The following is a 107,914-nucleotide window of genomic DNA, read 5'->3' on the forward strand; positions in this document are numbered from 1 at the left end:
ACGCGTAACCCCCTGACACCCCGACCCGACGTCCATTGTGACGCGCGGGTCTCTCGCATGCCCTGGAGGGCTCATGGCGGATACCCGCAACGCGGATTTGACGTTCGGCGCAACTGACTACCTCGTCCACCTGGCGCCGATGAACGCCACGAAGCCGGCTGACTTCGCGGACCCCGCGACCCCGTGGCAGTGCCTCGGGTGGATCACGACCGATGGCGGCACGTTCACCATCGAGGAGGAGAGCCAGGACGTCAACGCCGCCGGCTCCCTGGAGCCGATCCGGACCCTGATGACCCGGTCGACGAAGAGCCTTCAGGTCACCTTCCTGGAGGGTCTCAACCCCCTCGTCCGCAGCCTCTACGACAACGTCCCACTTGAGTCGCTGCGTCCAGACACCACGAGCGGCATCGCGACCTACGACCTCCCCGACAAGCCGAACGATCTTCGGTATGCCTTTGTTTTCGACACCATCGACGGAGACAAGAAGCTCAGGTACTACATGCCGAACGGCAAGGTCATCGAGCGCGGGGACGAGCAGCCCCAGACCGAGGACGTCATGTCGGTGCAGATGACCATGCGCTTCTACAAGGGCGCGTCGAACGCTGCGGCCGTGACCCGTTTCATCGACTACGGAGCGGCCGACGTGACGGACTTCTTCCCGGAGGCTCCGTAAGTGACCAGCGGGGCCCGTATCTGCGCGGGTCCGGGCCCCGCTTCATCTCTTCGACCCGCGCAAAACGACTCACGCAACAGACCTAGGAGACCCGCGCATGTCCGAGACCACTAGCCCCGCTGAGGCGCAGGAGAACGAGGCGACGGAGGAGTACGCCACGGCTGAACTGTGCGGCACTGAGCTTCGCGTGAAGAGCGCCCTGCACTGGCGCCCCTCGCACATGCGAGCCCTGCGACAGAGCGACTTCGACACCTGGGCGGCTGGCGTCCTGCACGAGGAGGACGTGGAGAAGTTCATCGACCTCGACGCGACCTTCGCTGAGATCTTCGACTTCGTCGGCAAGGCCAGTGAAGCCGTTGGTGAGCCAGTGGGAAAGTCCACCGCACGTGCGCGCTCCTCGCGCAGCACGCGGAAGCGCTAGAGGCTGACATCCCGCGGTACTACCCCGGCTGGACCGTGCTGGACGTGTACCGCGGGAGGCTCTCCCTCCGTACGCTGCGCATCTGGATCGAGCATCTGCCGCCGGAGAGTGCGACGAAGACGGCCATCCGCGCGAGCATCCCGCAAAAGGTGCTGGAGGAGCACACCGACGAAGGCCGTCCCGACCTGGCTCCGTGGAGTGGGACGGAGACGCTCCTCGCGTCCGTCAAGGACGAGGTTGTGAAGCTGCGCCTGGCGCTCATCGCCGTCAACGGCGGCAAGCCTGGCGAGTTCCAGCCGACGCCACGCCCCGGCATCCCGCCCAAGCACAAGCCCAAGCACAAGCGACTGAGTGATGAGCAGCGCCGCGCCCTCGACCCGCGGCTGAGAAACCAGCCGGAGAAGGAGGCGTAGCCCATGGCCGCAGGCCTGGACATTGTCGGAACCGTGGGCGTGGACGTCGTACCCGTCGCGCCGCTTTTCCACGAGAAGCTGAAGGCCATTGCCCTCCCCGCCGCTAGAAGCGCTGGTGAGGACGCGGGCCGCGCCTTCGGCGACGCCATGTCGCGCCACATCACCGTGGCAATCCCGTCCGCCATCAACAACGGCGGACGGGCAGCACGGACAGCGTCAACGCGACAGGGCGACGACAACGCTGGCGCCTTCGGGCGGGCCTTCAAGAACCGCCTTCAGGTGGCGTTCCGCTCCCTCCCGCGTCCTGACGTCCGCCTCTCGACAACGGGCTTCGACGCCGACCTTGCTCGCGTCCGCGCCCGCATGGAGACGCTGAGCGGGAAGCGCATCGGCATTGACGTTGACGTGGCGACGGCTGCGGCGGAGATCGAGACCATCGACGCCCAGCTTGCGGCGCTGGGCTCCCGCTCCCCGAACGTGCAGGTTCGCGCGGATATCGCCACGGCCCGCGCTGAGCTAGCCGCGATTCAGCGGCAGATCAACGACGTAGACCGCGACGACGTCAACATCAAGGTCAGGGCCAACACGGCGCAGGCTCAGGCCTCCCTCCTCGCCCTGTCGGCGTCGCTTGCGGGGATCGCCATCATTCCCGCCATCCCGGTTTTGGCCGCAGGTATCGGGGCTATCGCATCCGCGGCACTCGCGGCCGGCGCTGGCGTCGGAGCCTTCGCCCTGGCGGCAATTCCCGCCGTCCAAGGGGTAACCAAGGTCATACAGGCGAAGACGGCTGCGGAGAAGGAAGCCGCAACCGCGACGGACAATGGCGCTGCTGCCAGCGTGAAAGCCGCACAGAACGCCCTCCAGATGGCGACTGCTCAGCAGTCCCTTGCCGCCGCTCACCGCAACGCCGCCCGCTCCATCGCCCAGGCTAACCGCCAGGTGGAGGACGCAGAGCGCGCCCTTGGCCAGGCGGCAGCGCGTGCCATGGAACAGCGCGAGCAAGCAGCCAAGGCCGTCGAGCGCGCGGAGCGTGCGCTTGCCGACTCCAAGCGCGCCGTTCAGGCGGCAGAGCGCTCCCTGATCGACGCGCAGGAGGACGCGACACAGGCTCAGCAGGATCTCACCCGTGCCCGTCAGGATGCTGCGCAGAAGCTCGCGGACCTGAACGACGAGCTGGAGCGGGGCAAGCTTGACGAGCGAGACGCCACTCTCCGCGTCCGTGAGGCACAGGAGGAACTCAACCGAGTTCAGCGCGAGTTCGACGCCGGCAAGGCGACGGAACTTCAGCTCCAGCGGGCCCAGCTCGCCTACGACCAGTCCGTTCAGGCTGCGGCGCAGCAGAAGAAGGATTACGCGCAGCTCCAGAAGGATGCGGAGGCCGCGAAGAAGGCCGGCGTCGACGGGAGCGACGAGGTCAAGAGCGCCTCTGAGCGCCTGGCCGACGCGCAGCAGAACGTGCGTGATCAGCTCCAGGCCGTCGTGGACGCTCAGCAGAACGTGCGTGATCAGGCGGAAGCCGTTGCTGACGCGCAGACCGACGCCGCCCGAGCGCAGGTGGAGGCGGCTCAGACCGTCGCGGACGCACAACGGGCCCTGTCCGACGCCGTGCAGAACGCCGCCGACACGCAGGTTCAGGCCGCGGACTCCATCACCTCCGCGGAGCGGGGCGTCGAAGCGGCTCGCCTGTCGTCCATCGACACCACGGCGAAGGCCGTCACGAAGGCGGACGAGTACCGTAAGGCACTCGCGAACTTGACGCCGGAACAGCGGGCGCTTTACGACTCGCTCGCGGGCCCCCAGGGACTCATTCCGGCATTCAAGGAATGGTCGAAGTCCCTTCAGCCCGACGTCCTCCCGATCTTCACGCGGATGGTCAACGGCGCGAAGCGGGCACTCCCCGGCCTGACGCCGCTCGTCAAGAGCACTTCCGACGGTATTCAGGAGGTAATGGACCGCGCGAGTGCGGACCTGAAGGAGCCGTTCTGGCAGCGCTTCAAGACGGGTATTTCGACGGCGGCAAAGCCCGCTATCGAAGGTCTGGGAATTGGGTTCGGCAATGTCTTCAAGGGCATGGCCGGCGTCCTGGAAGCGTTCTTCCCGCACATGGACTCCATATCGGAGCGCATGCAGCGGATCACGAAGAGGTTCGCTGACTGGGGCACGGGCCTTCGCGGGTCCAAGGAATTCGAAGACTTCCTGAGCTACGCGAAGGAGATGGGCCCATTCGTCTCCGAGACGCTGAGGAAACTCGGCGCCGCACTGTTCGACCTGGCGAAGTCGCTGGAGCCCCTGTCCCGGATAATTCTCGAAACTCTCGGGAATGTAGCCGACGCAATCCGGTACGTCGCCGAGAATGCGCCATGGGCAATTCAGCTCCTGTACGGCCTGTGGGTCGCGACGAAGCTGTGGAACCTGGCCATGGCGATGAATCCCATCGGCGCCGTCATCATGGGAATCGCCCTTCTGGCCCTGGGGCTCAAGTACCTCTGGGACAACAACGAGGGATTCCGGGAGGTCGTAACCGCAGCCTGGAACGCCATCCGGGACAAGACGGTAGAAATCTGGGAGCGCTATCTCCGGCCGTTCTTCGAGTGGTTCGGCGCTATCGTCATGTGGCTCTGGGAGCACGTGATCAGGCCGTATATCGGCTTCCTGATCGCCTACTGGAAGCAGGTGGGCGAAGTCTTCAAGTGGGTGTGGGACCACTGGCTCAAACCCTACATCGACTTCCTCATTGCCTACTGGACGAAGGTGGGGGAGGTATTCAAGTGGGTCTGGGATAACCTCCTGAAGCCCTACATTGACTTCCTCATTGCCTACTGGCTGCGCGTCGGCGACGTCCTCAAGTGGGTATGGGATCACTTCTGGCGCCCCATCATCGGCTTCATCGGTGAGCTGATTGTGTGGTGGTGGAACAACATCGTGAAGCGCTATTTCGGCTTCGTGATGGATATCCTTCGCGCCGTCGGTGGAGTCTTCAAATGGCTCTACGACAAGGGCGTGAAGCCGCACGTCGACTTCATCAGTGACAAGGTTTCGTGGCTCTGGAACAAGGGACTGAAGCCGGCCTTTGACAAGATCAAGGAAGGCGTAAGGCTCGTCGGAGAAGGATTCCGGCACGCCAAGGACGCCATTGGCAAAAACTGGGGACAGATCTCCAACATTGCCAAAAAGCCCGTGAACTTCCTGATCGAGTGGGTTTACACAAAGGGAATCAAGGCCCTCTTCGACGGCGTCGGTAAGTACGTCGGAATGGACCCGCTCCCGCCCGGTCCTAAGCTCCTCGAAGCCGGCGGAACCGTCGGCGACGGCTGGGGCGTAGCGAAGCCGATGAAGGTCAACCGACCGACGGCAATCGTCGGTGAGGGAAACCCGCGGTACCCCGAATTCGTCATCCCGACGGACCCCAAGTACCGCTCTCGTGCGGTCGCTCTCCACGCTCAGGCTGGCACTCAGCTCCTAGAGGACGGCGGCATCATCGGCGGTGCGTGGGACTGGACGAAGGACACTTTCTCCGACGTCATAGGAACGGGCATTGACTGGGCGAAGCAAGCCGCGGACCTCATGGTCAACCCGTCGAAGATCTGGGACAGGCTCACGAAGCCGGTCCTGGCAAAGGTGGCTGACGGTGTCGGTGACTCGCCCTACGGCAAGACCCTGGGGAAGCTCCCCGTCAAGATGGTCGGTGGCCTAAGGGATAAGCTGATCGACGCTGTGACCTCCCTGACCGCCGAAAACGGGGGATGGGGCGGACAGTGGCAGAAGCCTGTGAACGCCGGCATCGGAACCAAGTTCGGCGTACCTGGCGCCATGTGGTCCAGCGGGTATCACACGGGCCTCGACTTTCCCGCAGCGACGGGGACGCCGGTCAAGGCCGTGGCAAACGGACGCGTCTCGAAGGCCGCAAGCGGAGGCCCCTACGGCAAGCACGTGATCATCGATCACGGCGGGGGACTCCAGTCGCTCTATGCTCACCTCTCCAAGATCCGCACGACGTTTCCGAAGAACCATAACGGGGGCTCCCGGATCGGCGACGTGGGCGCGACGGGCAACACCACGGGCCCTCACCTTCACCTGGAGGCGAGGCTGAACGGCCGTGCCGTCGACCCCATGAAGTACCTGAGTGGGGGAGGCGGAGGAGCCGCAGCCGTCGGCGCAGCGCAGAAGTACGCGAAGTCCATCCTGGACAACTACGGCTGGGGCTCCTCGCAGTTCGCCCCGCTGAAGAAGCTGTGGGAGGGCGAGTCCAACTGGCGCTGGAACGCGGAGAACCCGTCCTCCGGCGCCTACGGCATCCCGCAGGCACTCCCCGCGTCAAAGATGGCCGCGGCCGGCGCGGACTGGCGGACGAACTACAAGACGCAGATCCGGTGGGGCCTCGACTACATCAAGGGCCGTCCGGACTACGGCTCCCCGTCCGCGGCCTACTCGAAATGGCTCGCTCGCTCCCCGCACTGGTACGACGACGGTGGCTACCTCCAGCCAGGTCTTTCCCTCGTCGCCAATGGCACGGGACGCCCTGAGCCCGTCTTCACCGGCTCTCAGTGGGCCGACATCCGCGCCGCGAAGAGCGGAGGCGGACCGGCGACGGTCAATGCCGCTGTGCGTGTCTTCGTCGGTGACCGCGAAATCACCGACATCGTCCGCACGGAGATCGACACCTACGACTCCGCGACTGCAACCGATCTCAACAACGGAAGGTGGGACTGATGTCCGACGAGACTCCCGAGACTCCGACGGAGCCGACCCCGGAGCCGCCGGTCACCGTAGAGGTGCCGCCGATCGTCGACTACGGCACCGTGCCGGCGGACCCGCCCGCGGAGCCGCTCCCGTACACCCCCGGTGAGCGGGGGGCCGAAGGCGGATGAGCGTCCCCACCAACCTCCTCAGCGCGAACGTGGAGTCGGTGGAGACGGACGTGAGCGGGTGGACTGCGGGAGCGAACACAACGCTCTTCAAGTCCACCCGCTTCTACGCGGGGGCCGCCTCACTCGGGCTGCAAGCCTCCGCGGCTGGCACAGTGACGGCGACGACGGCATCACGCGTCGCCGTTACGGCCGGCAGCGTCTATCAGGCCTACGCCTACTTCGTGAACCTCGTTGCGATAGCGGGCCGGACGTCGACGATCCGCATCAGTTGGTACTCCGCCCCGACCGGCGGGTCGGCGATATCGACGTCCACCAGCACAGCGACGACGCTGACCACCACGACGGAGTGGAACACCCCTCCGCCGCAGGTTACTGCCGCTGCACCCGCTGGAGCCACTCACGCCGCCATCACCGTGACGGTCACCGGGCTGGGCTCCGGTGCTCAGGTGGCCGTGGACCGCATCACCTTCGGACTTCCGAACAACAACCAGACGTACAACGTCATGCCCTACACGGCGTCGAGCGTGGAGGGGGACGCGTCCGAATGGACGGTCCTGGAGAACACCACCCTCACCCGCACCACAGCACTCGCCTTTGAGGGTTGGTACAGCCTCGTCCTGACGTCGACGGCCGCCGGGCAGATGCGCGCCATGGGCCCCGCCGTGTCGGTCACTCCCGGCACTACGTACATGGCTCAGATGGTGGCGCGGAACGCCTCTCCGCCGATGCGCGTAGACATCTACTGGTACGACTCGGTAGGTACGCAGATCCTGACGACCACGGGCAACCCGTGGACTCTCAGCTCGTCGGCGTGGACCCCGTGCAACACGGTCGCCGTTGCTCCGCTCGACGCTGCAACCGCACGACTGGTCATCGCGCCCACCGCTACGGCCGGAGGCCAGGCGTGGACCTGCGACATCATGCGCTTCCTGAACCTGACGCCCGCCCTCGTGCCGGGGAACCTGATCCCCTACGCACAGAGTGACGTGGAGGGCGGCATCACCGGGTGGACGGTGACCGGAGCAACGGCGACGCTCAGCACCGCCTACGCCTACAACGGCGACTACTCCGCAGCTATCGTCGCAGCCGGCGGAGATCTGACCATCGCCCTCGACGTCACGCCCGTGACTCCGATCATCCCCGGGCAGTCCTACCAACTGAAGGTGCCCACGAGGTCCCCCTCCGGCGCCCTTCCCTTCACCACGCGGTTCGAGTGGCTCGACGCTACTGGGGCCGTTCTTCGCGACCGGTGGCAGAGCTGGGTAGTCACTGACTCAAGTGGCTGGTACCTGGGACCCTCCGGCGACATTGCGCCGGAAGGCGCTGTCTCCGTCCGCGTGTCGGTCGGCCTCGTCGACGTGCCCGGCGGGCACACGTTCTACGTCGACCGGGTACAGATCGTCCCGGGAGGCCTCACTGTCGCTGCCACACCAGCAGCGGGAGGAGGAGCCGCCCTCGTGGTCAGCGGCCTGTCCTCTGGCGGGCCTGACTGGACATGGACCCTCGTCCGGCTGGACGGGGACGGAGGCACAGCTCCCGTCCGTGGATGGACGGGGGACCTCACCGACCAACCGGTAACCGGCGACATCGCCGCCATCACCGACTACGAAGCGCCCCTTGGCGTGCCCGTCACGTGGCGCGTCACCATCACCTCCCCGTCCGGCGCCTCGTGGCGGAACTACACCTGCGACCCGGTCACCCTGCTGGCGGACGACACGGACGTCTGGCTGAAAGACCCGGGTCTCCCGCAGCGCAGCGTCCAGCTAACCGTGGGCACGCCCATGCCGACGTGGCGCACGACCGCCCGCCAGGGCGTCAGTCAGGTCCGCGGCCGGCGACTACCCGTCGTCATCAGCGACGTGCGGGGCGGCAAAACCGGCGACCTCACAGTCGTCACGGAGACGACCGCGGAGCGCCAGGCCCTCGAATGGGTCCTGAGCGCCGGGAGCATCCTCCTCCTTCAGTGGCCCCCGGGCTGGGGGGAAGAGGACATGTACGTGTCCGTCGGTGACGTCAGTGCCGCACCGGTCGCCGATCACGCGGCGTTCCACGACCGGACATGGGTCCTCCCGCTGACGGAGGTCGACCGGCCCATCGGCGGCGTCACGGGCAGCGCGACCCGCACGTGGCAGCTCGTCAAGGACGCCGGGCCCACCTGGGCGGACGTCCTCTCCGGCAAGACATCGTGGCTCGACATCTACACGGGAGCGTGAGGCACTGATGTACCCCGTCAGCCCCACGTTCCTCCGAACCCTGGCGACATCCCACACGATGGTCGCCAGGGTCGACGCCTACTTCGGCGGTCAGCTCGTGCGCTCCAACCTCCCCTTCGACAGTGGCTCCGTCACCGTCGACCGCGGAAGCAAGAGCCGGCGCAAGCTGTCCCTCACCATCCCCGATCCCTCGCTCCTGCCCTGGGGTGAGACGGACGTACTCGCTCCCTACGGTCAACAGCTCGTCGTGTCCCGCGGCATTCGCTACACGAACGGCGCGGAGGAGTGGGTCCCACTCGGCACATTCCGCGTCGACAATCCGTCGGGTGACGTCCACCTAGGCCCGATAACCGTGTCGGGGACGTCGATGGAGTCGGCAATCATCGACGACAAGTTCCAAGTCCCGACCACCACTCGGGGATTGGGCGGATGCGTCGACGCAATGACGACGCTCATCCGTCAGACGCTCCCCAACGCCGTAGTCACGAACATGACGACCGGCAACCGCAATCCGAGTGTCGCCGTGGCGACGTGGGACGCCGGAAACGACCGTTGGGACGCCATCACGCAAATCGCTCGCGCGATGAGTGCGGAGATATACGTCGATGCTCTGGACCGCTTCGTCGTCACCGACCTACCCGACGTCGTAAACGGTCCCGTTGCGTGGGACATCACGGAGGGGGAGGGCGGAACGCTCATCTCTTCCGCGCGTTCTGTGTCACGAACGGGCGTTTACAACGCCGTTGTCGCGTCGGGCGAGAACAGTGCATCCGGGTCAGCTCCAGTAAGCGGTACCGCCCGCGACACTGACCCGGGAAGTCCGACGAGATGGGGCGGCCCATTCGGCAAGGTGACGAAGTTCATTTCGTCTGCCCTATGGATTACAGCGGGCGACTGCCTGAGCGCCGCGAATTTCGCTCTGTTCGACGCTACGGCGCCGAATGTAGAGACCTCTCTCGACTCCCTCCCCAACCCCGCGTTGGAGGGTAACGACATCGTCCGCATTGCCCACGCAGGCCGAAAGGAGCGGTACCTAGTGCAGTCCCTGACGGTCCCTCTGACGGCCGACGCGGACTTCGCCGTGACTCTCCGCGGAGGGAAGGAGGACGAGGCCCCGTGAGGCTCTCCACACAGCTCAGAGACGCAGTTCAGCGCCTCGTAGTCCAGACCGTCGAGCAGCGCGCGGCGTCGTGGTTCCTGGCCAAGGTGACCGTCGTGAACGCCAACGGGACCGTCGACATCGACACCGCACGCGGACCCGTCGCGGGTGTCCGCCGGCTGAAGTCCTATTCCGCCCCGGCGGTGAACGACGTCGTCAAGGTGTCGCGTAACGCGGACGGCAATTGGATTGTCGACGGCGCTCTTGCCTGATCTATTCGTAAAGCGCTGGAGGAGGCGCCACACACATGCCCCGTAAGGATCTGTACGGCCAGGGAATTCAGTCGCCGGTACTCGGCGACGCGCCAGACATCGAAGAGGCCACTAAGGGCATCGTCGACGGCATCGTTCCTAAGACCATCATGCGTTTCGCCAACGCCAACGCGCGTTCTGCGGCGTTGTCAGGTGCCACGGCTCCCGTTCCGGGAATGGTCACCTACCTGATAGCTGAGGACCGCTTCGACAGACGGGACGGCGATAACGTTTGGCGACCGTTGTCCCCCGGGCCGTGGAAGCCGTTCTCGTTTGCGTCGGGCTACAGCGCGCACACCGGCGCGCCTGCCTATCGAATCATCAACGGTGAAGTCCAGCTCCGCGGAGTGGTGCGGAGGACGAATGGCGCGGACCTGGTGCTGAATACCGAAACGTCGCTCGGAACGCTCCCGGCGGAAGCCCGTCCGACGGCCTGGCGCTACTTCCTAGCCCCGACGCAGTTCACCAACGTCAGCGGCGTCAGCTATTTCAGCGCCCGAATCGGCGTGGCCCCCGACGGCACCATCAACTACATTATGCCGCTCAAGTCTTCGAGTAACTGGATTGGCCTCGACGTCGTCCGCTTCTCTCTCGACTAAACGCCACCACACACCGCATCACGCCCCGCAGCGACGGGGCCTTTTTCATGCCCTGGAGGGGATCGCGCATGCCCGAAATATGGATCACGGAAGCGGAGCGGCTGGGAGACGGCAGCATCGGCGGATCGATGGACACCCCGTCGGCGCCACCCCGCGTCGTCTGGCACACCACGGAGTCGGGCGCCGGTAACACAGCCTTCAACGCCGTCGGCTCCTACCTCATCCGCGCGGCCTCTGAGCCGCACATCCTCTACGACCCCACCACGGACCGCCTGGCGCAGTACGGCCCACTGAATCAGTCGGCGCGAGCCCTGGCGAACGACGGGTCGACGAGGACGAACCGCACCGGACGCGTCTGCATCCAGATCGAGGTACTCGCCCGCGCCGGCAAGCCCTTCACCAGCTACTGGAAGCCGGGCCCAAACTTCCGCGCCCTCATGCGCGCCATCCGCTCGTGGGGAGTCCCGGACACCTGGCCCGCCGGCTCCTGCGCCCCCGGCGCCTCTCGCCCCCGCACCACGTGGGCGACGAGAGGAGGGCACTACGGTCACTGCCACATCCCGGGTAACGATCACTGGGACCCGGGCAACATCGACCGTTCCGCCATCCTGAAGGCCGCGGGAGGAAGCGGCACGGCTCCGCAGGGCGGCAGCTCCGGCGGCTCGTCCGTCGCCCGCTATCAGGTGACGATCGGTGGCCTGAAGTACGGCTACGGCGCCGAGGGCGCGCACGTGACGGCCGTGGGCAAGGCTCTCGTCGCGCAGGGATGCTCCGCCTACTCCGACGGCCCGGGGCCGAAGTGGACTGACGCGGATACCAAGAGCTACCAGAAGTGGCAACGCAAGCTGGGCTACTCCGGCACCGACGCCGACGGAGTCCCGGGGGAGTCCTCCCTGAAGCGGCTACTGGGCACCCTGCCCGGAGCCTCGAAGCCGGCAGCTCCGAAGCCTCCGGCGAAGCCCACCGTCGACCTGTCCAACGTGGTCGCTGCGGCACGTCGTGACCCGGGCCTCCGCCAGGGCGGCACGACCCACGCGGCTGACGTCCGCATCGTCGAAGCAGCGCTGAAGGCGGAGGGCCTCCTCTCCTCGACCTACGCGGGCGACGGCTCCTTCGGCTCGACGACCGTTGCGGCGTACCGCAAGTGGCAGCAGCGATGCGGCTACACCGGCTCCGCGGCCGACGGGATTCCCGGCGAGGCGTCCCTCGAAAAGCTGGGCGCGGAGCGCGGCTTCAAGGTCAAGGCGTGAGCGCCTCGTGGAAATCCTGATCGCCATCATCGGCGCCATCGGCGTCATGGGTGCGGCGGCAGTGACGGCGTCCATCCCCCTCATCAACCGCCGCACACGCGGGGCTGTGGAGGCGGAGGGCGTCGTCACCCGGGAGGCCGTGGCGGAAGCCGTCACGGCCCTTGGGTCCCAGCTCAATGCCCGCATCGAAGACGTCCGCGACGACCTCGACGAGGTCCGCGAAAACCTAGCGCGCGTCCGCGAATGGCAGGCCGGCCACGACGCCGAACACCTGCTCATCGGACGCACCCAGCCACCACGAGGAGAATGAATGGCCATCCCCGCCGGCATCGCGACGGTTGTCGTCACGGGCCGATACATCCGCCCCGACGGGTCGCCACTGACGGGGACCGTCACCTTCGAACCACCTCCGCGCCTGACCTTCCCCGACGCTGACACCATCAGCGCGGGCGCTGCCACGGTGGCGCTGGACGGTGACGGCGCGTTCCTGGTGACGCTCATTGCGACCGACGTCCCCGGGATGCAGCCGGAGGACTGGACGTACACCGTCACTGAGCGCATGGCCAGAGCGCCAGAGCGCACCTACCACGTCGCACTTCCCTCCGCCACGCCTGCCGTCGACCTGGCGGACATCGCCCCCGCAGACCCTGCGCACGGAGATTACGTCCTCATCACCGGCCCCGCGGGGGCGGACGGGGAGGACGGCACGCAGCTCCTGAGCGCCTCTGGCGCACCGACGAACGGACAGGGCGCCGACGGTGATTTCTACGTCGACACCACGCCCGGGGACCCGACGCTCTACGGCCCGAAGGCGGGGGGCACTTGGCCCACGGCCGGCATCTCCTTGGGACGTCAGCCCGACAGAGGCGTCTACGTTCCGCGCGGCTGGGGCGAGCACTGGCGGGCGAAGAGAGACGCTGCCGCAGCGGGCAAGGCAAAGATCATCTTCATGGGTGACTCCGTGACGAAGGGCTACTACGTCAGCAACCTCGTCACGAAGAGCTACCCGGGCGTTATCCGGACCGCCCTCCAGACCGCCTACGGCGACGGTGGGTCGGGCCTCTACTCCGTGAACCGGTCCGCGGCCATCGTCGGCGCGAAGCCGGAGGCCGTGGCTGCGTGGTCGGCCAACGGCTCCATCATCGCCACCACGGGCACGTGGACGGATACCGACCTCTACTACGGCCCCGGCATCTCCAGCATCTACGCGACGGCTGCGGCAACCGCCACGTTCTCCGTGCGCGGAACCACGCTCAAGATCTACACCCTGGCGGGCGTCAACACCCCGAACGCCGGCTACACGTACTCCATCGACGGAGGCGCTCCCGTCGCAGTCCCTGACCCGGGCCTCTCCTCCGGGTCGACGAGGACGACGACCGTCACCGGCCTCTCCGCCGGAAACCACACCGTGGTCATCTCCTACAACGGCTCCGCTGGAGCCCGACTCCAGCTCATCGGCGTCAGTGCCGAGAACAGCACGGGCGTGGTGGTCGACAACGCGGGACGCTCCGGAGTCCGCTCTGACCACTACGCCGTCAGCGGCACGGGCAACACCCTATGGCACGGCGGCAGTCTCAACCCCGCTGACCTCGTCGTCTACTCCCTGGGGCTGAACGACGCCAACCAGAGCGTCGCGCTCGACACGTGGGCGAACAACACGTATCAGATCCTGAACACCATCAAGGGCGCGGGGAACGGTGCGACGGATCTCCTGATCCTCCTCCAGCACCGCGGGAGCTTCGCGAGCACCCCGTACTCGCAGTACGGCGCCAGGGCGCGGGGCATCGCGGAGGAGTACGGAGCCGCCCTCATCAACCTCTGGCCGATGGGGCGCAACAATTACACCTACTGGAGTGAGCTGGGCTACTGGGGCACCGCAACCAACCCCGGAGCGGCAGGGGCGGACACGGTCCACCCTTCCGACGCCGGCCACCAGTACATCGCGGACCAAGTGCTCCCTCTACTGATGTCCTAGAAGATCTTCGCTCCTCTGCGTCACATCCGTCCCGGATTACGACACAACCCCAGAGACAGGACGCAGAGGGGATGAGGACGCATGAACATCGGCATCATCGGCCGCGCACGGGTCGGCAAGGACACCGCCGGCAAGTGGCTCGTCGACAACCGCGGGTACCGGCGGGTCGCCTTTGCGGACGCGCTGAAGGAAGCGGCGCTGAAGGTGGACCCGATCATCGGTTGCTTCGCCGACGAGGACACGCACGCTGCGACAACCGTGCGGCTGGGGGAGATCGTCCGCACGCTTGGCTGGGAGCTGGCCAAGGAAACTCCCGAAGTCCGCCGCTTCCTCCAGGAACTCGGCGCAGCCGTTCGCGCCATCGACGAGGACTTCTGGCTCCGTGCCGCGATGAAGACGGTCATGGAGGCCAACGACGGCGGTGTCCCCGTGGTCATCACCGACGTCCGCTACCCCAACGAGGCTGCGTCCCTGAAGCGCGCCGGCTTCCGCCTCGTCTACATGGAGCGCCCTGGGGTGCCTCGGATGGACCACGCGTCGGAAAACTCCCTGACACCTGCGGACGCCGACGACTACATCCACAACGCGGGCGACGTCGACGAACTTCACCGCATGGTCGAAGCCCTGTGGGACGACGTCTACCGCGTCGAGTCCGCCCGCCATGTCAACCGCCTCTAACCACGAAAGGCACTCATGTTGAAGAAGCTCCGCACCTACCTGAACGACCTCACCCTCCGGGCCTACGTCCGTGCTCAGATCTTCGCCGCGCAGGAGCCCGTCCGCCTGCGTGCGGCCCTGACGTCGCTCGCCCTGGCCGGCGCAGTCTTCGTCCCCGGCCTGGCGCAGGAACACACTGCGTCGATGGTCGGCGGTGTAGCGGCCGTCGTCCTGCCCGTCCTCGTCGGTGAGAACGCCCGACGGAAGGTGACGCCGACGGAGTAACAACTGAGCTGCACTGAAAGCATCTGAGCCCCCTGGTTCTTCGGAGCCAGGGGGCTTTTTGCGTTGTGGCGAAAGACGCTATACAAACGCCCGTTCGAATCCCGCACCGGCCATCTCTTCATATCAAGGGAGGAGAGGGCTTTCATGCACACCGCACGCGTAAAACGACTCACGTGCTTGACCAGAACTTGGGAGGTTGTGTGGTCGACATACGTCCTATACTCCGCGACATGCCGACCTCACCCGGCCCGCTTCTATCCGCTGTCAGCACGCTATGGCAGCGACTAAGGAGCAACGTGCCAGATCTACCCGACATTGTCCCCGCCGTGTCGCCGACCACCCGGCGACTGGACCACGGCCAAGAGCGGTGGGCACGCGACGAGGAGGGACGAGTATCGGGCCTCGTTCTTACCGTCGATGTGCTGCAAGAGGGCCCTGAGTGCGCCCTAGACATGATCCTCCACGATGCGGCGCACATACTGTGCTGGACGCGGGGGATCGCTGAGACGACCATGCACGGCGTCTACCACAACGCCCAGTTCCTGACGGCCGCGGAGGAGGTGGGACTGACATGGCCGGAGGACGCCACACGCGTGCGTGGGAAGGGCTATCACACGCCCGTCCTCACCCCTGAGACAAAGGAGCGGTACGCGGAGAACATGAGGGAGCTGGAGGAGGCTATCCCTCTCGTCCTTCCGCATCTGGAGTTGCCGCCGACGTCGAACCGAGGCCGCGTCGATCGCCTCACGCTCCGCTGCAAGTGCAAGCCGGCACGGAGCTTCCGTATCTCCCGGACCATCGCAGCTCAGGGAGCTATTCACTGCGCCGTATGCGATAACGATTTCACGGAGGACTGATCAACTAGAGCTACCGTGGGGTAAGGTCTCCCTAAAGTCAGTGCTTCACGGTACTCTGCCTCTGGCGGAGGTGCGTCTAGGGAGAGGTCGAGATGAGCCCGAAGGAAGTTGCCCGACTGCGTGACGATGCGGCTGTAAAGCGCGTCAGTGCTGCGAGCGTCCAGGCCCTCGACCTCGAAACCATCGAGAACGAAGCGACTCCGACGCTCATCGCTCGTGGTGCCGCCTACGCTCGCGAGTACGCCGCCATCGAACACAAGCCAGAGCTACTCGCGAAGAACATTGCTGTGGTTCTCCTGGCGCTGCGGAAGCGTCATGACGACTGGCTTGGGCGGATGGGTGACTACCGACGTGATGCGGCAGAGGTCTACAGCGCTGCCAACATCAGGGATCGAGAGCAACTGAAGCGGCTTCAGGCGAACGTGCGCTACCACGTCGGCAACATGGTGCGCCGCCACCTCACCCCGCGGGAGCTGAAGGCGCTAGAGCTGAAAGACGCCTCGCCACTGGAGCGTCAGCAGGACCGGCGAGCGACGGACACAGCCATTCTCCGCGCGACGAAAGTGGCGGCTGACGTGGAGGCTTCGACTCCGAAGACGTCGAAGGCAGCGAAGAAGCCGAAGGGCCAGGCCGCGGAGGAGATCGTCCCCACGCAGGGCGGAGGTCCCGGTACCGGTGTCAAGGCGACTGCCGACCACCTACGCCTGGCTGAGGTCGCGGCCGGCATCGTCAGTAAGCTCGACGTCGACGTCATCGACGGGCACATGACCGACGGTCAGCGTGCCAGACTCGACGAGGAGCTTGCGGAGATGGAGCGCACCGTCCGCCGGCTGCGCCGACACCTGAAAACTCGCAGGTCAGAGGACTGATCCGCCTCCCCGTCGACCAGCCTCCCCGTCCTCCGCGGGCCAAACTCCAGGCCAAAGTGTCGAACTAACCCCTACTTTCACTTTCTCTCTATGCGCGTTAGAGAAAAGTTGAAAGTAGGGGTTAGTTTGCATTTTTGGCCTCAGTCTGGCCAGTGGAGGAGGACGCGGAAGATCTTCGACGGCCCGCGTCACATGCGCTCCGGATTACGACATAACCCATGTGTAAGCCACTGACGGACTGCACAGGGAGCCACATGGCAGGCGTGAGCACCATCAAGCGCGGCGACAGCCGCTTCTACATCGACCCCGACGACGGCGACATCAAGGTCCCGGGCGTGACCAGTGTCGGCAGCATGCTGCCGAAGGACTACCTCATGTACTGGTCCGCGAAGGAGGCTGCGGAGGCGGCCGTCACCAACTGGGACATCGTCTCCCAGCTCGTCCAGCGTGACCCTGCCGGCGCCGCCGACTACCTGAAGAACGCGCACCGGCGGAAGTCGAAGGCCGCGAGTGACCTGGGCACCGCCGCGCACGACTACTTCGAGCGACTCGCGCGAGGCGAGACGGTCAACGACCGCTCCGTCCACATGGACGTGAAGCCTCACGTCAGGTGGTTCCGCGAGTTCCTCCAGGAGGTTCAGCCGGAGTTCCTCTACATGGAGGAGACGGTGTGGAGCGACAGCCACCGCTACGCCGGCTCCTTCGACGCCATCGCGAAGGTGGACGGGGAGGTCGTCATCCTCGACTGGAAGACGTCGAAGTCGATCTACGACTCCGTAGCCCTCCAGCTCTCCGCCTACCGCTACGCGGACCGCATCATCCTCGCGGAGTCGGGGGAGTCGGTCGATGTCCCGGAGATGGTCGGCGGAGCCGCCCTGCACGTCCGCCCGGAGGGCTGGGCGCTGCACCCGGTGAAGTGCGACCGCACGGTGTTCGACACGTTCCTCCACCTCCGCGGCGTCTTCGACTGGGAGAAGGAAGGGAAGAAGAAGGTCATCGGCAAGCCGATTGCCTCCGGTGGAGAGTTCGTTACCGGCACTCAGAGGAGAGCGGCGTGAGCGGGACGAAGAGCACCTACCTGGGCCATGAGACGACGTTGACGGAGTACACCGACCCGGTCCGTGTGGAGCTGACCACCATGGGGCGCGGCCCTGTTGCGATGGAGGAGAATTCCAGCGGGCAGCGCTGGACCTTCGATATTCCAGGAATGTCGTGGTACGCGCTTCGGGGCCACATCCGCGACACTGATCCCGTCCGTGCGGAGCTGGAGAAGTCTCTCGACGACGCCCGGAGTACCATCGAGCGGCTCAGCGACGACCGCGACCACTGGGAGCAAGAGGCGGAGAGCCGGCAGAAGGAAGCCGACCTCTGGAAGTCCCTCGCCGCACGTCAGGACAACACAGCTCCGCTCCGCACGGAGCTGGACAGCGTCAAGCGCGAGCGCGACTACTGGCATGGTCGGTTCGAGGGCGCTCAGGCGAACGCGGAGTACGTCCGTGAGCAGTACGGGCGCCCGGACGAAGTCGACGAGCTGAAGGCCGTCATCGTCAGCCAGGCGCGGGAAATCGCGCGACTGAAGGGGGAGAGCGAGTGAGCAAGTACGGCGAAGGCGTGCGCGAGCCGTTCGCAACATCGGGACTCATCAACGTCAGCATCGAGGACTACGACGGCAGCAGTCACACGAGTATCCATCCCGACGAGGCCCGTCTCCTCGGGCTCCGCCTGATCAAGATGGCCGACGAAGCGGAGGCGCAGGAATGGTGAACGACGCTCCTCCTCGTCCTGGGCGCTGACGCACTGGCGGTCGTGACGTCGAAGTTCCGCAAGTAGCACCAGTCGCACACGCGGGGCGTCCACACCGGGCGCCCCGCTTCGCATGCACACAGGAGGAGAGCGTGAAACGACTTACGCGACACCTGGCCGTCGTCCTGGCCCTCGTCGCCGCCCTGGCCATGCTCGCGGCCTGCGACATCGACGACACCGCTCAGCCGTCGTGCGTGGAGGTCGACGTCGACGCTCCGAAGGTGAAGAAGCCGACGGGCCCGAAGATCACCGCCCCCGCACTGCGCATCCCGACGAAGAGGAAGTGACATGGAAGGCGCCGGAGTAGTCATCCTGATTGCCCTGATCCTCCTGCTTGCGTCCAGTCACAAGCCGAAGAAGTAGCGCCAACCACACACGCACGGCCTAGCCCCCGGTTGCCACGGCGCCGGGGGCTTTCGGCGTAGGACGACACAGAGGAGAGACATGATCAACGGCGGAACCACCATCCACACGGCCGACGGATCGACGGTCAACGTCACCCCGCGGGGCCTGGAGTACGACCTCCACGTCCGTAACGCCAGGGGCGAGACCGTCGCCACGGTGGTCATGAATCAGGACGACCTCGACGCCCTCTACGAGGAGCTGGACGCGCACACGACGGTGGAGTGGGAGGCGGCATGAGTCTGCACGTGCGACCGCTGACCCTGAAGGAAGCTAACGCCCTCGTCGGCTCCTGGCATCGGCATCACCGTCCCGTGGTGGGCCACCGATTCAGCATCGGTGTGTTCGACGAGGGAGGCGCCCCTCATGGAGCGGCCATAGTCGGCCGGCCTGTGGCGCGGGCCGTAGATCAAAGCGCCGTCGCGGAGGTCACAAGACTTGTGACGGACGGGCACAAAAACGCGTGCTCGATGCTCTACGCGGCAGCTGCGCGGGCGGCGTCGGCGATGGGGTTCGAGCGCATTCAGACGTACACCCTGGCGTCGGAGCCTGGCACTTCGTTGCGCGCTTCCGGGTGGGTGCTCGACGGGACCACCCGGGGCCGGTCGTGGTCGTGCGAGTCCCGTCCTCGCGTGGACACGCACCCCACGGAGGACAAACAGCGATGGGTGCGTGTTCTGAATCCGGGTTGGCAGGCGTCCGACAGCGACAGCCGGGAGGCGGCATGACGAAGCGCGAAGCACTGATCCTCACCCTCGCCGGCTCCCTGGCAACCTCCGGCATCGGCCGCTACGAGGAGCACTACGCCAGGGCGGAGAGGCTCGTCGACGAGGTGTTGGCGGAGGGAGCGCACGAGTTGGCGGAGGAGGGCCGGAAGTTTGTCGGTCCCCGCGCCTACCTGGGCGAGCCGGACCACGTTACGCGCTACGTCGCCGGCTGGCACGACGCTCTAAACCGTATCGACCCGGAGGTGTCCTCATGATGGACCACGTCACCCGACAGATGATCATCGTCAACCAAATCCTGGAGGAGCGCGACGCACAGGACGCCCTCTTCGGCCGGCAGGACGACCTACCGAACGGCACGGGGGCGGAGGAGATGAAGCAACTAGCCGACCGCTATCGGTACGCCTGTGATGCAGCGTTCGCGGCTGGAGAGGGCACCCTCCGGCACGTCTTCCTGGAGGAAGTGTTCGAAGCCATGGCGGAGTCCGACCCCGTCAAGCTCCGCGCGGAACTACTCCAGGCCGTCGCCGTGGGCGTGAAGTGGCTGGAGGCCATCGACAAGCAGCAGGAGGAGAGCCAGTGAAGTACATCGACCGATCCGGCGACACCTGGGAGGACGTGTCGGCCGGCATCGTCCGCATCGTCGTCATGGGCGGCGAGCCCGTGAAGTTCGCGGAGCCGTGGGACCGGGACGCCGCGGAGGAGAAGTGGGGTCCGTTCGCTCCGGGCGACACCCCCGCAGAACCCCAGGAAGCCCCCTCTCCCGTCCTCCCGACGGTCGAAGGGGTCATGAGTCGCGCGAGTGTCTTTCAGAGCGCTCACGCCCTCGTGACGGGCCTTGCGTGGGGCGACGAGGAGAAGCCGTCCGTGTACGACGTCCTGAGCGTCGCGAAGTGGCTGGAGGGCGACGAATGAGCATGGCCCAACTCGTCGCAGCCGGCGCCCCGGAACTGCCGGAGGGCTACTTCTACCGGGTGCACACAACGAGCATCCGTTCCCTGAAGGTGGAGATCCGCGAGCAGCGGCGTTTCAGGTCTCGCGCCGTGGCCGACACGTGGGTTCTCGACAAGCTGGAGGAGTCGGCGGAGGAGTCCATCGTCAAGGCGTGCGCACGTGCGTTCAAAGACTGGCAGGAGGCCGACGCAGTGCGCGCGTCGTACCGCGCCGTGTCGGAGTACATCGGAGACCACGACCCGAAGGGCGGGCGATGACCTACACCCTCGCCGACGCCATCCGCGACGAGTTCGAGCGCACCCACCCGAACGGCAAGAACACGCTCCTCTGCGTCGGCCTGTGCCGGCGGCGCAAGGACCGGAACGACTTCCGCGAGACTCCCTGGCACGGACGTGCGGCCCGCTGCACGAGCTGTGAAGGGCTCCGCTACGTCGACGAGCTTCGTTACCGCCAGGCGTGGGAGCTGGAGCAGGAGCGGGCGAAGGTGCGGATGCTCGTCCGCCATATCCAGCGGCTCCGGCTTCAGCGGATCGTCGAGCGTGCGCCGGCACTGCACTTCCTGACGGAGCCCATGCCTGAGGCTGAGCGACGACGCAAGCGCGCACGACTCACATTGCAAATGGAGAGGAAGCGATGACACCTCAACCCGGCGACTTCGCCCTCACCCGTATCAAGGGCATCACCGGCGCCTTCGTCTCCGCCGGCCAGTACCTCGTAGGCGACGGCGCACCCGTGCACCATGCCTTCGTCTACGTCGGCAACGGCTACATCGTCCAGGCTATGCCGGGCGGGGCGGAGAAGATCCGTCTCGACGAGGCGTCGGAGCCGGTCCTGTGGTCGACGGGCGCCTTCAACCTGACGGCCGCGGAGCGCATGCGGATCTGCTACGAGGCGCGGAGCCTCGTCGGGACGCCGTACAGCTTCCTCGACTACGCGTCCATAGCGCTGGCTCACTGGCGCATCCGTCCTCAGTGGGTACGGGACTACGTCGCCGCCACGGGCCACATGATCTGTTCCCAGCTCGTCGACGAGGTGTACCGCCGTGCCGGCGTGGACCTCTTCGCCGACGAGCGCATCCCGGGCGACGTGACCCCCGGGGACCTTAATCGGCTGCTCGTTGGGAGGCGATGAGTGGAGGTAGAGGAACGCTTCTGGGCGAAGGTTGACTTCGACCCGCATGACGAAGAGCGGTGCTGACGGTGGCAAGGCGGCACCGTGACGCGGGGAGGGTACGGGCAGTTTGCGCTTCAGCGGGTGAACGTCCTTGCTCACCGCTTGGCGTATGAGTTGGAGCGGGGAGACATACCAGAGGGGTTGGACCTGGACCACCTTTGTCGTAGTCGGGGCTGCGTGAACCCCTGGCACTTGGAGCCCGTTACCGAGCGGGAGAACGCGTTGCGGGGCGAGGGGCCGACCGCGCAGAACGCGCGTAAGACAGCCTGCCCGCAGGGGCATCCCTACGACGTCCATGGCACTGAGGCGGACGGGTCGCCACATCGGCGATGCAGCCGGTGTTCTCGTGCCTCGGGCCGGGCTCGCCAACGTAGATACCGAGAGAGGAAACGCCATGACTGACGCTCGCCGTTACCGCCTCGCCTGGCTTTCCGCCCGACGGCGAGTAGCCCGTGAGTCCGTCATGGCGACGGAGGCGGTCGAGCACCTCAGCGCCGACCGGGACCGGTGGCGGCAGCGCTACGAGCGCCTGGCGGCAGATCTGGAGGCGTCGCGTAAAACGACTCACGCGTCCCTCGTCGACGTGGGTCCCGACGGGGAGGGCGGAAGCGTCGTGAAACTCGCCGAAGTCCCCGCGTCACATCCGCCCGGGATTACGACATAACCCATGTGTAAGGCCGAACAAGGCCGCACACACCACGCACACCGCCAACGAAAGGCACTCACACATGGCGAACAACCTCGCGAACATCTGGGACGCTGACCCCGACGCCGCTCCGAAGGAGCGCCCCTCCTTCTCCGACGACATCGCGGGCCGCTTCCGGTCCGGCCGCCTCGTTAAGACGGGGCGGACGGAGACGCCGGAGAGCCTGAACGAGTGGCGCGTCACCACGGGTGACCCCAGCGTCGCAGCGAAGGTCGCGGAGATCCTGGGCGGGAAGCCGGAGTCGTGGGAGACGGACCGGGAAGACAACCTGGAGATCCTCACCGACGCCAAGACGGTTCAGATCATCATCGAGCCCGACGGCGTCGACGCGAGCTTCAAGCAGTTCGTGCCGGGTGCTGGGATGACGCACCACTGCGACGGCTTCAAGTACCTGTCCCCGGACGAGGACAAGGGCCAGCCCTGCGGCTGCCCGTCGTACATCGCGGAGCGCAAGACGGCCGCCGACAAGCTCCGCGGACCGAAGCCCAGCGTCGACGTCACCTTCCGCATGGCGGACGCGCCGGACCTGGGGAAGTTCAGGTTCAACAGCGGCTCTTGGAAGCTCGTGGAGGCCCTGGGCCCGCTCTTCGCCGACCTCGACAAGCACGGTAACGCGGGCGACGAGGAGAACGGCGTCGACGGTGTCCCGACCCGCGCGTCACTGACCATCGAGAACGTCACCTACGTTCCGAAGAAGGGGCCCCGCGCCGGCCAGACAGTGAGCTACAACAAGCCGGTCATCAAGATCTTCGGCCCCGTCGCCGCTGAGGTCGCGGAGGACGAGGGCCTGAGCCAGGCCGCGTAAGCACCACACGCACCGCGAGCAACGCAAGGCGCCGCTCCCAATGATTCCGGCACTGGGAGCGGCGCCTCCCACGATTCTACGCACACTGAGGTGAAGCAGTGTCCGAACCTGAAACGAGTCAGCCGAAGATCCTCGAACTTTGCGCAGGATACGGGGGCATCGGGTTGGCTGTAGAGCCCCTCATCGACGGACAAGTCACCCACGTCGCTGAGGTAACCAAGCACGCCTGCAAGATCCTGGAAGACCGGTTCCCCGGAGCCGAGAACATCGGGGACGTCACGAAGTACGACTGGAGCGCCCTCGTCGGCCGAATCGACGTGATCACCGCAGGGTTCCCCTGCCAGGACATCAGCAACGCCGGCAGGAGAGAGGGCATTAATGGGAAGCGGTCGGGGATCTGGAAGCAAGTCGCCGAAGCTGTTGGGACACTTCGACCGAAGTACGTCTTCCTGGAGAACGTCGCAGTCCTCCGAACTCGGGGGCTCGACGTTGTCGCCCAGGACCTGGCCGAAGTCGGGTATGACCTCCGGTGGACGACTCTACGAGCTTCCGACATCGGTGCCGCCCACCATCGGAGCCGGTGGTTCGGGTTCGCGACTCCCGCTGTTTCCCACCCCGAAGGCATCTGACGGGCCGCACGGAGGACTCAACCAGCGCAATGGGAATGGCGAATACGACGCGCTGCCGAGCATGGTGGTGCACCTCCTCCCTACACCGACGGCGGCCGACGCAAGAGGGACTGCCAACTTCCGCGCGGACGGCACGCCGTACGGGAGCGGGTACGGTCCCACCCTGACGGACGCCGTTCGTGTGCTTCTGCCGACACCAACAGCACGCGATTGGAAGTCCGGGGCGTCAAACCTGCACGGCCGGAACTCTCGTCCGCTAAACGAAGTGGTGCTCACACTTGCGGAGCCGACGAAGTTCTTTGGCACGCCAAGGGCGTCATCAGCCAACGGACCCGGGCGGCTCGACAACCCCAAGAACCAGAGCCGGCTTGAGACGCAGGTGGTTCTGCTCAAGACACCCACGGCAAACCTGGGGACCAACGGCGCCGCGCAGCATCCGGACAAGAGGAAGGCCGGAGGACACGGCCCGACACTGGACGATGAGGTCACGTACCTGATTCCCGAGCCGGACGGCCTAGTGCAGGACTGGGGGCCTTATGAGCCGGCCATCCGACGTCAGGAAGCGTGGATGGACCGCGAAGCGCCAATCCCCACGGAGGTGGGGCCGCGCGGAGGACGGCGTCTGGCTGCTCGGTTCGCCGAGTGGCTCATGGGCCTTCCTGACGGCTGGGTGACAGACACTCCGGGGCTGAGCCGGGGCAACCAGTTGCATGCGATCGGTAACGGCGTGGTGCCCCGGCAGGCGTATTACGCCTTCAAGTCCCTGATGGAACACCAGGCACACACGGAACAGCACACAGAGGAGAGCTGACATGGGCAAGGCCCGACTGACCGACTACACGGGCGCGGAGATCCGCCCCGGCGCCCTCGTCTCCTACGCGACGCGACAGGGCAACCTCGTCCGCCTCTCTGAGGCCGTCGTCCTGGAGCTGGAGAGCAACAAGGCGGCCGGCGTGGTCGTGCCGCTCGTCAAGGTGAGGCCGACGGGGCGCGACTCCGGCTTCATCAGCCGCAAGACACTGGCCGTTCAGACGGTCGCCGCGGACCGCATGGTCGTCATCGGTGACACGAAGGGGGAGAGCAAGTGAGCGACGTCTTCGAGGTAGGGCAGAAGGTCCGCGTCCCTGGCGAAGCGGAGGGAGAGGTCACCTACGGCCCGTTCCGCAGCACCTTCGGCAGTTTCACGGGCTACGTGGTGCGGGTCCGTGGCATCGAGCGGCTGTACCGGGAATCGCACTTGGCCGCCGTTCCCACGCTGCCCGTCTTCGCCGTGGGGGACACGGTGACGCTGACGACGCGGGATTCACTCGCAACCGTCGAGTACGGTCCCTTCGACGACCGGGACGTCTACGTCGTGAAGCTCGTCGACGCACCGTCTGACCCTGACGACGTCCGCACCTTTACGGCGCTCGCAAGTGTCATGCGGAAGGTGGAGACGCCGGCCGTCGCGGTCGGTGACCGGGTGCGGGTGACGCGTGCCTTTGCCGTGAGCAACTGGCTCGGGCGGGTCGGAACGGTGACGTCAACCACTGAGCGTTTCCGGGAGAACCTGGGAGACCTCCACCGCTATGTGGTGGACGACGGCTCCGATAGCGTTTACGCCGCCGAAGTTGAGCCCGTCACCGACGAGGACACCTACGAGTACAACGGCATGGTCTACGACCTGGTGGCGAAGTACCGGGACCGGGACGGCGACGTGTGGCGCCTGAAGCGCGTCAACGGCATTGTCCGCGCCCGGTGGGACGGCGAGGAGGACCCCACGACGGACAGCAACACCCTGGCGACCGTCGCGAGCACCTGGGGCCCCCTCACCCGGATCACCGACTGACCATCCCGCACCCCGCGGCCCCGGACACCGACGATCCGGGGCCCTCACACGAGCTACTCACGGAGGAGAGAGCATGGCGTTCAAGGTTGGCGACAAGGTGGATCACCGGACCTTCGGCAAGGGCGAAGTCGTCTTCGGCCCGTTCGAGCACACCATGGGTTCGGACTTCTACCTGATGAAGCAGGAGCACGACGGTGCCCACGCGCTGACGGCGGGCGAGGCGCTCACACAGGCCGCGAAGTTCAAGGTCGGCAACAAGGCGCAAGGGACCTACTCCGGTCGGGTCTACACCATCGTGGGCGGGCCGTACCGGGGCCCCGCGGGTCGTACGTGGTACGCCACGGAGAGCACCGACGGCATGGTCACCAACAACGACGAGGACGACCTCCTGACCGTCACCCCGGAGCCGGCGAAGGACGAGGCCATCGTCGACGGCGTGACTTACGACCTGACCGCCCGCTACCGGGACCGGGACGGCGACTACTGGACGTTCAAGGACGTCGACGGCACTGTCCGGGGCGAGTGCAGTAGCTACGACCGGGACAACTCCGAGCACATCAGCTCCTACAGCGACCCGCTGGAGTCCGCTGTCCGCAACTTCGGCCCCTTGACCCGCGTCTGACCCTCAGCCCCCGGTGACTTCGGTCCCGGGGGCTTTCGGCGTAGGAGGACCGAGAGAGAAGAGGGCACATGGCAACGATCCGTAAGCCCGATGTCGTGATCGTCGAGATGACCACGGCGGAACTGGAACTGATCCGCGTGGGGCTCCGGTGCTACCGGACCTACGAGGCGGCAGGGGCCGACGACAGCGACGCGCTGAACCTGCTCAACGACCTGGAGGGCGTCCGTCGATGACCGGCGCCTTCCACACCATCGACGCCGCCATGGCGCCCGCACTGGGCGACGTCCGCAGCGCCGGCCCCGGTGATCTGGTCTACATCCTCCCCGACGCGACGAGCCGGAAGGACTTCCCGAAGTACTGGGAGGCGGCCGGTACAGCGTTCGTGCGGGGAGCGCAGGTGGTTGTTATGAGGAGAGAGGAGAACACATGAGGGACTCATTCGGCACCCGCATCGAAGCCGGGGACTACGTCCTGTCGGCCGCATCTTCCAGCGGCTTCTTCAAGCTGGGCGTCGTCTACCTGGCGCAGTCGGGCCGACTGATGATGGAAGTCACGCGGTCGAACTGGAGCGGCGCCGCCCGGCGCAGTGAGGTCGGCTCGAACGTCCTCGTCCTGCGCAAGGCGGACGGCACGGTGCCGTCGGTCGTGGCGGGGGAGGGCGGCTGATGGGCGTCTTCGACGGTGGGACGCACCGTGTCAGGGTTCTCACGCGGGACGGCGACGAGAGCGACCACTACCCCGACGACGTCCGCGGCTTCGTCGCCACGCTGCGCAAGCGTTCGGACGTGAAGGCGTTCGAGACGGTGTGGGTCCACTTCGCCACGGGTGATGTCGTGAGCGACCTCTCGCACGGGGACATCGACGGCCTCGACGAGGAGGAAGCCGAATGATCGTCCGCGAGCCCGACATGCGCATCGTCCACGCCCTCCCCGATCAGGAGCCCGTGGAGTTCGACAAGCCGCGGAGCGTGTACGCCTCGTGGATCACGGAAGAGCTGATGAGGGAGACGGAGGAAGGCTGACAGTTCCTCCACGACGGCTACACATCTGTAGAGACTCCGTGCTCTCCCGTAACCAAACAAGCGTTCCATCCGTTGAGGTTGTACGACACACGCACCGGGTATGGCATGCGCATATGCGCGGGGGAAGGGGCTCCACATGGCGGACGAACAGCGCGGACACCTGACGTACGGCGGGCAGACGTGGGAGGTCGAGACGGCGCCCGTCTTCGTCGACGAGGACGGGGACTCGATCCTCGTCGAAGTGTGGGTCAAGAGAGGTGAGTCCATCGGCAAATCCAGCGAAGGCTAAGGGCACCGCGTGGGAAACCGCGTGGACCAACTACATCCGCGAGCACCACAACCCGGCGGCCCATCGAAACGTACAGATGGGCCGCGCGGACATTGGTGACGTGTCGGGCTACTACCTCCATGCTGCGGAGCTGAAGGCAGAGAAGTCGATCACGCTCTCCGACTACATCGCGCAAGCCAACCGCGAAGCCATCCACGCCGGCCAGCCCTTCGGCTGCGCGGTGGTGAAGCGGCGGATGAAGGGCACCGCTGACGGCTACGTCGTGAGGGACGTGGGGACGGATGTCAGGCTGGTGAATCGGCTGCGGGACATGGAGGAGGCGCTCCAGGACGTCGACTACGACCGATGGAGCGACCTCGACACGGAGCACAGGGAGGCAGCGTGAAGACGCGGATCGAGTTCACGGCGTTCCTCGACGTCGAGGGCGCCTCAGACATGAGCCCTGTCGACGCTGCCGACTGGGTGCGTAAGGCGCTCCTGTACGGCGACAAGCATGCCGACGGGTGGACCCTGCACGGCTCAGATCTGCGCATGGTCGAAGCCGTCGGCGACGACGAGTAGCCGCGTAAAACGACTCACGCGGCAGCACCGCTAAGCACTGACACAAGGGGCGTCCTCCGGGGCGCCCCTTCCGCATGCACGAGAGGGGAGAGGGATGGGCGGGATCAGCTTTGCTCCGGTACCGGGAGCTAAACGCGGTTACTACGTCGACAGTGAGGGCGGGGTTTACGGTCCCCGCGGGCAGATGAAGCCCACTCCTCGGTGTGGGAAAGTCAGGAGGCGCCAGCGGGGGCACGGGTACCTAGCCTTCACGTACCGAGCCCCTGATAACCGGCAGCGGACCAAGAACGTTCACCGGGCCGTCTTCGAGGCGTTCCACGGTCCTGTGCTTGCGGGCCTTCACGTTCGGCATCTAAACGGTGATGAGACGGACAACCGCCTCAGCAACCTTGCGGCGGGGACACCGACGGAGAACGTTGCGGATTCATACCGGAACGGCGCCCGGCACAACGGCGAACGGCACCCGCGTGCGCGGCTGACCGATGCACAGGTTCTCAGCATCCGCACGGAGTACGCGGAGGGCGAGACAAGTTACCAGCGACTCGCGGACAAGTACGGCGTCACGAAGCAGCAGATCTACGCAATCGTCAAGCGGAAGCAGAGGAGGGACGTCTAGTGCGGCTTTCGGAGATCCTGGGGCGACTTGCGGGGGTCGAAGAAGACCACGACGGGCACCTTGCCTTCTGCCCCGTGCACGCTGACCGCAACAACCAGAGCCTGAAGCTCACGCTGAAGGAGGACGGCAAGCTCCTCCTCGTCTGCCGCACCGGGTGCCCGAAGGGCGACGTCCTGGAGAGGCTCCGAATGCGGGAGTCCGACCTCTTCGACGTCATCAATGACCTGGGCGCGTCGACCATCAGCGCGAAGGCACCGGAGAGCGTCGGCCCGGGGGAGATAGCCGGCCTCCGCATGTTCGTCGACGAGACGTCGGCCGCCCTGGAGCCGGAGTCGGAAGCGGCCTCCTACCTCTTCGACCGCTTCGGCATCACGCTGGAGACGGCGGAAGACCTGGGCGTCGGCTACGCGGCTCCCGGGCCTCGTCCTCAGCCGTGGCTCTCCCGCGGCTTCACCCGGTACCCGCGACTGACGGTCCCGCTCGCCGGCTTTGACGGAGTGGTCCGCGGCCTCCAGGGGCGCGACCTCTCTGGCAAGTGCCCCGCCCGGTGGGTCTCCCTGACCAACGTGGACGGCAAGCAGTGGGCGAAGTACGGCGTGATGAGGAGTGGCGCCGGCTACGACACGGTCCTAATTTGTGAGGGTCCTGGCGACGCTCTGACGGCCGTCGGCGCGGGCTATGACGCCGTGGCCATCCGCGGCGCTGGGCTCGCCCGTAACGCCGCTCTGGTGGCCGAACTGGCGGACGGCCTCCGGGACCTGGACGTCGTCATTGCCGGCGACCGGGACCGTGCCGGCGCAGGCTTCACCGACTCCCTGGCCGTGGCCCTCGTCAAGGCGGGCGTCATGGTGCGTCGCCTGGAGATCCCGAACGACGGCGACGACCTCACCGACTGGAGGGAGCGGGACGCGGAGGCCTTCCCCGGGCAGCTCCATGCCGCCGTGCGTGCGGCCACCGTCGTGGAGCTGGAGGAGACGAAGGCGGAGCCTGTGAAGGAGGACGCCGACGAGGAGGCAGACGTCTCCGCCACGGACGCCGCCCTTCAGACGATGTCCCAGTCCGCGCGGGAGGCTTTCGACCTGACGGACGTGGGCATCGCGGTACGCCTCCGCGACTACATGGCCCGCTCTGGCGGGGGAGTGCGCTACGCGAGCGGACTTGGCTTCCTCGTGTGGGACGGCAAGGTCTGGGCGCCGGGGAACGACGAGGTGCGGACGGCGCTCCTTCAGATGGGCGCGGAACTCATCGCGTCGGGCGACGACGGGGCGCGGAAGATCGCGCTACGAGCGCTGACCAACCGGGCCATCGAGGACATCATCAAGGTTCTGCCGTCGGTGCCCGGAGTCCCGGCGTCGGCCGCGGACTTCGATTCGGACCCGGAGCTTCTGTCCGTCGCCAACGGGACCGTCAACCTCCGCACGAAGGAGCTGCGCCCGCACGATCCCGCGGACATGATCACCCGTCGCCTTGACGTCGCGTACCGACCGGGCGCGAAGGCGGAGAGGTGGCTCCAGTTCCTCGACGAGATCTTCCCCCATCACCCGGAGCTGCCGGCGTACATGCGACGGCTCATCGGCTACGGAATCACCGGGTCGACGGCGGAGGAGTGCTTCGTCTTCCTCCACGGGGACGGCAAGAACGGGAAGTCGAAGTTCCTGGGCGCGCTCATCGACACCTTCAAGGGCGTCACGAAGTCGACGGAGTTCAGCACCTTCGAGAGCCGCGTCGGCGTCGGCCAGGCGTCACCGGAGGTGGCAGCGCTCCGCGGGGCGAGGCTCGTGACGGCGAGCGAGACGGAGAAGTACTCCCGTCTTGCGGAAGGGCTGATCAAGCAGTTGACCGGCGGTGATCCGGTGACGTGTCGGATGCTCTACGGCGCGCCGTTCACCTACGTGCCTAGCTTCCTCCTCCTCGTCGCCGGCAACTACAAGCCCGCCATCCTGAGCCAGGACTACGGAATTTGGCGTCGGGTGAAGCTCGTGCCCTTCGAAGCGTCCTTCCGCGGGGCGAAGGCAGACCTCAACCTTGCCGCCCGCCTCCGCGCGGAGCGGGAGGGCATCCTCGCGTGGGCCATCGACGGAGCCGCGGAGTGGTACGCGAGCGGCCTTCAGGAGCCCGACTCCATCGCCACGGCTACGCAGGACTACCGGGAGTCGGAGGATCGCCTTGCCGAGTTCCTCGTCGCCCGGTGCGTCGAAGAGCCGGGCACGCGGGTCGCTCCCATGGCCATCCGTCGCGCCTACCAGGAATGGGCGGAGGACGCCGGCCTGAGCCGGAAGGAGGTGCTCTCCGGCTGGGCGCTGGGCGTGGAGTTGGAGTCGCGCGACTTCGCGAAGGTCAAGCGCTCCGGGCGCTGGGGCTTCGAGGGGCTGCGACTGAAGAGCGACGAAGAAATCCAGGAGGCGAACGCAGCGGAGAACACGCCGGCCGACGAGCCGGGCGAGGACACGGACATCTTCAATCAGTCGAAGGAGGCAGCGTGAGCGACGAGTGGCGGGAGATACCGGGGTTCCCCGGCTACTTCGCAAGCAGCTCCGGGCGCATCCGGGGGCGGCGAGGTTGGGAGTTGTCTCCTGCGGTAGGGCGGGGCGGGTACGAGAAGGTGACCCTGTACGCAGGTGGGCGGAAGCAGAACGTGGAAGTACACCGGGCGGTGGCACTCGCCTTTCTTGGTCCGGACGAGGAGGGCCGCCCAGTTGTTGCACACGGCGACGGCAACCCGCGGAACAACACCCCAGGCAACCTCCGATGGGCAACGTACGCGGACAACGCCGCCGACCGTGACCGACATGGAAGAACTGCGCGCGTGTGTGGAGAGGACCACCGTTCCGCGAAGGTGACGGCGCACGAGGTACGAGGAATTCGCGCTGAATACGAGGAGGGCGTACTCACCCAAGCAATGCTGGGAGAGGCATACGGGCTCTCGCATCAGACCGTCTGGTCGATCATCCATCGTCAAAACTGGAGGCACCTCGATGCGTGAGGTCCGTGGATTGCTCGCAGGACGTCCCTGGACCGGTCACGTCCTGGAGCGCGTCGAAGATCTCCCTGCCTTCGTAAAGTGGGGCCTCCGCCAACGTGTCCCCGTTGCCGTGGATAGCGAGACGAAGGGGCTCGCTATCCTCAGCGGCGACCCGGAGTACATCCGTCTCGTGCAGATGGGCAACGAGGAAGAAGCGTTCGTCATCCCCGTCGAGCTGGGGGAGCCGTTCCGCGTTGCTGTCCGTGACGTCCTCCGCGCCCTGCCTCGCATCGTGGGGCACAACTACCACGCCTACGATGCGCCAGCGCTTCACGCGTATCTAGGCATGGACTACGACGAGCTGTGCCGTAAGGCCACGGATACCATGCTTCTGTCGAAGCTCGTCGACCCCCGCGCGGTCCACGAGGGTGGCATAGGAAGCTCGCTGAAGCCGCTCTCAGACCACTACATCGACCCGACGGCCGCCGATACACAAGGCGACCTCACGGCCGTGTTCCGCACGCTGAAGCTGACGAAGGAGACAGGGTGGGCGGGAATCCCGCTCTTCCACCCGACCTACGTCGAGTACGCCGCACTCGACGTCATCTTGACTGCACGGCTGCTCTCCAAACTGGAGGCGGAACTCCGTCGCTTCGGCGTTCCTCAGCGTCTCGTCGACTACGAACACGAGGTCGCCCGCATCTGCGGGCACATGCAGATCCGCGGCTTCCTTCTGGACCCTGACTACACCCGCCACCTGGCCGACGAGCTGAGGGAAGAGGAGGAGACCAACACCCGCATCGTCCGTTCCTACGGCGTGGAGAAGCTGGGCTCTCCGACTCAGATCGTCGAAGCGCTGCTTGGCATGGGGGAGTCCCTCATCATGCCCGGCAAGTCGGCGCCGGAGCGGACGGCCGGCGGAGCCATCAAGGCTGACAAGTCGGTCCTCTGTGCACTCGCGGACACCGACCTCTACGGCAAGCGTCTGCACATCCGCACCCCCAACCCGCTCGCCGTTGCCGTCATCAAGGCGAAGCGGGCGGCGAAGTGGCGCACGGCCTACGCGGACAACTTCCTCTCGACGGTCGACCGCAACGGCCGCATCCATCCGGGCATCCGGACGATGCAGGCGCGCACGGGGCGCATGTCCGTGACGAACCCCGCGGTTCAGACCCTCCCGTCGGGCGACTGGAAGATCCGCCGGGCGTTCCTCGCGGAGCCGGGGGAGCGGATCATCAGCGTCGACTTCCAGGCCGTCGAACTGCGCGTTCTTGCGGCCCTGGCGGGCGTGACGAAGATGAAGGAGGCCATCAACGCCGGCCGTGACCTCCACTCCTTCACGGCGGAACTCGTCTTCGGGCCCGGCTTCACGAAGAAGCACCGCAAGATCAGTAAGGCGATCGGCTTCGGCGTGGTCTATGGAGGCGGCGCCAATACGATTCAGCGCCAGACCGGCGCCCCGATGGAGGAGGTCAAGCGGGCCGTCGCCGCCTACCACCGGGCGTACCCGGAGGTGCGCCGGGCGGCGAACCGATGGCAGCGTGAGGCCTTCGCGAACGGCATGGTGACGACGTCTGTGACGGGGCGTCGCCTCCCGCTGGACCGGGACCGCACCTACGCCGTGACGAACTACCAGGTTCAGAGTGCGGCGCGGGACTGCTTGGGCCAGGCCCTCATCAACATGGACGAGGCGGGCCTCCTGCCGTACCTGCGTCTCCCCGTTCACGACGAGGTCATCGCGTCGGCACCGGAGCGGGAGGCGGAGGACGTCGCCCGTGCCATCGGTGAGTGCATGACGTTCAACCTCTTTGGCGTGCCCATCGATTCGGACCCCGACGTCAGCGGACAGAGCTGGGGGAGCCTGTACATGAAGGACCCGGACGACAAGTACCTCCCGGAGCTACTCATCGAGCACGACCCGTACTTCGCGAGCCGGCCGGAGGAGGCGCACCGCATGCGGGAGCCGGAAGCGGCGGCAGCGTGACCCCCGCACGTCTCACACCCCCGACCCTGGGGCGCACGACCGCAGTTGGCCGCACGGTGGCGGGATTCCGTCCCTCTGCCGTGCGGCCCGTGCCTCGTCCCATGCACACCACGCCCTCCCTGCGCCCGCCTGAGCCTCCGCTCTTCCCCTCCCGTCGTGACGTTCTGCGACGGTGGGAGGAGTCGGAGGAGTGGTCCTGTGCCTACTGTGACGCCGCGTTTACGCAAATGGTTGTAGCGGAGGTGGACCACATACGTCCGCTTGCGAAGGGGGGCGTTCACGACTGGGCCAACCTGGCGCCCGCGTGCGCCGCTTGCAACCGCGCGAAGGCGGACACGGATGTCGTGTCTTGGCTCGCACAAAAGCACAGGTGAGAGCCTCACCAACGTCACCTGCATAGTCACGCAAGGCGACGAAGAGGGGTGTGTGGAGGCTTCACAAGTCCTCCACACGGTCACAGTTCGGTAACGGGGATTGGTTGAACCATAAGACATGTCGACCGACATAACCGCAGGTGAGATTGGTCGACCGACATAAGTCGTTCAATCACGTGCTCGAACCGAAACGGACGTTACATCACATAGCGGTACAGACAACGGGGTTGATCCGGCCGCTTGCTCATTGCCTGTGGAGGTTGTGTGACTTACAGTCCTGATCACGCCACTGACGGACAACGGATGACCGATTTGATCGAGGCGCTGATTCAGGCGGCGCACGAGGTCAGGCAGTTCGTTTCCGCCTACGACGACGCAGTAACCATGCCGGGCAGGCGGCCCGACGTGGATGCGGACGGAACGGGCCGGACAGCAACGACCGGACCCTCCCGCCCAACGGAGGCGACGGCGCTGGACGGGCGCCGGCTGGCCCTCCGCACAGAACTGAAAAACGGCGCCGACTGGCTCGCCTACGCAGTAGCAGCGACTCGCGGCGTCTCCGCATCCATGGATCGCGCCCTCACCCATTGGGAAGGGGAGGACGTGACCCTCCAGCTCCCAGGGGGACAACTTGATCATCATGACGGGGCCGCAGGGCAGTGACGAAGAGGTCGGATTCCTGGCGGAGATGGCGGGGTTGCTGGGAGCTATCCCCGCGTTCGCCGCAGTACTCCAGTGGGCGACGGCAACAGCGCTCTACTGCCTCACCGGCTGGGAGAAGTGCCCGACGGCCGTAGCTGACGTGACGCTCGCGGAAGCCGCCGGCATGGCGATTCACTTCCTGGCCGCATGACACCCGCGTAAAACGACTCACGCGACGCCCCCGTTCCAGCGAGGGACGGGGGCTTTCGTGTACCTGAATCACTGTGTGACCCACGTCACAAAACATCAGCGTCACATCCGCCTCGGATTACGACACAACACAAGCACAAGGCACACACGGAGGAGTTCACATGAGCCGCGACCAGATCAACGCCGACCAGATCCGCGCCGCACAGGGTGGCAACAGTGACGCCATGTGGCAGATCGTCATGGGTCTGGACGCGACTCTCCGCGGCATCGTCCGCAGCGTCGCCCCGACGGCAAACGAGAAGGACGCGGAGGACTACCTCCAGGAGGCGCGGGTGGTCCTGATCCAGCGCATCAAGGACTTCGACTCCGACGCGTCGTCGGCATCGCTGATGACTTACGTCTATCAGGCAGCCCGTCGCGCGGTGACGGAGGCGCACATCTCCAACTCGTGCCCCGTCTCCGTTCCCGCATCGGCCGCGATCGTCGTCCGTCACCTCCTGTGGCGCCACGGTGGCGACGCGGAGAAGGTGTGGGCGGAGCTGGAGGAGCAGCGGAGCGCCACGCACAAGATCTCCCGGGAGATGTTCGTCTCGGTCATCGAAGCACTCGCGGAGGTGACGAGCCTCGACGCCCCCACCGGCGGAGAAGACGGCGACGGCTCCGGCCTCACGCTCTCCGACGTCCTCCCCGACCCCTTGTCGGAAGCCACCGACTCCATCGAGCGCCGCGACCTGGCCCGGTGGCTCATGACGCAGATCCCACAGCGCCAGGCATACGCGCTTCGCGCCTTCTACGGCGTCGGCATGACGAAGCAGGAGGACGCGGAAACGTGCGACGACCTGACCGTCAAGCCGGCCGCCCTCCGCAAGCTCCGTTCCCGCGGACTGTGCAGCGCGCTTGCCGTCGCAGACGCGCACGACGTGACCGCGTGAATCACACACCCAACCGAACCGAACTGGAGCAACGACCATGAACCGACTCCCCTCCCTCGACGACTACGACCTCTCCGGCGTCCGCCTCGACGAAGCCGCCCTCTGGGGTGACGACGTGCGCTACCTCGTGGAGGCCCGCAGCGACGGCGAGGCGTTCGACGGCTTCACCATCGACACCCTGTAGTACGCACCGCCGCGTAAAACGACTCACGCGACTCGAAGTTACGGACAGAGGAGAGAACATGACCGAGCACATCGCTACGTGCCGTTGGGCCGCCGCTGACCACCTGCGCGCGCAGGTTTCCGGCGACGCCGTGCACATCGAACACCGAACCAACCACACCATCAACGGCGACGTCTCCCTCCGCTCCGACGCTGCCCGCACCTTCGCCCGCGGCATCCTCGCCCTGGCCGACGAGATCGACGGGGGAGAGGCGGAGGAGGTGCCGGCCCTGAGTCGTACCCCGAAGGTTGGTGACCGGGTGCGTGTCGTGCGCAACGCCTACAGCTTCGAGGGCGCCGAGAACATCGGTCGGGTGGGGGTGCTGAAGGAGGTCACCCCCGAAGACGCCCAGTCGCACCGTGTGTCCTTCACGGACGACGCTTACGGCTGGTGGTGCGCGGAAGTGGAGTACGTGGAGAGCGCGCCGGCCGACTCCCGCCCGAAGGTGGGCGACCGGTTCCGCGTCACGCAAGACTTCCTGGAGTGCGCGGGTGTCCACGTCGGTGACATCGTCGCCGTGGGCGAACTGACCGGAGATGAGTCGTTCCGCACCACGCCGTGCGCCGACGGCCGACGGTGGCACTTCGGCTTCTCCAGCATCGGTGACGGCCTGGAGCCCGTCACCGACGAGCCGGCTCACCCCCTCGACGAGCCGGGACTCGCCGGCTGGGAGCGCGACCTCATCGAGAGCGCGTCGCCCCCTGCCCCGATCAAGGTCGGTGACCTCGTGACGATCGTGCGCGCGGAGTACAGCGCCCGCGACGAGGACGGCCGCACGGGCATCGTGGACGAGGTCGACGACAACGACGACCGCCTTCCATACCGCATCGTCGACGAGGCAGGCGACTTCGTCGCGTGGGCCGCAGAGGTTCGGAAGGTCGACGAGCCGGAGGACGCCACCCCCTCCCCCTTCGCCCGCTACGTCGACGAGGCGAAGAAGCTCCTCGCCGGCACCGACCACACCGGCACCGACGTCATCGCCCTGGCCCGGGAGCTGTCGGAGCACCCCTAGCCGCGTAAAACGACTCACGCGACACCAACCACACACGAGGAGAGACCGTGACTAGACACACACTGAGGTGCCGTGTAACCGACGGGGACTACGCGGAGGCGCACATCGACGCGGACGGCGACGTGCGCCTTGAGGTGCACATGGGTCAGCACACCTCCGCCTTCGTCTACGGCCGCCCCACAGAGTTCGCCGCCTTCGCCCGTGCCGTCCTGGCAGGGACGGGGGAGAGCGTGGAGACGCTGACCGACGGGTCGATCAATGTAGGTGACCGGGTGGAGATCCTCCCGTCCGCCAACAACACGACCACCGCTGGCCGTGTGGGAGTCGTCAGTAAGGTCGACCGTAGCGGTAACGACGACATGCCGTACCGAGTCGACGACGAGGCGGGCGGGTTCATTGCCTGGGCGACGCGAGTCCGCAAGATCTCCAGCGATTCCGCCACCTCCCCGCGCGCTGACTTCGTCTCCCAGGCCCGCGCCGCACTCGACGGCACCAACCCCACGGCCGCAGACATAGTCCGCCTCGCGGAGTTCCTGGCCGGCTGACGCGTAAGTCGTTTCACGCGACTTTCCCCGCAGGGGTTGTGTGGTCGACATAACCCGTGCCATAGTCATCACATCGCAAGGCACACACGGAAGGGGCGCTCCGCACGGGGCGCCCCAGGGGAGGACGTCATGGCACTCACCTTTCACCTGATCTCGTACCGCACCCTGTCGGGCGAGACAGGCGTGGCCCGGGTCGGTACCGACCGCACCCGCCCGGTCCGATCGGAGTGCAGGGAGCAAATCCCCGGCTTCCTCAGCGGATCGCACCTGGGGCCGGAGCCGACCCTCACGCTCACCTACGAGACGGAGCGCGGGACGCAGACGAAGACGGTCAGCCGCACCCTGCTGAACCGCAGCGTCGGCCGGCTCGTCGCCCGCGCTGCGGACCGGGGCGAAGCGTGGAACATCGCCGTCGTCGACGAGCGCGGGGAGGATGTCACCGACTCCGTCCCCTGCTTCGCCTGACCAACTAGCCGAAGCGCCCTCCGCGGCGCTGGCGCCCCGCATAGGCAAGCCCGACTACCCGGTACCCCCAGTGCCGGCGGGCGCGCGGTTCGAATCCGCGGCGGGGCACTTCACAGACCTACCGACTCACTAAAGGAGCAACCTTGTTCGAGATCTCCCGCATCGCCGACCTGCACCCCACGGCGATCACGCACAGCGCCCGTCAGCTCCGCCTAGTCTTCCCCAACGGCTTCGGCGCGTCGGTCATCACCGACGGATACGGCGCGGAGGAAGGGCTCTACGAGGTGGCCGTGCTGGACGCGGACGGGCACGTCACCTACGACACCCCGGTCACGGGCGACGTCGAGGGATACCAGACCTCCGACGAGGTCGCGGCGCTCCTGCACAGCATCGCGGTCCTGCCATCGTCCGCGCTGGAGCGGTGACCGTGAAGCACAACCCCAACGACTCCGCCATCCGCGCCGCCTTCGACCGCTTCCACACCACGGCGTCGACGTCCCGCAAGTCGGCCGTCGCCCAGCTCCACACCGACATGAAGCGCGCCGGGGGACCGGTGCCGCAGGAGGAGGAGAAGTGACCACGCAGTACGAGGAGCACTACATCGTCGAGCACGTCAAGGCGGAGGGGAAGGTCGACGTCGAGCAGTACGACAACCCGTCGGAGGCGATCGGGGCCTACAACGAGCTGGCCCGTGTGCTGAGTCGCGGAGAGAAGATCAACCTCCACCGGTACAGCTCCGTCGTGCTCGCCTCGTCCGCCCGCGCGAAGTAGGAGACCCGACCATGCCGAGGCCCTCCCGACTCCCGTTCCGCGCAGCCGTCGTCACGGCCTCTGCGGCGACCGTCGCTGCCCTGGCGTTCACCATCGCCCCCGACGCGCAGGCGCCCGACTACCCGCGTCTGTCCGACGTCGTCTCCGCCCCCGTCGTGACGCCCTCCCCGAACTCTCCGTCGCCGTACCGTCCGGAGCCGCGAGAGCCCCGTCAGACGACGCGGGACGAGCCGCGCAAGACACTGACGCCGACGCCCTCCCCGACGGTCGCGAAGCCGTCGAAGACGCCCGCCGTGAAGCGGCCCATCGCGAAGCCGCCGGCCGACATCCGCATCAGCTTCTACCGCGACTGCACCGGCCACGCTCAGCAGTGCATCGACGCCGGCACCCTGACGATGTACGCGGGCAAGATCCTGGCCGGCCACAACTACGACGGCTATCAGTGGCTCTCCCGCGTCCCCGTCGGCCGCACGGTCCGCGTCATCTCCGGCCCGCTCGCGGGGACGTACCGGGTCTACGGCCACCAGTACATCGACCGCCAGGGCGGCAAGATCCCGGCGTTCAGCGGCGGCCCGGACCTCGTGCTCCAGACGTGCGAGGGGGAGGGGACGGGGTTCTCGCTGCTACGTCGGGTCTGATCAACAGCCACGCCAACCACGCTCGTAGAGGAGCCATCATGCCCACCTTCGCCGACTCCCTTGATCAGTTCTTCAACGACCTCCGTGACGCCGGGGAATGCGAGTTCTGGGAGTGCCCGCGCACGGGTGCCCAGCCTCACGACCGTAACTGCCTGACGGGCAGTTCGACGGACGACGACGAGTAGGAGTCCACGTGATGATGCTCGGACGGTTCTGCCCCGACGGTCCTGGCGGCCGTGACTGCTACTGCTGCGGACAGCCGCCGGGGAGGGGGAGGACCCTTGCCCGTCGGGCGCAGCGCCGCAGGGAGCGGCACGCTTGGCGCAAGAGCGTGAGTCGTTTTACGCGAGTTGGCGAGTAGGGGTTGTGTGGTCGACATAACCCGTGCGATAGTCGCTACAGCGAAAGGCACTCACTCACGAAGGAGTCGAAATGAACCTCTGCACCTCCACCCGCCGCAAGGTCACCAAGCACTACGGCACCACGTGGGTGTTCGGTCAGCCGGAGTGCGGCAAGCCGGCGACGCACTTCCGCAAGACGGCCGACGACTCCGGCGCCTCCGGGTGGATCATCTACATGTGCGAGGAGCACGCGGGGGAGGGCTTCGAGGTCATCGCAGACGAGGAGCCGGCGGAGGCCGTCGAGCACCGGGAGACCACGGTCACCGTCGCGGGCGTCGACCGCGTCATCCGCACGGAGGTGGGAGGCCGTGTCCGCACCGTCAAGCAGCTCGAAGCGGCGCACACGAAGGCCGTAAAGGCGGCCCTCGTAGAGATGCGTAAGGCGAACCTGGCGGGCTTCCAGGAGGCCGCGAATGCTGCGGAGGTTAGCGCAAAGAAGAACCCCGGCTCGTGGTTCACTCAGGAGGACGCCAAGCGGGCGCGCAACATCGCTCGTCGGGCGGAGCGAGGGACCCTCTACTCCCACACCTCCCCGTGGGCGTCGGACCTGAAGCCGTTCCCCCCGGTCAAGTTCACGGACGAGGTCCCCGCCTACCTCGTCGAGATCGAGCCGGGCCACTACGCGACGGAGGAGGCCGCGGAGTCGCTCACCCTCTTCTAGACCCTTTGGAGCCCCTGTCAATTCCGGTGACAGGGGCTCTAGGCGCCAGTCACTTGCGCCTCCACCTGAAGACCGCGTCGACGAGGGAGCGGAAGTAGTCCCCCAGGGCGCGGATGATGTGGGGGCGAGCGTCCTCCGACGTCCCGCGCAGAGCAATGCGCAGGCCGATGATGCCGCCGGCTACGACGACGAGGACGCAAAGGACGAGGGCGAGCAGGACCCACGGCAGAGCTTCAGCGAACGACATGACGAACCCTTCGTGCCATGCCTTCGGAGAGGGCGCCGCCCCGTGGCGACGCTGCAACCTCAACGAAGGACAGTTGTGCCTGTCAGACACGGCGCCCGCTAGGCCGTGCTCCGCCGGAGCGGATTCGTTGAAGTCGATACTCCCGATCTTCGGTACTGCGGTACTGCGTTGCGCGGGCGGACAGGCATTGGCCACAACGTCTGTCCCTACGAGGGGCGTTCAGAAGCCCCATTCGTCCTCCGGGGAAACTGTCCCAGGGACGAGATCTTTCCAGTTTTCCGATGGCGCCTTTGGCGGCGACGCCTCTTCTCACTTTCCGGGGAGGACGGTAGCCCACGAACCTGGCGCCGTGTCAACTCAGCCACGAGGCACTCACAGGAGGAGCCATGCCCGTATTGACCATCCCCGCCCGCGACATCCGCCAGGGCGACCGCTTCAGCCTCCATGGCTTCCGCCGCACGGCTTCTGACGGAGCCTGGCCGTGGGGAGACCACAGCGTCAGCCTGACCTTCGAGGACGGAGGCTACGCCCTCGTGTCGGACGACACGGAGTTCGTCGTCAACCGCGACGGGGAGGCGGTGTGACGGAATACGACTACTACAACCCACCTCCGCCGGGGGTCCGCGTCTCGACGGACTTCGGCGACTACGCAACGTGCCATGCGTGCGGAGGGTTCACGACAGTGTGGCGTGACGGCTTGCTCGCCCTTCACGACCGGCCCCGGGCCGGCGGGCAGTGTCCGGCGTCGTGGTCCGCGGCGGATCTGGAGTCCGCGATAGCGCGAGACGACCGCCTCAACCCGGAGGAGGAGACGGCAAGCTCCTGGGCGTGGCGATGGGTCAGCATGTGCAGGGGCTACCAGACACTAAGCAACGGCAGTACGGAACACTGCTGGCACCCCATCTGCGAGGAGCGGAAGGCGAAGGGGATCTACTGGACGCTCTCCGGGTGGAGACGTCGCGACGTCGCGTGAGTCGTTTTACGCGATGAGGTTGTGTGGTCGACATAACCTGTGTCATAGTTAGGGCACCGCGAGGGACACACGGTCTCTCCCAAACCTCCCCGGAGGTCACCATGAACGCCACGACCAACACCATCGAGGCCGGCACCATCGTTCGCGCCCCGCGGGTCGTGGCGACCGTGTCCACCGGGGTCCGCAAGGGACTCGTTGTCGACACCTTCGGCGACTCGGCCTTCCTCGTCTGGTTCTACGGCGCCGGCGACGCCAAGACGGAGACCCGCCTCGTCATGAAGCGGGAGATGACGGAGGTCGGCAGCGTCGGTGACCTGTCGGAGCGGATGCTCTCCCGCCTCCTGGGCGGCATGACGGAGGACGGTCCGGCCCGCGCGATGGGCTTCAAGATCCACCGTCTCCGGGCGCAGCTCCGCTCCGCGCGCCGGGGCTACTGACCACCCCTCACCATGTGAGCCCCTGTCAATTCCGGTGACAGGGGCTCGCTCAGTTCTCGTTTGGAGGAACCATGCGCGACTACCGTCGTTTGATCATGGCTGAGGCCATCCGCCAGGGTGACTCACTGGAGTTCAAGGGCGCGCAGAGGGCGGTGAGCGAACCGCCCCGGATGGGCCGGTTGCTGCACCACGTCTTCGTGTCCTTCACGGATGGGGAGGAGGCCGTGTTCACGGCTTCCGACCCCGTCATGGTGCACCGGCAGGACGCGGCATGTTCCGCCTGACCTTCGAGGACGGCCTCTCCTTCCTCGTCGACGAGGACGCGCGGCTCCACTTCCTCCGCCTGGCGAAGCGCCGGGGCGACGAGCTGACCCGGGTCCGCGGAGGCCACGTCATCACCCTGGCCGGCCGACGGGTGCGACGGGTGGCGATCATTGCGGAAGTCGCGTGAGTCGTTTTACGCGACGGGGTTGTGTGGTCGACATAACCTGTGTCATGCTGAGGGCACAGCGTAAGGCACTAGCGAAGGAATTGGGCATGAGCACCGCAATTGAGACGGTCTCGAAGCTGGTAGGGAAGTGGGTCGCGGCTCGTGCCGAACTGGCGGAGATCGAGCGGGCGGAGCACCCGGACATCGTCGACCGCCACGGCCGCACGTGGACGTGGTTCGGGCGAGGTGACCTCTACCGGCACTGCGGCAACGCCGCTCCCGCATCCATGATCGACCAGTTCGGGCGCCGCCCGCAGGTGATCTTGGACAACCCGAACTACGACCTCTGTGACGTCTGCATCGACGGAAGGGTTCGTAACGCCCCCGTCTGCAAGCCGGAGTGGGACTGCTCGCACAAGTGGTGCGCGAGCCATCGCTAGGCACACTCGGAGCCCCTGTCAATTCCGGTGACAGGGGCTCCGGTTCACACTCACAACTCACGCACACTGAACGAGGAGCCATGAGAGCACTCCGCCGGCTGGACCCCCTTCTGATCCAAGCCATCATCGCCGCCGCACTCTCCTTCGCCCACATCCACGACATCGCGGAGGCTGCGGGACAGGGCGGATGGAAGGCGTGGGCCTACCCCGTCTCCGTCGACGTCCTCCTCGTCATGGCCTGGAAGCGCGTCAGGGAGGCGGAGGAGGGCGAGTCCATCGCCGCCGCGCGCCTGTGGTTCTGGCTCTCCCTGGCTGCGTCCATGAGCGCCAACGTGGCTACGGCCGGCGTGATCGACCTGGAGCACCCCCCGACGATGCTCCGCGTCCTCGTCGCCGCGTGGCCGGTGCTGGCGTTCTTCGGGGGTTCGCTCCTCGTCCACTCCCGCAAGGCACCCACGAAGGCCACTGAGGGGCCGCAGGAGGCCGCTGGAGAGCCTGCGGGGGAGCCGGTGGAGGAAGTGGTCCCGGAGCCCGTGGAGGAGCCCCAGAGGCCCAACCTCGTCACCTACGCGGAAGCGGCGGCCATGGCCGACGTCGCCCCCGAGACGATCCGCGGCGCCGCGAACGGCCCGAAGGCCCGACTGACGAAGTACGAGACGAACCAGGGACCGCGCGTCGACCTCGACGAGGTCCGTAAGGTCTACAGCAAGCGCCCTGCGGGCGTGTGAGGAGAGACGATGAAGCGTTATGTCGTTAGACCTTCCAACTCAACCCTCCTGCCGTGGCGCGTGCGTCATCGTCTGTCAATCTTCCCGGCGGCTGACGTGGACGCTGGGGACGGTAACGGAAAGCGCGTCCAGCTCCACCGGTCGGAGGGCGACGCGCAGAAGGCCGCCCGGCTGCTGAACGGCGAAGGCCTGACTCAGGAGGCCCGTCTCGTCGAGCTGGACCGCAGCATCAAGGCCCTGGAGACGTGGCACCACGAATGGCGCCTCCGCTGGGACGCGGACTACCGCACGCTGCACCCGGGGGAGTGGTGCGAGCACCACAACGGGCCGAAGATGGGGTGTGAGCTGCCGTGCCACTGGAGGCGTTCGTATGCGCTTGAGCGCGAGGGGCGTCAAAGGCTGCGCCGGCGGGAGCGGGAGGACGACGTCGAGATCGTCACCTGGAGCGGGCACGTCCTCCGCTCGCGCCGTGGAGAGCGCGAGGACGAGTACGGCATGACGGTGACGGAGCGACGCCGGGCGACGCGGAACGTGGTCGCGTGGGTCCGCTCGCAGGTGGGGGAGGCCGACTGATGCAGTGCAAGGACATCCCCGACGCCACCTTCCTCGACGCCGTCCGCACCGCCCCTGCCTCCTCCGCAATCGGATGGCGGAACCGGTGGGACGTCCACGAGGCACTGGAAGCCGTCATGGGTCATGAGATCCCGTCCAACCTCCTCATGGCGAAGGCTCGCCGGCTGGAGTCCCGGGGCCTCTTGGGAGGCTGCACCTGCGGGTGTCGGGGCGACTGGCACCCGTCGGACGAGTGCGGCGACCGAACGTACTGCTGCCCGCCTCGTACCATGGCGGCATGAGCGCCCAGACCGGACCCTGCACGAAGTGCCACGAGCCCACCATCCGCTATGGACCCGGAGGGAACCCCCTCTGCCCGGAGTGCCTGGCCCCGGTCCGTGAGCGGCAGGGTAAGAAGTAGAGACGAGGACGAATGAAGCTCGACGACGATACTCGGAACACGCTGGAGGGGCTGGAGCACGTCGAAGACGCACCGCTCACGGCGACGCACGGCCGGTCTGCGTCGCTCTTGCAGTACCTCATGGCCGCCGGCTACGTCGAGAACTCCGGCCCCGGGCGCATGCGTATCAGCGACGTCGGACGTCGCGCTCTCGCTGACCACCGCGGACACTGAGCACCACCACGAAGGCCCCCGCCATCAGGCAGGGGCCTTCTTTGCGTTCAGGCTAGATCAGACGTCGCCACGCTTCACAGCGTCGACGAAGCCCCACCACGTGTCAGCGGAGAAGACGACCGCCGGGCCGGCGGGACGCTTGCTGTCGCGCACGGGGAGAGCCGCGGGAACGGCACCGTGGGCGACCTCGACGCAGTCACCTTGGTTGCCGCTGTATGACGACTTCGTCCAGGTAAAGGGCAAGGCGGAAGAGTTGGGGATCATCATCAGATGGAGTCCTTCAGTCGTTCAATGAGGTCGGCTGAGTCGTCGAACGGCAACGCTGCGGCCCTCAGCCGCTCGAAGGCGCTGCCGTAACGGCTCACTTCCGTATGGTCCTCGACATACAAGGCGTTCGTCAGGTTCTCCAGATAGACGACGTCAAGGTCAGCCGTCTCGGGGAAGCCGAACAGTACGAAGCTTCCGATCATCCCCACGTGTGGCGGGGCATCGAGCGGAAGCACCTGTATCGAGACATTCGGAAGCTCTTGTCTGTCGAGCAGCGATTGAAGCTGCTCCTTCATGATCTTCGGGTGGCTCTTGACCCGCGGACGGAGCGCAGCCTCATGGATGACGGCCCACAGCTCCAGAGGGTCCGGGCGGGTAAGGACGGACTGACGAGCCATCCGCACCTCTGCCAGCCGGTTGACCTCGTCGGGGGTCGACGTCATACCCGTGGCGCTCAGCGTCGCGCGAGCGTAGGCGACCGTCTGGAGGAGTCCCGGGATGAGGGTGGACTGGTACGAGCGCATCGACTGTGCGTCAGCCTCCAGGCTGATCAGGTCCGCGTACGCCGGGGAGATCAAGTCTTTGTAGGTCTGCCACCACCCGCGCCGGCTCCCATGCCGCGCGATGGAGCGGAGGACGGTACGAAGGGACTCGTCCTCGACGTCGTAGAGGTCCAGAAGCTCGTCAAGATCGTCAGGCTTGATGCCCAGGCGCCCCAGTTCGACGCGGCCGACCTTCGATTCGGGCATCGACGTGCGAGCGGCGACGTCTTCGAGTTTCAGCCCCTTGGCCTGGCGCAACTGACGCAGCTTCGCCCCAAGCTGACGCTTGCGCACCGTCGGCTCACCTACTGCGCCCAACTCGTCCCCGATTCCTCGTCTCTGCGCCATCTTCCCGCCGCTGGAGCGACGCGGCTACACAGCCTCCCATAGTTGGGACGCCGACCCTAGATCGGACTGCATTTTTGCAGTCTTGGTCTGTCGGGTTGCAATTCCGAGAGTTCTGGCGACACACTAGACGTGCCATTCCGCACACGGCGAGTCACCGAATGTACGGGGCTTCGTTGTGACGTGTGCCTGATTCCGGGAGGTGGGGGAATGGCGTACGAGCGAACGCTTCAAGAGCCGATCTGCTTAAGCGATCCGCTGGAGTGGGGTCCGAAACCGGCGCCGGGGTGTGACGTGTGCGGGGCCCTCGCGAGTCAGTACGCGACGTTCAACAACCCGAGCAACCCCGAGTACAACCCGTCAAAGGCGACTGACGTTCTCGTCGAAATCGGCCGGCACCCGCACGGGGAGGGGCGCTCGTGACCACGAATCCCTTCCCTGAAGTCTCCTCCGGCGAGGAGCTGGACGACGTATGGGCCGGCCACTACGTCGAATGCGTCGGCTGTGTCGACATGGTCCCGCTGCACAACGGCGAGGACCCCGTGGAGTGGGCGAAGAAGCACACCGCGGAGAGGCCATGGCACACGCGGTTCCGGACGACGCGCATCGTGAACTTCAGCGTGACGGCCGACAACGGACCGGCGGGCAGCCCGCCGGGACTGTTCCCAGCCGTCTCCTAGGCCCGCGGACCGGACCGGGTGCGTCCGGCTCGCGGTGGGCGCGACGGGGGGTGTGGTGCCTCCGTTGAGGTCGGCAGGGCACCAACCTCAGCACCCCCCGTGCGCGTCCGAAACCCTCGTCCCGGCGTCTCCTCCTCCGTTGGGGCGAGGAAGGTCCGCCCAACGCCGACACCTCCGCGTCCAGCCGGAGGTAGAGGGCGGACGAAGCCCCGTTCATCTCCTCTTCCGTGGTGGAGATGGGCGGGGCTTCTTTACGTCCTTCGGTGATGCGTGCTGGATAGCACTTCGGGTGTGTCGACGGTGCGGGTGGTCACCGCGTCCGCGCCGAACAGCGCGGGATCGGCGGCCCGGGCGTGGTCGGAGTCCGTGAGGTTCTCCCAGCGCATTGACGCCTCCTCGGTAGCACTGCCCCCACAATAGAACACGTGTTCCCTTGATCGTGCGGACGAGTCGCGCGGGGCCGCTTCACGCCCCCGGATTTGGTGGCCGGGCGGCGGGGTGGTTGGCTTGCCCGGACCCCGAGAACCAGGCCCTGGAGGAACCCGATGGCGCAGGTCGAGGCGACTACCGAGCGGATCGTCGCAGCGGACGCGGAGACGGTGTTCGACACCCTCGCCGACTACAGCGGCACCCGCGCGAAACTGCTGCCCGAGCAGTTCAGCGAGTACGAGGTCCGCGAGGGCGGCGACGGTGAGGGCACCCTCGTCCACTGGAAGCTCCAGGCCACCAGCAAGCGCGTCCGTGACTGCCTGCTGGAGGTCACCGAGCCGACCGACGGCGAGCTCGTCGAGAAGGACCGCAACTCCTCCATGGTCACCACCTGGCGGGTCACCCCGGCCGGCGAGGGCAGGTCCCGGGTGGTCGTCGTCACCACCTGGCAGGGCGCCGGCGGCGTCGGCGGCTTCTTCGAGAAGACCTTCGCGCCCAAGGGCCTCGCCCGGATCTACGACGCCATGCTCGTCAAGCTGGCGGCCGAGGTCGAGAAGTAGCCAAAGCGCAAGCCCGGGGCGGCCGTTGGCCGCCTCACCGGTTCGAGTGATCTCCGCCCGAAACCACCGCGCTTCCGTAACTCGTCGCACTTGTTCGCAGTTGCCGCATCAGGCGGCAAATGTGAGCAGGTGTGGCGAGGGGAGCGGAACATGGGCGGGATCACTCTGGTGCAGGACGAACCGGTCGCCGCACCCCCGACGCCTCCCGAACCCCCCGCACCGGGGCCCGAGCCCGGAGCCGGGCTGAGCCCGCGCCGGGTGCGGCTCGTCTTCGTCGGGCTGATGCTGGCGCTGCTGCTCGCCGCGCTGGAGCAGATGATCGTCGCCACGGCGCTGCCGAAGATCGTCGGCGAGCTGCACGGCCTGGACAAGATGTCCTGGGCGATCACCGCCTACCTGCTCACCTCCACCGTCGGCCTGCCCATCTACGGCAAGCTGGGCGACCTCTTCGGGCGCAAGGGCGTCTTCCAGTTCGCCATCGTGGTGTTCATCGTCGGCTCGGCGCTCGCCGGCCGGGCGCAGACCATGGACCAGCTGATCGCCTTCCGCGCCGTGCAGGGCGTCGGTGCGGGCGGGCTGATGATCGGCGTCCAGGCGATCATCGCGGACATCGTGCCGCCCCGCGAACGCGGCCGGTTCATGGGCCTGATCGGTGCCGCCTTCGGGCTCGCCTCGGTCGCCGGCCCCCTGCTGGGCGGCTACTTCACCGACCACCTCTCCTGGCGCTGGTGCTTCTACATCAACGTCCCCTTCGGCCTGGTCACCATGGCCGTCGTGGCCGTGGTCCTGAAACTGCCCAAGCCGCAGGCCAAGCCGCGCCTGGACGTCCTCGGCGCGCTGCTGCTCGCCACCGCCTCCACCTGTCTGGTGCTGCTCACCAGCTGGGGAGGCACCGAGTACGCGTGGGGTTCGAGGGTCATCCTCGGCCTGGCGGCCGGAGCGGTCGCCGCCACGGTCCTCTTCCTGGTCGCCGAGCACTTCGCGCCCGAACCGCTGATCCCGCTACGGCTGTTCCGGGACTCCGTCTTCAACGTCACCGGCCTGGTGGGCCTGGTCGTCGGTATCGCCCTGTTCGGTGCCGCCAGCTACCTGCCGACCTTCCTGCAGATGGTCGACGGCGCCAGTGCCACCGAGTCGGGCCTGCTGATGCTCCCGATGATGGGCGGCATCGTCGGCGCCTCGATCATCTCCGGGCAGATGATCAGCCGCACCGGGCACTACCGGTCCCACCCGATCCTCGGCAGCGTGCTGTCCGTCATCGGCATGTGGCTGCTGTCCCGGCTCGACGCCGACACGCCCCGGCTGCACTACAGCATCTGGATGGCCGTCCTCGGCGCCGGCATCGGCATGGTGATGCCCGTCCTGGTCCTCGCCGTGCAGAACTCCGTGCGCCCCGCCGACCTCGGCACCGCCACCAGTGCCAACAACTACTTCCGGCAGATCGGCGGCAGCGTCGGCGCGGCCGTCTTCGGCACGCTCTTCGCCGACCGGCTCACCGACGCCCTCGCCGACCGGGTCCCCGCCGAGGCGGGCGCCGCCCTGCCCGACGCCGAGGCCATCACCCCCCAGCTCGTCCACTCCCTGCCCCCGGCGCTGCGCGACGCCTACATCGGGGCGTACGCCGACGCCATGCCGCGGATCTTCCTCTACCTGGTGCCGGTGCTCGTCCTCGGGCTGCTCATCGCCCTCTTCCTCAAGGAGAAACCACTGGTGTCCCACCACGCCCCCGTGACCGACCCGGGAACCGCTCCGCCCGTCGCCCCCGTCCCGCAGGCCCGGTCGCCCCACGCCGCCGGCATTCCGGTCTGCGGCACGGTGCAGCATCCCGACGGCACCGTCGTGCCCCGCGCGGCGCTCACCCTCATCGACGTCGGCGGTCAGCAGATCGGCCGGGGCGCCAGCGGCGAGGACGGACGGTACGCGCTGGCCACGCCCGGCGCGGGGGCGTACGTCCTGATCGCCGCGGCCGGCGGCCACCAGCCGCAGGCGGTCTCCGTGACCGTCGGCGAGCGCCCGGTGGACCTGGACGTCGTCCTCGGCGGCGCCGGGCGCCTCGCCGGCAGCGTGCTCACCGCCGACGGCAGCCCCGTGCGCGACGCGATCGTCACGCTCACCAACGTCCACGGAGAGGTCGTCGCCACCACCCGCAGCGGCCGGGAGGGCGGCTACGTCATCACCGAGCTGGTGGCCGGCGAGTACACCCTCGCCGCCAGCGCCCCCGCCTTCCGCCCGGCCGCCCTGCCCGTCAGCGTGCAGGCCGCCCGGGAGACCCGCCAGGACGTCGAGCTGGCCGGTGGCGCGGTGCTGCGCGGCACCGTCCGCGCCAGTGCCGGACGGGTCGTGGAGGACGCCCGCGTGACCCTGCTCGACGCGGCGGGCAACGTGGTGGACACGCTGACCACCGGGCCCGACGGCACCTTCCGGTTCGTCGACCTGTCGTCCGGTGAGTACACCGTCATCGCCGCCGGTTACCCGCCCGTCGCCACCGTGCTCCAGGTGGCCGGCGGCGGCCGGACCGAACGCGACCTCCAGCTCGGGCACGAGGACTGAGACCGGCACACCGGCGCGCGCGTGCGCGCCGGTGTTTCCGCGCGCCACCAGTTCCCCCGTTGCCGCACCTGGCCGCCGGCCACGGCCGTACCGTGGTGACGGCGGCACAGATCTTGCTGCCGGCGCTGCGCGGGGCCGGCACCGACGACGAGACCGGGCGCGGACTGCGCGTGGTCAGCACCCTCGCCCGCGAACGGGGCGCCAGCCGTACGAAGGCCGGCAAGACCCTCTGGTTCGCGCTGACGCCGCCCCGCCGCTGAGCCCGCCCTCGCCCCCCGCTAAGTACTCCCGCCCCCGCTGAGCACGCCAGCGGCCCGAGGGGCGCGCGCCGTTTGCACGTCCGGTGAAGGAATGCGCCGGGCGCTTGTGGCAGTGCGCCGGGCGCGGTACACCGTACGGGTCCGTCACCTCCGACGGGCTGTACGTCGTCGCACCTGGGGAGACGGGCATGAGCGTGACGAGCCGGTACCGGGACGCCTGGGAGAGCTTCTGGAACGAGGTGCCGGAGGGACAGGGGGCGGTGTTCTGGGACGCGGAGCCGATGCTGACCTCCGGCCGCCACCTCGCCCACTTCGAGCCGCACCTGATCGACCCCGGTCTGCCGCTGATCGACCTCGGCTGCGGCAACGGCACCCAGACGCGTTTCTTCGCCGACCGCTTCCCGCACGTCGTCGGCGCCGACCTGAGCACCGCCGCCCTCGACCACGCCCGCCGCTCCGACCCCGCCGGCCGGGCCGCTTACCGGCAGCTGGACGCCGCCGACAAGGCCGAGGCGGAGACGCTGCACGCGGAGCTGGGCGACGCCAACGTGTACGTGCGGGGTGTCCTGCACCAGTGCGAGCCCGACGACCGGCAGCCGCTGGCCGACGCCCTCGCCGTACTCGTCGGCACACGCGGGCGAGCCTTCCTGGTGGAGCCCTGCCAGGCCGCCGGGACGGTCCTGGCGGGGCTGGCCCGGGAGCCCGAGGGTCCGCCGGCCAAACTCGCCCCCGTCCTGCGCCACGGACTGACCCCCGGCGCCGCCCCCGACGAGGCGGTGCCGCAGCACCTCCGCGCGGCCGGACTGACCGTCCTGGCGAGCGGTGAACTCCCGCTGTTCACCACGGAGTACACGCCGGACGGCGCCAGGATCGAGCTGCCGTCGACGTGGGTGGTGGCGGGCCCGGCAGCGGGGTGACACAGCCTGCCCGTCGTGGCGCGCGGCCCGCGGGCCTCCCGACCTGGACGCCGGCCCCCGGAGCCCGTCCTCGCCGAGGTGCCGGAACTCGGTGCCGAGGGGGGCGGGGGCGGTCCCTGCCGACCCGGCCCGACCGGTGGAGACCCTTTCCCCCTTCTTCGTAGCCGCCTCCCGCTTCGGCGCGTAACGTGACGCCCCATGAAGATCCTCATCAGCGCCGACATGGAGGGCGCCACCGGTGTCACCTGGCCGGCCGACGTGCTGCCGGGGACGCCGCAGTGGGAGCGGTGCCGGTCGATGTTCACCTCGGACGTGAACGCCGCCGTGCTGGGCTTCCTGGACGGCGGCGCCGACGAGGTGCTGGTCAACGAGGCCCACTGGACCATGCGCAACCTGCTCCTGGAGCAGCTCGACGAGCGCACCCAGATGCTCACCGGCCGGCACAAGGCCCTCTCCATGGTGGAGGGCGTCCAGCACGGGGACGTGGACGGCATCGCGTTCATCGGCTACCACGCGGGCGCCGGCATGGAGGGTGTCCTCGCGCACACCTACCTCGCCAACCAGATCACCGGCGTGTGGCTGAACGACGTACGGGCCAGTGAGGGTCTGCTCAACGCGCACGTCGTCGCCGAGTACGGCGTGCCGGTGGTCCTGGTCACCGGGGACGACGTGGCCTGCGAGGACGCGCTCGGATACGCGCCCGGGGCGCTGAAGGTCGCCGTCAAGGACCATGTGTCGCGGTACGCGGCCGTGTGCCGTACGCCGGCCAGGACCGCCGCCGACATCCGGGCGGCGGCCAAGGAGGCGGCGGCCCTCGCGGTGCGCCACGAGCCGGTGAGCGGCGGTCCGTTCACGGTCGCGGTGGAGTTCGACGCCGAGCACCTGGCCGCGGCCTCGACCGTGGTGCCGGGTGTGGCCCGGACCGGGGAGCGGAAGGTGGCGTACACCCACGACACCATGTTCGACGCGATCCGTACGTTCAAGGCGGTCACCACGATCGCCTCCGCCGCCGTGGAGGAGCAGTATGGCTGAGCAGACCGGGCACACCGGCGCGCAGGCACTGGACGAGGTCGTCCGGTTCACCTCCGAGCTCATCCGGATCGACACGACCAACCGGGGCGGCGGGGACTGCCGGGAGCGCCCGGCCGCCGAGTACGCCGCCGCGCGGCTCGCCGAGGCCGGTGTCGAGCCCACGCTGCTGGAGCGGACCGAGGGCCGGACCAACGTCGTCGCCCGCATCGAGGGCACCGACCCGTCGGCCGACGCGCTGCTCGTCCACGGCCACCTGGACGTGGTGCCCGCGGAGGCCGCCGACTGGAGCGTGCACCCGTTCTCCGGGGAGATCCGCGACGGGGTCGTCTGGGGGCGCGGCGCCGTCGACATGAAGAACATGGACGCGATGATCCTGGCCGTCGTGCGCGACTGGGCCCGGCGGGGCGTACGGCCCCGGCGGGACGTCGTCATCGCGTTCACCGCGGACGAGGAGGCCAGCGCCGAGGACGGCTCCGGCTTCCTCGCCGACCGCCACGCCGCACTGTTCGAGGGGTGCACCGAGGGCGTCAGCGAGTCCGGCGCGTTCACCTTCCACGACGGTGCCGGCCGGCAGTTCTACCCGATCGCCGCCGGTGAGCGCGGCACGGGCTGGCTCAAGCTCACCGCCCGCGGGCGGGCCGGCCACGGCTCCAAGGTGAACCGGGAGAACGCGGTGACCCGCCTCGCCGCGGCGGTCACCCGCATCGGCGACCACGAGTGGCCGTTGCGCCTGACCCCCACCGTGCGAGCGGCCCTGACCGAACTCGCCGCCGTCTACGGCATCGAGAGCGGCCTCGACGACGTCGACGCCCTGCTGGACAAGCTCGGGCCCGCCGCCAAGCTGGTCGAGGCGACCGTCCGCAACAGCAGCAACCCGACCATGCTGGACGCCGGTTACAAGGTCAACGTCATCCCCGGCGAGGCCGTCGCACAGGTCGACGGGCGCTTCCTGCACGGTCACGAGGACGAGTTCCGCAGCACCCTCGACCAGCTCACCGGGCCGGACGTGGACTGGGAGTTCGTCCACCGGGAGGTCGCCCTCCAGGCGCCGGTGGACTCACCGACCTACGCCGGGATGCGCGCCGCCGTCGAGGAGTTCGCCCCCGAGGGGCACGTGGTGCCGTACTGCATGTCCGGCGGCACGGACGCCAAGCAGTTCTCGAGGCTCGGCATCACCGGCTACGGGTTCGCGCCGCTGAAGCTGCCCGAGGGCTTCGACTACCAGGCCCTCTTCCACGGTGTGGACGAACGCGTCCCCGTCGAGGCGCTGCACTTCGGTGTCCGCGTCCTCGACCGGTTCCTGCGCACGGCCTAGGACCGCACGGTCCCGGAGCGCACGGCCCAGAAACGAAGCTGGAGGAGAAGTGGGGCAGTCGGTGCAGACACTGGCGTACGGATCGTGGCCCTCGCCCGTCGACGCGGCGCTGGCCGCCGCGCACGACGGGCGGCCCGACGACGTGGGTTTCGTCGGCGACGAGGTGTGGTGGACCGCGCCCCGGCCCGCCGAGGGCGGACGGCGCACGCTGGTGCGCCGGCGCCCCGACGGCGTGGAGGAGTCGGTCCTGCCCGCGCCGTGGAACGTGCGCAGCCGTGTCATCGAGTACGGCGGCCGGCCCTGGGCCGCGCACCCGGGCGACGCCGGGCCGCTGCTGGTCTTCGTGAACTTCGCCGACCAACGGCTGTACGCCTACGAGCCGGGCGGCGGCGAGCCCCGCCCCCTGACCCCCGTCTCGACGGTGGGCGGCGGACTGCGCTGGGCCGAGCCGGAGCTGCGCCCCGAGCGCGGCGAGGTGTGGTGCGTCCTGGAGGAGTTCACCGGCGACGGGCCCACCGATCTGCGGCGGGTCCCGGTCGCGGTGCCGCTGGACGGCTCGGCGGCCGACGACCGGGGCGCGGTCCGCGAACTCACCGGCGCCCGGCACCGTTTCGTCACCGGTCCCCGCCTCTCGCCCGACGGACGGCGCGCGGCCTGGCTCGCCTGGGACCACCCGCGCATGCCCTGGGACGGCACCGAGCTGATCGTCGCCGAGGTCACCGGCGACGGCGTCCTCCGCGACGGCCGGACCGTCGCCGGCGGGCCCGAGGAGTCGATCGCCCAGGTGGAGTGGGCACCCGACGGCACCCTGCTGTACGCCTCCGACCGCACCGGCTGGTGGAACCTCTACCGCGACGGGCAGCCGCTGTGCGCCCGCGAGGAGGAGTTCGGCGGGCCGCTGTGGAAGCTCGGGCAGCGCTGGTTCACCCCGCTGGACAGCGGCCTCGTCGCCGTCGTGCACGGCCGGGGCGCCACCGCCCTCGGCATACTCGACCCCGCGACCGGCGAGGTCGTCGACGCGGCCGGCCCCTGGACCGAGTTCGCGGCCACCCTCGCCGCGCACGGTGAACGGATCGTGGCCGTCGGCGCGAGCCCGCGCACCTCCTACGAGGTGGTCGAGCTGGACACCCGCACCGGCCGCGCGCGGGTGATCGGCGCCCCGCACCACGACGCCGTCGATCCCGCGTACTACCCCGAGCCGCGGACCCGCACCTTCACCGGACCCGCCGGCCGCGAGATCCACGCCCACCTCCACCCGCCGCACCACCCCGGCTGCCGGGCCCCGGACGGCGAACGGCCGCCGTACGTGATCTGGGCGCACGGCGGCCCCACCAGCCGGTCGCCGCTGGTGCTGGACCTGGAGATCGCCTACTTCACCTCGCGCGGCATCGGTGTCGCGGAGGTCAACTACGGCGGCTCCACCGGGCACGGCCGGGAGTACCGCAACCGGCTGCGCGAGCAGTGGGGCGTGGTCGACGTCGAGGACTGCGCCGCCGTCGCCCTCGCCCTCGCCGACGAGGGCACCGCCGACCGGGAGCGGCTCGCCGTACGGGGCGGCAGCGCGGGCGGCTGGACGGCCGCCGCCTCCCTCGCCACGACCGACGTCTACGCCTGCGGCACGGTCATCTACCCCATCCTCGACCTGACCGGCTGGGGCACGGGGGAGACCCACGACTTCGAGTCGCGGTACCTGGAGAGCCTCATCGGCCCCTACGCCGAGGTGCCCGCCCGCTACGCCGAGCGGTCCCCCGCCGAGCACGCCGACCGCGTCACCGCGCCCTTCCTGCTGCTCCAGGGCCTGGACGACGTGATCTGCCCGCCCGTCCAGTGCGAGCGGTTCCTCGCCCGGATCGCGGGCCGGGGCGTGCCGCACGCCTACCTCGCCTTCGAGGGCGAGGGACACGGATTCCGCCGGGCGGACACCATGGTGCGCGCCCTGGAGGCCGAACTCTCCCTCTACGCACAGGTCTTCGGCCTGACCCCGCCGGACGTCCCGACCCTGGAGCTGACCAGGTGAGGGAACTGACCCGGCCGGCCCGGCTCGCACCCGGCGCCAGGGTGGCCGTCGTCGCGCCCAGCGGGCCCGTGCCCGAGGAGAGGCTGCAGGCCGGCCTAGACGTGCTGCGCGCCTGGGACCTCGACCCGGTCGTGGCCCCGCACGTCCTCGACCGGCACGGCACCTTCGACTACCTCGCCGGCACCGACGCCGACCGGGCCGCCGACCTCCAGGCCGCCTGGTGCGACCCGTCCGTGGACGCGGTGCTGTGCGCCCGCGGCGGGTACGGCGTCCAGCGCATGACCGACCTGCTCGACTGGGCGGCGATGCGCGCGGCCGGACCGAAGGTGTTCGTCGGCTTCAGCGACATCACCGCGCTGCACGAGGCGTTCGCCACCCGGCTGGGCCTGGTCACCCTGCACGGGCCGATGGCCGCGGGCATCGACTTCCTGAAGAACGCCCGCGCGCAGGAACACCTGAAGGCCACCCTCTTCGCCCCGGAGACGGTACGCGTCATCGCCTCCGGCGGTACGCCGCTGGTGCCCGGCCGGGCGCGGGGCGTCACCCTCGGCGGCTGCCTGTGCCTGCTCGCCGCCGAGCTGGGCACCCCGCACGCCCGTCCCTCCGCGCGCGGCGGGCTGCTGTGCCTGGAGGACGTGGGGGAGGAGACCTACCGGCTGGACCGCTACCTCACCCAGTTGCTGCGGGCCGGCTGGCTCGACGGCGTCGGCGGGGTGCTGCTCGGGTCCTGGCACGCGTGCGAACCCTCCGCGCGGCTGCGGCCGATGCTGGCCGACCGGCTCGGCGGCCTCGGCGTACCGGTGGTCGAGGACTTCGGCTTCGGCCACTGCGAGGGGGCGCTGACCGTCCCGTTCGGCGTGACGGCGGAACTCGACACCGACGCCGCGACCCTGACCCTGGACCGGCCCGCCCTGCGCTGACCGGCCCCGCGCGCGGCCGTACGGCGTCGTAGGCTGGCGGGATGCCGCACAACGCACCCCGCCACCTCGCCGAGGGCCCTCGCGTGGGCATACGGCACTTCACCCACGAGGACGGCGCCGAGTTCACCGCCCGGGCCCGGGAGAGCAAGGACCTGCACCACCCCTGGCTCTTCCCGCCGGACAGCGCCGAGGCGTACGACGCCTACGCGTCCCGGCTCATCGAGGACCCGACCAAGGCGGGGTTCCTGGTGTGCGAGAAGGACACTGTGAAAGCCGGCGGCGGCTCGATCGCGGGGTTCGTCAACATCAACAACATCGTCCAGGGCGGCTTCCTCAGCGGCGCGCTCGGCTACGGCGCCTTCGCGCACGCGGCGGGGCGCGGGCTGATGCGGGAGGGACTGGACCTCGTCGTGCGCCACGCCTTCGGGCCGATGCGGCTGCACCGGCTGGAGATCAACGTGCAGCCGGGCAACGCGGCCTCGATCGCCCTGGCCCGCGCCTGCGGCTTCCACCTGGAGGGCTTCTCGCCGCGGATGCTCTTCATCGACGGGGCCTGGCGGGACCATCAGCGCTGGGCGATCACCGCCGAGACCGTGACCTCCGGTTGATCTTCATCGTGTCGAGGTCCGTCACCGTCGACCGCAGCTCCCGGAACCCGTAGCCGAGCCCGCGCAGGGTGGTCTCCGCCCGGTCCTCGGCGATCGCGCCCGCCATCTCCTCGCCGTCCGCGGCGTCCGACACCACGACGTAGCGCATCGAGAAGTGCTTCAGCGGCGCGGGCTCGTAGGACAGGGAGCCCTCCTCGGTGAACCGCATACTCGCCATCCCGTGGTCGGCGGCCTCGGCCAGCAACCGGTCACGGGCCTGTCCGGTCAGCCCCTCCCAGGTCCCCCGGACGATCACCCGGTAGGTGTGCTGCTCGCTCACGTGCCCCTCCTCGACGTGCCGTTTCCTCGTCACCGTGCCGACCGCCCGACCCTACGCCGCCACCGGCACGGCGCCCAGGCGGTCAAACGTGAGCCACATCGCGCCGACGCGACCGGTGGCGCCCCTGTTCACGGCACCGGTGAGCGGCTTCCATGGGGAAGCGTGACGACGATCCGACGTGAGGTACTGACCCTGCCCGCCGCGCCGCTGGGACCGGACAACCCCCTGCCGCCGCTGCGCCCCCTGGACGAGGCCCACCGCATCGACGAGCGCGACCGGGCCGGCCTGCCCCGCGACATGGCCCGCCAGGTCGGCCACGAGCCGCTGCGCAGCCTGCTGCCCCTGCGGGTCAGGGACGGCTACGACCGGGTGCGGGAAGACCGGGAGTTCGACGCCCTCGTCATCGAGAACGACCGGCTGCGGGCCACCGTCCTGCCCGGTCTCGGCGGTCGCGTCGCCTCCCTCCACCACAAGCCGACCGACCGCGAACTCCTCTACGTCAACCCCGTGTTCCAACCCGCCAACTTCGCCCTCAACGGGGCCTGGTACTCCGGCGGCATCGAATGGAACATCGGCGCCACCGGGCACACCACCCTCTCCTGCTCGCCCGTGCACGCCGCCCGCGTGCCCGCCCCCGACGGCGGGGAGATGCTGCGCCTGTGGGAGTGGGAGCGGCTGCGCGACCTGCCCTTCCAGGTCGACCTGTGGCTGCCGGAGGGCTCGGACTTCCTGTACGTCGGCGCCCGGATCCGCAACCCGCACGAGCGCCCGGCGGCGACGTACTGGTGGTCCAACATCGCCGTCCCCGAGGAACGGCGCGTCCTGGCCCCGGCCGACGAGGCGTGGCTCTTCGGCTACGAGCGGCGGCTGCGCCGGGTGCCCGTGCCGGCCCACGACGGAGCCGACCGGACGTACCCGAAGAACAGCCGCTACCCCGCCGACTGGTTCTACGAGGTGCCGGAGGGCCGGCGCCGCTGGATCGCCGCGCTCGACGAGGCGGGCCACGGGCTGGTCCAGACGTCGACCGACGTGCTGCGCGGCCGCAAGCTCTTCGTGTGGGGCACGGGGCCCGGCGGGCGGCGCTGGCAGGAGTGGCTCACCGAGCCCGGCACCGGCGGCTACTGCGAGATCCAGGCCGGACTCGCCCGCACCCAGTTGGAGCACGTCAGGCTGGAGGCGGAGAGCGAGGTGTCCTGGCTGGAGGCGTACGGACCGCTCGACGCGTCTCCCGAGGGCGAGTGGCACGCCGTGCTGCGCGAGGCCGAGGACCGGCTGGAGACGGCCCTGCCGCGCGCCGACGTCGAGGCGGCGTACGCGGCCTGGCAGCCGTACGCCGACGCCGAGCCCGGCGAGAGTCTCGCCGCCGGGTCGGGCTGGGGCGCCCTCGAAGTGCTGCGCGCGGGCTGGAAGCTGCCCGGCACGCCCTTCGCGGAAAGCACCCTGGGCGAGGAGCAGCGGCCCTGGCTGGAACTGCTGCGCGCGGGGGCGCTGCCCGAGCCGGAGGGCCGTGAAGCGCCCGGCGGGACGCTGGTCGCCCGGCCCTGGCGGGACATGCTGGAGACCACGGCCGCCACCCCCCTCGCCGAGTACCACCTCGGCGTCGCCCAGTGGCACGGCGGCGACCGGGCGCAGGCGGTGCGCAGCTGGGAACGCGGCCTGAAGACCGCCGACGCGGGCTGGCCGCTGCTGCGCTGCCTCGCCGTCGCCGACCAGGAGGACGGCCACCACGAGCGGGCCGCCGACCGGTACGCCGCCGCCTTCGACGACCTCTGCGAGCAGCCGTGGGACGAGCCCGGCGCGAGCGGCGGGTCGAGCGGCGGCGACGACCGGGCGGCCGTCACCGCCGCGCTCGGCCGCGAGGCGATCGAGGCACTGCTCGCGGCCGGACGTACGGCGGACGCCCGCGCGGTGTACGAGCGGCTGCGTCCCGAGACCCGGGCCCGCGGCCGGTTCCGGCTGACCGAGGCGGCGCTGCTGGTCGCCGAGGGCCGGCACGGGGAGGCACGGGCCGTCTTCGACGAGGGGTTCGAGGTCGCCGACCTGAGGGAGGGCGACGAGGTCATCGGCCGCCTGTGGGCGCGGCTCGGCGACCAACCCCTCCCGGCCCGACACGACTTCCGGATGCGGCCGGACGGGGAGTGACCCGCCCGGCCCGGTCCTACGCCCGCCGGTCCACGTACTCGTAGATCGCCCCGTCCGGGTGCCGGGCGATCAGGTTGCGGCCCGCGGGCGTCGGGACCGGTCCCGCGATGACGTCCGCGCCCAGGGAGGTGAGGACCCGGTGGGTCTCCTCGACGTCCGCCACGGCGATCGTCGCGGCCACCTTGCGCAACACCTCGAGCTGGGACTCGGGTCCGCTCATCAGCAGGAAGCAGCCGACCGCGGCGACTTGGACGCCGCCGCGTTCGAAACGAAGGGCCGGGCCGCCGGCCAGCCCCTCGTAGAAGGGGATCGCCTTCTCCAGGTCGTCGACGTAGATGCGCAGGGTGGCTCCCAGAATGTCCATGCGGACGAGCCTAGTTGGGGATGCCGGGGCCGTGCCCGCGGCCCGGCCCATGGAAGCCGCCCGCGCGGGTACCCGCAAGGTATGGACCGCATGGATCACTTGGAACACCTGGACAAGCACCTGGTCGACGAACTGGCGCAGGTGGCACGCGAGACCGTGCGCGACGAACTGCGCGAACAGACGCGCAAGCAGCGCCGCAAGGCCACGCTGTACGCCGCGTCCGGTGCGGCCGCCCTGTACGCGGGCGCCGCCCTCGCCCTCGCCGTGGGCCTGGTCCTCGCCATCGGCCTGCCGGGCTGGGCCGCCGCGCTCATCACGGCCGCCCTGCTGGGCGTCGCGGCCTATCTGCTGCGGGGCGCGGCCCGGCCGCACTCCGGCCACGGCGCCGCCTCCGCCGGCGACGCGGCCTCGGCGCCGGGCGGCCTCGGCATGCCGGTCCCGCCGAAGCCGCCCGTCGCCCCCGACGTGCCGGCGGCCGGCATGCCCGCACCGGGCTCCGCCGGCCGGACCGCCCCGCGCGGGGACGACACCGGCTCCGGTGCCCCGCACGGCCGCGGCTGACCTGCCGTCACCGCACCCGCACCGCGGCGCCCCCGGACGAGGTCCGGGGGCGCCGCGGTGCGGGTGGGGACGGGGTCAGCCGCCCTGGAGCCGCGGCAGCACCTTCGTACGGTAGAAGTCGAAGAAGCCGCGCAGGTCGGGGCCGATCTGGTTGACGTAGACGCGGTCGAAGCCGGCGTCGGCGAACCCCCTCAGCTCCGCGACGTGCTCGTCCGCGTCGTCGCCGCAGACCCGGTTGTCCCGGACCATGTCCTCGGTGACCAGGGTCTGGGCCTGCTCGAAATGCTTCGGCGAGGGAAGCACCTGGCCCAGCTCGCCCGGCAGCAACTCGTTGGCCCACAGCCGGTGCACGGTCCGTACCGCCGCGTCCCTGTCGGTGTCGTAGCAGACCTTGGTGCCGCCGCTGACGAGCTTGCCGCCGCCCCCGCCCTTGCGGTACTGCTCCACCATCGAGGCGTCCGGCATCATCGTGATGTAGCCGTCGCCCACCCGGGAGGCCAGCTTGGTCGCCGCCGGGCCGAAGCCGGAGATGTCGATCGGGACGGGCTCGTCCGGGACGGTGTACAGACGGGCGTTCTCCACCGTGTAGTGCGTGCCGTGGTGGTTGACCTCCTCGCCGGTGAACAGCCGGCGCATGATCAGGATGGCCTCCTCCAGCATCTCCAGCCGTACGTGCGCGGCGGGCCAGGCGTCACCGAGGATGTGCTCGTTGAGTGCCTCGCCGGTGCCGACGCCGAGCCGGAAGCGTCCGTTGGTCATCACCGCACTGGTCGCCGCGGCCTGCGCCACCACGGCGGGGTGCATGCGCACGGTCGGGCAGGTCACCGCCGTCTCGACGGGCAGGGACACCGCCTCCGACAGCGCGCCGATCACCGACCACACGAAGGGGCTCTGCCCCTGCTCGCCGTTCCAGGGGTGGTAGTGGTCCGAGATCCACAGTGCCTGGAAACCGGCCTGCTCGGCCATGCGCGCCTGTTCGATCAGTTCCGCGGGACCGTACTGCTCGCAGGAGAGGAAATAGCCGTACTCGGGCATGGGGGGCTGCCTCCGGGACATGGGGCGGGTGGGTCCCGGGCCGGGTACCCGGGCGAGAGGGGGGAAACCGGGCCGGTGGTCGCCCCCGCGGACGTTTGGGTGCCCCGGCCAAGGGGACGCGGAAGGCTCACGAGGTACGCGACAGCCCGGAGGCGAACCGTGAGCCGACCCCGCATCGTGATCGTCGGCGCCGGCTTCGCCGGGTACCGGACGGCCCGCACCCTGTCCCGGCTCACCCGGCACCAGGCGGACATCACCCTGCTCAACCCGACCGACTACTTCCTGTACCTTCCCCTGCTGCCCCAGGTCGCCGCCGGAGTGCTGGAGCCGCGCCGGGTCACCGTGTCCCTGTCCGGCACGCTGCCGCGGGTCCGGCTGGTGCTCGGTGAGGCCGACGGCATCGACCTCGACGGGCACACGGTGCACTACAGCGGACCGGAGGGCGGCGAGGGCACGCTCTCCTTCGACCGGCTGGTGCTCGCCGCGGGCAGCGTCAACAAGCTGCTGCCCGTCCCCGGTGTCGCCGAGCACGCCCACGGCTTCCGCGGGCTGCCCGAGGCGCTGTACCTGCGCGACCACGTGACCCGGCAGGTGGAGCTGGCCGCCGCGGCCGACGACCGCGAGGAGTGCGCCGCGCGGTGCACCTTCGTCGTGGTCGGCGCCGGCTACACCGGCACCGAGGTCGCCGCGCACGGCCAGATGTACACCGACGCGCAGGTGCGCGGGCATCCGATGCGCACCGGCATGCGGCCCCGCTGGATGCTGCTGGACGTCGCGCCGCGCGTGCTGCCCGAGATGGACGAGCGGCTCTCCCGGACCGCCGAGCGGGTGCTGCGGCAGCGGGGCGTCGACGTGCGGATGGGGGTCTCCGTGAAGGAGGCCACGCACGACGGGGTGCTGCTCACCGACGGCACGAGTGTCGGCACGCGCACGCTGGTGTGGTGCGTGGGCGTACGGCCCGATCCCCTGGTGGAGTCCCTCGGTCTGCCCGTGGAACGCGGCCGGCTGCTCGTCGACCCCCACCTCCAGGTGCCGGGGCGGCCCGAGCTGTTCGCCTGCGGTGACGTGGCCGCGGTGCCCGACCTGAGCCGGCCCGGCCAGTACACGCCGATGACCGCGCAGCACGCCTGGCGGCACGGCAAGGTCTGCGCCCAGAACGTCGCCGCGTCACTCGGTATCGGCGAGCGGCGTGCCTACCGCCATCGTGACCTGGGGTTCGTCGTGGACCTGGGCGGCGCCAAGGCGGCCGCCAACCCGCTGGGTGTCCCGATGTCCGGCCCGGCGGCGGGCGCGGTCACCCGCGGCTACCACCTCGCGGCGATGCCCGGCAACCGCGTCCGGGTCGCCGCGGACTGGCTGCTGGACGCGGTGCTGCCCCGCCAGGCCGTCCAGCTGGGCCTCGTACGCTCCTGGTCCGTGCCCCTGGAGTCGGCGTCGCCGGAGGTGGCGCGGGTGCCGGGACGGACGGAACCGCGGAGCGCGGCGCCCGGACGAGGCGGCCCGGCGAGCGAGGCCGCGCCGAGCCGGCCCGGCGACGAGCCGGCCGGGAGCCGGTCCGGTGGTGAGCCGGCCAGGAGCCGGTCCGGACGTGAGCCGGCCAAGAACCACGGTGGTGAGCCGGCGAGGAATCAGCCCGGTGGTGAGCCGGCGAGGAATCAGCCCGGTGGTGAGCCGGCCAGGAACCAGCCCGGTGGTGAGCCGGCCAAGAACCGGCCCGGAGAGGTGGCCCCAGGCAAGCGGTCGGGCGACAAGGCGGGCAGCGGCCGGTCAGCCGGTGGGGCGCCGGGGAAGGGCCGGCCGCCCGGTGCCGGGACCGCCCGGGCCACCGCCCAGCCCCGCCCGGGCGCCGAGCCCGGCAGACCACGGCCCGCCGGCGCCGCGCCCGGCCCGGTGCGGTCCGCCGACATGCCCGCCGACCCCGGACCCGAACCCCCGGCGGACCAGCCGCCCGCCGGACCCGACATCGCCCCCGGCCCCGTCAAGCGCACCGACGGCCGTGCCGTGGAAGGAGACTCATGAACACCGGTGAACTCGTCGACCTCGGACAGCAGTTGCGCGTCGACAGCGTACGGGCGTCCGCTGCCGCGGGCTCCGGCCATCCGACGTCGTCGATGTCCGCCGCGGACCTGGTGGCCGTGCTCCTGGCCAACCACCTCCGCTACGACTTCGAGCGCCCCGCCCACCCCGGCAACGACCGCCTCGTCCTCTCCAAGGGACACGCCTCACCCCTCCTCTACTCCGCCTACAAGGCGGCCGGCGCCATCGACGACGAGGAGCTGCTCACCTTCCGCAAGCTGGGCAGCCGCCTGGAGGGGCACCCCACGCCGCAGCGGCTGCCGTGGGTCGAGACGGCCACGGGGTCGCTCGGCCAGGGGCTGCCCGTCGGCGTCGGCATCGCGCTGTCCGGGAAGCGGCTGGACCGCACCGACTACCGCGTGTGGGTGCTGTGCGGCGACAGCGAGATGGCCGAGGGCTCGGTCTGGGAGGCCGCGGAGCACGCCGGGTACGAGCACCTCGACAACCTCGTCGTGATCGTCGACGTGAACCGCCTGGGCCAGCGTGGCCCGACCCGGCACGGCCACGACCTCGACGCGTACGCGCGCCGCTTCCGGGCCTTCGACTGGCACACGATCGAGATCGACGGCCACGACGTCGACGCCGTCGACCGCGCCTACGGCGAGGCACTCTCCACCAAGGGCCAGCCCACCGCGATCATCGCCCGGACGCTCAAGGGCAAGGGCGTCCAGGCCGTGGAGGACCGCGAGGGCAAGCACGGCAAGCCGCTGCCCGAGGCCGAGGAGGCGATCGCCGAACTCGGCGGTCCGCGCGACCTCACGGTCCGGGTGCAGGAGCCGCCCGCCGCCCGGGCGCTGCACTCGGCCGGCACCGGGGAGATCGAACTGCCCCGCTACGACCTGGGGGACGAGGTCGCCACCCGCAACGCCTTCGGTGAGGCGCTCGCCGCCCTCGGCACCGCCCGCGGCGACGTCGTCGCCCTCGACGGCGAGGTCGGCGACTCCACCCGCGCCGAGTACTTCGCGAAGGAACACCCCGAGCGGTACTTCGAGTGCTACATCGCCGAGCAGCAGATGGTCGCCACCGCGGTGGGGATGGCGGCCCGCGGCTGGGTGCCGTTCGCCACCTCCTTCGCGGCGTTCCTGACCCGTGCGCACGACTTCGTGCGCATGGCCTCGATCAGCGGCTCCGGCATCAACCTGGTCGGCTCCCACGCCGGCGTCGCCATCGGCGAGGACGGGCCCAGCCAGATGGGCCTGGAGGACCTGGCGATGATGCGGGCCGTCCACGGCTCGACCGTGCTGTACCCGTGCGACGCCAACCAGACCGCCCGCCTCGTCGCCGCGATGGCCGGGCTGGAGGGCATCCGCTACCTGCGCACCTCGCGCGGCGGGAGCAAGGTCGTCTACGGCCCCGACGAGGAGTTCCCGGTCGGTGGCAGCAAGGTCCTGCGCTCCTCCGACCGCGACCGGCTCACCGTCGTCGCGGCGGGCGTCACCGTGCACGAGGCCCTCGCCGCGGCCGACGCCCTGGAGCAGGACGGCATCCAGGTCCGCGTCATCGACCTGTACTCGGTCAAGCCCGTGGACCGGGCCACCCTGCGCCAGGCCGCCGAGGACACCGGCTGCCTGCTGACCGTGGAGGACCACCGCCGGGAGGGCGGCATCGGCGACGCGGTCCTGGACGCGTTCTGCGACGGACGGCCCGTGCCCCGCCTGGTCCGGCTCGCCGTCGAGACGATGCCCGGCTCCGCGAGCCCGGCCGAGGAACTGCGCGCCGCGGGGATCGACGCGGACTCCGTCGCGGCCGCCGTACGGATGCTCGTCGAGCAGGCGATCGTCCCGTGAGCGGTGGCGCCGTGCGGACCGTCCGGGCCGGCCGGCACACGGTCGAGGTCCACCGGCCGGACAAGGTGCTGTTCCCCGCGGGCGACGACGGCGACGGACGTGCGCGGGAGTACACCAAGGGCGATCTGGTCGACTACTACCGGGCCGCGGCCCCGTTCATACTGCCGCACCTGCGGGGCCGCCCGCTGATGCTGGAGCGGCACCCGGACGGCGTCGACGGACCGCGGTTCATGCAGAAGAACACCCCGGAGCACTATCCGGACTGGATCGACCGGGTCGAGGTGGGAAAGGAGGGCGGCATGGTCCGCCACACCGTGTGCGACGACACCGCCACCCTCCTCTACCTGGCCGACCAGGCAGCCCTCACCCTGCACCGCTGGCTGTCCCGGCGCGGGCAGGTCGACCGACCGGACCGGATGGTCTTCGACCTCGACCCGGCCGGCGACGACTTCCCTGCGGTCCGGGAGGCCGCCCGGCTGCTGGGCGAGCTGCTGGACGAACTGAAGCTGCCCTCGGGCCTCATGACCACCGGATCCCGGGGACTGCACGCGGTCGTGCCGCTGGACGGCCGCCAGCACTTCGACGACGTACGGGAGTTCGCCCGGGACGTCGCCGAGGTGCTGGCCGCGGCCCACCCCGACCGGCTCACCACCGCCGCCCGCAAGAAGGACCGCGGCGACCGGCTCTACCTGGACATCCAGCGCAACGCCTACGCGCAGACCGCGGTCGCCCCCCTCACCGTCCGCGCACGGCCCGGCGCCCCCGTCGCGACGCCCCTCTCCTGGGACCAGCTCGACGACCCCGGGCTGCACGCCCGCCGCTGGACGATCGCGGACGCCGTCGACCAGGCCCGCACCCAGCCCTGGGAGGGGATCATGAGCCGCGCCCGGGCGCTCGGCCCCGCCCGGCGACGGCTGAACGCCCTGCGCGGCTGACCGGCCCGGGGCCGTCGGACCGTCGGGGGCGCGTCGGCGCGCGTGGCACATGCATGCGCCCGTGGAGGTTTGGCGAACACTCTTGCGGCCACACGGGAGGGGAGGTGGCCATGGCGAACACGAACAACACATCCGAATCACAAGACTCGCAACAGAGTTCACAGGAATCACAGAAGACACAACAGTCACAGAAGTCGCGTAACACGCAGAAGTCTCAGGAGACACAGGAGACGCGTCGGCCCCGGCCGATGGAGATTCTGCGCGAGGCGCGTGCCCAGCTCGCCGAGTTGACCGGTATGACCGCCGAGTCGGTGTCGTCCTTCGAGCAGACGGAGGAGGGATGGGCGCTGGAGGTCGAGGTCCTCGAGCTCGAGCGCGTCCCCGACACGATGAGCCTGATGGCGAGCTACCAGGTCGAGCTGGACCCCGACGGACAGCTCACCGGCTACCGGCGCGTGAGGCGCTACGAGCGCGGCCGGGCGGACACGCGCGGCGGCCGCTAGGCCGTCCGACCGGACACACACACCCACAGACGAGATGGAGGGATTGCTGGCATGACTGTCGTACCGGCACAACAGACCGGCGGCGGAGGCGGCAGCAGCGGCCTTTACGACGTGCTCGAGCTCGTACTGGACAGGGGGCTCGTGATCGACGCGTTCGTGCGCGTGTCCCTGGTCGGGATCGAGATCCTGAAGATCGACGTCCGTGTCGTCGTCGCCAGCGTCGACACCTACCTGCGCTTCGCCGAGGCGTGCAACCGGCTCGACCTGGAGGCCGGGCCGCGCAAGGACCCGGGCCTGCCCGACCTGGTCGGATCGATCACCGAGTCCGGCGCCAAGGGCAAGTCCAAGGGGGCGCTGTCCGGTGCCGCCGAGACCATCTCGGACGCGTTCAAGCAGGCCCGCGACGAGGGTGGTTCCGAGCGGGAGACCGCCTCGCGACCGCGGGCCCGCAAGTCGGCGCCCTCGCGCCGTAAGGAGGAGCAGGAGTGAGCACGTACGTCTACGGCATCACCGCCGGTTCGCACCCCTCGCTCCCCGAGGGCATCGCCGGTGTCGGTGAGCCGCCACGCGAGGTCCGGATCCTGAAGGTGGGCGAGCTGGCGGCCGTCGTCAGCGACGCGCCCGAGGGCCTGCGGCCCAAGCGCAGGGAGCTGCTCGCCCACCAGAACGTGCTCAGCGAGGCGGGCGCGGGCGGCTGTGTGCTGCCCATGCGCTTCGGCAGCGTCGCCCCGGACGACGGCGCGGTCACGGGCGTGCTCGCCGAGCGGGCGGACCACTACAAGGAGCGCCTCGCGGCGCTGGACGGCCGGGTCGAGTACAACGTCAAGGCCAACCACGTCGAAGAGGCCGTGCTGCACCACGTGATGGCCGACAACCCGGAGATCCGGGCGCTGGCCGAGTCCAACCGGCAGTCGGGCGGCGGCAGCTACGAGAGCAAGATCCAGCTCGGCGAGATGGTCGCGGCGGCGGTCCAGAGCAAGGAGGGCGAGGACGCCCTCGCGCTGGAGCGGGCCCTGGAACCGGTCGCCGACGCCGTGAGCGTGGGTCCCGAGTCCACCGGGTGGCTGGCCAACGTCTCCTACCTGGTGAAGCAGGACGCGGCCGAGGAGTTCCTCGCCGCCGTGGAACGGACCCGTAAGGACATGCCGCACCTGGAGGTGCGCGTGAACGGCCCCCTGCCGCCGTACAGCTTCGTCGAGCCCGGTCCGGCCGAGCCCGCGGGCACCGCGGCCGGCGGGATGGATGTCGGAACGGAGTGAGGACGTGGGACTCATCTCGGAGGTCCTGATGCTGCCGCTCGCCCCGGCGCGCGGCGGTGCCTGGGCCATCAGACAGGTGCTGAACGAGGCCGAGCGGATCTACTACGACCCCGCCACGGTCCGCGCCGAACTTGCGCGGCTGGAGGAGCAGCTGGAGGCCGGCGAGATCACCGAGGAGGAGTTCGACCGACAGGAGGACGGGCTTCTGGACCGGCTGGAGATCGCTACGCGCACGAGCGCGGGATTGGGCAACGGGACGGCGCCATGAATCGAGTGGGACTCGGCCTCGCGGTAGGGGCCGGCTATCTGCTGGGACGTACGAAGAAACTGAAACTCGCGGTCGCCGTGGGCACCATGGTGGCGGGCAAGAAGATGAACCTGACCCCGAAGGGCATCGCGGAGCTGGTCTCCACGCAGTTGCAGAACAACCCCCAGTTCAAGGAGATCGGGGACCAGCTGCGCACGGATCTGCGAGGCGTGGGCAAGGCGGCCTCGGGTGCCATGGTCGAGCGGCAGATCGACGCGCTCGCCGATCGACTGCACGGGCGCACCGCCCAGGTGCGCGACCAGCTCTCCGGCGTGGCGTCCAAGGCGCCGGGCGTCGACTCCCGCGACTCCGAGGACTCGGAGGACTCGGAGCCGTACGAGGAGTACGACGAGGACGAGCACGACGACGACCACGAGGACGAGCCGCCCGAGGACGAGCACGAGGACGAGCGCGAGTCCGAGGGACGGGACCGGGAACGCCGCGAGCCGCGGAACGAGCGGGCCGCGAAGAAGGCTCCGCCCGAGGCGCGCAAGGCGGCCAAGAAGGCGCCGGCGAAGAAGACCGCGGCCAAGGCACCCGCGAAGAAGGCCGCCGCGAAGCGGGCCCAGCCCGCCAAGAAGGCGGCGGGCAAGAAGGCCGCCGGGGCCAGGAGCGCCGCCCGCGGCGCCGGCCCCCGGCAGACGAAGGGCGGTGGTGAGCGATGACCGACACCCTCGGTTCCGCGGCTTCCACCGCGGGCAAGGCGGCGAAGAAGAACCCGCTCGCCGACGTGGCCCAGAGCGAGGCGGCCGACCGGCTCAAGGCGGAGGTGCAGGAGTACCTCGCGGCCCAGGTCACGCGGCTGCTGACCGGCGTCGGCACCAAGCTCGGCGAGACCACCGGCAAGCTGAACGACATAGCCGAGGGCAACAGCCCCGGATTCGCCAAGCTCGCCCTCGACGGTGGCCGCAAGCTCGCCGAGGGCAAGGGCCCGATGCGGGCCGCGTTCGAGGTCGGCGCCGGCAAGGTGAAGGACAACGTGGTCGGCGCCTTCAAGAACCTGACCGGCGGCAGGGGGCGGAAGAAGGGCGGCGGCGGCCAGAAGCCGACCGTCATCATCGAGTACGTCGACGTCGGTGTCCCGCTGCGCACGGCCTACGACCAGTGGACCCAGTACCAGGACTTCAGCACCTTCGCCAAGGGGGTCAAGAGCGCCAACCGCGCCGACGACACGTCGTCCGACTGGCAGCTGAAGGTCTTCTGGTCCAACCGCAGCTGGAAGGCGAAGACCACCGAGCAGGTGCCGGACGACCGGATCTCCTGGACGTCGGAGGGCGCCAAGGGCACCACCAAGGGCGTCGTCAGCTTCCACCAGCTCGCCGACAACCTCACCCGCGTGATCCTGGTCATCGAGTACTACCCCAAGGGCCTGTTCGAGAAGACCGGCAACATCTGGCGCGCCCAGGGCCGCCGGGCCCGCCTCGACCTGAAGAACTACGTCCGCCACATCACCCTCAAGGGCGAGGCGGACGACGGCTGGCGCGGTGAGATCCGCGACGGCGAGGTCGTCCGCAGCCACGAGGACGCCGTCGCCGAGGAAGAGGAGGAGCGGGAGGAGCAGGACGGGCAGGCGCAGGAGGACGGCCCGGAAGGGGAGGAGTCCGAGGAGGAGTACGAGGGCGAGGAGGAGGAGCCGCACGCCGAGGAGGAGAGCGAGGCGGACGCCGAGTACGAGCAGGAGCCGGAGGGCGAGCCCGAGGAGGAGTACGAGGAGTACGAGGAGCCGGAGGGCGAGTACGAGGAGCCCGAGGGCGAGTACGAGGAGGACAAGGAAGCCGGCGAGGACGAGTACGCGTCCCGTGAGGAGCACGAGGACGCCGACAGCGGGAGTCGTCGATGACCACACCCAGCCGGTTGCCCGATCCCTATGGCCAGGGACAGAGCGCCAATCTCGCCGACATCCTGGAGCGGGTGCTCGACAAGGGAGTCGTCATCGCCGGCGACATCCGGATCAACCTGCTCGACATAGAGCTGCTCACGATCAAGCTGCGGCTCATCGTCGCCTCCGTCGACAAGGCCAAGGAAATGGGCATCGACTGGTGGGAGAGCGACCCCGCCCTCTCCTCGCGCGCCCGGCGCGACGAACTCACCCGGGAGAACGCCGAACTGCGTGAACGCCTGCGCGAGCTCGACCCGGGCCGCGTACCGAGGGAGGCGCCGTGACCGGACTGCGGTACGTGTACGCCGTCTGCCGCCCCTTCGACGCGGTCCTCAAGACCCAGCTGACGGGGGTGGCGGGCGATCCGCCCCGCCTGCTGCCCCACGGCGGCCTCGTCGCCGTCGTCAGCCACGTCCCCGAGGCCGACTTCTCCGAGGAGGCGCTGCGCGCCCACCTGGAGGACCTGGACTGGCTCTCCGGGACCGCCCGTGCCCATCAGCAGGTCATCGACGCGCTCACCGCCGTCACCACCCCGCTGCCGCTCCGGCTGGCCACCGTCTTCCGGGACGACAGCGGCGTACGCGTGATGATGGAGGAGCGGGAGGAGGCCTTCCGGCGCACGCTCGACCGGCTCGACGGACGGGTGGAATGGGGCGTCAAGGTGTACGTCGAGACGGAACCGGAGAAGGCTTCGGGGCCGGCGCAGCCCGCCCCGAAGCCCGCCTCGGGCCGGGACTACCTGCGACAGCGGCGCATGCAGACGCGAGCCGACGAGGACCTGTGGACCAGGGCCGAGGAGTTCGCGACGCGCCTGCACGAGACGCTGTCCGCGCGGGCCGACGACGCGCGGTTGCACGCGCCGCAGAACCCGAGTCTTTCCGGGGCCGCCGGACGGAACGTGCTCAATGCCGCCTACCTGGTGCGGCGCGACGCCTCCGAGGAGTTCGTGGAGAACGTGGACCGTACGAAGGACGACGTCCCCGGGATGCGGGTGGAACTCACCGGGCCGTGGGCCGCCTACTCCTTCGCCGGCGAGGAAAGCCCCGGGGAGGGACCGTGACCGTCGTCGAACGCCGTGAGATCGCGCTCGTGGACCTCCTCGACCGGCTGCTGGCCGGCGGAGTGGTCATCACCGGCGACGTCACCCTGCGCATAGCCGACGTCGACCTGGTCCGCATCGATCTGAACGCGCTGATCAGCTCGGTCAACCGCACCGTACCCTCGCCGTTCGGGGACTGACGTGAGCGAGCATCCCGAGCCCCGCAAGCGTCTCGACCTCGACCCCGACACGGTCGAGCGCGACCTGGTCAAGCTGGTGCTGACCGTGGTCGAGCTGCTGCGCCAGCTCATGGAGCGCCAGGCGCTGCGCCGGGTCGACGAGGGCGACCTGAGCGAGGAGCAGGAGGAGCGGATCGGGCTCACCCTGATGCTCCTCGACGACCGCATGACCGAACTGCGCGACCGCTACGGACTGCGGCCCGAGGACCTGAACCTGGACCTCGGGCCGCTGGGACCGCTGCTGCCCCGGGAGTGAGCCTCCCGGGGCGGCAGCCTCGTCGTGTGCGGTGTGGTGCGCCGTCCTGGCTCACCACCTGTACCAGCGGCCCCTGCCGCCGCCGGCCGTCGTCCCGCGGGCCAGGAAGCCCAGCAGCCACAGGACCAGGACTGCCACGGCAATCCACCAGAAGATCTCCACGGCGAATCCGACGCCGAAGAGAACGATCACGAGAAGCAGTACGAGCAGAAGTGGAACCATGATGGTGAACCTCCTGTCGTACTGATGTCCTGAAATCTACCGATCAGGCGCGTTCCGGACTTCCTTTCGGCACAGGATCTCCCCGTGCGGGACGCTGAACCAGCCGTCCGGCCGTTCTCCCCACTCCCGCCAGGCCGCCGAGACGGCCCGCAGCCGCTCCGTCGTCGCGTGGCCGCCCTCGACGGCGCGCCCGGCGTACGCCGACGCCAGGGTGCGCTCCGCCCACAGGCCGCTCCACCACTCCCGTTCGGCGGGGGTGGAGAAGGTCCAGGTGGCGGAGGTGCAGGTGACGTCCGTGAAGCCCGCTTCGAGGGCCCAGGCCTCCAGTCGGCGTCCGGCGTCCGGCTCGCCCCCGTTGGCGCGGGCCACCCCGCGGTACAGATCCAGCCAGTCGTCCAGGCCCGGCGACGCCGGGTACCACGTCATGGCCCCGTAGTCCGCGTCGCGGACGGCGACGATCCCGCCCGGCTTCACGACCCGCCTCATCTCCCGCAGTGCCCGCACCGGGTCGCCCACGTGCTGGAGCACCTGGTGGGCGTGGACCACGCAGAAGGTGTCGTCCGGGTGGTCCAGCGCGTGCACGTCGGCGACCGCGAAGTCGGTGTTGGCCGCCCCGCGCCCGGCGGCCGTCGCGCGGGCCCGCTCCACGATCTCCGGCGCCCGGTCCACGCCGGTGACGTGCCCGTCCGGGACCAGGGCCGCGAGGTCCGCGGTGATGGTGCCCGGACCGCAGCCGACGTCCAGGATCCTCATGTGGGGCTTCAGTGAACCGAGCAGGTAGGCGGCGGAGTTGGCGGCGGTGCGCCAGGTGTGCGAACGGAGCACGGACTCGTGGTGCCCGTGCGTGTAGACGGCGGTCTCCCGCGGTTTCGGCATGGTAGGTCTCCCGGCTCTCCCGACGGTGCGGTCACCGTACGCCCCTCGGCCGGATGCTGAGACCCCGATATCGCCATGTGGACTGACGGAGCGTCAGTGAACGGGGAGTGCGTCAGGAGAGAAGTCCGCCACCGGGCAGCGGCCGGTACACCGTGAGCGCCTCGGGCAGCTTCTCCAGCGTCAGGTCGCCCTCCGTCTCCGTGAGCTCACCGTCGAACGCCATCAGCGTGCCCGGCGCGACCCCGGACAGGCGCAGTCGGCCCACCTGGACCGCGGCATGCGCGGGGGAGCGGGTCAGCGGTCCCGCGAGGGCCGCGGACAGCAGCCGCAGCGCCGGCCGGCGGCCGCCGTGCACCACCCGCACGTCCAGCTGCCCGTCCGCCAGGTCCAGCCGGCGGCCCGAGGCGATGCCCCGGCGGTGGTACGTGCCGTTGCCCGCGAACAGCATCCACAGCGGCCGCCTGCGGCCCCGCACCTCGGCCTCCAGCGGGTGCCGGTCGGCCCGCAGCACCCGTACGGCCGCGAGCACACCGGCCGGCCAGCCGCCGATCCGGGACGACCAGCGCTCCCGCTCGCGCACCAGCTCCGGGTACACACCGAGACTGAAGGTGTTCAGGAAGACGCCGCGCTGCCCGCCGGAGGCGAACCGGCCCACGTCCACCCGCACGCCCTCCCCCCGCTCCAGCGCCCGGCACAGGTCCCGTACGTCCTCCACGCCGAGGTCGTAGGCGAAGTGGTTCAGCGTGCCGCCGGGCAGCACCGCCAGCGGCAGCCCGTGCCGCAGCGCGGTCTCGGCCCCCGCGTTCACGGTGCCGTCGCCGCCGCACACGCCCAGCACCCGGGCACGGCCCGCAGCCTTCTCCAGCTCCGCCCGGACGTCCTGCGGCTCGCACTCGACGACCTCCGCCTCGGGCAGCGCGTCGCACAGCGCCCGCACCCGCTCCGAGGTGCCCGAGCCGATGTTGGCCACCATCACCAGCCCCTCGCCCCCGGCCAGCGCCGGCACCTCGGCACGCGGCCGGGCCGGCGGGGTGAGCTGGGCCCGCGTGGGCACCATGCCCCGTACGGCGAACGCCGCCCCCACCCCGAGGGCCGCACCGGCCAGCACGTCGCTCGGGAAGTGGACGCCGGTGTAGACGCGGGAAAGGGCGACCGCGGCGGCCACCGGGGCCACCGCCGCGCCCCACGCGGGCGACTCCAGCGCGACGCCGGTCGCGAACGCGGCGGCCGACGCAGCGTGCCCGGACGGGAAGGACGTCGTGATCGGCTGCCGCTTCAGCTGCCGGACCAGCGGCACCGGGTCGAGGACGGGGCGGGCCCGGCGGACCGAGCGCTTGCCGAGGGTGTTGATCGTCAGCGAGGCCAGGCTCAGCGAGGCGAGGCCCCGGGCGGCGGCGCGACGGGCCCTCGGCGTGCGGGACGCGGCCAGGGCCGCCGCTGCCGCGAACCACAGCACGCCGTGGTTGGCGCCGCGGCTCAGCCGGGGCAGCAGGGGATCGGCACCGGGCCAGGTACGGGCGGCGACGGCCTCGAACGCACGCTGGTCCAGGCGCAGGAAACCGTTGCGGACCGGGTGCGGGCCGGGGGTGAGGGCGGTGAGGTCTACGTCGGGGCTCATGCCTCCCGCCTACCCTGCGGGCGGCGTTTCCTGCGGGTGGCGCGCCCGACGTGCCCGAGCCCACGTCCGCGGCGGACGAAATGGGTTTGCCCGGGAAGCGGTGGGAGCCGCAGAATCCGGTCCCATGGGCCATCTCGAAGCCGCACACCTGGAGTACTACCTCCCCGACGGGAGGGCGCTGCTCGGCGACGCGTCGTTCCGGGTGGGGGAGGGGGCCGTCGTGGCCCTCGTCGGACCGAACGGAGCGGGCAAGACCACCCTGCTCCGCATGCTGGCGGGGGAGCTCAAGCCGCACGGCGGGACCGTCACCGTCGGCGGAGGGCTCGGGGTGATGCGGCAGTTCGTGGGCTCCGTCCGGGACGAGACGACCGTCCGCGACCTGCTGGTGTCGGTGGCACCGCCCCGGATCCGCGAGGCCGCGCGCGCCGTCGACGCCGCCGAGCACGGGATCATGACGGTCGACGACGAGGCCGCCCAGATGCGCTACGCGCAGGCGCTCGCCGACTGGGCCGAGGCGCAGGGCTACGAGGCGGAGACCCTGTGGGACATCTGCACCACCGCCGCGCTGGGCGTGCCCTACGAGCGCGCCCAGTGGCGGCAGGTGAGCACCCTCTCCGGCGGTGAGCAGAAACGGCTGGTGCTGGAGGCCCTGCTGCGCGGCACCGACGAGGTGCTGCTGCTGGACGAGCCGGACAACTACCTCGACGTGCCCGGCAAGCGCTGGCTGGAGGAGCGGCTCGCGGAGACCCGCAAGACCGTGCTGTTCGTCTCCCACGACCGGGAGCTGCTCGCCCGCGCCGCCGAGAAGATCATCTCCCTCGAACCGGGCCCCGCGGGCGCCGACGCCTGGGTGCACGGCGGCGGCTTCGCCACCTTCCACGAGGCCCGGCGCGAGCGCTTCGCCCGCTTCGAGGAGCTGCGCCGCCGCTGGGACGAGAAGCACGCACAGCTCAAGAAGCTCGTGCTGACGCTGCGTCAGGCGGCCGCAGTCAGCCACGAGATGGCCTCCCGCTACGCCGCCGCCCAGACCCGGCTGCGCAAGTTCGAGGAGGCCGGCCCGCCGCCCGAGCCGCCGCGCGAGCAGGACATCAGGATGCGCCTGAAGGGCGGCCGCACCGGCGTACGCGCCGTCACCTGCGAGCAGCTGGAACTCACCGGCCTGATGAAACCCTTCGACCTGGAGGTCTTCTACGGCGAACGGGTCGCCGTCCTCGGCTCCAACGGCTCCGGCAAGTCGCACTTCCTGCGGCTGCTCGCCGGCGGCGAGGTGGCGCACACCGGGAACTGGAAGCTCGGCGCGCGCGTCGTGCCCGGACACTTCGCGCAGACCCACGCCCACCCGGAACTGCTCGGACGCACCCTCCTGGACATCCTGTGGAGCGAGCACTCCCAGGACCGGGGCGCCGCCATGTCCCGGCTGCGCCGCTACGAGCTGACCCAGCAGGCCGAGCAGACCTTCGACCGCCTCTCCGGCGGCCAGCAGGCCCGCTTCCAGATCCTCCTGCTGGAACTCCAGGGCGTCACCGCCCTCCTGCTCGACGAGCCGACCGACAACCTCGACCTGGAATCGGCCGAAGCCCTCCAGGAAGGCCTGGAGGGCTTCGAGGGCACGGTCCTCGCGGTCACCCACGACCGCTGGTTCGCCCGCTCCTTCGACCGCTACCTGGTCTTCGGCGGCGACGGCCGGGTCCGCGAGACGGCGGAGCCGGTCTGGGACGAACGGCGGGTGGAGCGGGCCCGCTGACGCGGCCCGGAGGTCACTTCCAGCGCAGCAGCGCCCCGAGACCGCCCACCGGCGCCTTGTCCGCCGCCTCGGACGGGAGGGCCGGCGTCACCGAGATCGCCGGGGCACCGGTCATCACCGCCGAGCGCAGCAGGGCGTCGTCCGCGCGGGCTGACCAGGAGGTCTGCTCGCCGAGCGTCGTCAGCTCCGTACGGCGCACCGCGAGCTGGTCGGCGTCCTCGCCGACCCACACCTCGCGGTGGGTGTCCGGACCGTCGGGGATGATCAGCAGCTCGTCGATGCGGTGCTCCCGGGCCGCCTCCACCAGCGCGGGCACGCCCTCCGCCGCACCGGCCCGGCCCTCGCCGTCCGGTGCGCGGGCGGCCAGGAACCGCTCCAGGTCCTCCCGCGCGCGCGAGCGGACGTGGTCGACGCGCAGCCCCTCCACCTCCTCGTCCAGCAGCCTGCTCCCGGCGCCGCGGGAGGCTTCGGCGATCCGGTCCTGCAGCCGCTTGGGCATCCGCTGGTGCACGGACCGCCGCTCCCGGTCGTCGCCCACCAGGATCATCAGGTCCGCGCCCGTCTCCTCCTGGCACACGGCGAGCGCGTCCGCGATCTCCGCGGCGTTGTGCTCCCAGGTGTTCTCGACCCGCAGCTGGAAGTGGCGCTCGGACCAGTCGGCGCTGCTGGTCCGGTGCACCGGCCACTGCCGGCCGGTCACGCCGCCCGCGTCCGAGCTGCCCAGCGCACTGCGCAGCTCGAAGTCGGCGCCCTTGCGGTCGATGTACGCCACCACGCACACCGGGTCCTCGCCGGCCAGGTCCAGCAGCGGCGCCACGTGCGGCAGCGGCGCCCAGTCGGCGGTGGTCCCGCCGTACGGGGGCCGGGCCAGCGGCGGGTCCAGGACCACCCGGCCGCCGCACGCGAACAGGGCCCGCCCGTGCGGATCGGTGGCGTGGCGCAGCCCGTCCACGGCCTCCCGCACGGCCTCGCAGGTCGCCTCGTCCGCGCCCTGGGCCGCGAGCTCCCGGGCCACCGCGGCGGCCGTCAGCTCACGTTCGTGGGCGGTGTCCTCCGCGTGCCGGGACAGATCGACGTACACGGAGGCCCAAGGCCCCTGATGCTCGTAGAGGGGGTGCAGAAACGAGAGATCCATGGGGCTGCCCTCCCGGGTGCCGCTCGGGGGTGGTAGTGCTCGGGGGCGGGTACCCGGACCGCATGAACGAACACGACACGCGTGAGGCCACCGCGACCGGTGTGGACCCGGGCCGCCTGGACGACCAGCAGCTCATGAAGGAGCTGGAGACCATCCACCGCACGCGTCACGACACCCTGCTGTACGGGTCGAACGACGCGCTGCGGGTCCACAACGACCGCATGGCCCAGCTGGAGGGCGAGTGGCTGCGCCGCAACCCCCGGCGTTCGGTGGCCGCGGGCCGCACCCGCGAGGGCGCCCGGGAACGCGGCTGCGGGGAGGCCACCGCACCCGGCGCCTGAGCGTCGGCGTGGTTGCCTCCCCGCACACGGGCGGACCCGGCCCTCCGGCGCGCTCGGGGCGCCCCGGCGGCCCGGGCCCGCGGCGCGGCTCCGGGCCCTCCGTCAGCCGCCGGCCTTGGCGAACTCCGCGAGGAACGTCTCGCAGAACGCCTTGAGGTCGTCCGGCTTGCGGCTGGTGATCAGCACGTTGTCACCGTGGTCGCAGACCTTCACCTGTTCGTCGACCCAGGTGGCGCCCGCGTTGCCGAGGTCGGTCCGCAGGCTCGGCCACGAGGTCAGCACCCGGCCGCGCACCACGTCCGCCTCGACGAGCGTCCACGGGGCGTGACAGATGGCGGCCACCGGACGGCCCTGCCGGAAGAAGTCCCTGACGAACGCCACGGCCTTCTCGTCCATCCGCAGGAAGTCCGGGTTGGCCACACCACCGGGCAGGACCAGCCCGCCGAAGGAGTCGGCGGAGGTGTCGCCCACCACCTCGTCCACCGGGAACGTGTCCGCCTTGTCGAGGTGGTTGAAGCCCTGGATCTCACCGGACTGCGTGGAGACGAGCACGGGCTCGTGACCCGCGTCCTTCGCCGCCTGCCACGGCTCGGTCAGCTCGACCTGTTCCACGCCCTCGGGCGCGCTCAGAAATGCGATACGCATGTGGTTCGGACTCCTTTCCGGACGCGCTCCGGCCGGTGTCGCCGCCTGGAGCGCCTGTGTCGTTCGGCCGTGTGTTCTCCGGCCATGTGCTGGTGGGGCCGTGTGTCTCTGTCGGGCCCCTCGGCCGTCCGGCGCGTGGTCAGCCGCCGGACCGCTCGTCGGGCGCCGCCCGGCTGATGTCTGCGAGGGCCGAGGCGGGGGCGCGGGCCTCGGCCAGATCGCCGAGGCTGACCGTCCCCACCGGCAGCCCGTCCTCCACGACCGGCAGCCGGCGCACGGCGTGCTCGCGCATCAGCGCCGACGCGTCCGCCGCCGGGTCGCCCGGGGAGACCGTCAGCGGGTCGCGGGTGCACACCGTCCGGACGGCGACCGCCATCGGGTCGAGGCCTTCCGCCACCGCCCGGACCGTGATGTCACGGTCGGTGAGCACGCCCACGACGTCCTGCCCGTCCGCGACCACCACGTGCCCGATGTTGTGCGTGCGCATGAGGCGCGCCGCCTCGACGAGGGAGGAGTCCGGGCGGACGGCGGCCACGCCCGGGGTCATGACGTCCCTCACGTACTCGGCCATGTGCGGCCCACCCCTCCCGGCGCTAGGCGCCCCGCGGGCCGGCGGACCCGGACCCGCCGTTGTCGGTCAGGGCCATCGCCAGTTCCTGGACGTTGTCGTAGCGCGCCTTGTGCGGCAGCCGTTCCAGACCCTCGACGAGGGCGTCCGGCGCGTGGCCGCGGCGCAGTGCCCGGGTCAGTTCCCGAGGGCCCGCGGGAAAGGTGCCCCGGGTCAGGTTCCGGGCCAGTTCGAGCCGGAGGGCCTCCAGGTACGTCGGTCCGCGGCCCGGTGTCACCGGTCCGTACGTGACGTCCGGGTCGTCCTCGGCAGCCGGTTCCGGGTCGTTCCACTCCTCGGTGCGGGTGGGGTGCCCGGACCTGAGCAGACCCTGGAGTTCGTGCTTCATCTCGTCGTCGCGGTGGACGCTCATCCGGTCGCTGCCTCGCTGCATGTCTCCCTCCAGATCCTTCGGGGTGCCGACCGCGTACCCGGCCACCGCGGGCCGACACGGATTCGTCCGGACGGGTCCGGTCCGATTCCGCCCGGCCTCCCGCCGACACGGTGCGTGAACCCCCGCGCACCGTGGGTTCGCCCGGCGCGGCGCGGGAACCCGGCCCGCGCACCACCCCCCACGCCCACCCCTTCTCGGGAAGGACGGACCATGGCGGTGCTGCTCGCTGTGTTCATCCCTGTCCTCATGCTCGGCGTGGTCCTGGCCCTCGGCCGTTATGAGGAACTGCTGCTTCCGGGCCCCGCGCCCGAGCCTCAGGAGGCCGAGGCGGCCGTGGGCGGCCCGGCCGATCAGTAATCGAGAAGCGGGAGTCGTCGCGCCCCGTCTAGCGTGTCACTGCCGACCCGCCGACGGAGGAGACCCGATGAGCAGCGCCAGGAGAACGAACACGCGGCAGGCCGCGCCGCACGTCGCGGACAGCCACGACCTGATCCGCGTGCACGGCGCCCGCGAGAACAACCTCAAGGACGTCAGCATCGAGATCCCCAAACGCCGGCTGACGGTGTTCACGGGCGTCTCCGGTTCGGGCAAGAGCTCCCTGGTGTTCAACACGATCGCCGCCGAGTCGCAGCGGCTGATCAACGAGACGTACAGCGCCTTCGTGCAGGGCTTCATGCCGACCCTGGCCCGGCCCGAGGTCGACGTCCTCGAGGGCCTCACGACCGCGATCATCGTGGACCAGCAGCGGATGGGCGCCGACCCCCGCTCGACGGTCGGCACCGCCACCGACGTCAACGCCATGCTGCGCATCCTCTTCAGCCGGCTCGGCGACCCGCACATCGGTCCGCCCAGCGCGTACTCCTTCAACACCGCCTCCGTCCGGGCCAGCGGCGCGATCACCGTCGAGCGCGGCGACAAGAAGACGACGAAGGCCACCTACGAGCGCACCGGCGGCATGTGCACCCACTGCGAGGGCCGGGGCACGGTCTCCGACATCGACCTCACCCAGCTCTACGACGACTCCAAGTCGCTGGCCGAGGGCGCCTTCACCATCCCCGGGTGGAAGTCGGACAGCCAGTGGACCGTCCAGGTCTACGCCCAGTCCGGCCTCGTCGACCCGGACAAGCCGATCCGCGAGTACACCGAGCAGGAGCTCCGCGACTTCCTCCACGGCGAGCCGGTCAAGGTGAAGGTCAACGGCGTCAACCTCACCTACGAGGGCCTGATCCCGAAGATCCAGAAGTCGTTCCTGTCCAAGGACAAGGAGGCGATGCAGCCGCACATCCGGGCGTTCGTCGAGCGGGCCGTCACCTTCACGACCTGTCCCGAGTGCGACGGCACCCGGCTCAGCGAGGGCGCCCGGTCGTCGCGGATCGGGAAGATCAGCATCGCCGACGCCTGTGCGATGGAGATCCGGGACCTGGCCGAGTGGGTCCGCGGACTCGACGAGCCGTCGGTGGCACCCCTGCTCACCGCGCTGCGCGACACCCTCGACTCGTTCGTGGAGATCGGCCTCGGCTACCTCTCGCTGGAGCGGCCGGCCGGCACGCTGTCGGGCGGCGAGGCGCAGCGCGTCAAGATGATCCGCCACCTGGGGTCCTCGCTCACCGACACCACGTACGTCTTCGACGAGCCCACCATCGGCCTGCACCCCCACGACATCCAGCGGATGAACGACCTGCTCCTGCGGCTGCGGGACAAGGGCAACACGGTCCTCGTCGTCGAGCACAAGCCGGAGGCCATCGCGATCGCCGACCACGTCGTGGACCTCGGCCCCGGCGCCGGCACGGCGGGCGGCACCGTCTGCTTCGAGGGCACCGTCGAGGACCTGCGGGCCGCGGGCACCGTCACCGGCCGCCACCTCGACGACCGGGCCTCCCTCAAGGAGACCGTCCGCAAGCCCACCGGGACCCTGGAGATCCGCGACGCCACGCGGCACAACCTCCAGGGAGTCGACGTCGACGTCCCGCTCGGCGTGCTCTGCGTGGTCACCGGCGTGGCGGGCTCCGGCAAGAGCTCCCTGATCCACGGCTCGATCCCGGCCGGCGCGGACGTCGTATCGGTCGACCAGAGCCCCATCAAGGGCTCGCGGCGCAGCAACCCGGCGACGTACACCGGACTGCTCGAACCGATCCGCAAGGCCTTCGCCAAGGCCAACGGGGTGAAGCCAGCCCTCTTCAGCGCCAACTCCGAGGGCGCCTGCCCCACCTGCAACGGCGCCGGCGTCGTGTACACCGACCTGGCGATGATGGCGGGCGTCTCCGCTCCCTGCGAGGACTGCGAGGGCAAGCGGTTCCAGCCCTCGGTGCTGGAGTACCGGTTCGGCGGCCGGGACATCAGCGAGGTGCTGGCGATGTCGGTGGAGCAGGCCGAGGAGTTCTTCGGCGCCGGCGAGGCCCGCACCCCGGCCGCCCACAAGATCCTGGAGCGGCTCGCCGACGTCGGGCTCGGCTACCTCACCCTCGGCCAGCCCCTCACCACGCTCTCCGGCGGCGAGCGGCAGCGGCTGAAGCTGGCCACGCACATGGGCGAGAAGGGCGGCGTGTACGTCCTCGACGAGCCCACCACCGGCCTGCACCTCGCCGACGTCGAGCAACTGCTCGGCCTGCTGGACCGGCTCGTCGACTCGGGCAAGTCCGTCATCGTCATCGAGCACCACCAGGCGGTCATGGCACACGCCGACTGGATCATCGACCTCGGCCCCGGCGCCGGCCACGACGGCGGCCGGATCGTCTTCGAGGGCACCCCCGCCGACCTCGTCGCCGACCGCTCCACCCTCACCGGCGAGCACCTCGCGGCCTACGTCGGCGCCTGACCGCGGAACCGACCCCGCGGCGCCGCCGCCGGCGGCGGCGCTGTGGGATCGTGGTGGGGTGACGACGCTGGAGGACCTGGCCAGGCTGCGCCGGGCCCGTGACCTGATGGACCGCGAGTACGCGAAGCCGCTCGACGTGCCGGCGCTGGCGCGCGTGGCGCTCATGTCGGCGGGCCACTTCTCGCGCAGCTTCCGCGCCGCCTACGGCGAGACGCCCTACAGCTACCTGATGACCCGCCGCATCGAGCGGGCCAAGGCGCTGCTGCGGCGCGGCGACCTCAGCGTGACCGAGGTCTGCTTCGAGGTCGGCTGTACCTCGCTCGGTTCCTTCAGCTCGCGCTTCACCGAACTGGTCGGCGAGAGCCCGAGCGCCTACCGGGCCCGCGACCACGCCGACGGCGCCGCCGTCCCGGCCTGCGTTGCCAAGATCTACACGCGACCGGTCAGGAACGGAGAAGCGAAGCCCGCCGGACCGCCCGTAGCGTGAAGCGCATGGACATCAACCTCTCGCAGTGCTTCATCGCCGTCGACGACCACGACAAGGCGCTCGCCTTCTACCGTGACGTGCTCGGGCTGGAGGTGCGCAACGACGTCGGGTTCGAGGGGATGCGCTGGGTGACCGTCGGCTCGCCGGCCCAGCCCGGTGTGGACATCGTCCTCGAACCCCCGCTCGCCGACCCGAACGCCTCCGCCGCCGACAGGGAGGCCATGGCCGAACTGCTCGCGAAGGGCATGCTGCGCGGCGTCATCTTCGCCACCGACGACGTCGACGCCACCTTCGAACGGATCCGCGCCGCGGGCGCCGAAGTCCTCCAGGAGCCCGTGGACCAGCCCTATGGCGTCCGTGACTGCGCCTTCCGCGACCCGGCCGGCAACATGCTGCGCTTCAGCCGGCCGCGCGAGCGGTGACCGCCCGCCGCGCGGTCACTCCCTCCCGGTGCTCGGCAGGAACTCCTGCACCTTCGCCTTGAATGCCTGCTTGACCATCGACCCCCGGTCCGCGTCGCCCTTGAGGACGGCGGCGGCCGTCGACTCCATCTGCTCCCAGGTGGCGTGCGGCGGCACCGGGGGCACGGCGGGGTCGGTGAGGAACTCCAGCACCGCGGGACCGTCCGCCGCGAGCCCCGCCCGCCAGGCCGCCTCCACGTCCTCCGGCTTCTCCACGCGGATGCCGGTGAGCCCCAGGGACCGGGCGAAGTCGGCGTAGCGCACGTCCGGGAGCGACTGCGAGGGCAGGAAGGACGGCGCGCCGCCCATGGCCCGCATCTCCCACGTGACCTGGTTCAGGTCCTGGTTGTTCCAGACGGCCACGACCAGCCGCGGGTCCGACCACAGATCGCGGTACTTCGCCGCCGTGATCAGCTCCGCCAGCCCGTTCATCTGCATCGCCCCGTCCCCGACCAGGGCGACCACCGGCCGGTCCGGATGGGCGAACTTCGCGCCGATCGCGTACGGCACCCCGCAGCCCATCGTGGCCAGCGTGCCGGACAGCGAACCGCGCATGCCGGGCCGCATGGTCAGGTGCCGGGCGTACCAGTTGGCCGTGGAACCCGAGTCGCACGTGACGATCGCGTCGTCGGGCAGCAGCGGGTCGAGGGCGGCGGCCACGTACTCCGGGTTGACGGGGTCCGCCTCCAGCCCGGCCCGGCGCTTCATGACGTCCCGCCAGCGTGTCACGTTGTCGCACACCGTGTCGTACCACTCGCGCCCCCGGCCGCCCTCGATCAGCGGGATCAGCCGGTCCAGGGTGGCCCGCGCGTCGCCCACGAGGTTGACCTCGTTCGGGTAGCGCATCCCGATCATGTGCGGGTCGATGTCGATCTGGACGCCCCGCGCCTTGCCGTACTCCGGCAGGAACTGCGAGTACGGGAAGGAGGACCCGATGGTCAGCAGGGTGTCGCAGTCCCGCATCAGCTCGTACGAGGGGCGCGTGCCGAGCAGGCCGATCGATCCGGTGACGTAGGGGAGCTCGTCGCTGAGGACGTCCTTGCCGAGCAGCGCCTTGGCCACCCCGGCGCCCAGCTTCTCGGCGAGCCGCTCCACCTGCTCCCGCGCCCCGGCCGCCCCCTGGCCGACGAGGATCGCCACCTTGTCCCCGGAGTTGAGGACCTCCGCCGCCCGCCGCACCGACTCGTCGGACGGGACCGCCGTCCAGGAGCCGCGGTCCAGACTGGAGGGCACCATCTTGAACTCGTGCGTGGGCGGCGAGTAGTCCAGCTCCTGCACGTCGCCGGGGATGATGACGGCCGTCGGGCAGCGACGCGCGTACGCGGTGCGGATCGCCCGGTCCAGCACGTTCGGCAGCTGCTCCGGGACCGTCACCGTCTCCACGAACTCGGAGGCGACGTCCTTGAACAGCGTGTGCAGGTCCACCTCCTGCTGGTAGGAGCCGCCCATCGCGGTCCGGTGGGTCTGCCCGACGATCGCCAGCACCGGGACGTGGTCGAGCTTGGCGTCGTACAACCCGTTGAGCAGGTGGATCGCACCCGGGCCGGACGTCGCCGCGCACACCCCCAGACGTCCGCTGAACTTGGCGTATCCGACCGCCTCGAACGCGGACATCTCCTCGTGCCGGGACTGCACGAAGCGCGGCTGGTTCTCGGCGCGGCCCCAGGCGGCCAGCAGGCCGTTGATCCCGTCGCCCGGGTAGCCGAAGACCTGCTCGACGCCCCATTCGCGCAGTCGCTGCAGGACGTGGTCGGACACCTTGGTGCTCATGTAGCGGACCTCCCGGACCGGTGGGGGACGGACGACGGCCGTCCGTTCGGGTGTCCCCGACGGGAGCCGGAAAACATCGGGGGGTTTGGCAAGGGGGCCGAGGGGCAGGCGCACTCTCAGTGCTTCGGACAGGAGGCACGTCCGTGGGAGCGGCGCCCAAGCCGCCCCGGACGGCCGTCCGTGTGCCGGACGCCCTCCCGCGGTGACCGCCCGACCCCAGGGCCGCGTCGTCGGACCGGTGCCGTCCCGGTCCGGGCGCCGGAGGTTTCCACGAGCCCCCGCCGCTCCGCGCACCGGCCGTACCGACCGGGCACCCGCCCGGCGCGACGAAGCGTCCCCGCGCTCCGAAGGAGTTGCGACGCACATGCCGATCCACGTCAGCGTGAAGCATCCGCACGACGACGCCCCCGACACCGCCGACGCCTTCCGCCGGCTCGCCGCCCTTCCCGACGGCCCGGAGCGCGACGCGGTCCGCGACCGGATCGTCGAGGCCTGGCTGCCCATGGCCGAGCGGCTCGCGCGACGCTTCCGCAGCCGCGGCGAGAGCCACGAGGACCTGCGCCAGGTCGCGGCCCTAGGCCTGGTCAAGGCGGTGGACCGCTACGACCCCGAGCGCGGCAACGCCTTCGAGAGCTACGCCGTGCCGACGATCACCGGCGAGATCAAGCGCCACTTCCGCGACCACATGTGGACCCTGCACGTGCCGCGCCGGGTCCAGGACCTGCGCAACCGTGTGCGCGTCGCCGGCCAGGACCTGTCCCAGACCGTCTCGGGACGCGGGCCCACCGTCACCGAGATCGCCGAGCGCGCCGACCTGAGCGAGGAGGACGTCCGGGTCGGACTGGAGGCCCTGGAGAGCTTCACGGCCCTGTCGCTGGACGCGGAGCTCCCCGGCACCGAGGACGGCTACTCGCTCGGCGACGCGCTCGGCGGCCCCGACCCGGCCCTCGACACGGTCGTCGACCGCGAGGCCGTCAGGGAGCGCCTGGCCGCCCTGCCCGAGCGGGAACGCGCCATCCTCTACATGCGCTTCTTCGACGACATGACCCAGAGCCGCATCGCCGAGGAGCTCGGCATCTCCCAGATGCACGTCTCCCGGCTGCTCAGCCGGTGCTGCAACCGGGTACGGGAGCAGGTGCTGCGGGACCAGGCGGCGTGAACCGACGGAAGCCGGGCGGGCGGTCGGGGTGCGGAAGTCGGGCCGGTGGCCGGGGGTGCCAAGGCCGGGCGGTCGATCGGGGTGCCCGGACCGGGCCGGCGGCGGGGGGTGCCGAGGCCGGGCGGGCGGTCGGGGTGCGGAAGTCGGGCTGGCGGCCGGGGTGCCAAGGCCGGGCGGTCGATCGGGGTGCCCGGACCGGGCCGGCGGCGGGGGGTGCCAAGGCCGGACCGGCGGCCGGGTGCCAAGGCCGGATATCGGCGGTGGGGATGTGGAGACCGGGCCGACGGTCGAGGGTGCCAGAACCTGACCGGGGGCCCGGGCTGCGAAAACCGGATCGGTGATCGAGGGTGCGAAACCCGGCGGTCACCCGCTCGGGCGCCTCGTTCCCGCGAACGGCGCACGGCGGCGCGCGCGGTGGTGCCGGGCGGGCTGTGATGGCCGCAGGGGCGCGAGCACCGTGCCCCGCAGCCGTCGCTCGAAGGAGCCCGCCCCCATGCGCCGCACCGCCCGCGCCCTGTCCGCCGCCGTCCTGGCCGGTGCCGCCCTCGGCGTCTTCACCGGGGCCGCCTCGGCCGAACCAGGTGCGCCCCTTCCACCCGCCGAACCCGGCGTCCCCTCCCCACCCGCCGCACCCGGTGTTCCGTCCCCGCCGGCGACACCCGGTGTGCCTGCGCGCCCCGCGGCTCCCTCCGCGCCCGAGGCTCCCTCCGCGCCCGACGCTCGCTCCGGGTCCTCCGCGGCCTCCGGGGGACCCGTCGCCGAGGTCAGCCCGGCCGACGCCGTCCCGGGTGGCACCGTCACCGTCTCCGTCTCCTGCGCTCCCACCGGCGCCCCCGCGCCCGCGACGCTGGACGCCACGTCACCGGCCTTCGAGGAGGGCACCGTCGCCCTGCGCAAGGTCCCGGGCGTGGCGGGGACGACGTCCGGGCCCGCCTACCGCGGCACCGCGCGCATAGCCGTCGCGAAGGACGCCGAGGGCAGCGGAGCCACCGGAGACACCGGAGCCACCGAAGACGCCGCAGCCACCGAGGACGTCGAGCAAGTTCCGGACGCCCCCGATGCCCCGCTCGCTCCGGAGATCCCCGACGCGGCGGACACCGAGGACGCCTGGACCGTCGACGGCGCCTGTCCGGAGGAGTCCGGCGGCGAGGGCGACCCCTGGAGCGCGACGATCACCGCGCCGGAGCCGGGCGAGGAGGGCGCCGCCGTGGCACCGCCGTGCCCCGAGCCCGCCCCGCGCGGCGAGGCCCCGGCGCACGGCCGGGCTCCCGCGCCCGGTGCCTCCTGTGCCCCCGAGCCGGCCTGTCCCGAGCCCGCCGCGCCGCACGGTGAGGCCTCCGCGCGGAAGGAGCCCTGCGCCGGCCCGGCGGCGGAACACGGTGTGCGGGCCGGCGCGGGCGGCGCCTTCTCCGACTCGGTGCCCGCCCTGGTCGCCGGTGGCGTCCTGATCGCGGGCGCCGGCGCCGCGGCCGCGCACCGGCTGCGGCTCCGGCTGCGCGGGGACGCGGAGCAGCACTGACCCCCGGGCAGCACCGTCGCGCTTCCACGCGACCCGGACCACAGCCATGCCGCCGCGCCCCGGTGGGTACGTTCAGCAACGAACCGAGGAAGACCGATCAAGACCTGGGATGAAGGGCACCCGGCCGGCGGCGACAGGACACGGCACCACGGACTGCGCGGAGGCACGCATGCGGCGCACGGACCCCGAAGGGCAGGACTCCGGAGACGGCCACGCCCCCGCGCGGCACGACTCCCGGAACCGGGCCCCCGCGCGCCACGGACCCGAAGGACACGGACCCGAAGGACACGGCCCCGTCCGCTTCGGACCGCACCTGCCCGACGACGGCCTGGCCGTGCTGCCGGAACTGTCCGCCGTGCTCGCCGCCGCGGCCGGCCGCGGCGGCGAGGAACCGGCCGGCGGGGCCCCCGCCCTCCTGGCCGCCGCGAGCGGCTACTGGGACCGGCGTGGCCTGCCGACCGACCCCGGCCGGGTGGCCGCCGCCCCGGGCGCCAACGCCCTGCTGCTCGCGCTGACCGCCGTGCTCGGCGGCGACGTCCTGGTGCCGCGCCCCTGCGCGGCCTGGTGGGCGCCGTACGCACGGCTGCTGGGCAGGCCCGTCTTCCACGTCCCGACCCCGGCCGAGTCCGGCGGCGTCCCCGATCCGTACGCCCTGCTGGAGACCGTCCGGCGGGTCCGCGCCGAGGGCGGTGACCCACGCCTGCTCGTGCTGTCCGTCGCCGACGACCCCACCGGCACCGTCGCGCCGCCCGAACTGCTGCACGAGACCGTCGAGGCCGCCGCCGCCGAGGGGCTGCACCTGGTCAGCGACGAGACCTGGCGCGACACCCTGCACGACCCGCACGCCACCGTGCTGCTCAGCCCCGCCGAGATGCTGCCCGAACGGGTCACCGTCGTCACCGACCTGGCCGGCGCGCTGCTGCCGCCGGGCTGGCCGGCCGCGGTCGCCCGCTTCCCCGCGTCCGCCACCGGGGACGGCCTGCACGCCCGCGTGCTGGACGTGCTCACCGCGCTCGGCGCCCGCGTCGCCGCGCCCGTCGCCGCCGCCGCCGGGTACGCGCTCGCCGAACCCGAGGCGGTCACCGCCCGCCGGTCGGCCACCGTGCGCCTGCACGCGCGCCTGGCCGCCGCCGTGCACGCCACGGTCGTCGGCGTGGGCGCCACCGCACGGCCTCCGCAGGCCGGCCGCCACCTGTACGCCGACCTCGGCCCGCTGCGCGACGCCCTCGGCGCCCAGGGGGTCGGCGACGCCCAGGAACTGGAGGACTTCCTCACCGCCCGCCTCGGCATGCCCGCGCCGGGCGGCCACCGCTTCGGCGACGACCTCCAGGCCCTGCGCGTCCGGCTCTCGACCGGTCCTGTGGCCGACGGTGGTACTGATGAGCAGCGCACAGAACGTCCCACCGTCCCCGACCCGTTGGAACTGCCACACGTGCAACGCGCCCTGATCGGTCTGAAGTCGGTCTTCGACGATCTCCGCGACGCTCAGCGATGGGAGCCTCCTCGATGACGCAGCAGCCCCGGTCGACCACGAGCACCTCCACGTCCGTCAAGGACACCGACGCGCCGCCGGTCACACCCCCCTCGACGCCCTCGGACCCGCCGCTCGCGGAACCCCGGCCGCTGGCCGAGCACCGGGTGTGGCCGCGGACCTTCCACGACCGGCTGACCGCACCGCTGCCCGGTCTGAAGTCCTTCGCGAGATTCGCCCGCGAGGGCGCGGTGAGACCCGGCCCCGAAGGGCTCGCCGACATCCCCCGGCTGCCGTACGCACCCGGCCGGCCGCCCCGCGTGGACGCCGGCACCACCGCCGTCACCTGGGCGGGGCACGCGAGCTGGGTGGTGAACATCGGCGGGCTCACCGTGCTCACCGACCCGGTCTGGTCCCGCCGCATCCTCGGCACGCCGGCCCGGGTCACTCCCGTCGGCGTCCCCTGGAGCGCCCTGCCCCGCGTGGACGCCGTCGTGATCAGCCACAACCACTACGACCACCTGGACGCCCCGACGCTGCGACGGCTGCCCCGGGACACCCCCGTCTTCGTCCCGGCCGGGCTCGGCCGCTGGTTCCACCGCCGCCGCTTCACCCGCGTCACCGAGCTGGACTGGTGGGAGGCGGCCGAACTGGACGGCGTCCGCTTCGACTTCGTACCGGCCCACCACTGGTCCAAGCGCAGCCTGACCGACACCTGCCGCACGCTGTGGGGCGGCTGGGTGCTCACCGGCCCCGACGGCAGGCGCCTGTACTTCGCCGGCGACACCGGGTACGGCCACTGGTTCGCCCGCATCGGCCGCCGCTACCCCGGCATCGACCTCGCCCTGCTCCCCATCGGCGCCTACGACCCCCGCTGGTGGCTCAGTGACGTGCACTGCGACCCGGAGGAGGCGGTGCGGGCCGCGCAGGACGTCGGCGCCCGGCGGATGGCCCCCATGCACTGGGGCACGTTCGTCCTCTCCGCCGAGCCGGTGCTGGAGCCGCTGACCCGTGTCCGCGCCGCCTGGCAGCGCGCGGGACTGCCCCGGGAGCACCTGTGGGACCTGCCGGTCGGCGGCTCCCGCGTGCTGGAGTGACCGCGGTCGGGGGAGGGCGCCGGGCGGCTACGCCTTCGCCGGCCCCCGCAGCCGCCGCCACAGGCTCGGCGCCACGCTGACCAGCACGGTCAGCGCGATCGCGGCGGCCACGCCCTCCCACGGCTGGTCGAACAGCGCGCCGCTGAGAATGCCGATCAGCTGGTACGTCACCGCCCAGGCCAGACAGGCGGGCAGGTTGCCGTGGGCGAACCGGCGCAGCGGCCACTCGGCCAGCAGACAGGCCAGCATCACCGGTATCCGCCCCGCCGGCACCAGCCGGGACAGCACCAGCACCGCCACGTCGTGGTCGGCGAGCTTCTCCTGCGCCTGCGCCAGCCGGTCCTCGGGCGCCCGGGACCGGATGGCCTCCAGCCAGCGCGAGCCGTTCTTCGAACCGACGCCGCGCCGGCCCAGCCAGTACAGCGCCATGTCCCCGCAGAACGCGGCCAGCGAGGCCGTCACGAACACCATCAGCATCGAGTACGGCAGCGTCTGGTGGGTCGCCACCACGGCCGCCGAACTGACCAGCGCTCCCGTCGGTACCACCGGCACCAGCGCCCCGATCAGTACCAGCAGGAACAGCGACGGATAGCCGAACGCCTGCTGCGTCGGCTCGGTCGGTATGCTCACCGCCGCGTCCAGCCAGCTCACCGCACGACCTCCACCCGCACGCTCTCGCCATGCCCCAGCCGGTGCACGGCCACCCCCGGCGCGCGCAGCGCCGACAGGCGCACGAACTCGTCGCCCGGCGTGTGGAACTCGTGGGGGCGCACGGCGTCCATCCCGATCGGCCAGTACGTGCCGTAGTGCACCGGCACCGCCGTGCGCGGCGCGAGCCGGGCCAGCGCCTCGGCCGCCCGCCCCGGGTCCAGGTGCTCCGGGCCGAGGTTGGGTCCCCAGCCGCCCACCGGCAGCAGGGCCGCGTCGACCGGCCCGACCTCCTTCTCCATGGCGTCGAACAGGCCGGTGTCCCCGGCGAAGTACGTCCGGGCCTCGCCCTCGACGACGTAGCCGAGGGCGGGGGAGCGCTGCCGTCCGATCGGCAGCCGCCGACCGTCGTGCCGGGCCGGCACCACCCGGATCCGCAGGTCACCCACCAGAACCTCGTCGCCGGGCGCCACCTCGGTCAGCTTCAGGTGCGCGAGCCGGCGCAGCCCCGGTACCGACCGGCGTACGCCCCGGGGCACGAGCAGGCGCGTGCCCGGGGCGAGCCGTGCGAGCGAGGGCACGTGCAGGTGGTCGGCGTGCAGATGGGACACCAGCGCCACGTCCGCGCGCCAGGCGTCCGGCGGCGGCACCGCGCCCCGGCGGCGGCGCAGGTGCGCGAGCCGGCGGGCGAACAGGGGGTCGGTCAGCACGCGTATGTCCGAGTCCTCGACCGTGCAGGTGGCGTGACCCCACCACGTGAGCTCCACCGGCACCTCATTGCCTCCTTCGCGCGACTCCCCGAAGCCTACGTCCAGGAGTAGGGTCGGCGGCGAAAACGGGAGGTGAGGGGGACATCATGGGTCTGGTGCGGGTGACGGCGATCGCGAGTCTGACGCCGCTGGAACAGTTGGACGACGACCCCTTCCTGGTCGATTCCCGCAGCCAGCACGCCATGTGCGCCCGCTGGGCCGCGGAGCACGGCTACGTCGTCGCCAGGGAACTGCTGGTACGCGGTCTGCGACCGGACCACGACGCGCTGTGGGACGGCGTCCGTCCCGGGCAGGACCTGTTCGTGGCGCCCAGCCGGCGGGTGCTGGAGAGTGCCCTTTCGTCCGTGGAGGAGTTCACCGCGGAGTGCGCGAGGCGCGGGGCCCGCGTCGAGACGGCCGGTCACGCCGAACCGTCCTACGACGCCCGGATGAAGGCGTGCGTCCACCGGAGACTGTCGATGCCGACGGCCGGGTACGACGGCCGCTGACCGCGCCGCGGGGTGTGAACCGGACCCGGGGGGACAAACAGGCGCTCCGGACCGTTGTGACAGGGTGGGGCGGGCCCGCGCCGAGAACGGGCCGGGACGTGAGGTGTGCGGAGCGTGGGTGCAGGGCGTTGGCGCCGGGTCGCCAGTCAGATCGGACGGAGTGTCGCGGTGTGGGCCGTGTCCACCGTCACCATGCTCGCGCTCGCCGGCATCCTCCCCGACTTCCGGCTCCAGTCGCCCGACGGTGACAGCGCCACCGACATCGCCGTCACCGCCGCGGTGGGGGCCGGCGCCTTCGGCCTGCTGTCCGCCCTGGTGTGGCCGCTGATGGTCCGGATGCTGCTGCTCGTGCCGGCGCTCGTCCTCGGGCTGCTGGTCTTCTTCCTCAACGGCGGACTGCTGCTCCTCGCGATCGACGTGAACCCGGCCGGGCGCGGCGGCGTCGCCCCCGAGACGGCGGTCGTGGTGGCCGCCGTCATGTCCGCGGTCGCCTCCGCCACCGGCGGTGCCCTGGCCGTGCGCGACGACGACGCCTACCGGCGCCGGCTGTACCGCCTCGCCGACCGCCGCCGCAGATCCGGCCCGCCCTGCCCGGCCGGCCCCGGCACCGTCTTCCTGCAACTGGACGGCGTCGGCCACGACGTCCTGCTGGACGCCGTGGACAGCGGCGCCATGCCCACCGTCGCCCGCTGGCTGGGCCGCGACGGCCGGTCCGCGACCCACCGGCTGGCCGTGTGGCACACCGACTGGTCCAGCCAGACCGGCGCCAGCCAGCTGGGCATCCTGCACGGCAGCAACCACGACGTCCCCGCCTTCCGCTGGTACGAGAAGGACAGCGGCGAGGTCGTGGTCTGCAACCGCCCGACCAGCGCCGCCGCACTGCAGCGCCGGGCCATCGAGCGCACCGGCGACGGCGGGCTGCTCACCTTCGACGGCGCCAGCCGCGGCAACCTGTTCGGCGGCGGCGCCGACGAACAGGCACTCGTGCTGTCCATCGCCACCCGGCGCCGCAGCCCGGAGACGCGTTCCCGCTCCGGCTACTTCGCCTACTTCTCCGACCCGGCCAACGCCGTGCGCACCGCGATGTCCTTCGTCGCCGAGGTGGGCCGGGAGATCGGCCAGTCCACCCGGGCCCGCCTGCACAAGGTCCGCCCCCGCGTCTCGCGCGGCGGCCTCTACCCCTTCGTCCGCGCCTTCGCGACCGTCGTCGAACGCGACGTGGTGGTCGCCGCGGTGATGGGCGACATGCTCGCCGGACGCACCGCCGTCTACGCCGACCTGGTGGCCTACGACGAGGTGGCGCACCACTCCGGACCGGCCGGCCGGGACGCCGCGAAGGTGCTCCGGCGCCTGGACCGGTGCCTCGCCCTGATCGAGACGGTCACCGAGCACGCTCCCCGCAAGTACCGCATCGTCGTCCTGTCCGACCACGGCCAGAGCCCCGGCGAGACCTTCCGCACCCGCTACGGCCTCACCCTCGGCGACCTGGTGCGGGCCGGCTGCGGATTGCCCGTGCCGCGCCGGGCCCAGCGCACCCGCAGCGGCGCCGAGGCGCGCAACACCGTACGGGCCGCCCTGCACCGCCCCGTCGAGGAGGGCGCGGAGCAGCAGCGCCCCGCCGACACCCCCACCGGCCGCCGCTCGGAACCGATCGTGCTGGCCTCGGGCAACCTGGGCCTGGTCTCCTTCCCGGACGTGCCGCACCGGATGACCCGGGAGGAGATCGACGCCCGCCACCCCGCGCTGCTGCCGACCCTCGCCAACCACCCCGGCGTCGGCTTCCTGCTGGTCCGCAGCGAGCGGCACGGCGGTGTGGTGCTCGGCGCGCGCGGCGCGGAGATCCCCCTGGACCGGCTCGACGAGGACCCCGGCCCGCTCGCCGTCTTCGGACCCGGCGCGGCCGACGCCGTCCGCCGCACGCACTCCTTCCCGCACACCGCCGACATCATGGTCAACTCCTTCCACGACCCGGTCGACGGCGAGGTCCTCGCCTTCGAGGAGCAGATCGGCTCCCACGGCGGACTCGGCGGCGCCCAGTCGCGCGCCTTCCTGCTGTCGCCGGCCGTGCTGTCCGCGCCGGTCGCCGAGGGCGAGGAGATCGTCGGCGCCGAACAGGTCCACCGGATCCTGCGCCGCTGGCTGCGGGAGTCGAACGGCCCGCAGGTACCCGTGGACGATTCACGGTCGAGGGCCGTCGACAGTGCACCTTTTCCCGTGGTGGGCGGGGTCGCGCAGGACAAAAGCGCCTGATTTGGAGCCATGGCGGACGGTGCCCGACCATGGGCGCCGTCCCGGCGATCCCGGGCACCAGTTCCAAGGAAGGCGCCCCACCCCATGCACGTCACCGGGACCGTCCCCCCACCGGCTCCGGACCCGCGGGAGACCCCCGCGGCCCCCGATCCCGCTCCCGGCAACGGCAGGCACGCCCGCCGCTTCGGGCTCCCCGTCGCCACCGCCCTGGTCATGGGCAACATCATCGGCGGCGGCATCTTCCTGCTCCCGGCCTCCGTCGCGCCCTTCGGCACCATCAGCCTGCTCGCCTTCGGCGTCCTGACCGTCGGCGCCATCGCGCTCGCCCTGGTCTTCGGCCGCCTCGCCGCACGCGACCCGCGCACCGGCGGCCCCTATGTCTACGCCCGCGAGGCCTTCGGCGACTTCGCCGGCTTCCTCGCCGCCTGGGCGTACTGGATCACCACCTGGGTGTCCAACGCGGCGCTCGCCGTCGCCGCCGTGGGCTACCTCGACGTGCTGATCCCGGTGAACGACCACCGCTGGACCGCCTGCCTGGCCGCGCTCGTCGTCCAGTGGCTGCCGGCGCTCGCCAACTTCGCCGGCACCCGGTACGTGGGGGCCGTCCAACTGGTGGCCACCGTGCTCAAGTTCGTGCCGCTGCTGCTGGTCGCGGTCGGCGGACTGTTCTTCTTCGACCCGGACAACCTCGGCCCGTTCAACGCGAGCGGCGGCAGCGGCGTCGGAGCGGTCACCGCCGCCGCCGCGATCCTGCTCTTCTCCTACCTCGGGGTGGAGTCCGCCGCCGTCAGCGCGGGCGAGGTCAAGGACCCCCGCCGCACGGTCGGCCGGGCCACCGTCATCGGCACCGCGGGCGCCGCCCTCGTCTACCTGCTGGGCACCCTCGCGGTCTTCGGCACGGTCTCCCACGACCGCCTGGTGACCTCCACCGCGCCCTTCTCGGACGCCGTGAACGCCATGTTCGGCGGCGCCTGGGGCGGCTGGGCCGTGGCGCTCGCCGCCCTGGTGTCGATGACCGGCTGCCTCAACGGCTGGACGCTGCTCAGCGCCCAGACCCCCTACGCCGCCGCGCAGGACGGGCTCTTCCCCGCCGCGTTCGCCCGCAGGCGGCGCGGGGTGCCGACGGTCGGCGTCGGCGTCACCGTCGTCCTCGCCTCCCTGCTCACCGTGTACAACTACACGTCGGGCTCGGCGAAGGTCTTCGAGATCCTCGTCCTCGTCACCACCTTCACGGCGACCGTGCCCTACCTCCTGGCCACCGCCGCCCAGCTCTTCCACCTGGTCTCCGGACAGGGCGAGAAGGTCGACCGGGCCCGCCTCGTACGGGACGGCGTGATCGCGTCCGTCGCGGCTGCCTTCTCGCTGTGGCTGGTCGCGGGCGCCGGCTACGCGGCGGTCTACCAGGGCGTGCTCTTCCTCTTCGCCGGCGTGCTGGTCCACGCGGTGATGGCGGCCCGCCGGCGGCGTGCGGAGGCACGGACCGCACCGTGACCCGGCCGCACGGCAGGGCACGGGCACACCCGTCGGGTCCCCACCGCAGGGTTCCCGCGGTGGGGACGGCCGCCGTTCACGGTCCGGCGGGCCGGTGTTCCGCGTGCGCCGGGCCGGAGTGTGATCGGATGGGGGCGGGAACCCGGGCACGGGCTACCACCGCCCCAGTACAGCAAGAGAATTCGAGAGGACTCCGCCGTGGCAACCACGCGCTCCGCACACACCGTCTGGGAAGGCAACCTGCTCGAGGGCAACGGTGTCGTCACCTTCGACTCGTCCGGCATCGGCGAGCAGCCGGTGTCGTGGCCCTCGCGTGCCGAGCAGGCCAACGGGAAGACCAGCCCGGAAGAGCTCATCGCCGCCGCCCACTCCAGCTGCTTCTCCATGGCGCTGTCGCACGGCCTGGCCGGCGCCGGCACCCCTCCCACCAAGCTCACCACCTCCGCCGACGTCACCTTCCAGCCCGGTGAGGGCATCAAGGGCATCCACCTCACCGTGGAGGGCACCGTCCCCGGCCTCGACAACGACGCGTTCGTCGCCGCCGCCGAGGACGCCAAGAAGAACTGCCCGGTCAGCCAGGCCCTGACCGGCACCACCATCACCCTCACGGCGAAGCTGGCCTAGCCGGTCAGGAGCCCGCGCGCTCCCAGCCCCGCCGGTCCGGGCGCGGCCCCAGCTGCCTGGGGTCGCGCGACCGGTAGACCACGTACGGCCGGGTCAGGTACTGCAGGGGCGCGCTGAACATGTGCACGAGCCGGGTGTAGGGCACCAGGGCGATCAGCACCATCCCGATCACCGCGTGCACGTGGTACAGCACCGGCACGCCCTCCATCAGCTCCACCTTCGGGTTCAGCACGAACAGGCTGCGGGCCCAGGGAGCGATGGTGCTGCGGTAGTCGTAGCCGTCGCCCGAGGTGTCCGAAAGTTTGGCGATCATGCCCAGGACGATGGCGCCGACCAGGAAGACGTACATGAACTTGTCGTTGGCCGTGGTGGCGCGGAAGACGGGCGCCTTGGTGCGGCGCCGGTAGACCAGCATCCCGATCCCGGCCACCGTCAGCACGCCGGCCAGGGTGCCGCCGTACAGCGAGAACAGGTGGTAGGCGTGCTCGCTGACGCCGGCCCACTCCGTCCAGGAGGCCGGGACGAACAGGCCGATGAGATGGCCGACCAGCACGAACAGGATGCCGTAGTGGAACACCGGCGAGGCGATGTTGAGGAGCTTCGACTCGTAGACCTGGGAGGAGCGGGTCGTCCAGCCGAACCGGTCGTAGCGGTGCCGCCAGAGGAGGCCGGCGATCAGCAGGGCGAAGGCGGCGTAGGGCAGGACTCCCCAGAGGAAGACGTTCATCGGCGTGCTCCGGTCGAGGCGGGCGGCAGGGTGGCGCACACCGCGTCCAGGACGCACGCGTAGGGCGTCCCGAACGCGGTCAGCCGGGAACGGAGTCGGTCCAGGGCCTCGCGGTGCTCCGTGAGCATGCCGATGTCGCCGGTGCGGGAGGCGAACTCCAGGACCGCCGGGAGGAAGTCGGGGAGTTCCTCGCCGGTGAACTCCAGGCCGTGGGCGCGGTACAGCTCCTTGAAGCGCACCAGGGACATCCCGCGGTTGCGGGTGTCGCCGTCGGTCCACCAGCTCAGGTACAGGCTGTGCCGGTTCTTGAAGTCGAAGACCTCCACGTAGTGCGCCTGGAGGTCGCCCTGCGACGTCACGGCCGCGTGGTCGGTGAAGCCGCGCAGCGGGGGCGCGGCCTCGCGCAGCAGCGGCAGCCGGGCGCGGAAGTCGTCGTCGGGATACGTCAGACAGAGCGCCGCGGCCTGGTACAGCACCTCGAACCCGGGCATCGGATCAGACCTCCCTCTCGTCGTCCGCGGTCTGCCGCCGGCGCAGGACGTGGAAGTTCTCCACCGGCACCAGCGGCAGCCGCCGGCGTCCCGAGTCCTGGCCGAAGGGGCCGTCGCCGCCCATGCCGGGCCCGCCTTCGGTGTCCAGGCTGCACGTGTCCGGCAGGGCCGACGCCTCCAGCCGGTGCGCGTCTCCCACGGCGGCCGTCGGGATCACGTACCGCTCCTCGTACTTGGCGATGGCCAGCAGCCGGTACATGTCCTCGATCTCCTGGGCGCTCATGCCGACGCCCGTGGCGACGGCCGGGTCGGGGGCCTCGCCGAGGTTGATCGCCCGCATGTGGGCGCGCATCGCCGCCAGTTTCTCCAGCGACGCCCGCACCGGCCCGGTGTCGCCCGCCGTGAAGACCTCGGCCAGGTACTCCAGCGGGATGCGCAGCGTGTCGATCGCGCCGAAGAGGTTGCCCGCGTCCTCGCCGTCGTGCCCGGTCTCCGTGAGGGCGTCCACCACCGGCGACAGCGGGGGGATGTACCAGACCATCGGCATGGTGCGGTACTCCGGATGCAGCGGCAGCGCCACCCGGTACCTGCTCACCAGGGCGTGCACGGGGGAGCGCCGGGCCGCCTCGATCCAGTCGAAGGGGATGCCCGCCTCCTCCGCGGCCCGCCGCACCGCCGGGTCCTGAGGGTCGAGGAAGACGCCCAGCTGGGCCTCGTACAGCCCCTGTTCGTCCGGGGTCTCGGCGGCCTCGGTCACCTTGTCGGCGTCGTAGAGCACGACCCCCAGGTATCTGAGCCGTCCCACGCAGGTCTCCGAGCAGACCGTGGGCTGGCCCGCCTCGATGCGCGGGTAGCAGAAGGTGCACTTCTCGGCCTTGCCGGTGCGGTGGTTGAAGTACACCTTCTTGTACGGGCATCCGGTCACGCACATCCGCCAGCCCCGGCAGCGGTCCTGGTCGACCAGGACGATGCCGTCCTCCGAGCGCTTGTACATCGCCCCGGACGGGCAGGAGGCCACGCACGACGGGTTGAGGCAGTGCTCGCAGATGCGCGGCAGGTAGAACATGAAGGTCTCTTCGTAGGCGAAGCGCACCTTCTCCGAGGCCTGCCGCCGCGTGCGCTCCACCATCGGGTCCAGGTCGCCGTAGGCGGGGGCGCCGCCCAGGTCGTCGTCCCAGTTCGAGGACCAGCCGATCTTCATCGGCTTGCCGTCGAGCTGGGAGACGGGCCGGGCGACGGGGTAGTCGGAGCCGAGCGGGGCGTCGGTGAGGTTCTTGTAGTCGTACGTCCAGGGCTCGTAGTAGTCCTTGATCTCCGGCAGCTTCGGGTTGGAGAAGATCCCGGCGAGCTTCTTCAGCCGGCCGCCCGCCTTGAGCCTCAGCGCGCCCCGCCGGTTCAGCTCCCAGCCGCCCCGCCACTTCTCCTGGTCCTCGTAGCGGCGGGGGTAGCCCTGTCCGGGGCGGGTCTCGACGTTGTTGAACCAGACGTACTCCATGCCCCGCCGGTTGGTCCACGCCTGCTTGCAGGTGACCGAGCAGGTGTGGCAGCCGATGCACTTGTCGAGGTTCATGACCATGGCGACCTGGGCCATCGGGCGCATCAGTACTCGACCTCCTGGCTGCGGCGGCGGATCACGGTGACCTCGTCGCGCTGGTTGCCCGTCGGGCCGAGGTAGTTGAACGCCCAGGACAACTGGGCGTAGCCGCCGATGAGATGGGTCGGCTTGAGGATCAGCCGGGTGAGCGAGTTGTGGATGCCGCCGCGCATGCCGGTCGTCTCGGCGAGCGGAACGTTGACCGTGCGTTCCTGGGCGTGGTGCATGTACACCGTGCCGGGTGGCATGCGGTGCGAGACGATCGCCCGGGCCACGACCACGCCGTTGCGGTTGACCGCCTCGATCCAGTCGTCGTCGGCGACCCCGATCGCGTCCGCGTCCTGCGCCGACATCCAGACGGTCTGGCCGCCGCGGGACAGCGCCAGCATGAACAGGTTGTCCTGGTACTCGGAGTGGATGGACCACTTGTTGTGCGGGGTGAGGTAGCGGACCGTCACCTCGCGGTGCCCGTCGGGGCCGAGCCGCGGCTCGCCGAACAGGCGGTTCATGTCCAGCGGCGGCCGGTACACGGGCAGTGCCTCGCCCAGCTCGTGCATCCAGTCGTGGTCGAGGAAGAAGTGCTGCCGGCCGGTGAGGGTGTGCCAGGGCTTGAGGTGCTCGGTGTTGAGCGTGAACGCCGTGTACCGGCGCCCGCCGGCCTCACTGCCCGACCACTCCGGAGAGGTGATCACCGGCACGGGCGCCGCCTGCGTGTCCGCGTACGTGATCCGCTTGCCCTCGTGCTCGGCGGCGAGGTGGGCCATCTCCTGCCCCGTCCTCGCCTCCAGCGTGTGAAAGCCCTGCACGGCAAGGCGGCCGTTGGTCGTGCCGGACAGGGCCAGGACGGTGTCGGCGGCCTTCACCGCCGTGTCCAGCGCCGGGCGCCCGTCGGCCGGGCCGCCGCGCACCGCCCCGTTCATGTGCCGCAGCCGCTCCACCTCCTCGTCCGGCCTCAGGGTGATGCCCTTGGCCGGCAGGCCCTTGCCCTCCACCAGCGGCCCCAGCGCCGCGAACTTCGCGCCGATCGCCGTGTAGTCCCGCTCGACGACGACGAGGTTCGGCATGGACTTCCCCGGCTCGGGGTCGCACTCCCCGCGCCGCCAGTCCCGTACCACCCCGCCCGGCTGGGCGATCTCGCCCGGGGTGTCGTGCTGGAGCGGCGCCGCCACCAGGTCCTTGCGCACGCCGAGATGGCCGACGGCCAGCTCGCTCAGCTTCTCCGCGAGCACCTTGAACGTGTCGAAGTCGGTCCGCGTCTGCCACGGCGGGTCCACCGCCGGGGAGAAGGCGTGCACGTAGGGGTGCATGTCCGTGCTGGACAGGTCGTGCTTCTCGTACCAGGTCGCGGCGGGCAGCACCACGTCGGACAGCAGGGTCGACGAGGTGTGCCGGAAGTCCAGCGACAGCAGCAGGTCGAGCTTCCCCTCGGGCGCCTCGTCGTGCCACACCACGTCCCGCGGGCGCTCGTGGGGCGCGGCCTCCTCGGCGCGCAGCGAGGAGTGGGTGCCCAGCAGGTGCTTGGTGAAGTACTCGGCGCCCTTGGCCGACGAACCGAGCAGGTTGGCCCGCCACAGGGTCAGGATGCGGGGCCAGTTCCCCGGCGCGTCCGGATCCTCGCAGGCGAACTTCAGGGTGCCCGCGCGCAGTTCGGCCACCGCGCCCGCCACCGGATCGCCGAAGGCCTCGCCCAGCTCCAGCGGATTGCGGTCGAAGGTCGGGTACGAGGGCATCCACCCGGTGCGCGCCGACAGCGCGAGGCAGTCCGCGCCCGTCATCCCCTCGAACCGTCCCTCGCCCAGCGGCGAGGCCAGGACGTCGGCGCCGAAGCGGTCGTAGCGCCACTGGTCGGTGTTGAGGTACCAGTACCCGGTGCCGATCATCTGGCGCGGCGGGCGCGACCAGTCCGACGCGGCGGCCAGCGTCGCCCAGCCGGTCACCGGACGGCACTTCTCCTGGCCCACGTAGTGCGCCCAGCCGCCGCCGTTGCGGCCCTGGCAGCCGGTGAGCTGGAGCAGGGCCAGGAAGGCCCGGTAGATCGTCTCGGAGTGGAACCAGTGGTTGGTGCCCGCGCCCATCAGGATCATGCAGCGCCCCCGGGAGCGCTCGGCGGTCCGCGCGAACTCCCGGGCGATGCGCACACAGGCCGCCGCCGGGACCGAGGTGTGCGTCTCCTGCCAGGCCGGGGTGCCGGGGGCGTCCGCGTCCTCGTACGACGCCGCCCAGTCGCCCGGCACCCCGGGGCGCGCCACGCCGTACTGGGCCAGCAGCAGGTCGAAGACGGTCGTCACCAGCGGTCCGGTCGCCCCGCCCAGCCGTGTCGCCGGCACACCCCGCCTCAGCACGTCCCCGCGGCCCTGCGCGTGCGGGCCGCCCTCGGTGTCGAAGCGGGGGAGCAGCACCTCGACGCCCGAGGCCATCTCGTGGCCGTGCAGACTCAGCCGCGGGCGCACCTCGCCCAGGTCGAGGTTCCACTTCCCCTGGTCCGCCTCGTTCCAGCGGAAGCCCAGCGAGCCGTTCGGGACCACCGCGCGGCCCGACGCCTCGTCCAGCACCACCGTCTTCCAGCGGGCGTCCTCGCCCTCCTGCCCCAGGTCGGCCGCGCGCAGGAACTTCGCCGGGACGTACGCCCCGTCCCGCTCGGTCAGCGTCACCAGGAACGGCAGGTCGGTGAAGCGGCGGACGTAGTCGTCGAAGAAGGGCGTCGTGCGGTCGACGAAGAACTCCTTGAGGACCACGTGCCCCATGCCGAGGGCCAGCGCGGCGTCCGTGCCCGGGTGCGGGTGCAGCCACTGGTCGGCGAACTTGGTGTTGTCGGCGTAGTCGGGCGACACGACCACGACCTTCTGGCCCCGGTAGCGGGCCTCCGCCATCCAGTGGGCGTCCGGGGTGCGGGTGACGGGGACGTTGGAGCCCCACATGATCAGGTACGCCGCGTCCCACCAGTCGCCGGACTCCGGGACGTCCGTCTGGTCGCCGAAGACCTGCGGGGACGCGACGGGAAGGTCGGCGTACCAGTCGTAGAACGACAGCATCGGGGCGCCGATGAGGGAGTGGAAGCGGGCGCCCGCCGCGTGCGACACCATCGACATCGCCGGGATGGGGGAGAAGCCCGCGATGCGGTCCGGCCCCTGGCTGCGGATGGTGTGGACGTGGGCCGCGGCGACCATCTCGACGGCCTCGTCCCAGTGCGCCCGCACCAGGCCCCCCTTGCCGCGCGCCCGCTGGTAGCGCCGTCGCCGCTCCGGGTCGCCCTGGATGTCGGCCCAGGCCAGCACCGGGTCCGACAGGCGTGCCTTCGCCTCCCGGTACATCTCCAGCAGCACCCCGCGCACGTACGGGTAGCGCACCCGGGTCGGCGAGTACGTGTACCAGGAGAACGCCGCGCCCCGGGGACAGCCGCGCGGCTCGTACTCCGGGCGGTCCGGGCCGACCGAGGGATAGTCCGTCGCCTGGGTCTCCCAGGTGATGATGCCGTCCTTGACGAACACGTTCCAGCGGCACGAACCGGTGCAGTTCACGCCGTGCGTGGAGGTCACCACCTTGTCGTGGCTCCAGCGGTCCCGGTAGAACGCGTCCGACTCCCGGCCGCCGACCAGCCCGATGCTGTGCAGGTCGGGGGCGGAGGTACCGGGCCGGAAGAACCGCCCCGCGCGCAGCAGGGCCGCGCCCGGCTCGGTCGGCGGTGTCCGCGTGTCGGTCACGTGCGCTGCTCCCTCGATCGCCCGGGTCCTGCCTTTCCGAACCTAGGGGCGGGTGCGGGAGCGCACCTGTTCGCGGGGCCCGTACGGGTCAGGGGGCCGATGGGGGGAGCGGTCAGACCTTGCGCGCGACTCCCGCGTACACCGGCACGACACCCTCCGCCTGGACCGCCACGTCCTGGGAGTCGGGCCGCCATCCGGTGACCGGGATGACGCCGGGGCCCAGCAGCTCCAGCCCGTCGAAGAAGCGCGAGAACTCGCCCAGCGAGCGCGGGTGGAACGGCGTGCCGCTCCGCGTGAAGAGAGCGGCGGCACGGCCCACCGCCTCGGGGTTCAGATCCGGCGTGACCTGGGACAGGACCAGGTGGCTGCCGGGTGCGAGGGCGTCGACGTACCGCCGCAGCAGGCCGTGGACGTCGTCGCCGTCGGCCGCGTCGTCGAGGTAGTGCGTCAGGGCCACCAGCGACAGCGCGACGGGCCGTGAGAGGTCCAGCGACTCGCCGGCCAGCCGCAGGATCGTGTCCGGGTCCCGGACATCCGCGTGGACGTAGTCGGTGGAGCCCTCCGCCGACCCGTGCAGCAGCGCCTCGGCGTGCCGCAGGACGATCGGGTCGTTGTCGGCGTAGACCACGCGCGCCTCGGGGGCCACGGCCTGCGCCACCTGGTGCAGGTTCGGCTCCGTGGGGATACCGGTGCCGATGTCCAGGAACTGGCGGATGCCGGCCTCGGCGAGCGTACGGACGGCCCGGTGCATGAACCGGCGGTTGGCGCGGGCCCCGCGGACCGCCGTGTCGTCCGCGGCGAGGATCCTGCGGGCCAGCTCCTCGTCCACCGGGTAGTTGTCCTTGCCGCCCAGCCACCAGTCGTAGACCCGGGCCGGATGGGGGCGGCTGGTGTCGAGGGGGGCGGCGTCGGGTCCGGTCATGCGGTGTCGTCTCCTCGGGGCCGGGGTGGGGAAGGGAGTCGGGGGCGCGGGGTCAGTGGTACTCGCGGTACTCGCGCAGGATCTTCTCGGTGCGCTGGGTCGAGGCGGCACGCGCCGTCATGTGGTCCAGGACCTCCAGGTGCGCGGAGACCTCCGTACGGGAATCCAGATACAGGGCGCCCGTCAGGTACTCGGTGAACACCATGTCGGGCAGCTCCGGCTCGCCGAACCGGAACAGCGTGAACGGCGCGTACGTCCCGGGATGCGGGCCGTCCTCGAACTCGGCGACCTGGAGTGTCACCCGGTCCCGGACGGAGAACTCCAGCAGCTTGTCCAACTGCTCGCGCATCACCCGCCCGTCGGTGCTCACCGGGCGCCGCAGCACCGTCTCGTCCATCACCACCCACAGGTGGGGCGGGTCCGCGCGCTCCAGCAGCCGCTGGCGCTCCATGCGCAGGGACACGTGCCGCTCGACCGCGTCCCCTCCCGAGTTCCCGATGGTGCCCGCCTCCAGGACCGCGCGTGCGTAGTCCTCGGTCTGCAGCAGCCCGGGCACGAAGTGGGGCTCGTAGGACCGGACGATCCGCGCGGCGCCCTCCAGGCTCACGTACATGCTGAACCAGTCCGGCAGCACGTCGTGGTACCGCTGCCACCAGCCGGGCTGGTTCGCCTCCTCGGCCAGGGCGACGAAGGCCGACACCTCGGCCGCGGGCACTCCGTACGCCGTCAGCAGTATCTGGACGTACGGTATTTTCAGCGCGACCTCGGCCGTCTCCATGCGCCGCACGGTCGCCGGTGCCACCCGGAGCACCTGGGCGGCCTCCTCTCGCCTGAGACCCGCCCTCTCCCGCAGTTCCTGCAACCGCCTGCCCAGGACCACCTGGCCCACTGTGGGTGCGGCCCGCCGCTCACTCACGCCACGCCTCCCCAACGCGCCCAAGTCACACCGCAGTCTGTCATGTACCCCCGTGGCCCTCACAAGGGGAAGCCGTGAACCGACGTCATGACCCGGCGGGTAATCGACCGGGCGCGGTCCGGACGGGATCGTTGGGTTCACCGGGTTCCGGGCCGGCGCACTCCGGCCCGGAACCCGGCTCCCACAGCCTTGTCCGACCCGACGGAGGGTGACTCGCCATGTCCACGAACCAGATCGCCGCACTCGCCCGGACCGCCGAGCCGCAGCTGGCGCTGCGCCGCTTCCTGGCGCTGGACGCGGCGGTGACCGGCGGCAACGCCGTCGCCTACCTCACGCTCTCCGGGCCCCTGGGCCGCTTCCTCGGCGTCGGCTCCGGGCTGCTGCTCACGATCGGCGCGTTCCTGGCCGTGTACGCCGGGTGCGTCGCCCTGCTGGCCGCGCGCCCCGCGCCGCCGGCCGCCTGGGTGCGGGCCGTCGTGGAGGCCAACCTCGCCTGGACGGTGCTCAGTCTCGCCGCCCTCGCCCTCTGGCTCGCGCCCACCACGGCCGGGGCGGTGTGGACGGTGCTCCAGGCCCTCGTCGTCGCCGGCTTCGGGCTGCTCCAGCACGTCGCCCTGAAGCAGCGTCAGGACAGCAGTGTGTGAAGGTACTTGACCGTCGCCGGGTCGGCCGGGAGCAGCGTCTCGATGGCCAGCTCGGCGACCGTCACGTCCATCGGGGTGTTGAAGGTGGAGATGGACGAGATGAACGACAGGGTGCGCCCCTCGTGCTCGATCTGCATCGGCAGCGCGAAGTACGGCACCGGTTCGGCCGGCTCCCCGCCCTGGGCGGTGTCCGGCACCGGGTACGCCGCGACCTCCTCGTACAGCGCCCGCAGCGGTTGTGAACGGTGCAGGGCGATCTGACGGCGCATCTGCTCCAGCAGGTGCCCGCGCCACTCGCGCAGGTTACGGATGCGCGGCGCCAGTCCCTCGGGGTGCAGGGTCAGCCGCATGGCGTTGAGCGGCGGTTCCAGCAGGTGCCCCGGGAGGCCGTCCATCAGCATCGCGATGCCCCGGTTGGCGGCCAGCACCTGGTACGTCGCGTCGACGACCAGCGCCGGATACGGCTCGTACCCCCGGATCAGCCGCTCCATGCCCTCGCGCAGGGCGTCCAGCGCCGGGTCGTCCAGGGGCGTCTCCGGGTAGTGCGGGGCGTAACCGGCGGCCAGCAGCAGCGCGTTGCGCTCGCGCACCGGGACCTCCAGGTGCTCCGCGAGGCGCAGCACCATCTCCTCGCTCGGCCGCGAACGGCCCGTCTCGACGAAGCTGATGTGCCGGGCGGAGGAGCCGGCGCGCAGCGCCAGCTCGAGCTGGCTGACCCGCCGCCGCTCCCGCCAGGCCCGCAGCAGCGGGCCCACGCCCTGGGCGGTGGGTGCGGCGGTGGACGTGAGTGCGGTCATACGCCGAACGGTAGTCGACACGGAAGCGCGCCGGGGCCCCGCCGACGCCGTCGACCGGGGTGCGGGAAGCCGCGCCGTGGCAGGCTGGAACCGTAGCCGCCACCCACGCGTGAGGAGCACAGCCCATGCCCGCCGTACCGCTGTCGCAGCAGGAGATCGAGGAGCGGCTGACCGAGCTGCCGGGCTGGTCCCTCGACGAGGGACGCCTCACCCGCTCCTACCGGCTCGGCTCTCATTTCGCGGCGACCGCGATGGTCGTCCACGTCGCCCAGGTGCAGGAGGAGCTCGACCACCACTCCGACCTGACCCTCGGCTACGACACGGTCTCCCTGGCCGTGCACACCCACAGCGCGGGCGGAGCCGTCACCGAGAAGAACGTCCAGCTCGCCCGCAGGGTGGAGGACCTGGCCGCCGGCCATGGGGCACACTGACGGACGTGCTCGACTACGACAAGGAAGCGGAACGGTACGACGCCTCCCGCGGTGGCGAGCCCCGGGCCGCGGCCGCCGCCGAGGCCGTACTGAGCCTCGTACCGCCGCGGGCGCGCAGCCTGCTCGACGTCGCCTGCGGCACCGGCATCGTCACCCGGCGCCTGGCCGCCGGACGGGACGGCCTGCGGGTGACCGGCGCCGACCTCGCCCCCACCATGGCCCGTTACGCCGCCGCCCGGCTGCCCGGTGCCGTCGTCCTGGCCGACAGCCGCCGACTGCCCTTCCGTGACAGGGAGTTCGACGCCGTCACCAGCGTCTGGCTGCTGCACCTGGCCGGTGGCGCCGACGACGTGCGGGCCGTCGTCGGGGAATGCGCCCGCGTCCTGCGGCCCGGCGGGGTCTACGTGACGACGGTAGACAAGGGCGCCTCGCACAACGTGGGCAGCGACATCGACGCCGTGCTCGCCTCCCGCCCGCCGAGCACCGCCCACGACACCGCCGGGCAGGTCGAGAGCTACGCCCGCGCGCACGGCCTGGTACCCGCGGGGTCCACCCGCTTCACCGGCCACGGTCAGGGGCGCAGCCCCCGCCGTACCATCGCCGACCTGCGACGCGGCTGGTTCGTCACGCTGCCACCGGGCGACCCGCGCGCGGAGCACTTCGCCGCCGGGCTCGCGGACCTCCCCGACCAGGACCGGCCCCGGCCCGACCCCGTCTTCACCCTGCGGGCGTTCGCGAAGCCACGGGCCCGGGGCGGCAACCCCGGCGTGCCGGGCGGCGACTGAGAGGCGGAACTCATCCGTCCTCCAGGAGGTTGGTCCCGTGAGGCACCCCCACACGATCCGCAGACGCCCCCGCGCCCTGGCCGCCGGCCTCGTCGCCGCAGGACTGCTCGGCGCCGGCCTGACGACGCTCACCACCGACACCGCCGAGGCCGCCACGGCGCGGCAGGTCGAGGCCCTCGACCGGGGCGTGGTCAGCGTCCACACCGGTGACGGGAACCTGGTCGGCTGGCGCTGGCTCGGCACCGA

General features: G+C 70.5%; 136 protein-coding genes and 2 pseudogenes (2 of these 138 cut by a window edge). 114 read left to right on the forward strand and 24 right to left on the reverse strand.

What is annotated here, in order from left to right:
- The 62 genes from SAM23877_RS29000 to SAM23877_RS29255 form a co-directional block, all read left to right on the forward strand.
- A protein-coding gene (locus tag SAM23877_RS29000; protein ID WP_053139425.1) for a DUF3168 domain-containing protein crosses the window boundary here: on the forward strand, positions 1–8 show its 3' portion. The gene continues 358 nt to the left of window position 1, outside the view; 8 of the gene's 366 nt are visible here — the last part of the coding sequence; its start codon lies off the left edge, out of view; it ends in the stop codon at positions 6–8.
- A 65-nt stretch (positions 9–73) separates the two neighbouring features.
- Positions 74–673 (forward strand): phage tail tube protein, encoded by a 600-nt coding sequence (locus SAM23877_RS29005; RefSeq protein ID WP_053139426.1) that lies wholly within the window; start codon positions 74–76, stop codon positions 671–673.
- Between the two features lie 97 nt (positions 674–770).
- Positions 771–1,094 (forward strand): hypothetical protein, encoded by a 324-nt coding sequence (locus SAM23877_RS29010; RefSeq protein ID WP_053139429.1) that lies wholly within the window; start codon positions 771–773, stop codon positions 1,092–1,094.
- Positions 1,095–1,129: 35 nt separating this feature from the next.
- Positions 1,130–1,507, forward strand: coding sequence for a hypothetical protein (locus tag SAM23877_RS29015; protein ID WP_244903019.1), 378 nt, complete (start codon positions 1,130–1,132; stop codon positions 1,505–1,507).
- Between the two features lie 3 nt (positions 1,508–1,510).
- On the forward strand, positions 1,511–6,217 hold the full coding sequence (locus SAM23877_RS29020; protein WP_053139432.1) for an aggregation-promoting factor C-terminal-like domain-containing protein: 4,707 nt from the start codon (positions 1,511–1,513) through the stop codon (positions 6,215–6,217).
- Entirely contained in the window at positions 6,217–6,375 is a 159-nt protein-coding gene (locus SAM23877_RS39700; RefSeq protein WP_159042012.1) for a hypothetical protein, read from the forward strand. The genes SAM23877_RS29020 and SAM23877_RS39700 overlap by 1 nt, the downstream gene beginning before the upstream one ends.
- A complete protein-coding gene (locus SAM23877_RS29025) occupies positions 6,372–8,588 on the forward strand; it encodes a hypothetical protein (protein WP_063796796.1) in 2,217 nt (738 codons plus the stop codon). Before SAM23877_RS39700 ends, SAM23877_RS29025 begins: the two co-directional genes overlap by 4 nt.
- Positions 8,589–8,595: 7 nt before the next feature.
- Positions 8,596–9,708 (forward strand): DUF5047 domain-containing protein, encoded by a 1,113-nt coding sequence (locus tag SAM23877_RS29030; RefSeq protein WP_053139434.1) that lies wholly within the window; start codon positions 8,596–8,598, stop codon positions 9,706–9,708.
- Positions 9,705–9,959 carry a hypothetical protein gene (locus SAM23877_RS29035; protein WP_053139436.1) on the forward strand — a complete coding sequence of 85 codons (255 nt, stop codon included), beginning with the start codon at positions 9,705–9,707 and terminating at the stop codon, positions 9,957–9,959. Before SAM23877_RS29030 ends, SAM23877_RS29035 begins: the two co-directional genes overlap by 4 nt.
- 35 nt (positions 9,960–9,994) lie before the next feature.
- Entirely contained in the window at positions 9,995–10,597 is a 603-nt protein-coding gene (locus SAM23877_RS29040) for a hypothetical protein (RefSeq protein WP_053139438.1), read from the forward strand.
- A gap of 68 nt (positions 10,598–10,665) precedes the next feature.
- Positions 10,666–11,847, forward strand: coding sequence for a peptidoglycan-binding protein (locus SAM23877_RS29045; RefSeq protein ID WP_053139439.1), 1,182 nt, complete (start codon positions 10,666–10,668; stop codon positions 11,845–11,847).
- 7 nt (positions 11,848–11,854) lie between these two features.
- Complete coding sequence (locus SAM23877_RS29050; protein WP_244903020.1) at positions 11,855–12,157, forward strand: hypothetical protein; 303 nt, start codon at positions 11,855–11,857, stop codon at positions 12,155–12,157.
- Positions 12,158–13,822 (forward strand): SGNH/GDSL hydrolase family protein, encoded by a 1,665-nt coding sequence (locus tag SAM23877_RS29055; protein ID WP_053139442.1) that lies wholly within the window; start codon positions 12,158–12,160, stop codon positions 13,820–13,822. It begins immediately after the preceding gene.
- An 81-nt stretch (positions 13,823–13,903) separates the two neighbouring features.
- A complete protein-coding gene (locus SAM23877_RS29060; protein ID WP_053139444.1) occupies positions 13,904–14,500 on the forward strand; it encodes a deoxynucleotide monophosphate kinase family protein in 597 nt (198 codons plus the stop codon).
- A 15-nt stretch (positions 14,501–14,515) separates the two neighbouring features.
- Positions 14,516–14,764, forward strand: coding sequence for a hypothetical protein (locus SAM23877_RS29065; protein WP_053139446.1), 249 nt, complete (start codon positions 14,516–14,518; stop codon positions 14,762–14,764).
- Between the two features lie 326 nt (positions 14,765–15,090).
- Positions 15,091–15,621 (forward strand): hypothetical protein, encoded by a 531-nt coding sequence (locus SAM23877_RS29070; RefSeq protein WP_159042013.1) that lies wholly within the window; start codon positions 15,091–15,093, stop codon positions 15,619–15,621.
- Between the two features lie 92 nt (positions 15,622–15,713).
- Positions 15,714–16,490, forward strand: coding sequence for a hypothetical protein (locus SAM23877_RS29075; RefSeq protein WP_053139450.1), 777 nt, complete (start codon positions 15,714–15,716; stop codon positions 16,488–16,490).
- 254 nt (positions 16,491–16,744) lie between these two features.
- Positions 16,745–17,548 (forward strand): PD-(D/E)XK nuclease family protein, encoded by an 804-nt coding sequence (locus tag SAM23877_RS29080; protein WP_053139451.1) that lies wholly within the window; start codon positions 16,745–16,747, stop codon positions 17,546–17,548.
- Positions 17,545–18,084, forward strand: a complete 540-nt coding sequence (locus tag SAM23877_RS29085) for a hypothetical protein (protein WP_053139453.1) — start codon at positions 17,545–17,547, stop codon at positions 18,082–18,084. Before SAM23877_RS29080 ends, SAM23877_RS29085 begins: the two co-directional genes overlap by 4 nt.
- On the forward strand, positions 18,081–18,254 hold the full coding sequence (locus tag SAM23877_RS39705) for a hypothetical protein (RefSeq protein WP_159042014.1): 174 nt from the start codon (positions 18,081–18,083) through the stop codon (positions 18,252–18,254). Before SAM23877_RS29085 ends, SAM23877_RS39705 begins: the two co-directional genes overlap by 4 nt.
- A 131-nt stretch (positions 18,255–18,385) precedes the next feature.
- The gene (locus tag SAM23877_RS29090; protein ID WP_053139455.1) at positions 18,386–18,580 is read left to right on the forward strand and encodes a hypothetical protein; all 195 of its coding nucleotides are present in this window, start codon (positions 18,386–18,388) and stop codon (positions 18,578–18,580) included.
- 157 nt (positions 18,581–18,737) lie between these two features.
- On the forward strand, positions 18,738–18,935 hold the full coding sequence (locus tag SAM23877_RS29095) for a hypothetical protein (protein ID WP_244903021.1): 198 nt from the start codon (positions 18,738–18,740) through the stop codon (positions 18,933–18,935).
- A complete protein-coding gene (locus SAM23877_RS42150; protein ID WP_053139456.1) occupies positions 18,932–19,423 on the forward strand; it encodes an XF1762 family protein in 492 nt (163 codons plus the stop codon). Before SAM23877_RS29095 ends, SAM23877_RS42150 begins: the two co-directional genes overlap by 4 nt.
- A complete protein-coding gene (locus tag SAM23877_RS29105) occupies positions 19,420–19,677 on the forward strand; it encodes a hypothetical protein (protein ID WP_053139458.1) in 258 nt (85 codons plus the stop codon). Before SAM23877_RS42150 ends, SAM23877_RS29105 begins: the two co-directional genes overlap by 4 nt.
- The gene (locus SAM23877_RS29110) at positions 19,674–20,003 is read left to right on the forward strand and encodes a hypothetical protein (RefSeq protein ID WP_053139460.1); all 330 of its coding nucleotides are present in this window, start codon (positions 19,674–19,676) and stop codon (positions 20,001–20,003) included. The genes SAM23877_RS29105 and SAM23877_RS29110 overlap by 4 nt, the downstream gene beginning before the upstream one ends.
- Positions 20,000–20,335 (forward strand): hypothetical protein, encoded by a 336-nt coding sequence (locus tag SAM23877_RS29115; RefSeq protein ID WP_053139462.1) that lies wholly within the window; start codon positions 20,000–20,002, stop codon positions 20,333–20,335. Before SAM23877_RS29110 ends, SAM23877_RS29115 begins: the two co-directional genes overlap by 4 nt.
- Positions 20,332–20,631 (forward strand): hypothetical protein, encoded by a 300-nt coding sequence (locus SAM23877_RS29120; RefSeq protein WP_159042015.1) that lies wholly within the window; start codon positions 20,332–20,334, stop codon positions 20,629–20,631. The genes SAM23877_RS29115 and SAM23877_RS29120 overlap by 4 nt, the downstream gene beginning before the upstream one ends.
- Complete coding sequence (locus SAM23877_RS29125; protein WP_053139466.1) at positions 20,628–21,011, forward strand: hypothetical protein; 384 nt, start codon at positions 20,628–20,630, stop codon at positions 21,009–21,011. The genes SAM23877_RS29120 and SAM23877_RS29125 overlap by 4 nt, the downstream gene beginning before the upstream one ends.
- Entirely contained in the window at positions 21,008–21,505 is a 498-nt protein-coding gene (locus SAM23877_RS29130) for a C40 family peptidase (RefSeq protein ID WP_053139469.1), read from the forward strand. The genes SAM23877_RS29125 and SAM23877_RS29130 overlap by 4 nt, the downstream gene beginning before the upstream one ends.
- A 123-nt stretch (positions 21,506–21,628) precedes the next feature.
- On the forward strand, positions 21,629–21,949 hold the full coding sequence (locus tag SAM23877_RS42155; RefSeq protein WP_218922753.1) for an HNH endonuclease signature motif containing protein: 321 nt from the start codon (positions 21,629–21,631) through the stop codon (positions 21,947–21,949).
- A gap of 326 nt (positions 21,950–22,275) precedes the next feature.
- Positions 22,276–23,058 carry a recombination directionality factor gene (locus tag SAM23877_RS29140; RefSeq protein WP_053139473.1) on the forward strand — a complete coding sequence of 261 codons (783 nt, stop codon included), beginning with the start codon at positions 22,276–22,278 and terminating at the stop codon, positions 23,056–23,058.
- 98 nt (positions 23,059–23,156) lie between these two features.
- Entirely contained in the window at positions 23,157–23,687 is a 531-nt protein-coding gene (locus SAM23877_RS29145; protein WP_053139475.1) for a DNA cytosine methyltransferase, read from the forward strand.
- 265 nt (positions 23,688–23,952) lie between these two features.
- Positions 23,953–24,498, forward strand: coding sequence for a DNA (cytosine-5-)-methyltransferase (locus SAM23877_RS41455; protein WP_244903022.1), 546 nt, complete (start codon positions 23,953–23,955; stop codon positions 24,496–24,498).
- A 1-nt stretch (position 24,499) separates the two neighbouring features.
- Entirely contained in the window at positions 24,500–24,775 is a 276-nt protein-coding gene (locus SAM23877_RS29155) for a hypothetical protein (RefSeq protein ID WP_053139478.1), read from the forward strand.
- Positions 24,772–25,515: a phiSA1p31-related protein gene (locus tag SAM23877_RS29160; RefSeq protein ID WP_053139480.1), complete on the forward strand. Its 744-nt coding sequence runs from the start codon at positions 24,772–24,774 to the stop codon at positions 25,513–25,515. The genes SAM23877_RS29155 and SAM23877_RS29160 overlap by 4 nt, the downstream gene beginning before the upstream one ends.
- A gap of 73 nt (positions 25,516–25,588) precedes the next feature.
- Positions 25,589–26,137, forward strand: a complete 549-nt coding sequence (locus SAM23877_RS29165; protein WP_053139483.1) for a phiSA1p31-related protein — start codon at positions 25,589–25,591, stop codon at positions 26,135–26,137.
- A gap of 68 nt (positions 26,138–26,205) precedes the next feature.
- The gene (locus tag SAM23877_RS39710) at positions 26,206–26,370 is read left to right on the forward strand and encodes a hypothetical protein (RefSeq protein WP_159042016.1); all 165 of its coding nucleotides are present in this window, start codon (positions 26,206–26,208) and stop codon (positions 26,368–26,370) included.
- The gene (locus SAM23877_RS29170; RefSeq protein WP_053139485.1) at positions 26,367–26,567 is read left to right on the forward strand and encodes a hypothetical protein; all 201 of its coding nucleotides are present in this window, start codon (positions 26,367–26,369) and stop codon (positions 26,565–26,567) included. The genes SAM23877_RS39710 and SAM23877_RS29170 overlap by 4 nt, the downstream gene beginning before the upstream one ends.
- Positions 26,564–26,803, forward strand: coding sequence for a hypothetical protein (locus SAM23877_RS29175; RefSeq protein WP_053139487.1), 240 nt, complete (start codon positions 26,564–26,566; stop codon positions 26,801–26,803). The genes SAM23877_RS29170 and SAM23877_RS29175 overlap by 4 nt, the downstream gene beginning before the upstream one ends.
- Positions 26,803–27,027, forward strand: a complete 225-nt coding sequence (locus SAM23877_RS29180; RefSeq protein WP_053139489.1) for a hypothetical protein — start codon at positions 26,803–26,805, stop codon at positions 27,025–27,027. Before SAM23877_RS29175 ends, SAM23877_RS29180 begins: the two co-directional genes overlap by 1 nt.
- Positions 27,024–27,158, forward strand: a complete 135-nt coding sequence (locus SAM23877_RS41840; RefSeq protein WP_280518083.1) for a hypothetical protein — start codon at positions 27,024–27,026, stop codon at positions 27,156–27,158. The genes SAM23877_RS29180 and SAM23877_RS41840 overlap by 4 nt, the downstream gene beginning before the upstream one ends.
- A 136-nt stretch (positions 27,159–27,294) precedes the next feature.
- Positions 27,295–27,447 (forward strand): hypothetical protein, encoded by a 153-nt coding sequence (locus SAM23877_RS39715; RefSeq protein WP_159042017.1) that lies wholly within the window; start codon positions 27,295–27,297, stop codon positions 27,445–27,447.
- A 100-nt stretch (positions 27,448–27,547) separates the two neighbouring features.
- A complete protein-coding gene (locus SAM23877_RS29185) occupies positions 27,548–27,832 on the forward strand; it encodes a hypothetical protein (protein ID WP_244903023.1) in 285 nt (94 codons plus the stop codon).
- A complete protein-coding gene (locus tag SAM23877_RS29190) occupies positions 27,829–28,008 on the forward strand; it encodes a hypothetical protein (RefSeq protein WP_053139494.1) in 180 nt (59 codons plus the stop codon). Before SAM23877_RS29185 ends, SAM23877_RS29190 begins: the two co-directional genes overlap by 4 nt.
- A gap of 94 nt (positions 28,009–28,102) precedes the next feature.
- On the forward strand, positions 28,103–28,624 hold the full coding sequence (locus tag SAM23877_RS29195; protein WP_079030509.1) for an HNH endonuclease: 522 nt from the start codon (positions 28,103–28,105) through the stop codon (positions 28,622–28,624).
- Positions 28,625–28,698: 74 nt separating this feature from the next.
- Positions 28,699–31,107, forward strand: coding sequence for a phage/plasmid primase, P4 family (locus tag SAM23877_RS29200; RefSeq protein WP_244903024.1), 2,409 nt, complete (start codon positions 28,699–28,701; stop codon positions 31,105–31,107).
- Positions 31,104–31,607, forward strand: a complete 504-nt coding sequence (locus SAM23877_RS38055) for an NUMOD4 motif-containing HNH endonuclease (protein ID WP_079030510.1) — start codon at positions 31,104–31,106, stop codon at positions 31,605–31,607. The genes SAM23877_RS29200 and SAM23877_RS38055 overlap by 4 nt, the downstream gene beginning before the upstream one ends.
- Positions 31,600–33,570 (forward strand): DNA polymerase, encoded by a 1,971-nt coding sequence (locus tag SAM23877_RS29205; protein WP_063796797.1) that lies wholly within the window; start codon positions 31,600–31,602, stop codon positions 33,568–33,570. The genes SAM23877_RS38055 and SAM23877_RS29205 overlap by 8 nt, the downstream gene beginning before the upstream one ends.
- Before the next feature lie 101 nt (positions 33,571–33,671).
- Positions 33,672–33,944, forward strand: coding sequence for an HNH endonuclease (locus SAM23877_RS42160; RefSeq protein WP_079030511.1), 273 nt, complete (start codon positions 33,672–33,674; stop codon positions 33,942–33,944).
- A 303-nt stretch (positions 33,945–34,247) separates the two neighbouring features.
- Positions 34,248–34,607 carry a DUF7169 domain-containing protein gene (locus tag SAM23877_RS29210; protein ID WP_053139500.1) on the forward strand — a complete coding sequence of 120 codons (360 nt, stop codon included), beginning with the start codon at positions 34,248–34,250 and terminating at the stop codon, positions 34,605–34,607.
- Positions 34,576–34,797 (forward strand): hypothetical protein, encoded by a 222-nt coding sequence (locus tag SAM23877_RS29215; RefSeq protein ID WP_159042018.1) that lies wholly within the window; start codon positions 34,576–34,578, stop codon positions 34,795–34,797. The genes SAM23877_RS29210 and SAM23877_RS29215 overlap by 32 nt, the downstream gene beginning before the upstream one ends.
- 160 nt (positions 34,798–34,957) lie before the next feature.
- The gene (locus tag SAM23877_RS29220) at positions 34,958–35,728 is read left to right on the forward strand and encodes a sigma factor (RefSeq protein WP_053139506.1); all 771 of its coding nucleotides are present in this window, start codon (positions 34,958–34,960) and stop codon (positions 35,726–35,728) included.
- A gap of 37 nt (positions 35,729–35,765) precedes the next feature.
- Positions 35,766–35,912: a hypothetical protein gene (locus tag SAM23877_RS40355; RefSeq protein ID WP_167355243.1), complete on the forward strand. Its 147-nt coding sequence runs from the start codon at positions 35,766–35,768 to the stop codon at positions 35,910–35,912.
- A gap of 58 nt (positions 35,913–35,970) precedes the next feature.
- Entirely contained in the window at positions 35,971–36,963 is a 993-nt protein-coding gene (locus SAM23877_RS29225; RefSeq protein WP_053139509.1) for a hypothetical protein, read from the forward strand.
- Between the two features lie 47 nt (positions 36,964–37,010).
- Positions 37,011–37,508: a hypothetical protein gene (locus SAM23877_RS29230; protein ID WP_053139512.1), complete on the forward strand. Its 498-nt coding sequence runs from the start codon at positions 37,011–37,013 to the stop codon at positions 37,506–37,508.
- Between the two features lie 129 nt (positions 37,509–37,637).
- Entirely contained in the window at positions 37,638–37,973 is a 336-nt protein-coding gene (locus SAM23877_RS29235) for a hypothetical protein (RefSeq protein ID WP_053139516.1), read from the forward strand.
- 143 nt (positions 37,974–38,116) lie between these two features.
- A complete protein-coding gene (locus tag SAM23877_RS29240) occupies positions 38,117–38,398 on the forward strand; it encodes a hypothetical protein (RefSeq protein ID WP_053139519.1) in 282 nt (93 codons plus the stop codon).
- A gap of 2 nt (positions 38,399–38,400) precedes the next feature.
- A complete protein-coding gene (locus SAM23877_RS39720) occupies positions 38,401–38,550 on the forward strand; it encodes a hypothetical protein (protein WP_159042019.1) in 150 nt (49 codons plus the stop codon).
- Positions 38,547–38,744, forward strand: coding sequence for a hypothetical protein (locus SAM23877_RS29245; protein WP_053139531.1), 198 nt, complete (start codon positions 38,547–38,549; stop codon positions 38,742–38,744). The genes SAM23877_RS39720 and SAM23877_RS29245 overlap by 4 nt, the downstream gene beginning before the upstream one ends.
- Before the next feature lie 11 nt (positions 38,745–38,755).
- Positions 38,756–39,382: a hypothetical protein gene (locus tag SAM23877_RS29250; protein ID WP_053139532.1), complete on the forward strand. Its 627-nt coding sequence runs from the start codon at positions 38,756–38,758 to the stop codon at positions 39,380–39,382.
- 38 nt (positions 39,383–39,420) lie between these two features.
- A complete protein-coding gene (locus SAM23877_RS39725) occupies positions 39,421–39,567 on the forward strand; it encodes a hypothetical protein (protein WP_159042020.1) in 147 nt (48 codons plus the stop codon).
- 247 nt (positions 39,568–39,814) lie between these two features.
- Complete coding sequence (locus tag SAM23877_RS29255; protein WP_053139534.1) at positions 39,815–40,444, forward strand: hypothetical protein; 630 nt, start codon at positions 39,815–39,817, stop codon at positions 40,442–40,444.
- Positions 40,445–40,493: 49 nt separating this feature from the next.
- Here the strand turns inward: SAM23877_RS29255 and SAM23877_RS29260 are convergent, their stop codons facing one another.
- The gene (locus SAM23877_RS29260; RefSeq protein ID WP_053139536.1) at positions 40,494–40,691 is read right to left on the reverse strand and encodes a hypothetical protein; all 198 of its coding nucleotides are present in this window, start codon (positions 40,689–40,691) and stop codon (positions 40,494–40,496) included.
- A 386-nt stretch (positions 40,692–41,077) separates the two neighbouring features.
- On the opposite strand from SAM23877_RS29260, the gene SAM23877_RS29265 reads away from it, so the two are divergent.
- The 9 genes from SAM23877_RS29265 (at position 41,078) to SAM23877_RS29310 (ending at position 44,885) form a co-directional block, all read left to right on the forward strand.
- Complete coding sequence (locus tag SAM23877_RS29265; protein WP_053139538.1) at positions 41,078–41,275, forward strand: hypothetical protein; 198 nt, start codon at positions 41,078–41,080, stop codon at positions 41,273–41,275.
- Positions 41,272–41,664 (forward strand): hypothetical protein, encoded by a 393-nt coding sequence (locus SAM23877_RS29270; RefSeq protein WP_053139540.1) that lies wholly within the window; start codon positions 41,272–41,274, stop codon positions 41,662–41,664. Before SAM23877_RS29265 ends, SAM23877_RS29270 begins: the two co-directional genes overlap by 4 nt.
- Positions 41,665–41,765: 101 nt before the next feature.
- Entirely contained in the window at positions 41,766–42,101 is a 336-nt protein-coding gene (locus tag SAM23877_RS29275) for a DUF6409 family protein (protein WP_053139542.1), read from the forward strand.
- A 95-nt stretch (positions 42,102–42,196) separates the two neighbouring features.
- The gene (locus SAM23877_RS29280; protein ID WP_159042021.1) at positions 42,197–42,385 is read left to right on the forward strand and encodes a hypothetical protein; all 189 of its coding nucleotides are present in this window, start codon (positions 42,197–42,199) and stop codon (positions 42,383–42,385) included.
- Positions 42,373–42,552, forward strand: a complete 180-nt coding sequence (locus tag SAM23877_RS29285) for a hypothetical protein (protein WP_053139545.1) — start codon at positions 42,373–42,375, stop codon at positions 42,550–42,552. Before SAM23877_RS29280 ends, SAM23877_RS29285 begins: the two co-directional genes overlap by 13 nt.
- Before the next feature lie 86 nt (positions 42,553–42,638).
- Positions 42,639–42,971: a hypothetical protein gene (locus tag SAM23877_RS29290; RefSeq protein ID WP_053139547.1), complete on the forward strand. Its 333-nt coding sequence runs from the start codon at positions 42,639–42,641 to the stop codon at positions 42,969–42,971.
- 80 nt (positions 42,972–43,051) lie between these two features.
- Positions 43,052–43,699: a DUF2637 domain-containing protein gene (locus SAM23877_RS29295; RefSeq protein WP_053139549.1), complete on the forward strand. Its 648-nt coding sequence runs from the start codon at positions 43,052–43,054 to the stop codon at positions 43,697–43,699.
- A gap of 96 nt (positions 43,700–43,795) precedes the next feature.
- Entirely contained in the window at positions 43,796–44,272 is a 477-nt protein-coding gene (locus SAM23877_RS29300; RefSeq protein WP_053139551.1) for a hypothetical protein, read from the forward strand.
- A 412-nt stretch (positions 44,273–44,684) separates the two neighbouring features.
- Positions 44,685–44,885 carry a hypothetical protein gene (locus SAM23877_RS29310; protein WP_053139555.1) on the forward strand — a complete coding sequence of 67 codons (201 nt, stop codon included), beginning with the start codon at positions 44,685–44,687 and terminating at the stop codon, positions 44,883–44,885.
- Between the two features lie 57 nt (positions 44,886–44,942).
- Here SAM23877_RS29310 and SAM23877_RS29315 read toward each other — a convergent pair whose 3' ends face one another.
- Both SAM23877_RS29315 and SAM23877_RS29320 read right to left on the reverse strand, forming a co-directional pair.
- The gene (locus SAM23877_RS29315) at positions 44,943–45,152 is read right to left on the reverse strand and encodes a DUF397 domain-containing protein (protein ID WP_053139558.1); all 210 of its coding nucleotides are present in this window, start codon (positions 45,150–45,152) and stop codon (positions 44,943–44,945) included.
- Positions 45,152–45,988: a helix-turn-helix domain-containing protein gene (locus SAM23877_RS29320; RefSeq protein WP_063796798.1), complete on the reverse strand. Its 837-nt coding sequence runs from the start codon at positions 45,986–45,988 to the stop codon at positions 45,152–45,154. Before SAM23877_RS29320 ends, SAM23877_RS29315 begins: the two co-directional genes overlap by 1 nt.
- 470 nt (positions 45,989–46,458) lie before the next feature.
- On the opposite strand from SAM23877_RS29320, the gene SAM23877_RS29325 reads away from it, so the two are divergent.
- On the forward strand, positions 46,459–46,719 hold the full coding sequence (locus SAM23877_RS29325; protein WP_053139561.1) for a hypothetical protein: 261 nt from the start codon (positions 46,459–46,461) through the stop codon (positions 46,717–46,719).
- 263 nt (positions 46,720–46,982) lie between these two features.
- On the opposite strand, the pseudogene SAM23877_RS41845 reads toward SAM23877_RS29325, so the two are convergent.
- A pseudogene (locus SAM23877_RS41845) lies at positions 46,983–47,105 on the reverse strand (Rv2578c family radical SAM protein); the annotation flags it as partial.
- A 159-nt stretch (positions 47,106–47,264) separates the two neighbouring features.
- Here SAM23877_RS41845 and SAM23877_RS29330 point away from each other — a divergent pair.
- From SAM23877_RS29330 to SAM23877_RS29370, 9 genes and pseudogenes are all read left to right on the forward strand, one after another.
- On the forward strand, positions 47,265–47,708 hold the full coding sequence (locus SAM23877_RS29330; protein WP_053139563.1) for an SRPBCC family protein: 444 nt from the start codon (positions 47,265–47,267) through the stop codon (positions 47,706–47,708).
- 150 nt (positions 47,709–47,858) lie between these two features.
- Positions 47,859–50,258 (forward strand): MFS transporter, encoded by a 2,400-nt coding sequence (locus tag SAM23877_RS29335; RefSeq protein WP_053139565.1) that lies wholly within the window; start codon positions 47,859–47,861, stop codon positions 50,256–50,258.
- A gap of 116 nt (positions 50,259–50,374) precedes the next feature.
- Positions 50,375–50,518, forward strand: a pseudogene (locus SAM23877_RS29340) (ATP-binding protein); the annotation flags it as partial.
- Between the two features lie 188 nt (positions 50,519–50,706).
- Positions 50,707–51,435, forward strand: coding sequence for a class I SAM-dependent methyltransferase (locus tag SAM23877_RS29345; protein ID WP_053143010.1), 729 nt, complete (start codon positions 50,707–50,709; stop codon positions 51,433–51,435).
- A gap of 198 nt (positions 51,436–51,633) precedes the next feature.
- Positions 51,634–52,467, forward strand: coding sequence for a M55 family metallopeptidase (locus SAM23877_RS29350; protein WP_053139569.1), 834 nt, complete (start codon positions 51,634–51,636; stop codon positions 52,465–52,467).
- Positions 52,460–53,782 (forward strand): M20/M25/M40 family metallo-hydrolase, encoded by a 1,323-nt coding sequence (locus SAM23877_RS29355; protein ID WP_053139571.1) that lies wholly within the window; start codon positions 52,460–52,462, stop codon positions 53,780–53,782. The genes SAM23877_RS29350 and SAM23877_RS29355 overlap by 8 nt, the downstream gene beginning before the upstream one ends.
- Positions 53,783–53,843: 61 nt before the next feature.
- Complete coding sequence (locus SAM23877_RS29360; RefSeq protein WP_244903025.1) at positions 53,844–55,799, forward strand: dipeptidyl-peptidase 5; 1,956 nt, start codon at positions 53,844–53,846, stop codon at positions 55,797–55,799.
- Entirely contained in the window at positions 55,796–56,719 is a 924-nt protein-coding gene (locus SAM23877_RS29365) for a S66 peptidase family protein (RefSeq protein ID WP_053139575.1), read from the forward strand. Before SAM23877_RS29360 ends, SAM23877_RS29365 begins: the two co-directional genes overlap by 4 nt.
- Before the next feature lie 41 nt (positions 56,720–56,760).
- Positions 56,761–57,327 (forward strand): GNAT family N-acetyltransferase, encoded by a 567-nt coding sequence (locus SAM23877_RS29370; protein WP_053139577.1) that lies wholly within the window; start codon positions 56,761–56,763, stop codon positions 57,325–57,327.
- On the opposite strand, the gene SAM23877_RS29375 is transcribed toward SAM23877_RS29370, so the two are convergent.
- A complete protein-coding gene (locus SAM23877_RS29375) occupies positions 57,299–57,646 on the reverse strand; it encodes a DUF6204 family protein (RefSeq protein WP_053139579.1) in 348 nt (115 codons plus the stop codon). The two genes, SAM23877_RS29370 and SAM23877_RS29375, sit on opposite strands and share 29 nt — an antisense overlap.
- A 162-nt stretch (positions 57,647–57,808) precedes the next feature.
- Between SAM23877_RS29375 and SAM23877_RS29380 the strand changes: the two genes are divergently transcribed.
- Entirely contained in the window at positions 57,809–59,788 is a 1,980-nt protein-coding gene (locus tag SAM23877_RS29380) for a DUF5107 domain-containing protein (RefSeq protein WP_053139581.1), read from the forward strand.
- 16 nt (positions 59,789–59,804) lie between these two features.
- Here the strand turns inward: SAM23877_RS29380 and SAM23877_RS29385 are convergent, their stop codons facing one another.
- Entirely contained in the window at positions 59,805–60,152 is a 348-nt protein-coding gene (locus SAM23877_RS29385) for a VOC family protein (RefSeq protein WP_053139583.1), read from the reverse strand.
- A gap of 81 nt (positions 60,153–60,233) precedes the next feature.
- Here SAM23877_RS29385 and SAM23877_RS29390 point away from each other — a divergent pair, with 81 nt between their 5' ends.
- Positions 60,234–60,713 (forward strand): phage holin family protein, encoded by a 480-nt coding sequence (locus SAM23877_RS29390; protein ID WP_053139585.1) that lies wholly within the window; start codon positions 60,234–60,236, stop codon positions 60,711–60,713.
- Between the two features lie 75 nt (positions 60,714–60,788).
- Here SAM23877_RS29390 and SAM23877_RS29395 read toward each other — a convergent pair whose 3' ends face one another.
- Positions 60,789–61,748 carry an LLM class F420-dependent oxidoreductase gene (locus SAM23877_RS29395; protein ID WP_053139587.1) on the reverse strand — a complete coding sequence of 320 codons (960 nt, stop codon included), beginning with the start codon at positions 61,746–61,748 and terminating at the stop codon, positions 60,789–60,791.
- Between the two features lie 159 nt (positions 61,749–61,907).
- Here SAM23877_RS29395 and SAM23877_RS29400 point away from each other — a divergent pair, with 159 nt between their 5' ends.
- From SAM23877_RS29400 to SAM23877_RS29460, 13 genes are all read left to right on the forward strand, one after another.
- The gene (locus tag SAM23877_RS29400) at positions 61,908–63,767 is read left to right on the forward strand and encodes an NAD(P)/FAD-dependent oxidoreductase (protein WP_053139589.1); all 1,860 of its coding nucleotides are present in this window, start codon (positions 61,908–61,910) and stop codon (positions 63,765–63,767) included.
- Positions 63,764–65,611 carry a transketolase gene (locus SAM23877_RS29405; RefSeq protein ID WP_053139591.1) on the forward strand — a complete coding sequence of 616 codons (1,848 nt, stop codon included), beginning with the start codon at positions 63,764–63,766 and terminating at the stop codon, positions 65,609–65,611. Before SAM23877_RS29400 ends, SAM23877_RS29405 begins: the two co-directional genes overlap by 4 nt.
- Complete coding sequence (gene ligD / locus SAM23877_RS29410; RefSeq protein ID WP_053139593.1) at positions 65,608–66,546, forward strand: non-homologous end-joining DNA ligase; 939 nt, start codon at positions 65,608–65,610, stop codon at positions 66,544–66,546. The genes SAM23877_RS29405 and ligD overlap by 4 nt, the downstream gene beginning before the upstream one ends.
- A 110-nt stretch (positions 66,547–66,656) precedes the next feature.
- Positions 66,657–67,049, forward strand: coding sequence for a gas vesicle protein GvpO (locus tag SAM23877_RS38070; RefSeq protein ID WP_079030822.1), 393 nt, complete (start codon positions 66,657–66,659; stop codon positions 67,047–67,049).
- Between the two features lie 51 nt (positions 67,050–67,100).
- Positions 67,101–67,538 (forward strand): gas vesicle structural protein GvpA, encoded by a 438-nt coding sequence (locus tag SAM23877_RS29420; RefSeq protein WP_053139597.1) that lies wholly within the window; start codon positions 67,101–67,103, stop codon positions 67,536–67,538.
- Positions 67,535–68,308: a GvpL/GvpF family gas vesicle protein gene (locus SAM23877_RS29425; protein ID WP_053139598.1), complete on the forward strand. Its 774-nt coding sequence runs from the start codon at positions 67,535–67,537 to the stop codon at positions 68,306–68,308. The genes SAM23877_RS29420 and SAM23877_RS29425 overlap by 4 nt, the downstream gene beginning before the upstream one ends.
- Positions 68,309–68,312: 4 nt before the next feature.
- Positions 68,313–68,576 carry a gas vesicle protein GvpG gene (locus tag SAM23877_RS29430; RefSeq protein WP_053139600.1) on the forward strand — a complete coding sequence of 88 codons (264 nt, stop codon included), beginning with the start codon at positions 68,313–68,315 and terminating at the stop codon, positions 68,574–68,576.
- Positions 68,573–69,280: a hypothetical protein gene (locus SAM23877_RS29435; protein ID WP_053139601.1), complete on the forward strand. Its 708-nt coding sequence runs from the start codon at positions 68,573–68,575 to the stop codon at positions 69,278–69,280. The genes SAM23877_RS29430 and SAM23877_RS29435 overlap by 4 nt, the downstream gene beginning before the upstream one ends.
- A complete protein-coding gene (locus SAM23877_RS29440; protein ID WP_053139602.1) occupies positions 69,277–70,455 on the forward strand; it encodes an SRPBCC family protein in 1,179 nt (392 codons plus the stop codon). Before SAM23877_RS29435 ends, SAM23877_RS29440 begins: the two co-directional genes overlap by 4 nt.
- A complete protein-coding gene (locus tag SAM23877_RS29445) occupies positions 70,452–70,778 on the forward strand; it encodes a gas vesicle protein (protein ID WP_053139604.1) in 327 nt (108 codons plus the stop codon). The genes SAM23877_RS29440 and SAM23877_RS29445 overlap by 4 nt, the downstream gene beginning before the upstream one ends.
- Positions 70,775–71,554, forward strand: a complete 780-nt coding sequence (locus SAM23877_RS29450; RefSeq protein WP_053139606.1) for a GvpL/GvpF family gas vesicle protein — start codon at positions 70,775–70,777, stop codon at positions 71,552–71,554. Before SAM23877_RS29445 ends, SAM23877_RS29450 begins: the two co-directional genes overlap by 4 nt.
- The gene (locus SAM23877_RS29455) at positions 71,551–71,733 is read left to right on the forward strand and encodes a gas vesicle protein (RefSeq protein WP_053139608.1); all 183 of its coding nucleotides are present in this window, start codon (positions 71,551–71,553) and stop codon (positions 71,731–71,733) included. The genes SAM23877_RS29450 and SAM23877_RS29455 overlap by 4 nt, the downstream gene beginning before the upstream one ends.
- A gap of 1 nt (position 71,734) precedes the next feature.
- Complete coding sequence (locus SAM23877_RS29460) at positions 71,735–72,028, forward strand: gas vesicle protein K (RefSeq protein WP_053139610.1); 294 nt, start codon at positions 71,735–71,737, stop codon at positions 72,026–72,028.
- Between the two features lie 51 nt (positions 72,029–72,079).
- On the opposite strand, the gene SAM23877_RS29465 is transcribed toward SAM23877_RS29460, so the two are convergent.
- From SAM23877_RS29465 to SAM23877_RS29475, 3 genes are all read right to left on the reverse strand, one after another.
- Complete coding sequence (locus tag SAM23877_RS29465; protein ID WP_053139612.1) at positions 72,080–72,250, reverse strand: hypothetical protein; 171 nt, start codon at positions 72,248–72,250, stop codon at positions 72,080–72,082.
- A gap of 36 nt (positions 72,251–72,286) precedes the next feature.
- A complete protein-coding gene (locus tag SAM23877_RS29470; RefSeq protein ID WP_053139614.1) occupies positions 72,287–73,126 on the reverse strand; it encodes a methyltransferase domain-containing protein in 840 nt (279 codons plus the stop codon).
- Between the two features lie 112 nt (positions 73,127–73,238).
- Positions 73,239–74,744, reverse strand: a complete 1,506-nt coding sequence (locus SAM23877_RS29475) for a bifunctional phosphatase PAP2/diacylglycerol kinase family protein (protein ID WP_053139616.1) — start codon at positions 74,742–74,744, stop codon at positions 73,239–73,241.
- A gap of 124 nt (positions 74,745–74,868) precedes the next feature.
- Between SAM23877_RS29475 and SAM23877_RS29480 the strand changes: the two genes are divergently transcribed.
- Entirely contained in the window at positions 74,869–76,488 is a 1,620-nt protein-coding gene (locus SAM23877_RS29480; RefSeq protein WP_053139618.1) for an ABC-F family ATP-binding cassette domain-containing protein, read from the forward strand.
- Positions 76,489–76,501: 13 nt separating this feature from the next.
- Here SAM23877_RS29480 and SAM23877_RS29485 read toward each other — a convergent pair whose 3' ends face one another.
- Positions 76,502–77,623, reverse strand: a complete 1,122-nt coding sequence (locus SAM23877_RS29485; RefSeq protein WP_053139620.1) for a baeRF2 domain-containing protein — start codon at positions 77,621–77,623, stop codon at positions 76,502–76,504.
- Between the two features lie 62 nt (positions 77,624–77,685).
- Here SAM23877_RS29485 and SAM23877_RS29490 point away from each other — a divergent pair, with 62 nt between their 5' ends.
- Positions 77,686–77,964 (forward strand): DUF6158 family protein, encoded by a 279-nt coding sequence (locus SAM23877_RS29490; protein ID WP_053139622.1) that lies wholly within the window; start codon positions 77,686–77,688, stop codon positions 77,962–77,964.
- Between the two features lie 102 nt (positions 77,965–78,066).
- On the opposite strand, the gene SAM23877_RS29495 is transcribed toward SAM23877_RS29490, so the two are convergent.
- The 3 genes from SAM23877_RS29495 to SAM23877_RS29505 all read right to left on the reverse strand — a co-directional run bounded on the left by SAM23877_RS29495 (position 78,067) and on the right by SAM23877_RS29505 (position 79,610).
- On the reverse strand, positions 78,067–78,609 hold the full coding sequence (locus SAM23877_RS29495) for a type 1 glutamine amidotransferase domain-containing protein (protein ID WP_053139624.1): 543 nt from the start codon (positions 78,607–78,609) through the stop codon (positions 78,067–78,069).
- Positions 78,610–78,748: 139 nt separating this feature from the next.
- The gene (locus SAM23877_RS29500) at positions 78,749–79,180 is read right to left on the reverse strand and encodes a CBS domain-containing protein (protein ID WP_053139626.1); all 432 of its coding nucleotides are present in this window, start codon (positions 79,178–79,180) and stop codon (positions 78,749–78,751) included.
- A gap of 22 nt (positions 79,181–79,202) precedes the next feature.
- A complete protein-coding gene (locus SAM23877_RS29505) occupies positions 79,203–79,610 on the reverse strand; it encodes a DUF2795 domain-containing protein (protein ID WP_053143012.1) in 408 nt (135 codons plus the stop codon).
- A gap of 210 nt (positions 79,611–79,820) precedes the next feature.
- Here SAM23877_RS29505 and SAM23877_RS40360 point away from each other — a divergent pair, with 210 nt between their 5' ends.
- The 4 genes from SAM23877_RS40360 to SAM23877_RS29520 all read left to right on the forward strand — a co-directional run bounded on the left by SAM23877_RS40360 (position 79,821) and on the right by SAM23877_RS29520 (position 83,334).
- Positions 79,821–79,967 carry a hypothetical protein gene (locus SAM23877_RS40360; protein WP_167355244.1) on the forward strand — a complete coding sequence of 49 codons (147 nt, stop codon included), beginning with the start codon at positions 79,821–79,823 and terminating at the stop codon, positions 79,965–79,967.
- 67 nt (positions 79,968–80,034) lie between these two features.
- Positions 80,035–82,425 (forward strand): ATP-binding cassette domain-containing protein, encoded by a 2,391-nt coding sequence (locus SAM23877_RS29510; RefSeq protein ID WP_053139628.1) that lies wholly within the window; start codon positions 80,035–80,037, stop codon positions 82,423–82,425.
- 58 nt (positions 82,426–82,483) lie between these two features.
- A complete protein-coding gene (locus SAM23877_RS29515; protein ID WP_053139630.1) occupies positions 82,484–82,912 on the forward strand; it encodes a helix-turn-helix transcriptional regulator in 429 nt (142 codons plus the stop codon).
- Between the two features lie 5 nt (positions 82,913–82,917).
- Positions 82,918–83,334 (forward strand): VOC family protein, encoded by a 417-nt coding sequence (locus SAM23877_RS29520; protein WP_053143014.1) that lies wholly within the window; start codon positions 82,918–82,920, stop codon positions 83,332–83,334.
- Between the two features lie 15 nt (positions 83,335–83,349).
- Here the strand turns inward: SAM23877_RS29520 and SAM23877_RS29525 are convergent, their stop codons facing one another.
- Complete coding sequence (locus SAM23877_RS29525) at positions 83,350–85,143, reverse strand: thiamine pyrophosphate-requiring protein (RefSeq protein WP_053139632.1); 1,794 nt, start codon at positions 85,141–85,143, stop codon at positions 83,350–83,352.
- A gap of 364 nt (positions 85,144–85,507) precedes the next feature.
- On the opposite strand from SAM23877_RS29525, the gene SAM23877_RS29530 reads away from it, so the two are divergent.
- The 4 genes from SAM23877_RS29530 (at position 85,508) to SAM23877_RS29545 (ending at position 90,389) form a co-directional block, all read left to right on the forward strand.
- On the forward strand, positions 85,508–86,302 hold the full coding sequence (locus SAM23877_RS29530; protein WP_053139635.1) for an RNA polymerase sigma factor SigF: 795 nt from the start codon (positions 85,508–85,510) through the stop codon (positions 86,300–86,302).
- A 493-nt stretch (positions 86,303–86,795) separates the two neighbouring features.
- On the forward strand, positions 86,796–87,821 hold the full coding sequence (locus tag SAM23877_RS39730; RefSeq protein ID WP_053139637.1) for a hypothetical protein: 1,026 nt from the start codon (positions 86,796–86,798) through the stop codon (positions 87,819–87,821).
- Positions 87,822–87,990: 169 nt separating this feature from the next.
- The gene (locus SAM23877_RS29540; RefSeq protein WP_079030823.1) at positions 87,991–89,331 is read left to right on the forward strand and encodes an aminotransferase class I/II-fold pyridoxal phosphate-dependent enzyme; all 1,341 of its coding nucleotides are present in this window, start codon (positions 87,991–87,993) and stop codon (positions 89,329–89,331) included.
- Positions 89,328–90,389 carry an MBL fold metallo-hydrolase gene (locus SAM23877_RS29545; RefSeq protein ID WP_053139639.1) on the forward strand — a complete coding sequence of 354 codons (1,062 nt, stop codon included), beginning with the start codon at positions 89,328–89,330 and terminating at the stop codon, positions 90,387–90,389. Before SAM23877_RS29540 ends, SAM23877_RS29545 begins: the two co-directional genes overlap by 4 nt.
- Before the next feature lie 27 nt (positions 90,390–90,416).
- Here SAM23877_RS29545 and SAM23877_RS29550 read toward each other — a convergent pair whose 3' ends face one another.
- Together SAM23877_RS29550 and SAM23877_RS29555 are read right to left on the reverse strand one after the other, a co-directional pair.
- Positions 90,417–91,040 carry a DedA family protein gene (locus SAM23877_RS29550; protein ID WP_053139642.1) on the reverse strand — a complete coding sequence of 208 codons (624 nt, stop codon included), beginning with the start codon at positions 91,038–91,040 and terminating at the stop codon, positions 90,417–90,419.
- The gene (locus SAM23877_RS29555; protein WP_053139644.1) at positions 91,037–91,810 is read right to left on the reverse strand and encodes an MBL fold metallo-hydrolase; all 774 of its coding nucleotides are present in this window, start codon (positions 91,808–91,810) and stop codon (positions 91,037–91,039) included. Before SAM23877_RS29555 ends, SAM23877_RS29550 begins: the two co-directional genes overlap by 4 nt.
- 83 nt (positions 91,811–91,893) lie before the next feature.
- On the opposite strand from SAM23877_RS29555, the gene SAM23877_RS29560 reads away from it, so the two are divergent.
- The 4 genes from SAM23877_RS29560 to SAM23877_RS29575 all read left to right on the forward strand — a co-directional run bounded on the left by SAM23877_RS29560 (position 91,894) and on the right by SAM23877_RS29575 (position 96,660).
- Complete coding sequence (locus tag SAM23877_RS29560; protein ID WP_053139646.1) at positions 91,894–92,295, forward strand: hypothetical protein; 402 nt, start codon at positions 91,894–91,896, stop codon at positions 92,293–92,295.
- 114 nt (positions 92,296–92,409) lie between these two features.
- Positions 92,410–94,545 (forward strand): phage holin family protein, encoded by a 2,136-nt coding sequence (locus SAM23877_RS29565; RefSeq protein ID WP_418080518.1) that lies wholly within the window; start codon positions 92,410–92,412, stop codon positions 94,543–94,545.
- Between the two features lie 84 nt (positions 94,546–94,629).
- On the forward strand, positions 94,630–96,036 hold the full coding sequence (locus SAM23877_RS29570; RefSeq protein ID WP_053139650.1) for an amino acid permease: 1,407 nt from the start codon (positions 94,630–94,632) through the stop codon (positions 96,034–96,036).
- A gap of 198 nt (positions 96,037–96,234) precedes the next feature.
- On the forward strand, positions 96,235–96,660 hold the full coding sequence (locus SAM23877_RS29575) for an OsmC family protein (protein ID WP_043377849.1): 426 nt from the start codon (positions 96,235–96,237) through the stop codon (positions 96,658–96,660).
- Between the two features lie 4 nt (positions 96,661–96,664).
- Here SAM23877_RS29575 and narI read toward each other — a convergent pair whose 3' ends face one another.
- The 6 genes from narI to SAM23877_RS29605 form a co-directional block, all read right to left on the reverse strand.
- Entirely contained in the window at positions 96,665–97,387 is a 723-nt protein-coding gene (gene narI, locus SAM23877_RS29580; protein ID WP_053139652.1) for a respiratory nitrate reductase subunit gamma, read from the reverse strand.
- On the reverse strand, positions 97,384–97,878 hold the full coding sequence (gene narJ / locus SAM23877_RS29585) for a nitrate reductase molybdenum cofactor assembly chaperone (RefSeq protein WP_053139654.1): 495 nt from the start codon (positions 97,876–97,878) through the stop codon (positions 97,384–97,386). Before narJ ends, narI begins: the two co-directional genes overlap by 4 nt.
- A 4-nt stretch (positions 97,879–97,882) precedes the next feature.
- On the reverse strand, positions 97,883–99,478 hold the full coding sequence (gene narH, locus SAM23877_RS29590) for a nitrate reductase subunit beta (protein ID WP_053139656.1): 1,596 nt from the start codon (positions 99,476–99,478) through the stop codon (positions 97,883–97,885).
- Positions 99,478–103,173 carry a nitrate reductase subunit alpha gene (locus tag SAM23877_RS29595; RefSeq protein WP_053139658.1) on the reverse strand — a complete coding sequence of 1,232 codons (3,696 nt, stop codon included), beginning with the start codon at positions 103,171–103,173 and terminating at the stop codon, positions 99,478–99,480. Before SAM23877_RS29595 ends, narH begins: the two co-directional genes overlap by 1 nt.
- Before the next feature lie 112 nt (positions 103,174–103,285).
- A complete protein-coding gene (locus SAM23877_RS29600; protein WP_053139660.1) occupies positions 103,286–104,095 on the reverse strand; it encodes an SAM-dependent methyltransferase in 810 nt (269 codons plus the stop codon).
- Positions 104,096–104,147: 52 nt separating this feature from the next.
- On the reverse strand, positions 104,148–105,011 hold the full coding sequence (locus SAM23877_RS29605; RefSeq protein WP_053139665.1) for a helix-turn-helix domain-containing protein: 864 nt from the start codon (positions 105,009–105,011) through the stop codon (positions 104,148–104,150).
- A gap of 218 nt (positions 105,012–105,229) precedes the next feature.
- On the opposite strand from SAM23877_RS29605, the gene SAM23877_RS29610 reads away from it, so the two are divergent.
- Positions 105,230–105,655, forward strand: a complete 426-nt coding sequence (locus SAM23877_RS29610) for a hypothetical protein (protein WP_053139667.1) — start codon at positions 105,230–105,232, stop codon at positions 105,653–105,655.
- On the opposite strand, the gene SAM23877_RS29615 is transcribed toward SAM23877_RS29610, so the two are convergent.
- Positions 105,637–106,452: a helix-turn-helix domain-containing protein gene (locus tag SAM23877_RS29615; protein WP_053139670.1), complete on the reverse strand. Its 816-nt coding sequence runs from the start codon at positions 106,450–106,452 to the stop codon at positions 105,637–105,639. The genes SAM23877_RS29610 and SAM23877_RS29615 overlap by 19 nt on opposite strands.
- A 125-nt stretch (positions 106,453–106,577) precedes the next feature.
- On the opposite strand from SAM23877_RS29615, the gene SAM23877_RS29620 reads away from it, so the two are divergent.
- The 3 genes in view from SAM23877_RS29620 to SAM23877_RS29630 are tightly spaced (at most 37 nt apart) and all read left to right on the forward strand, a layout consistent with a single transcriptional unit that may run on beyond the window.
- Positions 106,578–106,883, forward strand: coding sequence for a 4a-hydroxytetrahydrobiopterin dehydratase (locus tag SAM23877_RS29620; RefSeq protein WP_053139672.1), 306 nt, complete (start codon positions 106,578–106,580; stop codon positions 106,881–106,883).
- A 5-nt stretch (positions 106,884–106,888) separates the two neighbouring features.
- Positions 106,889–107,668, forward strand: a complete 780-nt coding sequence (locus tag SAM23877_RS29625; protein ID WP_053139674.1) for a class I SAM-dependent methyltransferase — start codon at positions 106,889–106,891, stop codon at positions 107,666–107,668.
- A 37-nt stretch (positions 107,669–107,705) separates the two neighbouring features.
- Positions 107,706–107,914, forward strand: partial view of a rhamnogalacturonan lyase gene (locus tag SAM23877_RS29630; RefSeq protein WP_053139676.1) — the beginning only. 1,666 nt of this gene lie beyond the right edge of the window; 209 of the gene's 1,875 nt are visible here — the first part of the coding sequence; its start codon is at positions 107,706–107,708; its stop codon lies off the right edge, out of view.

The organism is Streptomyces ambofaciens ATCC 23877 (assembly GCF_001267885.1).
Classification (GTDB): domain Bacteria; phylum Actinomycetota; class Actinomycetes; order Streptomycetales; family Streptomycetaceae; genus Streptomyces; species Streptomyces ambofaciens.

Excerpts from the sequence above, each read along its gene's own strand:
- SAM23877_RS29005 (WP_053139426.1), top strand. The coding sequence starts at position 74 with ATGGCGGATACCCGCAACGCGGATTTGACGTTCGGCGCAACTGACTAC.
- SAM23877_RS29010 (WP_053139429.1), top strand. The coding sequence starts at position 771 with ATGTCCGAGACCACTAGCCCCGCTGAGGCGCAGGAGAACGAGGCGACG.
- SAM23877_RS29020 (WP_053139432.1), top strand. The coding sequence starts at position 1,511 with ATGGCCGCAGGCCTGGACATTGTCGGAACCGTGGGCGTGGACGTCGTA.
- SAM23877_RS39700 (WP_159042012.1), top strand. The coding sequence starts at position 6,217 with ATGTCCGACGAGACTCCCGAGACTCCGACGGAGCCGACCCCGGAGCCG.
- SAM23877_RS29025 (WP_063796796.1), top strand. The coding sequence starts at position 6,372 with ATGAGCGTCCCCACCAACCTCCTCAGCGCGAACGTGGAGTCGGTGGAG.
- SAM23877_RS29030 (WP_053139434.1), top strand. The coding sequence starts at position 8,596 with ATGTACCCCGTCAGCCCCACGTTCCTCCGAACCCTGGCGACATCCCAC.
- SAM23877_RS29040 (WP_053139438.1), top strand. The coding sequence starts at position 9,995 with ATGCCCCGTAAGGATCTGTACGGCCAGGGAATTCAGTCGCCGGTACTC.
- SAM23877_RS29045 (WP_053139439.1), top strand. The coding sequence starts at position 10,666 with ATGCCCGAAATATGGATCACGGAAGCGGAGCGGCTGGGAGACGGCAGC.
- SAM23877_RS29055 (WP_053139442.1), top strand. The coding sequence starts at position 12,158 with ATGGCCATCCCCGCCGGCATCGCGACGGTTGTCGTCACGGGCCGATAC.
- SAM23877_RS29060 (WP_053139444.1), top strand. The coding sequence starts at position 13,904 with ATGAACATCGGCATCATCGGCCGCGCACGGGTCGGCAAGGACACCGCC.
- SAM23877_RS29065 (WP_053139446.1), top strand. The coding sequence starts at position 14,516 with ATGTTGAAGAAGCTCCGCACCTACCTGAACGACCTCACCCTCCGGGCC.
- SAM23877_RS29075 (WP_053139450.1), top strand. The coding sequence starts at position 15,714 with ATGAGCCCGAAGGAAGTTGCCCGACTGCGTGACGATGCGGCTGTAAAG.
- SAM23877_RS29080 (WP_053139451.1), top strand. The coding sequence starts at position 16,745 with ATGGCAGGCGTGAGCACCATCAAGCGCGGCGACAGCCGCTTCTACATC.
- SAM23877_RS29095 (WP_244903021.1), top strand. The coding sequence starts at position 18,738 with ATGATCAACGGCGGAACCACCATCCACACGGCCGACGGATCGACGGTC.
- SAM23877_RS42150 (WP_053139456.1), top strand. The coding sequence starts at position 18,932 with ATGAGTCTGCACGTGCGACCGCTGACCCTGAAGGAAGCTAACGCCCTC.
- SAM23877_RS29105 (WP_053139458.1), top strand. The coding sequence starts at position 19,420 with ATGACGAAGCGCGAAGCACTGATCCTCACCCTCGCCGGCTCCCTGGCA.
- SAM23877_RS29110 (WP_053139460.1), top strand. The coding sequence starts at position 19,674 with ATGATGGACCACGTCACCCGACAGATGATCATCGTCAACCAAATCCTG.
- SAM23877_RS29120 (WP_159042015.1), top strand. The coding sequence starts at position 20,332 with ATGAGCATGGCCCAACTCGTCGCAGCCGGCGCCCCGGAACTGCCGGAG.
- SAM23877_RS29125 (WP_053139466.1), top strand. The coding sequence starts at position 20,628 with ATGACCTACACCCTCGCCGACGCCATCCGCGACGAGTTCGAGCGCACC.
- SAM23877_RS29130 (WP_053139469.1), top strand. The coding sequence starts at position 21,008 with ATGACACCTCAACCCGGCGACTTCGCCCTCACCCGTATCAAGGGCATC.
- SAM23877_RS29140 (WP_053139473.1), top strand. The coding sequence starts at position 22,276 with ATGGCGAACAACCTCGCGAACATCTGGGACGCTGACCCCGACGCCGCT.
- SAM23877_RS29155 (WP_053139478.1), top strand. The coding sequence starts at position 24,500 with ATGGGCAAGGCCCGACTGACCGACTACACGGGCGCGGAGATCCGCCCC.
- SAM23877_RS29165 (WP_053139483.1), top strand. The coding sequence starts at position 25,589 with ATGGCGTTCAAGGTTGGCGACAAGGTGGATCACCGGACCTTCGGCAAG.
- SAM23877_RS39710 (WP_159042016.1), top strand. The coding sequence starts at position 26,206 with ATGGCAACGATCCGTAAGCCCGATGTCGTGATCGTCGAGATGACCACG.
- SAM23877_RS29170 (WP_053139485.1), top strand. The coding sequence starts at position 26,367 with ATGACCGGCGCCTTCCACACCATCGACGCCGCCATGGCGCCCGCACTG.
- SAM23877_RS29175 (WP_053139487.1), top strand. The coding sequence starts at position 26,564 with ATGAGGGACTCATTCGGCACCCGCATCGAAGCCGGGGACTACGTCCTG.
- SAM23877_RS29180 (WP_053139489.1), top strand. The coding sequence starts at position 26,803 with ATGGGCGTCTTCGACGGTGGGACGCACCGTGTCAGGGTTCTCACGCGG.
- SAM23877_RS41840 (WP_280518083.1), top strand. The coding sequence starts at position 27,024 with ATGATCGTCCGCGAGCCCGACATGCGCATCGTCCACGCCCTCCCCGAT.
- SAM23877_RS39715 (WP_159042017.1), top strand. The coding sequence starts at position 27,295 with ATGGCGGACGAACAGCGCGGACACCTGACGTACGGCGGGCAGACGTGG.
- SAM23877_RS29195 (WP_079030509.1), top strand. The coding sequence starts at position 28,103 with ATGGGCGGGATCAGCTTTGCTCCGGTACCGGGAGCTAAACGCGGTTAC.
- SAM23877_RS29205 (WP_063796797.1), top strand. The coding sequence starts at position 31,600 with ATGCGTGAGGTCCGTGGATTGCTCGCAGGACGTCCCTGGACCGGTCAC.
- SAM23877_RS42160 (WP_079030511.1), top strand. The coding sequence starts at position 33,672 with ATGCACACCACGCCCTCCCTGCGCCCGCCTGAGCCTCCGCTCTTCCCC.
- SAM23877_RS29210 (WP_053139500.1), top strand. The coding sequence starts at position 34,248 with ATGACCGATTTGATCGAGGCGCTGATTCAGGCGGCGCACGAGGTCAGG.
- SAM23877_RS29220 (WP_053139506.1), top strand. The coding sequence starts at position 34,958 with ATGAGCCGCGACCAGATCAACGCCGACCAGATCCGCGCCGCACAGGGT.
- SAM23877_RS40355 (WP_167355243.1), top strand. The coding sequence starts at position 35,766 with ATGAACCGACTCCCCTCCCTCGACGACTACGACCTCTCCGGCGTCCGC.
- SAM23877_RS29225 (WP_053139509.1), top strand. The coding sequence starts at position 35,971 with ATGACCGAGCACATCGCTACGTGCCGTTGGGCCGCCGCTGACCACCTG.
- SAM23877_RS29235 (WP_053139516.1), top strand. The coding sequence starts at position 37,638 with ATGGCACTCACCTTTCACCTGATCTCGTACCGCACCCTGTCGGGCGAG.
- SAM23877_RS29250 (WP_053139532.1), top strand. The coding sequence starts at position 38,756 with ATGCCGAGGCCCTCCCGACTCCCGTTCCGCGCAGCCGTCGTCACGGCC.
- SAM23877_RS39725 (WP_159042020.1), top strand. The coding sequence starts at position 39,421 with ATGCCCACCTTCGCCGACTCCCTTGATCAGTTCTTCAACGACCTCCGT.
- SAM23877_RS29255 (WP_053139534.1), top strand. The coding sequence starts at position 39,815 with ATGAACCTCTGCACCTCCACCCGCCGCAAGGTCACCAAGCACTACGGC.
- SAM23877_RS29260 (WP_053139536.1), bottom strand. The coding sequence starts at position 40,691 with ATGTCGTTCGCTGAAGCTCTGCCGTGGGTCCTGCTCGCCCTCGTCCTT.
- SAM23877_RS29265 (WP_053139538.1), top strand. The coding sequence starts at position 41,078 with ATGCCCGTATTGACCATCCCCGCCCGCGACATCCGCCAGGGCGACCGC.
- SAM23877_RS29275 (WP_053139542.1), top strand. The coding sequence starts at position 41,766 with ATGAACGCCACGACCAACACCATCGAGGCCGGCACCATCGTTCGCGCC.
- SAM23877_RS29280 (WP_159042021.1), top strand. The coding sequence starts at position 42,197 with ATGGCTGAGGCCATCCGCCAGGGTGACTCACTGGAGTTCAAGGGCGCG.
- SAM23877_RS29285 (WP_053139545.1), top strand. The coding sequence starts at position 42,373 with ATGTTCCGCCTGACCTTCGAGGACGGCCTCTCCTTCCTCGTCGACGAG.
- SAM23877_RS29290 (WP_053139547.1), top strand. The coding sequence starts at position 42,639 with ATGAGCACCGCAATTGAGACGGTCTCGAAGCTGGTAGGGAAGTGGGTC.
- SAM23877_RS29295 (WP_053139549.1), top strand. The coding sequence starts at position 43,052 with ATGAGAGCACTCCGCCGGCTGGACCCCCTTCTGATCCAAGCCATCATC.
- SAM23877_RS29310 (WP_053139555.1), top strand. The coding sequence starts at position 44,685 with ATGAAGCTCGACGACGATACTCGGAACACGCTGGAGGGGCTGGAGCAC.
- SAM23877_RS29315 (WP_053139558.1), bottom strand. The coding sequence starts at position 45,152 with ATGATGATCCCCAACTCTTCCGCCTTGCCCTTTACCTGGACGAAGTCG.
- SAM23877_RS29330 (WP_053139563.1), top strand. The coding sequence starts at position 47,265 with ATGGCGCAGGTCGAGGCGACTACCGAGCGGATCGTCGCAGCGGACGCG.
- SAM23877_RS29335 (WP_053139565.1), top strand. The coding sequence starts at position 47,859 with ATGGGCGGGATCACTCTGGTGCAGGACGAACCGGTCGCCGCACCCCCG.
- SAM23877_RS29345 (WP_053143010.1), top strand. The coding sequence starts at position 50,707 with ATGAGCGTGACGAGCCGGTACCGGGACGCCTGGGAGAGCTTCTGGAAC.
- SAM23877_RS29350 (WP_053139569.1), top strand. The coding sequence starts at position 51,634 with ATGAAGATCCTCATCAGCGCCGACATGGAGGGCGCCACCGGTGTCACC.
- SAM23877_RS29355 (WP_053139571.1), top strand. The coding sequence starts at position 52,460 with ATGGCTGAGCAGACCGGGCACACCGGCGCGCAGGCACTGGACGAGGTC.
- SAM23877_RS29370 (WP_053139577.1), top strand. The coding sequence starts at position 56,761 with ATGCCGCACAACGCACCCCGCCACCTCGCCGAGGGCCCTCGCGTGGGC.
- SAM23877_RS29385 (WP_053139583.1), bottom strand. The coding sequence starts at position 60,152 with ATGGACATTCTGGGAGCCACCCTGCGCATCTACGTCGACGACCTGGAG.
- SAM23877_RS29390 (WP_053139585.1), top strand. The coding sequence starts at position 60,234 with ATGGACCGCATGGATCACTTGGAACACCTGGACAAGCACCTGGTCGAC.
- SAM23877_RS29395 (WP_053139587.1), bottom strand. The coding sequence starts at position 61,748 with ATGCCCGAGTACGGCTATTTCCTCTCCTGCGAGCAGTACGGTCCCGCG.
- SAM23877_RS29405 (WP_053139591.1), top strand. The coding sequence starts at position 63,764 with ATGAACACCGGTGAACTCGTCGACCTCGGACAGCAGTTGCGCGTCGAC.
- SAM23877_RS38070 (WP_079030822.1), top strand. The coding sequence starts at position 66,657 with ATGGCGAACACGAACAACACATCCGAATCACAAGACTCGCAACAGAGT.
- SAM23877_RS29420 (WP_053139597.1), top strand. The coding sequence starts at position 67,101 with ATGACTGTCGTACCGGCACAACAGACCGGCGGCGGAGGCGGCAGCAGC.
- SAM23877_RS29435 (WP_053139601.1), top strand. The coding sequence starts at position 68,573 with ATGAATCGAGTGGGACTCGGCCTCGCGGTAGGGGCCGGCTATCTGCTG.
- SAM23877_RS29440 (WP_053139602.1), top strand. The coding sequence starts at position 69,277 with ATGACCGACACCCTCGGTTCCGCGGCTTCCACCGCGGGCAAGGCGGCG.
- SAM23877_RS29445 (WP_053139604.1), top strand. The coding sequence starts at position 70,452 with ATGACCACACCCAGCCGGTTGCCCGATCCCTATGGCCAGGGACAGAGC.
- SAM23877_RS29465 (WP_053139612.1), bottom strand. The coding sequence starts at position 72,250 with ATGGTTCCACTTCTGCTCGTACTGCTTCTCGTGATCGTTCTCTTCGGC.
- SAM23877_RS29470 (WP_053139614.1), bottom strand. The coding sequence starts at position 73,126 with ATGCCGAAACCGCGGGAGACCGCCGTCTACACGCACGGGCACCACGAG.
- SAM23877_RS29475 (WP_053139616.1), bottom strand. The coding sequence starts at position 74,744 with ATGAGCCCCGACGTAGACCTCACCGCCCTCACCCCCGGCCCGCACCCG.
- SAM23877_RS29480 (WP_053139618.1), top strand. The coding sequence starts at position 74,869 with ATGGGCCATCTCGAAGCCGCACACCTGGAGTACTACCTCCCCGACGGG.
- SAM23877_RS29485 (WP_053139620.1), bottom strand. The coding sequence starts at position 77,623 with ATGGATCTCTCGTTTCTGCACCCCCTCTACGAGCATCAGGGGCCTTGG.
- SAM23877_RS29490 (WP_053139622.1), top strand. The coding sequence starts at position 77,686 with ATGAACGAACACGACACGCGTGAGGCCACCGCGACCGGTGTGGACCCG.
- SAM23877_RS29495 (WP_053139624.1), bottom strand. The coding sequence starts at position 78,609 with ATGCGTATCGCATTTCTGAGCGCGCCCGAGGGCGTGGAACAGGTCGAG.
- SAM23877_RS29500 (WP_053139626.1), bottom strand. The coding sequence starts at position 79,180 with ATGGCCGAGTACGTGAGGGACGTCATGACCCCGGGCGTGGCCGCCGTC.
- SAM23877_RS29505 (WP_053143012.1), bottom strand. The coding sequence starts at position 79,610 with ATGCAGCGAGGCAGCGACCGGATGAGCGTCCACCGCGACGACGAGATG.
- SAM23877_RS40360 (WP_167355244.1), top strand. The coding sequence starts at position 79,821 with ATGGCGGTGCTGCTCGCTGTGTTCATCCCTGTCCTCATGCTCGGCGTG.
- SAM23877_RS29510 (WP_053139628.1), top strand. The coding sequence starts at position 80,035 with ATGAGCAGCGCCAGGAGAACGAACACGCGGCAGGCCGCGCCGCACGTC.
- SAM23877_RS29520 (WP_053143014.1), top strand. The coding sequence starts at position 82,918 with ATGGACATCAACCTCTCGCAGTGCTTCATCGCCGTCGACGACCACGAC.
- SAM23877_RS29525 (WP_053139632.1), bottom strand. The coding sequence starts at position 85,143 with ATGAGCACCAAGGTGTCCGACCACGTCCTGCAGCGACTGCGCGAATGG.
- SAM23877_RS29530 (WP_053139635.1), top strand. The coding sequence starts at position 85,508 with ATGCCGATCCACGTCAGCGTGAAGCATCCGCACGACGACGCCCCCGAC.
- SAM23877_RS39730 (WP_053139637.1), top strand. The coding sequence starts at position 86,796 with ATGCGCCGCACCGCCCGCGCCCTGTCCGCCGCCGTCCTGGCCGGTGCC.
- SAM23877_RS29540 (WP_079030823.1), top strand. The coding sequence starts at position 87,991 with ATGCGGCGCACGGACCCCGAAGGGCAGGACTCCGGAGACGGCCACGCC.
- SAM23877_RS29545 (WP_053139639.1), top strand. The coding sequence starts at position 89,328 with ATGACGCAGCAGCCCCGGTCGACCACGAGCACCTCCACGTCCGTCAAG.
- SAM23877_RS29560 (WP_053139646.1), top strand. The coding sequence starts at position 91,894 with ATGGGTCTGGTGCGGGTGACGGCGATCGCGAGTCTGACGCCGCTGGAA.
- SAM23877_RS29570 (WP_053139650.1), top strand. The coding sequence starts at position 94,630 with ATGCACGTCACCGGGACCGTCCCCCCACCGGCTCCGGACCCGCGGGAG.
- narI (WP_053139652.1), bottom strand. The coding sequence starts at position 97,387 with ATGAACGTCTTCCTCTGGGGAGTCCTGCCCTACGCCGCCTTCGCCCTG.
- narJ (WP_053139654.1), bottom strand. The coding sequence starts at position 97,878 with ATGCCCGGGTTCGAGGTGCTGTACCAGGCCGCGGCGCTCTGTCTGACG.
- narH (WP_053139656.1), bottom strand. The coding sequence starts at position 99,478 with ATGCGCCCGATGGCCCAGGTCGCCATGGTCATGAACCTCGACAAGTGC.
- SAM23877_RS29600 (WP_053139660.1), bottom strand. The coding sequence starts at position 104,095 with ATGACCGGACCCGACGCCGCCCCCCTCGACACCAGCCGCCCCCATCCG.
- SAM23877_RS29610 (WP_053139667.1), top strand. The coding sequence starts at position 105,230 with ATGTCCACGAACCAGATCGCCGCACTCGCCCGGACCGCCGAGCCGCAG.
- SAM23877_RS29615 (WP_053139670.1), bottom strand. The coding sequence starts at position 106,452 with ATGACCGCACTCACGTCCACCGCCGCACCCACCGCCCAGGGCGTGGGC.
- SAM23877_RS29620 (WP_053139672.1), top strand. The coding sequence starts at position 106,578 with ATGCCCGCCGTACCGCTGTCGCAGCAGGAGATCGAGGAGCGGCTGACC.